This window comes from Chromobacterium sp. IIBBL 290-4 (assembly GCF_024207115.1).
Lineage (GTDB): Bacteria > Pseudomonadota > Gammaproteobacteria > Burkholderiales > Chromobacteriaceae > Chromobacterium.
Map to the genome: position 1 here is coordinate 3,509,622 of NZ_CP100128.1, position 110,772 is coordinate 3,620,393.

108 protein-coding genes, 8 tRNA genes and 1 pseudogene (2 of these 117 running past the window's edge) are annotated in these 110,772 nt (G+C 62.0%); 72 read left to right on the forward strand and 45 right to left on the reverse strand.

Translation table 11 applies throughout. From position 1 onward, the window contains the following. The 7 genes from NKT35_RS16360 to NKT35_RS16390 form a co-directional block, all read left to right on the forward strand. Positions 1-2,570, forward strand: partial view of a TonB-dependent receptor gene (locus NKT35_RS16360; protein WP_254294922.1) — the 3' portion only. 28 nt of this gene lie to the left of the window's left edge; 2,570 of the gene's 2,598 nt are visible here — the last part of the coding sequence; its start codon lies off the left edge, out of view; it ends in the stop codon at positions 2,568-2,570. 187 nt (positions 2,571-2,757) lie between these two features. Continuing rightward, positions 2,758-3,411, forward strand: coding sequence for a hypothetical protein (locus NKT35_RS16365; protein WP_254294924.1), 654 nt, complete (start codon positions 2,758-2,760; stop codon positions 3,409-3,411). A gap of 36 nt (positions 3,412-3,447) precedes the next feature. Next, entirely contained in the window at positions 3,448-4,200 is a 753-nt protein-coding gene (locus NKT35_RS16370; protein WP_254294925.1) for a MotA/TolQ/ExbB proton channel family protein, read from the forward strand. Positions 4,201-4,206: 6 nt separating this feature from the next. Continuing rightward, on the forward strand, positions 4,207-4,641 hold the full coding sequence (locus tag NKT35_RS16375) for an ExbD/TolR family protein (protein ID WP_254294927.1): 435 nt from the start codon (positions 4,207-4,209) through the stop codon (positions 4,639-4,641). Positions 4,642-4,693: 52 nt separating this feature from the next. Continuing rightward, on the forward strand, positions 4,694-5,116 hold the full coding sequence (locus NKT35_RS16380; RefSeq protein ID WP_254294929.1) for an ExbD/TolR family protein: 423 nt from the start codon (positions 4,694-4,696) through the stop codon (positions 5,114-5,116). A 77-nt stretch (positions 5,117-5,193) separates the two neighbouring features. Next, positions 5,194-7,203 (forward strand): M13 family metallopeptidase, encoded by a 2,010-nt coding sequence (locus tag NKT35_RS16385; protein WP_254294931.1) that lies wholly within the window; start codon positions 5,194-5,196, stop codon positions 7,201-7,203. A gap of 180 nt (positions 7,204-7,383) precedes the next feature. Continuing rightward, entirely contained in the window at positions 7,384-8,181 is a 798-nt protein-coding gene (locus tag NKT35_RS16390; protein WP_254294933.1) for an endonuclease, read from the forward strand. Positions 8,182-8,297: 116 nt separating this feature from the next. On the opposite strand, the gene NKT35_RS16395 is transcribed toward NKT35_RS16390, so the two are convergent. Then, a tRNA-Ala gene (locus NKT35_RS16395) sits at positions 8,298-8,373 on the reverse strand. Positions 8,374-8,565: 192 nt separating this feature from the next. Here NKT35_RS16395 and hpnC point away from each other — a divergent pair. The 9 genes from hpnC (at position 8,566) to NKT35_RS16440 (ending at position 16,047) form a co-directional block, all read left to right on the forward strand. Further along, the gene (gene hpnC / locus NKT35_RS16400) at positions 8,566-9,378 is read left to right on the forward strand and encodes a squalene synthase HpnC (protein ID WP_254294935.1); all 813 of its coding nucleotides are present in this window, start codon (positions 8,566-8,568) and stop codon (positions 9,376-9,378) included. Between the two features lie 62 nt (positions 9,379-9,440). Further along, positions 9,441-10,286, forward strand: a complete 846-nt coding sequence (gene hpnD, locus NKT35_RS16405; protein WP_254294936.1) for a presqualene diphosphate synthase HpnD — start codon at positions 9,441-9,443, stop codon at positions 10,284-10,286. Next, positions 10,253-11,557, forward strand: a complete 1,305-nt coding sequence (gene hpnE / locus NKT35_RS16410; protein WP_254294938.1) for a hydroxysqualene dehydroxylase HpnE — start codon at positions 10,253-10,255, stop codon at positions 11,555-11,557. The genes hpnD and hpnE overlap by 34 nt, the downstream gene beginning before the upstream one ends. Continuing rightward, positions 11,554-12,312, forward strand: coding sequence for an SDR family oxidoreductase (locus NKT35_RS16415; protein ID WP_254294940.1), 759 nt, complete (start codon positions 11,554-11,556; stop codon positions 12,310-12,312). Before hpnE ends, NKT35_RS16415 begins: the two co-directional genes overlap by 4 nt. Positions 12,313-12,328: 16 nt before the next feature. Beyond that, positions 12,329-12,892: a hypothetical protein gene (locus tag NKT35_RS16420; protein WP_254294942.1), complete on the forward strand. Its 564-nt coding sequence runs from the start codon at positions 12,329-12,331 to the stop codon at positions 12,890-12,892. 70 nt (positions 12,893-12,962) lie between these two features. After that, a complete protein-coding gene (radA, locus tag NKT35_RS16425; protein ID WP_254294944.1) occupies positions 12,963-14,324 on the forward strand; it encodes a DNA repair protein RadA in 1,362 nt (453 codons plus the stop codon). A 3-nt stretch (positions 14,325-14,327) separates the two neighbouring features. Beyond that, positions 14,328-14,888 carry a sigma-70 family RNA polymerase sigma factor gene (locus NKT35_RS16430; RefSeq protein ID WP_254294946.1) on the forward strand — a complete coding sequence of 187 codons (561 nt, stop codon included), beginning with the start codon at positions 14,328-14,330 and terminating at the stop codon, positions 14,886-14,888. Continuing rightward, positions 14,885-15,067, forward strand: a complete 183-nt coding sequence (locus tag NKT35_RS16435) for a zf-HC2 domain-containing protein (protein ID WP_256493408.1) — start codon at positions 14,885-14,887, stop codon at positions 15,065-15,067. Before NKT35_RS16430 ends, NKT35_RS16435 begins: the two co-directional genes overlap by 4 nt. Positions 15,068-15,153: 86 nt before the next feature. Then, positions 15,154-16,047, forward strand: a complete 894-nt coding sequence (locus NKT35_RS16440) for a hypothetical protein (protein WP_254294948.1) — start codon at positions 15,154-15,156, stop codon at positions 16,045-16,047. Between the two features lie 138 nt (positions 16,048-16,185). Here the strand turns inward: NKT35_RS16440 and NKT35_RS16445 are convergent, their stop codons facing one another. The 5 genes from NKT35_RS16445 to NKT35_RS16465 all read right to left on the reverse strand — a co-directional run bounded on the left by NKT35_RS16445 (position 16,186) and on the right by NKT35_RS16465 (position 21,064). Then, the gene (locus NKT35_RS16445) at positions 16,186-17,115 is read right to left on the reverse strand and encodes a CysB family HTH-type transcriptional regulator (RefSeq protein ID WP_254294950.1); all 930 of its coding nucleotides are present in this window, start codon (positions 17,113-17,115) and stop codon (positions 16,186-16,188) included. Next, positions 17,112-18,185, reverse strand: a complete 1,074-nt coding sequence (locus NKT35_RS16450; RefSeq protein ID WP_254294951.1) for a sulfate/molybdate ABC transporter ATP-binding protein — start codon at positions 18,183-18,185, stop codon at positions 17,112-17,114. Before NKT35_RS16450 ends, NKT35_RS16445 begins: the two co-directional genes overlap by 4 nt. 1 nt (position 18,186) lies before the next feature. Beyond that, positions 18,187-19,065, reverse strand: coding sequence for a sulfate ABC transporter permease subunit CysW (gene cysW, locus NKT35_RS16455; protein ID WP_254294953.1), 879 nt, complete (start codon positions 19,063-19,065; stop codon positions 18,187-18,189). Next, on the reverse strand, positions 19,065-19,922 hold the full coding sequence (cysT, locus tag NKT35_RS16460; RefSeq protein ID WP_254294961.1) for a sulfate ABC transporter permease subunit CysT: 858 nt from the start codon (positions 19,920-19,922) through the stop codon (positions 19,065-19,067). Before cysT ends, cysW begins: the two co-directional genes overlap by 1 nt. Before the next feature lie 149 nt (positions 19,923-20,071). After that, the gene (locus tag NKT35_RS16465; RefSeq protein ID WP_254294963.1) at positions 20,072-21,064 is read right to left on the reverse strand and encodes a sulfate ABC transporter substrate-binding protein; all 993 of its coding nucleotides are present in this window, start codon (positions 21,062-21,064) and stop codon (positions 20,072-20,074) included. 30 nt (positions 21,065-21,094) lie between these two features. Between NKT35_RS16465 and NKT35_RS16470 the strand changes: the two genes are divergently transcribed. Genes NKT35_RS16470 through NKT35_RS16485 form a run of 4 tightly spaced genes read left to right on the forward strand, consistent with a single transcriptional unit; the run spans position 21,095 to position 23,363 of the window. Then, entirely contained in the window at positions 21,095-21,310 is a 216-nt protein-coding gene (locus tag NKT35_RS16470) for a hypothetical protein (RefSeq protein ID WP_254294965.1), read from the forward strand. After that, positions 21,276-22,151: an EAL domain-containing protein gene (locus NKT35_RS16475; protein ID WP_254294966.1), complete on the forward strand. Its 876-nt coding sequence runs from the start codon at positions 21,276-21,278 to the stop codon at positions 22,149-22,151. The genes NKT35_RS16470 and NKT35_RS16475 overlap by 35 nt, the downstream gene beginning before the upstream one ends. Before the next feature lie 39 nt (positions 22,152-22,190). Beyond that, positions 22,191-22,391, forward strand: coding sequence for a hypothetical protein (locus NKT35_RS16480; RefSeq protein ID WP_254294967.1), 201 nt, complete (start codon positions 22,191-22,193; stop codon positions 22,389-22,391). Next, a complete protein-coding gene (locus NKT35_RS16485) occupies positions 22,392-23,363 on the forward strand; it encodes a GNAT family N-acetyltransferase (RefSeq protein ID WP_254294969.1) in 972 nt (323 codons plus the stop codon). A gap of 20 nt (positions 23,364-23,383) precedes the next feature. On the opposite strand, the gene NKT35_RS16490 is transcribed toward NKT35_RS16485, so the two are convergent. Then, positions 23,384-24,991, reverse strand: coding sequence for a GGDEF domain-containing protein (locus tag NKT35_RS16490; RefSeq protein ID WP_254294971.1), 1,608 nt, complete (start codon positions 24,989-24,991; stop codon positions 23,384-23,386). 112 nt (positions 24,992-25,103) lie between these two features. Here NKT35_RS16490 and NKT35_RS16495 point away from each other — a divergent pair, with 112 nt between their 5' ends. After that, the gene (locus NKT35_RS16495) at positions 25,104-26,264 is read left to right on the forward strand and encodes an iron-containing alcohol dehydrogenase (RefSeq protein WP_254294973.1); all 1,161 of its coding nucleotides are present in this window, start codon (positions 25,104-25,106) and stop codon (positions 26,262-26,264) included. 26 nt (positions 26,265-26,290) lie between these two features. Then, positions 26,291-27,262, forward strand: a complete 972-nt coding sequence (locus tag NKT35_RS16500; protein ID WP_254294976.1) for a CE1 family esterase — start codon at positions 26,291-26,293, stop codon at positions 27,260-27,262. Between the two features lie 18 nt (positions 27,263-27,280). Here NKT35_RS16500 and NKT35_RS16505 read toward each other — a convergent pair whose 3' ends face one another. Both NKT35_RS16505 and NKT35_RS16510 read right to left on the reverse strand, forming a co-directional pair. Next, on the reverse strand, positions 27,281-27,799 hold the full coding sequence (locus NKT35_RS16505) for a DUF5610 domain-containing protein (protein ID WP_254294978.1): 519 nt from the start codon (positions 27,797-27,799) through the stop codon (positions 27,281-27,283). Positions 27,800-27,825: 26 nt separating this feature from the next. Beyond that, positions 27,826-28,497, reverse strand: a complete 672-nt coding sequence (locus NKT35_RS16510) for a DUF5610 domain-containing protein (RefSeq protein ID WP_254294979.1) — start codon at positions 28,495-28,497, stop codon at positions 27,826-27,828. 300 nt (positions 28,498-28,797) lie between these two features. On the opposite strand from NKT35_RS16510, the gene NKT35_RS16515 reads away from it, so the two are divergent. Then, entirely contained in the window at positions 28,798-29,763 is a 966-nt protein-coding gene (locus NKT35_RS16515) for an IS1595 family transposase (protein WP_254293992.1), read from the forward strand. A 110-nt stretch (positions 29,764-29,873) separates the two neighbouring features. On the opposite strand, the gene NKT35_RS16520 is transcribed toward NKT35_RS16515, so the two are convergent. Next, positions 29,874-31,658 carry an acyl-CoA dehydrogenase C-terminal domain-containing protein gene (locus tag NKT35_RS16520; RefSeq protein WP_254294982.1) on the reverse strand — a complete coding sequence of 595 codons (1,785 nt, stop codon included), beginning with the start codon at positions 31,656-31,658 and terminating at the stop codon, positions 29,874-29,876. 185 nt (positions 31,659-31,843) lie between these two features. Here NKT35_RS16520 and NKT35_RS16525 point away from each other — a divergent pair, with 185 nt between their 5' ends. The 6 genes from NKT35_RS16525 (at position 31,844) to NKT35_RS16550 (ending at position 38,449) form a co-directional block, all read left to right on the forward strand. After that, on the forward strand, positions 31,844-32,401 hold the full coding sequence (locus NKT35_RS16525) for a DUF2062 domain-containing protein (protein WP_254294983.1): 558 nt from the start codon (positions 31,844-31,846) through the stop codon (positions 32,399-32,401). Then, a complete protein-coding gene (locus tag NKT35_RS16530; protein ID WP_254294985.1) occupies positions 32,388-32,945 on the forward strand; it encodes an NUDIX domain-containing protein in 558 nt (185 codons plus the stop codon). The genes NKT35_RS16525 and NKT35_RS16530 overlap by 14 nt, the downstream gene beginning before the upstream one ends. Next, positions 32,932-33,249, forward strand: coding sequence for a PilZ domain-containing protein (locus NKT35_RS16535; RefSeq protein WP_371926367.1), 318 nt, complete (start codon positions 32,932-32,934; stop codon positions 33,247-33,249). The genes NKT35_RS16530 and NKT35_RS16535 overlap by 14 nt, the downstream gene beginning before the upstream one ends. 297 nt (positions 33,250-33,546) lie before the next feature. Beyond that, entirely contained in the window at positions 33,547-35,475 is a 1,929-nt protein-coding gene (locus tag NKT35_RS16540; RefSeq protein ID WP_254294987.1) for a PrkA family serine protein kinase, read from the forward strand. Positions 35,476-35,630: 155 nt separating this feature from the next. Then, a complete protein-coding gene (locus NKT35_RS16545; protein WP_254294989.1) occupies positions 35,631-36,911 on the forward strand; it encodes a YeaH/YhbH family protein in 1,281 nt (426 codons plus the stop codon). A 23-nt stretch (positions 36,912-36,934) separates the two neighbouring features. Then, on the forward strand, positions 36,935-38,449 hold the full coding sequence (locus tag NKT35_RS16550) for a SpoVR family protein (RefSeq protein WP_254294995.1): 1,515 nt from the start codon (positions 36,935-36,937) through the stop codon (positions 38,447-38,449). A gap of 113 nt (positions 38,450-38,562) precedes the next feature. Here the strand turns inward: NKT35_RS16550 and NKT35_RS16555 are convergent, their stop codons facing one another. From NKT35_RS16555 to NKT35_RS16590, 8 genes are all read right to left on the reverse strand, one after another. Further along, positions 38,563-39,432: a helix-turn-helix domain-containing protein gene (locus NKT35_RS16555; RefSeq protein ID WP_254294997.1), complete on the reverse strand. Its 870-nt coding sequence runs from the start codon at positions 39,430-39,432 to the stop codon at positions 38,563-38,565. Positions 39,433-39,686: 254 nt separating this feature from the next. Next, positions 39,687-41,777: a flagellar biosynthesis protein FlhA gene (locus tag NKT35_RS16560; protein ID WP_254294999.1), complete on the reverse strand. Its 2,091-nt coding sequence runs from the start codon at positions 41,775-41,777 to the stop codon at positions 39,687-39,689. After that, complete coding sequence (gene flhB / locus NKT35_RS16565) at positions 41,774-42,913, reverse strand: flagellar type III secretion system protein FlhB (protein WP_254295001.1); 1,140 nt, start codon at positions 42,911-42,913, stop codon at positions 41,774-41,776. Before flhB ends, NKT35_RS16560 begins: the two co-directional genes overlap by 4 nt. Then, positions 42,906-43,691, reverse strand: a complete 786-nt coding sequence (gene fliR / locus NKT35_RS16570; RefSeq protein WP_254295003.1) for a flagellar biosynthetic protein FliR — start codon at positions 43,689-43,691, stop codon at positions 42,906-42,908. The genes flhB and fliR overlap by 8 nt, the downstream gene beginning before the upstream one ends. Continuing rightward, on the reverse strand, positions 43,688-43,960 hold the full coding sequence (fliQ, locus tag NKT35_RS16575) for a flagellar biosynthesis protein FliQ (protein WP_149296101.1): 273 nt from the start codon (positions 43,958-43,960) through the stop codon (positions 43,688-43,690). Before fliQ ends, fliR begins: the two co-directional genes overlap by 4 nt. 12 nt (positions 43,961-43,972) lie before the next feature. After that, positions 43,973-44,719 carry a flagellar type III secretion system pore protein FliP gene (gene fliP / locus NKT35_RS16580; protein ID WP_254295005.1) on the reverse strand — a complete coding sequence of 249 codons (747 nt, stop codon included), beginning with the start codon at positions 44,717-44,719 and terminating at the stop codon, positions 43,973-43,975. After that, on the reverse strand, positions 44,719-45,063 hold the full coding sequence (gene fliN, locus NKT35_RS16585) for a flagellar motor switch protein FliN (protein ID WP_254295007.1): 345 nt from the start codon (positions 45,061-45,063) through the stop codon (positions 44,719-44,721). The genes fliP and fliN overlap by 1 nt, the downstream gene beginning before the upstream one ends. An 11-nt stretch (positions 45,064-45,074) precedes the next feature. Continuing rightward, positions 45,075-45,920 (reverse strand): FliM/FliN family flagellar motor switch protein, encoded by an 846-nt coding sequence (locus NKT35_RS16590; RefSeq protein WP_254295009.1) that lies wholly within the window; start codon positions 45,918-45,920, stop codon positions 45,075-45,077. Positions 45,921-46,153: 233 nt separating this feature from the next. On the opposite strand from NKT35_RS16590, the gene fliE reads away from it, so the two are divergent. The 18 genes from fliE (at position 46,154) to flgJ (ending at position 60,184) form a co-directional block, all read left to right on the forward strand. Then, complete coding sequence (gene fliE, locus NKT35_RS16595) at positions 46,154-46,495, forward strand: flagellar hook-basal body complex protein FliE (RefSeq protein WP_254295011.1); 342 nt, start codon at positions 46,154-46,156, stop codon at positions 46,493-46,495. 15 nt (positions 46,496-46,510) lie between these two features. Next, entirely contained in the window at positions 46,511-48,184 is a 1,674-nt protein-coding gene (fliF, locus tag NKT35_RS16600) for a flagellar basal-body MS-ring/collar protein FliF (RefSeq protein WP_254295013.1), read from the forward strand. Then, the gene (locus tag NKT35_RS16605) at positions 48,168-49,214 is read left to right on the forward strand and encodes a flagellar motor switch protein FliG (RefSeq protein WP_254295015.1); all 1,047 of its coding nucleotides are present in this window, start codon (positions 48,168-48,170) and stop codon (positions 49,212-49,214) included. Before fliF ends, NKT35_RS16605 begins: the two co-directional genes overlap by 17 nt. Beyond that, complete coding sequence (fliH, locus tag NKT35_RS16610; protein WP_254295017.1) at positions 49,211-49,882, forward strand: flagellar assembly protein FliH; 672 nt, start codon at positions 49,211-49,213, stop codon at positions 49,880-49,882. Before NKT35_RS16605 ends, fliH begins: the two co-directional genes overlap by 4 nt. A 2-nt stretch (positions 49,883-49,884) precedes the next feature. Continuing rightward, complete coding sequence (gene fliI, locus NKT35_RS16615; RefSeq protein ID WP_254295019.1) at positions 49,885-51,198, forward strand: flagellar protein export ATPase FliI; 1,314 nt, start codon at positions 49,885-49,887, stop codon at positions 51,196-51,198. After that, positions 51,195-51,632, forward strand: coding sequence for a flagellar export protein FliJ (gene fliJ, locus NKT35_RS16620; protein WP_254295020.1), 438 nt, complete (start codon positions 51,195-51,197; stop codon positions 51,630-51,632). Before fliI ends, fliJ begins: the two co-directional genes overlap by 4 nt. Before the next feature lie 79 nt (positions 51,633-51,711). Continuing rightward, positions 51,712-53,061, forward strand: coding sequence for a flagellar filament capping protein FliD (fliD, locus tag NKT35_RS16625; RefSeq protein ID WP_254295022.1), 1,350 nt, complete (start codon positions 51,712-51,714; stop codon positions 53,059-53,061). Positions 53,062-53,085: 24 nt separating this feature from the next. After that, positions 53,086-53,472, forward strand: a complete 387-nt coding sequence (gene fliS, locus NKT35_RS16630) for a flagellar export chaperone FliS (RefSeq protein ID WP_254295024.1) — start codon at positions 53,086-53,088, stop codon at positions 53,470-53,472. Further along, positions 53,465-53,752 (forward strand): ABC transporter substrate-binding protein, encoded by a 288-nt coding sequence (locus NKT35_RS16635; protein ID WP_254295026.1) that lies wholly within the window; start codon positions 53,465-53,467, stop codon positions 53,750-53,752. The genes fliS and NKT35_RS16635 overlap by 8 nt, the downstream gene beginning before the upstream one ends. Next, the gene (locus tag NKT35_RS16640; RefSeq protein ID WP_254295028.1) at positions 53,749-54,780 is read left to right on the forward strand and encodes a flagellar hook-length control protein FliK; all 1,032 of its coding nucleotides are present in this window, start codon (positions 53,749-53,751) and stop codon (positions 54,778-54,780) included. The genes NKT35_RS16635 and NKT35_RS16640 overlap by 4 nt, the downstream gene beginning before the upstream one ends. A gap of 24 nt (positions 54,781-54,804) precedes the next feature. After that, complete coding sequence (locus NKT35_RS16645) at positions 54,805-55,239, forward strand: flagellar basal body-associated FliL family protein (protein ID WP_254295030.1); 435 nt, start codon at positions 54,805-54,807, stop codon at positions 55,237-55,239. 6 nt (positions 55,240-55,245) lie between these two features. Then, positions 55,246-55,941, forward strand: a complete 696-nt coding sequence (locus tag NKT35_RS16650) for an RNA polymerase sigma factor FliA (protein WP_254295031.1) — start codon at positions 55,246-55,248, stop codon at positions 55,939-55,941. A 15-nt stretch (positions 55,942-55,956) separates the two neighbouring features. Then, positions 55,957-56,823, forward strand: coding sequence for a flagellar motor stator protein MotA (motA, locus tag NKT35_RS16655; protein WP_254295033.1), 867 nt, complete (start codon positions 55,957-55,959; stop codon positions 56,821-56,823). A 4-nt stretch (positions 56,824-56,827) separates the two neighbouring features. Next, positions 56,828-57,811, forward strand: a complete 984-nt coding sequence (locus NKT35_RS16660; RefSeq protein ID WP_254295035.1) for a flagellar motor protein MotB — start codon at positions 56,828-56,830, stop codon at positions 57,809-57,811. 214 nt (positions 57,812-58,025) lie between these two features. After that, positions 58,026-58,709 (forward strand): Crp/Fnr family transcriptional regulator, encoded by a 684-nt coding sequence (locus tag NKT35_RS16665; protein ID WP_254295036.1) that lies wholly within the window; start codon positions 58,026-58,028, stop codon positions 58,707-58,709. Positions 58,710-58,819: 110 nt separating this feature from the next. Beyond that, entirely contained in the window at positions 58,820-59,074 is a 255-nt protein-coding gene (flgM, locus tag NKT35_RS16670; RefSeq protein ID WP_254295038.1) for a flagellar biosynthesis anti-sigma factor FlgM, read from the forward strand. Then, positions 59,074-59,499 carry a flagellar export chaperone FlgN gene (flgN, locus tag NKT35_RS16675; protein ID WP_254295040.1) on the forward strand — a complete coding sequence of 142 codons (426 nt, stop codon included), beginning with the start codon at positions 59,074-59,076 and terminating at the stop codon, positions 59,497-59,499. Before flgM ends, flgN begins: the two co-directional genes overlap by 1 nt. Continuing rightward, positions 59,480-60,184 (forward strand): flagellar assembly peptidoglycan hydrolase FlgJ, encoded by a 705-nt coding sequence (flgJ, locus tag NKT35_RS16680; RefSeq protein WP_254295042.1) that lies wholly within the window; start codon positions 59,480-59,482, stop codon positions 60,182-60,184. The genes flgN and flgJ overlap by 20 nt, the downstream gene beginning before the upstream one ends. 106 nt (positions 60,185-60,290) lie before the next feature. Here the strand turns inward: flgJ and NKT35_RS16685 are convergent. The 6 genes from NKT35_RS16685 to NKT35_RS16710 form a co-directional block, all read right to left on the reverse strand. Continuing rightward, positions 60,291-60,366, reverse strand: a tRNA-Ala gene (locus tag NKT35_RS16685). Between the two features lie 7 nt (positions 60,367-60,373). Further along, positions 60,374-60,449 (reverse strand) — tRNA-Glu (locus tag NKT35_RS16690). 9 nt (positions 60,450-60,458) lie between these two features. After that, positions 60,459-60,534 (reverse strand) — tRNA-Ala (locus NKT35_RS16695). A gap of 66 nt (positions 60,535-60,600) precedes the next feature. Beyond that, positions 60,601-60,676, reverse strand: a tRNA-Ala gene (locus NKT35_RS16700). A 6-nt stretch (positions 60,677-60,682) separates the two neighbouring features. After that, positions 60,683-60,758 (reverse strand) — tRNA-Glu (locus NKT35_RS16705). Positions 60,759-60,760: 2 nt separating this feature from the next. Further along, positions 60,761-60,836: transfer RNA gene (locus NKT35_RS16710), tRNA-Ala, on the reverse strand. Here NKT35_RS16710 and NKT35_RS16715 point away from each other — a divergent pair. The 5 genes from NKT35_RS16715 to NKT35_RS16735 all read left to right on the forward strand — a co-directional run bounded on the left by NKT35_RS16715 (position 60,804) and on the right by NKT35_RS16735 (position 64,327). Continuing rightward, positions 60,804-61,109 (forward strand): hypothetical protein, encoded by a 306-nt coding sequence (locus NKT35_RS16715; protein ID WP_254295044.1) that lies wholly within the window; start codon positions 60,804-60,806, stop codon positions 61,107-61,109. The two genes, NKT35_RS16710 and NKT35_RS16715, sit on opposite strands and share 33 nt — an antisense overlap. Then, the gene (locus tag NKT35_RS16720; RefSeq protein ID WP_254295046.1) at positions 61,106-61,867 is read left to right on the forward strand and encodes an amino acid ABC transporter substrate-binding protein; all 762 of its coding nucleotides are present in this window, start codon (positions 61,106-61,108) and stop codon (positions 61,865-61,867) included. The genes NKT35_RS16715 and NKT35_RS16720 overlap by 4 nt, the downstream gene beginning before the upstream one ends. A 144-nt stretch (positions 61,868-62,011) precedes the next feature. Next, the gene (locus NKT35_RS16725; protein ID WP_254295048.1) at positions 62,012-62,776 is read left to right on the forward strand and encodes an amino acid ABC transporter substrate-binding protein; all 765 of its coding nucleotides are present in this window, start codon (positions 62,012-62,014) and stop codon (positions 62,774-62,776) included. Positions 62,777-62,882: 106 nt separating this feature from the next. Then, complete coding sequence (locus NKT35_RS16730) at positions 62,883-63,563, forward strand: amino acid ABC transporter permease (RefSeq protein WP_254295050.1); 681 nt, start codon at positions 62,883-62,885, stop codon at positions 63,561-63,563. Next, positions 63,560-64,327, forward strand: coding sequence for an amino acid ABC transporter ATP-binding protein (locus NKT35_RS16735; RefSeq protein WP_254295051.1), 768 nt, complete (start codon positions 63,560-63,562; stop codon positions 64,325-64,327). The genes NKT35_RS16730 and NKT35_RS16735 overlap by 4 nt, the downstream gene beginning before the upstream one ends. Positions 64,328-64,408: 81 nt before the next feature. Here the strand turns inward: NKT35_RS16735 and NKT35_RS16740 are convergent, their stop codons facing one another. From NKT35_RS16740 to NKT35_RS16755, 4 genes are all read right to left on the reverse strand, one after another. Continuing rightward, on the reverse strand, positions 64,409-64,759 hold the full coding sequence (locus NKT35_RS16740) for a DUF2325 domain-containing protein (RefSeq protein ID WP_254295053.1): 351 nt from the start codon (positions 64,757-64,759) through the stop codon (positions 64,409-64,411). A 153-nt stretch (positions 64,760-64,912) separates the two neighbouring features. Next, positions 64,913-65,629 carry an acyltransferase gene (locus tag NKT35_RS16745; RefSeq protein ID WP_254295055.1) on the reverse strand — a complete coding sequence of 239 codons (717 nt, stop codon included), beginning with the start codon at positions 65,627-65,629 and terminating at the stop codon, positions 64,913-64,915. Then, positions 65,626-66,534: a glycosyltransferase gene (locus NKT35_RS16750; protein ID WP_254295057.1), complete on the reverse strand. Its 909-nt coding sequence runs from the start codon at positions 66,532-66,534 to the stop codon at positions 65,626-65,628. The genes NKT35_RS16745 and NKT35_RS16750 overlap by 4 nt, the downstream gene beginning before the upstream one ends. A gap of 259 nt (positions 66,535-66,793) precedes the next feature. Next, on the reverse strand, positions 66,794-67,927 hold the full coding sequence (locus NKT35_RS16755) for a YbdK family carboxylate-amine ligase (protein ID WP_254295059.1): 1,134 nt from the start codon (positions 67,925-67,927) through the stop codon (positions 66,794-66,796). Between the two features lie 455 nt (positions 67,928-68,382). Here NKT35_RS16755 and rsgA point away from each other — a divergent pair, with 455 nt between their 5' ends. From rsgA to NKT35_RS16770, 3 genes are all read left to right on the forward strand, one after another. Beyond that, positions 68,383-69,408 (forward strand): ribosome small subunit-dependent GTPase A, encoded by a 1,026-nt coding sequence (gene rsgA / locus NKT35_RS16760; RefSeq protein ID WP_254295061.1) that lies wholly within the window; start codon positions 68,383-68,385, stop codon positions 69,406-69,408. A 100-nt stretch (positions 69,409-69,508) separates the two neighbouring features. After that, a complete protein-coding gene (locus NKT35_RS16765) occupies positions 69,509-70,375 on the forward strand; it encodes a DUF817 domain-containing protein (RefSeq protein WP_254295063.1) in 867 nt (288 codons plus the stop codon). A gap of 45 nt (positions 70,376-70,420) precedes the next feature. Further along, complete coding sequence (locus tag NKT35_RS16770) at positions 70,421-71,455, forward strand: GNAT family N-acetyltransferase (protein ID WP_254295065.1); 1,035 nt, start codon at positions 70,421-70,423, stop codon at positions 71,453-71,455. Between the two features lie 96 nt (positions 71,456-71,551). Here the strand turns inward: NKT35_RS16770 and NKT35_RS16775 are convergent, their stop codons facing one another. The 8 genes from NKT35_RS16775 to NKT35_RS16810 all read right to left on the reverse strand — a co-directional run bounded on the left by NKT35_RS16775 (position 71,552) and on the right by NKT35_RS16810 (position 81,357). After that, entirely contained in the window at positions 71,552-74,077 is a 2,526-nt protein-coding gene (locus tag NKT35_RS16775; protein WP_254295067.1) for an alpha/beta hydrolase family protein, read from the reverse strand. A 141-nt stretch (positions 74,078-74,218) separates the two neighbouring features. Further along, entirely contained in the window at positions 74,219-75,109 is an 891-nt protein-coding gene (mmsB, locus tag NKT35_RS16780; RefSeq protein WP_254295069.1) for a 3-hydroxyisobutyrate dehydrogenase, read from the reverse strand. 37 nt (positions 75,110-75,146) lie between these two features. After that, positions 75,147-75,677: a hypothetical protein gene (locus tag NKT35_RS16785; RefSeq protein ID WP_254295071.1), complete on the reverse strand. Its 531-nt coding sequence runs from the start codon at positions 75,675-75,677 to the stop codon at positions 75,147-75,149. 21 nt (positions 75,678-75,698) lie between these two features. Further along, positions 75,699-76,817, reverse strand: coding sequence for an enoyl-CoA hydratase/isomerase family protein (locus NKT35_RS16790; RefSeq protein ID WP_254295073.1), 1,119 nt, complete (start codon positions 76,815-76,817; stop codon positions 75,699-75,701). Between the two features lie 30 nt (positions 76,818-76,847). Continuing rightward, the gene (locus NKT35_RS16795; RefSeq protein WP_254295075.1) at positions 76,848-77,630 is read right to left on the reverse strand and encodes an enoyl-CoA hydratase; all 783 of its coding nucleotides are present in this window, start codon (positions 77,628-77,630) and stop codon (positions 76,848-76,850) included. Positions 77,631-77,740: 110 nt separating this feature from the next. Further along, the gene (locus tag NKT35_RS16800; protein ID WP_254295077.1) at positions 77,741-78,901 is read right to left on the reverse strand and encodes an acyl-CoA dehydrogenase family protein; all 1,161 of its coding nucleotides are present in this window, start codon (positions 78,899-78,901) and stop codon (positions 77,741-77,743) included. A gap of 68 nt (positions 78,902-78,969) precedes the next feature. Then, a complete protein-coding gene (locus NKT35_RS16805) occupies positions 78,970-80,472 on the reverse strand; it encodes a CoA-acylating methylmalonate-semialdehyde dehydrogenase (RefSeq protein WP_254295079.1) in 1,503 nt (500 codons plus the stop codon). 36 nt (positions 80,473-80,508) lie between these two features. Then, positions 80,509-81,357: a 3-hydroxybutyryl-CoA dehydrogenase gene (locus NKT35_RS16810; RefSeq protein ID WP_254295080.1), complete on the reverse strand. Its 849-nt coding sequence runs from the start codon at positions 81,355-81,357 to the stop codon at positions 80,509-80,511. A 132-nt stretch (positions 81,358-81,489) separates the two neighbouring features. On the opposite strand from NKT35_RS16810, the gene NKT35_RS16815 reads away from it, so the two are divergent. From NKT35_RS16815 to NKT35_RS16825, 3 genes are all read left to right on the forward strand, one after another. Next, on the forward strand, positions 81,490-81,888 hold the full coding sequence (locus tag NKT35_RS16815; protein WP_254295082.1) for a MerR family transcriptional regulator: 399 nt from the start codon (positions 81,490-81,492) through the stop codon (positions 81,886-81,888). A gap of 9 nt (positions 81,889-81,897) precedes the next feature. Further along, the gene (locus NKT35_RS16820; protein WP_254295084.1) at positions 81,898-83,082 is read left to right on the forward strand and encodes an acetyl-CoA C-acyltransferase; all 1,185 of its coding nucleotides are present in this window, start codon (positions 81,898-81,900) and stop codon (positions 83,080-83,082) included. 175 nt (positions 83,083-83,257) lie between these two features. Further along, entirely contained in the window at positions 83,258-85,225 is a 1,968-nt protein-coding gene (locus tag NKT35_RS16825) for a helicase-related protein (RefSeq protein ID WP_254295085.1), read from the forward strand. A 114-nt stretch (positions 85,226-85,339) separates the two neighbouring features. Here the strand turns inward: NKT35_RS16825 and NKT35_RS16830 are convergent, their stop codons facing one another. Further along, positions 85,340-86,731, reverse strand: a complete 1,392-nt coding sequence (locus NKT35_RS16830; protein ID WP_254295087.1) for a methyl-accepting chemotaxis protein — start codon at positions 86,729-86,731, stop codon at positions 85,340-85,342. Between the two features lie 228 nt (positions 86,732-86,959). Here NKT35_RS16830 and NKT35_RS16835 point away from each other — a divergent pair, with 228 nt between their 5' ends. From NKT35_RS16835 to NKT35_RS16855, 5 genes and pseudogenes are all read left to right on the forward strand, one after another. Then, complete coding sequence (locus NKT35_RS16835; RefSeq protein ID WP_254295089.1) at positions 86,960-88,276, forward strand: protoporphyrinogen/coproporphyrinogen oxidase; 1,317 nt, start codon at positions 86,960-86,962, stop codon at positions 88,274-88,276. Between the two features lie 117 nt (positions 88,277-88,393). Next, entirely contained in the window at positions 88,394-88,759 is a 366-nt protein-coding gene (locus NKT35_RS16840) for a helix-turn-helix transcriptional regulator (protein WP_254295091.1), read from the forward strand. A gap of 21 nt (positions 88,760-88,780) precedes the next feature. After that, positions 88,781-89,050: pseudogene (locus NKT35_RS16845) on the forward strand (S24 family peptidase); the annotation flags it as partial. A 48-nt stretch (positions 89,051-89,098) separates the two neighbouring features. Next, positions 89,099-89,545 carry a surface-adhesin E family protein gene (locus NKT35_RS16850; protein ID WP_254295095.1) on the forward strand — a complete coding sequence of 149 codons (447 nt, stop codon included), beginning with the start codon at positions 89,099-89,101 and terminating at the stop codon, positions 89,543-89,545. A 24-nt stretch (positions 89,546-89,569) separates the two neighbouring features. Continuing rightward, a complete protein-coding gene (locus tag NKT35_RS16855) occupies positions 89,570-89,965 on the forward strand; it encodes a hypothetical protein (protein WP_254295097.1) in 396 nt (131 codons plus the stop codon). Between the two features lie 454 nt (positions 89,966-90,419). Here NKT35_RS16855 and NKT35_RS16860 read toward each other — a convergent pair. After that, a tRNA-Thr gene (locus NKT35_RS16860) sits at positions 90,420-90,495 on the reverse strand. A 355-nt stretch (positions 90,496-90,850) separates the two neighbouring features. On the opposite strand from NKT35_RS16860, the gene NKT35_RS16865 reads away from it, so the two are divergent. Together NKT35_RS16865 and NKT35_RS16870 are read left to right on the forward strand one after the other, a co-directional pair. Next, complete coding sequence (locus tag NKT35_RS16865; protein ID WP_254295099.1) at positions 90,851-91,918, forward strand: extracellular catalytic domain type 2 short-chain-length polyhydroxyalkanoate depolymerase; 1,068 nt, start codon at positions 90,851-90,853, stop codon at positions 91,916-91,918. Positions 91,919-91,934: 16 nt separating this feature from the next. Beyond that, positions 91,935-92,396, forward strand: coding sequence for a hypothetical protein (locus tag NKT35_RS16870; protein WP_254295101.1), 462 nt, complete (start codon positions 91,935-91,937; stop codon positions 92,394-92,396). Positions 92,397-92,496: 100 nt separating this feature from the next. On the opposite strand, the gene NKT35_RS16875 is transcribed toward NKT35_RS16870, so the two are convergent. Further along, positions 92,497-93,837, reverse strand: a complete 1,341-nt coding sequence (locus NKT35_RS16875) for a DEAD/DEAH box helicase (protein ID WP_254295103.1) — start codon at positions 93,835-93,837, stop codon at positions 92,497-92,499. Between the two features lie 462 nt (positions 93,838-94,299). Between NKT35_RS16875 and NKT35_RS16880 the strand changes: the two genes are divergently transcribed. Together NKT35_RS16880 and NKT35_RS16885 are read left to right on the forward strand one after the other, a co-directional pair. After that, complete coding sequence (locus NKT35_RS16880) at positions 94,300-95,859, forward strand: EAL domain-containing protein (protein ID WP_254295105.1); 1,560 nt, start codon at positions 94,300-94,302, stop codon at positions 95,857-95,859. Positions 95,860-95,926: 67 nt separating this feature from the next. Further along, a complete protein-coding gene (locus NKT35_RS16885; RefSeq protein ID WP_254295114.1) occupies positions 95,927-96,754 on the forward strand; it encodes a hypothetical protein in 828 nt (275 codons plus the stop codon). 74 nt (positions 96,755-96,828) lie between these two features. On the opposite strand, the gene NKT35_RS16890 is transcribed toward NKT35_RS16885, so the two are convergent. Then, a complete protein-coding gene (locus tag NKT35_RS16890) occupies positions 96,829-97,269 on the reverse strand; it encodes a cytidine deaminase (protein ID WP_254295116.1) in 441 nt (146 codons plus the stop codon). 110 nt (positions 97,270-97,379) lie between these two features. Next, positions 97,380-98,285, reverse strand: coding sequence for a LysR family transcriptional regulator ArgP (locus NKT35_RS16895; RefSeq protein ID WP_254295118.1), 906 nt, complete (start codon positions 98,283-98,285; stop codon positions 97,380-97,382). A gap of 234 nt (positions 98,286-98,519) precedes the next feature. On the opposite strand from NKT35_RS16895, the gene NKT35_RS16900 reads away from it, so the two are divergent. Continuing rightward, complete coding sequence (locus NKT35_RS16900) at positions 98,520-100,856, forward strand: EAL domain-containing protein (RefSeq protein WP_505190922.1); 2,337 nt, start codon at positions 98,520-98,522, stop codon at positions 100,854-100,856. Between the two features lie 86 nt (positions 100,857-100,942). Then, a complete protein-coding gene (locus NKT35_RS16905; RefSeq protein WP_254295122.1) occupies positions 100,943-101,578 on the forward strand; it encodes a LysE/ArgO family amino acid transporter in 636 nt (211 codons plus the stop codon). Here NKT35_RS16905 and NKT35_RS16910 read toward each other — a convergent pair. Beyond that, positions 101,548-102,399, reverse strand: a complete 852-nt coding sequence (locus NKT35_RS16910; RefSeq protein WP_254295124.1) for a LysR family transcriptional regulator — start codon at positions 102,397-102,399, stop codon at positions 101,548-101,550. The genes NKT35_RS16905 and NKT35_RS16910 overlap by 31 nt on opposite strands. A 112-nt stretch (positions 102,400-102,511) precedes the next feature. Here NKT35_RS16910 and NKT35_RS16915 point away from each other — a divergent pair, with 112 nt between their 5' ends. From NKT35_RS16915 to NKT35_RS16925, 3 genes are all read left to right on the forward strand, one after another. Continuing rightward, positions 102,512-103,234, forward strand: coding sequence for an SDR family oxidoreductase (locus NKT35_RS16915; RefSeq protein WP_254295125.1), 723 nt, complete (start codon positions 102,512-102,514; stop codon positions 103,232-103,234). A gap of 197 nt (positions 103,235-103,431) precedes the next feature. Then, positions 103,432-103,983 (forward strand): neutral zinc metallopeptidase, encoded by a 552-nt coding sequence (locus NKT35_RS16920; RefSeq protein WP_254295128.1) that lies wholly within the window; start codon positions 103,432-103,434, stop codon positions 103,981-103,983. A gap of 2 nt (positions 103,984-103,985) precedes the next feature. Further along, positions 103,986-104,717 (forward strand): hypothetical protein, encoded by a 732-nt coding sequence (locus tag NKT35_RS16925; protein ID WP_254295130.1) that lies wholly within the window; start codon positions 103,986-103,988, stop codon positions 104,715-104,717. Between the two features lie 14 nt (positions 104,718-104,731). Here the strand turns inward: NKT35_RS16925 and pbpC are convergent, their stop codons facing one another. The 3 genes from pbpC to NKT35_RS16940 form a co-directional block, all read right to left on the reverse strand. Beyond that, positions 104,732-106,885 (reverse strand): penicillin-binding protein 1C, encoded by a 2,154-nt coding sequence (pbpC, locus tag NKT35_RS16930; protein WP_254295132.1) that lies wholly within the window; start codon positions 106,883-106,885, stop codon positions 104,732-104,734. 149 nt (positions 106,886-107,034) lie between these two features. Further along, complete coding sequence (locus tag NKT35_RS16935) at positions 107,035-108,714, reverse strand: AIPR family protein (protein ID WP_254295134.1); 1,680 nt, start codon at positions 108,712-108,714, stop codon at positions 107,035-107,037. Positions 108,715-108,881: 167 nt separating this feature from the next. After that, on the reverse strand, positions 108,882-110,772 hold the 3' portion of the coding sequence (locus NKT35_RS16940) for an alpha-2-macroglobulin family protein (RefSeq protein ID WP_254295136.1). It continues 3,788 nt past the right edge of the window; the window shows 1,891 of its 5,679 coding nt (coding positions 3,789-5,679); its start codon lies off the right edge, out of view; it ends in the stop codon at positions 108,882-108,884.

The window sequence follows — 110,772 nt, forward strand, 5'->3', positions numbered from 1 at the left end:
TGGCGCTGATCGGGATCGGTGCGCATGTCCATTTGGCTTATGCGGATAGTCAGGGCGAGTTGGAGCGGGTGGAGGTGACCGGTTCCAACATCAAGCGCAGCATCAAGCAGGAAAAAGCGTTGCCGGTAACGGTCGTGCGGACGGAGGAACTGACCAAGCAGGGCTTCACTACGGTCGAGCAGGTGGTCAATTCTTTGGCCACCAATCAGTCCAATGTGGTTGCCGCGGGTTCGGTTCAGTCGGTGAGCGGCGGAGCGGCATTTGCCGGCCTGAGGGGTTTTAATCCCCAGTACACGCTGGTATTGCTGGATGGCCGCAGAGTGGCGAATCAAGCGATTTCTGGCGTGGCTACCGATTTGAACGCCATTCCTTTGAGCGTGATCGAGCGTATCGATATTCTGCGCGATGGGGCATCGGCTTTGTATGGGAGCGATGCCATTGGCGGGGTGATGAACTTCATCACCAAGAAGAGTTATCAGGGGGTGACGATTTCCGGCGAGTTCTCAGCGCCGCAGCATGCTGGCGGCAAGACGGGCAATGCCAGCCTGCTGGGCGGGGTGGGGGATCTGGCGAAAGACGGCTGGAACCTTTATGGCGTTCTGTCTTATCAGAAGAGCAACCGAATCAAGGTAACCGATCGTGAGTTTGCGACTCAAAACCAAAGCTTGAGCAGCATTCCCTATCCAGCGAACTTCCTCTATCAGTCCAAGGGTAATCCTGGCGATGGCAATGTGTATAACGCGGCCATGCCAAATTGCAAACCTCCTTACTCTGTGCCGCTTGATGCGACCCGCTGCGGTGAAAAAACCTGGCTTTGGATGGATTTGACCCCGGATGTCGAGCAGTTCACCGCCGATGCCAAATTCAGCAAGCAATTCGGAGATCACTCGCTGAATGTGCAGTATTTGGGCGCCAGAAATATCAGCACAACGCATATTGGCCCTACGCCAATGAATGGGGTGGCGACACTTACCGCCGGTGTGAATAAATACTTTCCAACGGTATTGTCGGATGGAACTCCTGTGACGCCAGGCGCTACGGCGCTGATCAATCTACGCAGCGATCCACTGGGGCCGCGCATAACCAAGAGCACTTCTGATACCCAGCGCTTGGCTGTTAACTTGGAAGGACTGGTTGCCGGATGGGATTATCGGACCGGGGCGGCTTATTCTTCGAACAAAACCACCATTAATTACAACGGCGGTTATGTCAACAGCGACCTGATCGAGCAGGCGCTGTTGTCTGACAAGATCAATCCGTTTGGAGACTCGCCGGCAGGGGCTTGGCAAAGCGTTGAGCTGAATGGAGATGGCTGGATATCCAAATATGAAACTGCATTGGCTGACTTCAAAGCCAGCAAAGAACTGTTCGCTTTGCCTGCGGGCAACTTGGCTGCAGCTTTCGGCGGCGAAGTCCGTCATGAGAAGCTGAATAGCCAAATCCAGGATTTGGCGCAGTATGCCATTGGCTCAGGCATCGCTGATTCTAAGTCCACGCAGGGCAGCCGAAACATCTCGGCGGTGTTCGCGGAGATGGAGGTTCCCGTTGTGAAGGGCCTGGATCTTCAGCTGGCTGCTCGTTACGACAAGTACAGTGATTTTGGCCATGCATTCAATCCTAAAGTCGCGTTCAAATTCCAGCCGGTGGATCGCGTGCTTTTCCGTGGCTCGGCAAGCCGTGGTTTTCGCGCCCCTTCTTTGTTCGATATCTTTCAGCCAGCGGCTAAAACCTATACCAACGGCAATGACTTGAACGACCCGGTGCGTTGCCCGAATGGAACGCCGGCTAACGGCGGAAATAAAACGGATTGCGGCACCAGCTTTTTCGCGCAGCAAGGCGGCAACAAGAATCTGAAGCCGGAGCGGGCCAGTTCGTTGACCTTGGGCATGGTGTTCGAACCGGTGAAGGAGATCACGACAAGCGTAGACTTCTGGTGGACAACCATTCACCAGGTGATCGATGTATTGGATAACGATCTGATTTTCCAGGATCCTGTCAAATACGCGGACCGTTATGTCCGGGTGAATCCGAATGATCCGTACTCGAAGCTGGATTACGTTTCTACGCCGACAGAGAATTTGGGCAACCTGAGCGCGGCAGGGGTGGATGCGTCCTTCGCTTGGCGTTTGCCCAAGACGCCTTATGGCAACTTCGGCATCACGCTGGACGGCACCTATACCTCCAAGTTCGTTCAGCAGGTTGAGAAGGACGGCATCTACTATTCACGCCTGAGCCAGTGGAACAATGGCTTGCAACCGATCCTGAGGTGGAAGCATAGCCTTGGTTTGAATTGGTCGTCCGGCAGCTGGAGCGCGCTCTTGGCTCAGAACTACATGTCGGGCTACACCGATTACAAGGCGTCTCATAACGTCAAGCCTTACTCGAACTGGAACCTTTCTTCAACCTATGTCTGGCAGAAGAAGCTTTCGGTCACGGCCGGCGTCAAGAATCTGTTTGATCAAGAGCCTCCGTACAGCAATCAGAACAAGTTCTTCCAGAAGGGGTTTGATCCCATTTTGGCGGATCCGGCTGGTCGCGCCTATTTCATGAAAGCATCTTACAAATTCTAGTTTTGGCTATTGTATTAATCGTGAAGGTATAGCATTCTGTCATGGTTGGCGGGCCGGTGGTCCGCCGGCCAGCGGATGAGTTTTGCTCATCTTCATGATGTAATCCGTCGGCAAGTTCGCGGAGCGTGGACCACAAGAAAGCGTAGCAAGCGGCTTGCCGGTTTTGTCGAAGGAATGGGTAACCCATATGACGAGTATCACAGCTAAGGGAGTTGGTGGCCCGCCGCCCCGGCGAAGATTCGCCGGTCTGGCAGGCGTCATCATATTCCACGCGGTGCTGATCTACGCGCTGGTGTCCGGTCTGGCCCAGGGCGTGGTCAAGGTGATCCAGCAGAAAGTGGAGGTTTCGGTTATTTCCGAACCGCCGCCGCCCCCGCCGCCGCCGCCAAAAATCGAGAAAGTGGTGCAGCAGCCTACCGCGCCCAAGCCGCAGGCCTATGTGCCGCCGGTGGTCAATCCGCCGCCGGTCACGCAGTCGCAAAACGCGATCCAGTCGGTGACCGCCGACCCGACCCCGCAGCCGGCTCCGACGCCTGTCCCCGTTGTCGAAGCGCCTAAAGGTCCGGTTTCGGCCAAGGCCAACTGCAGCCATCTGGAGGCTCCGGAGTATCCCGCCAAGGCTCAGGAAGATGAGGTCCAGGGTGTGGTTTCGGTAGTGTTCAGCGTGGGTGCCAGCGGCAAGTTCGACGGCAGCGCCAGCTTCAACTTCTCGGGCGATATTCCCCCGCGTTATCGCAGCAGCTTCAAATCTGCCATTACTGCCGCATTGCAAGGCTACAGCTGCCAGGCCAATGCCCAGCTGAAGCAGGAATTCGGCTTCAAACTCGACTCTGGCTCCTAAGACCAGGGCATCTCAAGACACAAAGGAGCAAATACCATGAGCAAACTGACCCGCGCATTTCTGGGCAAAATTCTGACTGTGGCGGCTGCGATGACTTCGCTGCCGGCACTGGCCGCCGAAGCGGCCGCTCACGCCACGAGCAACCCGTATGGCATCGACGCCCTGTGGGCGCAAGGCGACTTCGTCGCGCGCGGCACCTTGATCATTCTGCTGATCATGTCCGCTTCTACTTGGTATGTAGGCATCGTCAAGGTGCTGGAACAGCGCCGTCTGATCAAGCAAGGCCAGGAACTGCTGGCGCATCATGGCGTGGACCTGCAAAAGGCCGCCAGCGAACTGGCCGATGAAGGCATGTACAGCGCCGTGGCTCAAGCCGGCATCGATGCCGCTTCCGAGCACAAGGGCGAACTGGCTAACCGCGTCGACCTGAATACCTGGGTGGCGATGGCCATCTCCGATGCGGTCGATTCCGCCAGCCACCACATGCAAAACGGCCTGTCCGTTCTGGCTACCGTCGGCTCCACCGCGCCGTTCGTCGGTCTGTTCGGCACCGTTTGGGGTATTTACCACGCGCTGACCGCCATCGGCATTTCCGGCCAGGCTTCCATCGACAAGGTTGCCGGTCCGGTGGGCGAGGCGCTGATCATGACCGCCATCGGTCTGGCCGTAGCCGTGCCGGCCGTGCTGGGTTACAACTGGATCGTCCGCCGCAACAAGCTGGTGCTGGACAATGTCCGCGTCGTATCCGGCCGTCTGCACGCCAGCCTGCTGAACAACCCGACCCGGTAATCCGCCATGGCCCGCTATCAACGCTTTGGCCACGGCAAGGCGGAAGAGGATCAGGTGCTGTCGGCAATCAACACCACGCCGTTGGTGGATGTGATGCTGGTGTTGCTGATCATCTTCCTGATCACCGTGCCGGTGGTGACGCAAACCGTCAAAATGACGCTGCCGAAGGAACAAAACATTCCGACGCAGACCAAGCCGGAAAACATCGTTCTGGGGGTGGGGCCCGATAGCCGCATCTACTGGAATATGACTCCGGTCAAGGATCAGGCTGAGCTTCTGGCTCGCTTGGTGACAGTGGCGAAGAAGGATCCGCAGCCTGAAGTGCATATCCGCGGCGATGCAAGCGCCCGCTATGCGCCGATTGGCCGCATTGTCCTCGCGGTGCAGCAGGCCGGCATCGTCAAGATCGCCTTCATCACTGAGCCGCCGCCCAATCAGTAAGCAGCATTAGGAGGCGGATTGGCAGCAGTCCGCCGTTCCTGAGGAGAAATATATGGGGATGAATGTCGGGTCTTCGCAAGAAGACGATCTCCTGATGGAGATCAACACCACGCCGTTGATCGACGTGATGCTGGTGTTGCTGATCATGCTGATCATCACGATCCCGATTCAAACGCACGCGGTGAAGCTGGATATGCCGGTGAACACGCCGTCCAAGCAGCAGCAAAAGCCGGTGGTCGTGCAGATCGACATCACGCCGGATAGCGCCGTGTCTTGGAATGGCGAGCGTTTGGCCGGCCGCGAACAGCTGGAGGCCAAGCTGGATGCGGCAAGCAAAATGAGCCCGCAGCCGGAGTTGCATATCAAGCCGAACAAGGACGCGACGTACGCGCCGGTCGCCATGGTGCTGGCGGAGTCGCAGCGCCTGGGCTTGACCAAGCTGGGCATTGTGGGCTCGGAGCAGTTCCTGCAATAAACCGCGTCGTGGGAGTGTGATCAAGGCAGCCTCGTTGAGGGCTGCCTTTTTTATGTGTGGTGGACAAGGAGAAAAGAATGAAATTAAAAGTGTTGGCGGCGGCCCTGATTTTGAGCGGGCAGGTTTGGGCTGCGGGATATGGCGGCGTAGCGGTTCAGAATTTTGATAAGACAGTCAGGGTGCAGGATGACATTTACCGGGCGGTCAATGGCACGTGGCTGGATAGCTATGAAATTCCGGCTGCCGAGTCATGGGCTGGCGCATTCAAGGATTTGCGGGACCTGAGCGAGTCGCGCAGCCGCGAGTTGATCGAGTCCGCCGCGGCTGACAAGCATGCCGCCGGTGATCAAGCCAAGATCGGCGCGCTGTATCGCGGGTTCATGGATGAGGCCGCGATCGAGAAGCAGGGGCTGCTTCCCTTGCGCGACGACATTCGGTCTATCAGCCTGATATCGAATCGTGGCGAATTGTTCGGCCTGGTGGCGAAATGGCAGGACCGGGCTGGGCAGATCCGCTTGCCTTTGGCTTTCAGCGTGAGCGTGGACGCCAAAGACGCGAAGAGCTATTTGGCGGAGCTGGAGCAAAGCGGTTTGGCCATGCCGGACCGAGATTACTATCTGAGCAAAGATCCGCGCTTCGTCAAGGCAAGGGCGGCTTATCAAGCGCACTTGCAGCAGGTCTTCACTTTGGCTGGCTATGCGCAGCCGGCCAAGCGCGCGGCGAAGGTATTGGCGCTGGAGACCAAGATCGCCCAGATTCAACGGGACAAGGTTCAAAATCGCGATCCGCAGAAACGCTACAACAAGATGTCGCCGGCGCAGCTGGCCAAGCTGGCGCCGGGTTTGGACTGGCATGGCTTCTTGGCGGGCGCAGGCGCGAAAGACTTGCCGCAGTTGAACATCGCCCAGCCGGAATACCTTTCCGCATTGGCGGTCTTGTTGAAAAAAGAGCCGCTGATCAATTGGCAGGATTATCTGGTGGCGCACTTGCTGGATGGTTATTCCAATTATCTGAGCAAGGCATGGGTGGATGCCAAGTTCGAGTTCTATGGCAAGGCGCTGACAGGCGCCAAGGAACAGCAGCCTCGTTGGAAGCGCGGCGTCAGATTGGTTGAAGGCTCGCTGGGCGAAGTGGTGGGCAAGGAGTATGTGGCCCGTTATTTCAGCGAGCAGGACAAGGCCAAGGCCCAGGAGCTGGTTTCCAACTTGATGAAGGCTTATAGCCAGAGCATAGACGGCTTGAGCTGGATGGGGCCGGAAACCAAGTTGGCGGCCAGGGACAAGTTGTCCAAGTACTCTCTGAAAATCGGTTATCCCGATCAGTGGCGCGACTATGGCGGCCTGGATATCGCCGAGGATGATCTGCTCGGCAATGTGAAGCGCGCGGTGCGCTTCGAATACGCCCGCGACTTGGCGCGCCTGGGCAAGCCGGTGGACCGCAAGGAATGGTTCATGACGCCGCAGACCGTCAATGCTTATTACAACCCTAACATGAATGAGATCGTGTTCCCGGCGGCCATTCTGCAACCGCCGTTCTTCGATCCCAAGGCCGATGATGCGGTCAATTATGGCGGCATCGGCGCGGTGATCGGGCATGAGATCAGCCATGGTTTTGATGATCAGGGCAGCCAGTTCGACGGCGACGGCAATCTGCGCAACTGGTGGACGGCTGAGGACAGGGCGCGCTTTACCGCGCTGACCAATAAGCTGGTGGCGCAGTTTGACGCTTATGAGCCGCTGCCGGGCAAGCATATCAATGGCAAGCTGACCTTGGGCGAGAACATCGCCGACTTGTCGGGTTTGCAGGTGGCCTATAAGGCTTATCAAGTATCTTTGGGCGGGCAGCCTGCGCCCGTGATCGACGGGATGACGGGCGATCAGCGCTTCTTCTACGGTTTCGCGCAAATCTGGAGAGGCAAGGAGCGGGAGGCGTTCCTGTTGTCTCGTCTGGCCAGCGATCCGCATTCGCCCGACGCTTTCCGCGCCATCGGCGCCTCCATCAATAGCGATGCCTTCCAGAAGGCTTTTGATGTGAAACCGGGCGATAAGATGTACAAGCCGGAGGATCAGCGCATTCGCATCTGGTAAGCCAGCGGGCGGCTGATTGGCCGCCATGGTTTCGCCTGTTCGACAGCCCCTCGTGCGTGAGCATGCGGGGCTGTTTGCTGGCGACGTTCTGTTTTGAAAAGCGGGGTGATTTTGGCAATATAATTGCCGCAAATGGTTCGAGTCATTACACTTCGGGCCATGAATAAAACAATTGCAATAATGATGGGCTTGTTGTTGGCGGGCTGCGATTCCCAGCATGCCGAACAATTGGCTGGTGCCGTCGCCGCGACAAGGCATGCGCTTGGTTCGAGCGCGCAGCCGGCCGAAAATGAAAGCGCGGTGCGGCCGGTGGCGTTGGTCAGCGGCAGCCGCGCTCAGGGTCATAGAGACTTTCCTGCGGCCAAGCGCATTTTGCCCAGGGTTTATGCCGGCATGGAGCAGGATTTCTACTGCGGTTGCGAATACAAAGACAAGGCTGTGGATTGGCAGTCCTGCGGCTATCGGCCGCGCAAGTCGGAAGCCCGCGCCAGCCGTATTGAGTGGGAGCATGTGGTGCCGGCTTGGGCATTGGGCCATCAGCGGCAGTGCTGGCAGAGTGGAGGACGCAAGGAGTGCGCCGCATCGGACGCCTTGTTCCGCATGGCGGAAGGGGATTTGAACAATCTGGTGCCGGCGGTGGGCGAGGTGAATGGCGACAGAGGCAATTTTTCCTACGGCGTGTGGGCGCGCAAGCCGGCGCCGCTGTATGGCCAGTGTCAGTCGGTGGTGGATTTCTCGCTGAAGCGTTTCCAGCCTCGTGAGGAGGTCAGAGGGGCGGCGGCGCGCATTACGCTCTATATGCATCAGCGCTATGGCTTGCGCATGAGTTCGCAAGATCGCCAGTTGATGTGCGGTTGGGCAAGGCAATACCCGGTAAGCGACTGGGAAGTTCAGCGTAACAAACGCATCGTGCAGTGGCAGGGAGAGGGGAATTTTCTGGTCAGCCAGCCGGGCAGTTTGAGCCAGCTGTGCGCTTGATTGGTCGAGGAGGCGGCAGTCTCCTGTCGGCCAGGCATGAAAAAAGCCGGCGGGCTGCCGGCTTTGTTCTTTGCTGAATCGCTATCGATGTCAGGCTTGTCTGTGCTTAGCGGTCTTGGTGGAGGTAAGCGGGATCGAACCGCTGACCTCTTGCATGCCATGCAAGCGCTCTCCCAGCTGAGCTATACCCCCGCGTGACGCTGCTTTCACAGTGGAGCGCAGTATAGGCGAGAGAGTTCCGTTTGTAAATAGCGGATGGATATTTTTTGTATTTTGCCTGCCGCATGTTTCAGCATGGCAGGGCATGGCGCCGTCACGAACCGGCGCTGCTGCGAGGCCGGCGCTCGGTTATAATCATCGGCCGGGATAGTCAGGATGTCGTGAATGTCGGTTGGCCACTATGAAAATTTTCCGGTCGGTTCGCTGGCTTTGCCGCGCAAGATGCGCGCCGCCGTGCATGCGATCTACCGTTTCGCCCGTTATGCCGACGATGTGGCGGATGAGGGCGATGCCCGCGCCGAGGACAGATTGGCGGAGCTGGCGCGGCTAGACGACGATCTGCGCCGCATTGCCGCAGGCGAACGTCCGCAGATCGAGCTGATGGCGCCGTTGGCGGAGGCGATACAAGCACATCGTCTGCCGCTGCAGCCTTTCCATGATCTGCTGTCGGCGTTTGGCCAGGACGTGGAAAAGACCCGTTATCAGAGTTTTGGGGAGTTGGTCGATTATTGCCGGCGCTCGGCTAATCCGGTTGGCCGTCTGATGCTGGCCCTGCATGGCGTGGACGATGCCAGGAGTCTGGCGCAGTCCGATGGAATCTGCACCGCTTTGCAGCTGATCAATTTCTGGCAGGATGTGGCCGTGGATTGGCGCAAGGGGCGGGTTTATCTGCCTCAAGAGGATTTAGCCCGCTTTGGCGTGAGCGAGGGCCAGATAGACGCCGGCCTGGCCGATGCGCGCTGGCGGGCGCTGATGCTGAGCCAGGTGGAGCGGGCCCGCAAGATGCTGCAGGCCGGCGCGCCGCTGGCCAAACAGCTGGGCGGACGGTTCGGCTTTGAGTTGCGGCTGATCATCCTGGGCGGCGATCGCATTCTGAGCAAGCTGCATGCCTCCGGCGGAGACGTGTTCAAACAAAGACCCAAACTTTCGGCTTGGGATTGGATATATATGATAGGGCGGGCATGCCTCGCGCGATGAGCGCGTGCGCCGCATGATGACAGCGCGTCGGCCAAGGGGCCGAGCGTGTGGGGGAGAGGCGCGTGACGCCGGATCAGTATTGCGAAGACAAGGCCGCGGCCAGCGGCTCCAGTTTCTATTACAGCTTCCGTTTTTTGCCGGAGGAAAGGCGCCGCGCGATCACCGCGTTGTATGCGTTTTGCCGCGAGGTCGATGACGCCGTGGACGAGTGCCATGACCTGGGCGTGGCTCAGGCCAAACTGGCCTGGTGGCGTGGCGAGGTGGAGAGGATGTACCGCGCCGAAGCCGATCATCCGGTCATGCGCGCCTTGCAGCCGCACCTGGCGGCTTTCGGCTTGCCGCAGTCGCAGCTGGAGGAAATCATCGATGGCATGGAAATGGATCTGAAAATGGTCCGTTATCAGCGCTTTCAGGATTTGCTGCTGTATTGCCATCGCGTGGCGGGCGTGGTCGGCCAGCTGGCGGCGCGCATTTTCGGCTATAGCGACGAAAAAACGCTGGAATACGCGCACGAGCTGGGCGTGGCGTTTCAACTGACCAATATCATCCGCGATGTGGGCGAGGATGCGCGCCGCGACCGCATTTACCTGCCGATGGAGGAGCTGCAGCGCTTCAACTGCCCGGCGATGGACATTCTGCATTATGAAGAAAGCCCGGCGTTCAAGGCCTTGATGGAGTTCCAGATAGAGCGGGCGGAGGAGCATTACCGCAAAGCCTGGGAGCTGTTGCCGGCGGCGGATCGCAAACCCCAGCGGCCAGGCCTGCTGATGGCGGCGATCTATCGCGCCACTTTGCAGGAGATCCGGCTGGATGGTCCGGCCAAGGTGTTGAACCAGCGGCTGTCGCTGACGCCGCTGCGCAAATTGTGGCTGGCATGGAAAACCTGGACCTTCGGTTATCGCGCCTGAAGCCGCGCGTCGCGGTGATAGGCGCAGGCTGGGCCGGGCTGGCCGCCGCGACGGAGCTGGCCGGCCTGGTCGAGCTGACGGTGATCGAGGCCGGGCGCGAGCCGGGCGGGCGGGCGCGTTGTAGTGGCGCTAAAGATGCCAGGTTTGACAATGGTCAGCACATTTTACTGGGCGCTTATGCAGAATCGCTGCGCCTGATGCGCAAGGTCGGCGCGGATCCCGAACGGCTGTTGCGGCGATTGCCTTTGCAATGGCGGCGGCAGGGCGGCTTGAACATGCGCTGCCCGCGTTTGCCCGCGCCCTTGCATCTGGCTTTAGGCCTGTTTTTTGCAAGAGGCATGGGTTGGCGCGACAAGAGGCTGCTGTTGAAGGCTTTGCGAGCATTGCAGCAGAGCCGCTACCGCTTGCGCCGGGATTGCTCGGTGGCTGCCTGGCTCAAGGCGGAAAGGCAAAGCGAGGCGCTGATCCGCGGGTTCTGGCGGCCGCTGGTGTTGTCGGCCCTGAATACGCCCTTGGAGCAGGCTTCGATGCAGGTTCTGGCCACGACGCTGCGCGATAGTCTGGGCGCGGACCGCGCCGCCAGCGATTTGCTGCTGCCCGCTTGCGATTTGTCGGCCTTGTTCCCCGAGCCGGCTTGGCGATGGCTGGGCGGACAGGGCGCGCGCCTGCACGCCAGCTGCCGAGTGGCGAGCGTGCAGCATCAGCAAGGGCTGCCGTGCGTCGACGGCGTGTCGTATGATGCCGTCGTGTTGGCTGTGGCGCCTTATCATGTCGCATCGCTGCTGGATAATGCCGCTTTGCGCGATATTTTGGCCCATTACAGCTACTGGCCCATCGTCACCGTTTATTTGCAGTTTGCCGACGCGCCGCGTTTTCCCGCCCCGATGATGGGGGTGGAGGGCGGAATGGCGGATTGGCTGTTCGATCGCGAGGCCTTGGCCGGAGAGCGGGGCTGGATCTCCGCGGTCATCAGCGCGCCGGAGGCCCTGCCGTCCCAGGATGGCTTGATGGCGAGGGTGGCGCAGGATGTCAGGAAGATCGCCCCGCATCTGGGCATGCCTTTGCAGGGCAAGGTCATTATTGAAAAACGGGCCACTTTCGCCAGCACGGTTGGTCTGAAAAGGCCGGAGGCGGGCTTGGCTGGACCGAAAATTTATCTGGCGGGTGATTGGGCGCATCCCGATTATCCAGCCACTTTGGAGGGGGCGGCGCGCAGCGGCGTGACCGCGGCGCGCGCCGCATTGCTGGATCTAGGGGTAACAAAACGATGATAAAAACGGAATTCGCGCAGGATGCGCTGGCTGGACGCGTCATCCTGGTCACCGGCGCCACGCAAGGCATAGGCCGCGAGGCCGCGCTGGCCTTCGCGCGTCACGGCGCCTCGGTGGTGCTGCTGGCTAGAAGCGTCAAGGGACTGGAAAAAGTCTACGATGAAATAGTGGCGGCGGGAGGGCCGGAGCCGGCCGCGGTGCCGCTGGATCTGCTCAATGCGGGCGAAAACGAGTTCAATAATCTGGCGCTGACCATCAAGCGCGAATTTGGACGCCTGGACGGCATTCTGCACTGCGCTTCCCACCTGTTCGCTTTGTCGCCGCTGCACAATCAGACGATTGAGGAGTGGATGAACCAGTACCGCATCAACACGGTGGCCCGTTTCGCGCTGACTCGCGCCTGTCTGCCGCTGTTGAAGGACGCTCCCGACGCTTCCGTGCTGCTGGTGGCCGAGCAGCATGGCCTGCATCCGGCGGCCTATTGGGGCGCGTTCGGGGCCTCGAACGCCGGCCAGCAGTACTTGACCGTCGTAGCCGCCAGCGAGTGGGAGATGTTCCCGAATATGCGTGTTAATCTGTTGTCGCCAGGACCGGTGAATTCGCCGCAGCGCAATCGGACGCATCCGGGCGAAGCCAAGACCGAGCGGGGCGATTTGGCGGATTTGACGCCGCATCTCCTGTATTGGCTGGGTCCGGACAGCAAGGGCCGCAGCGGAGAAGTCGTGGAGCTGGATTTGCGCAAGCCGCAAACCTGACAGAAAGCGGGGACGCATGAGAGGAATGCTGTGGCTGGCAGCCTTGCTGGCTTTGGGCGGCTGCAATTATGTAAACAGCGTGACCGGCCTGACCAAGGACGCCGACAAGGCGATAGGCGCGTCGTGCCGTCAGACCGGCCGTTCGCTGGAAGAGTGTTTCCAGCGCAATAGCGACTCCGACAAGGCGGCCATCTATGCCGGTTGGCGCGAAATGAACGAGTACATGGTCAAGAACAAGCTGGATACGATGGCGCCGATTCAGGAGAAGCATCCCGCCAGTTCCGGCATGGCGGATGCGCCGACGGACAAGTCGTCCGAGGCCAAGCCCATGAACGCCAAGTCGGCGATGACGGGGCAGGCGGACGCTTCGCAGCCCAAGCCTCTCAGCAGCGAGGAGGCGGACCGCGAAGCCAAGACCGATCCACAGGTCGAGGCCGTGCTGTCGGCGATGCGCAGCGGCGGCAATGGCAGCGGCAATAGCGGCAAGCCTGCAGCCAGCAAAGGCGAGCCGGACCAGAACCGCCTGCTCAATATCATCAACGATCTCAACAAGAAAAATCCCCCGCAGCCGCCCGGCTGATTCAGGTTTTCCGGGCCGAGGCCGGTCGCAGCTGTTATCCTGTCGGCTTTGATTTTCCTTCCTGATCTCGATGGCCAAGAGCAAAACCGTATTCAGCTGCACCGAGTGCGGCGGACAATCGCCCAAGTGGCAGGGCCAGTGCCCGCATTGCAACGCCTGGAACACGCTGACGGAGGCGGTGGCGACGCCGGCCGCCGCCAGCCCGCGCTTCCAGTCCTGGGCGGCCAACGTCACCAAGGTCCAGAAACTGTCCGAGGTGCAAACCGCGGAAACCCCGCGCGATCCTTCCGGCATTGAAGAACTGGACAGGGTGCTGGGCGGCGGCATCGTCCGCGGCGCCGTGGTGCTCATCGGCGGCGACCCCGGCATCGGCAAATCCACCTTGCTGCTGCAAGCCTTGTCGCAGATCGGCCAGAACCGCAAGGTGCTGTATGTGTCGGGCGAGGAATCGGCGCAGCAAATCGCCTTGCGCGCTTCGCGCCTGGCGCTGGATACCAGCAGCGTCGATCTGCTGGCCGAAATCTGCATCGAAAACATCCTGGCCACGCTAAAGCGCGAACAGCCCGAGGTGGTGGTGATCGACTCCATCCAGACGCTGTACACCGAGCAGGTGACTTCGGCGCCTGGTTCCGTGTCGCAGGTGCGCGAGTGCGCGGCGCAGCTGACGCGTATGGCCAAGCAAAGCGGCATCACTGTGCTGCTGGTCGGCCACGTCACCAAGGAAGGCTCGCTGGCCGGTCCGCGGGTGCTGGAGCATATGGTGGACACGGTGCTGTATTTCGAGGGCGATTCGCACTCCAGCTACCGCATGATACGCGCGATCAAGAACCGCTTCGGCGCGGTCAATGAGCTGGGCGTGTTCGCGATGACCGACCGCGGCCTCAAAGGCGTATCCAATCCTTCCGCCATTTTTCTGTCGTCCTATCGCGACGATGTCGCCGGTTCTTGCGTGCTGGTGACGCAGGAAGGCTCGCGCCCGCTGTTGGTGGAAATCCAGGCCCTGGTGGATGACTGCCATGGCTTCCAGCCCAAGCGGCTGACGGTTGGCCTGGAGCAGAACCGGCTGGCCATGCTGCTGGCGGTGCTGCATCGCCATGGCGGCGTGGCTTGCTTCGATCAGGACGTGTTCCTTAACGCGGTGGGCGGCGTCAAGATCAACGAGCCGGCGGCCGACCTGGCCATCATCCTGGCCATGGTTTCATCGCTGCGCAACAAGGCGCTGCCGGAGAAGCTGGTGGTGTTCGGCGAAGTGGGCCTGGCAGGAGAGGTGCGGCCGGTGACGCGCGGCCAGGAGCGCTTGAAAGAGGCAGCCAAGCTGGGCTTCACCCGGGCCATCGTGCCATCCGCCAACAAGCCGCGCCAAGAGATAGAAGGCCTGAAGGTATTGGCGGTGGACCGTCTGGACCAAGCGGTGGAATTCTGCCGGGAGTAAACCATGATAGACGCGCATTTGATCGAGCAGGAGCGGCCCTACCTGTTGCGCTACGCGCTGGCGCAACTGCGCGAGCGCGACGCGGCGGAAGAGGCGGTGCAGGAAACGCTGCTGGCGGCTTTGGAGTCGCAGGGCAGCTTCTCCGGCAAGTCGACCTTGCGAACCTGGCTCACCTCCATTCTGCGCTTCAAACTGATCGATGCCTTGCGGCGCAAGGGCAAGGAAAAGCTGTTCGAATCCTTGGAGGACGAGGCGGACGATAGCGACTTCGACGGCTTGTTCTCCCAGGACGGCCATTGGCGCGAGCCCATCAAGGCCTGGAGCGGGCCGGAGAGCGAGTTGATGTCGCGCCAGTTCTGGCAGGTGTTCGAAGAGTGCTCCAAGGTGATGCCGCGCCGCACCGCCATGGCGTTTGCGATGCGCGAGGTGATGGGCATGGAAATCGCGGAGATCTGTAACAATCTGGAGATCACCGCGACCAATTGTTCAGTACTGCTGTATCGGGCGCGCATGACGCTGCGCGAATGTTTCTCTACACGCTGGAGCCGGGAGGGCGAGCAATGAGACTGAGTTGCCGAGAAGCCAGCCGGCTGATTTCCGCCGGGATGGATCGGCCATTAAGCGCGGCGGAATTAGTGAAGCTGCGCATGCATCTGCTGTTATGCGGAAACTGCCGGCAATTTTCCAGGCAGATGGGCGAGATGCGCGCAGCGGCCAGGCATGCAGGAGAAGGACGAGATTGAATTGTTCTTATTTAAAATTCTTTGACAAGTTGTCGTGAATGGCATCATCATATGCAGTATTGATAATTCGTTGAGATGCATTAGCGATGACTTCACAGCAACTGCTAGACGCCTTGCTGCGCGACCATGACGATAATCCGGCTGAGGCCGCTTTGCAGCTGCCGGCCTTGGTTTTGGCCGACGACTTGCCACCCGAGGCGCTGCCCAGGCTGGCGTGGCTGATCAATCATCTGGTGGGCGAGTCGCTGGGCGATTGGTCGCAGGCATGGCGTCTGCAGCAGGGTTTGCGCCAGGATGCGCCGCATGCCGCGACTTTGCGGCACGGCATGGTGGCCGCCACGCTGGCGGGCGACAGCATGAGCGCCTGGCAGCTGCGGGAGCAGTGGCTGGCGCAGGGCATCGCCCCGCATGAATTGGATGTGTTGCTGGAACTGAGCATTGTGCTGGCCTTGCATCGCCAGGAGCCGCCGGCCAGGCAGATCCAGGCTTTGGCGCGTTTGCTGCCGGATCTGCAGGCGCTGGAGGCCGGCGGGCAGGACGCGGCGCTGGCTGGCTGTTGCAACAATATCGTTTCCGCTCTGCTGGATAAGCCGGAGCTGGAAATCGGCGATGCTTTCTGCAAGCAGGTGCTGTCTGCCATGGCTCATGCCGCGCGCCAATTGTGGGGCCGCGCCGGCGGCTGGCTGCAACATGAGCGGGCGGAGTATCTGCTGGCTTTGACTGCCAATCGCTTCGAGGATTGGGAGGCGGGCTTGGCCGCGGCGCGGGCGGGGCTGGCCTTGATCGCAGCGAACGGCGAGGAGGATGTCGACCGCGCCTTTCTGCTGGTAGAGGCGGCGCGCGCCTTGCGCGGTCTGGAGCGGGAGGGCGAAGCGGATGAGACTTTGCGGCAGGCCATGGCCTTGGCCGAATCCTTCGATGCCAGCCTGCGCGCCTGGTTTGACGGCTGCGCGCGCCGGGCGGAGCCTGTAGCCGCCTGATTCCCGATACCGCGGAGCATCGCCGCCGCCGCCAATTGAAAACACCGCGAACCTGATGGGGCGCGGTGTTTTTTCATGGGCTCTCGCGAGCAGGCTAGGGATTCTCTGCAGGCAGAGATCCCGATGCTCCGAAGCGGCTCACTCCTGCAATGCCGGGCTCAGCGCCTGGCGCACGCTGGCTTCGTTCAGGGCCGGCGCGCACAGTTCGATGAAGCGGTAGGCGTAGCTGCGCAGATAATGGCCGCGGCGGATGGCGATGCGGCTGGTCTGCTGGCCGAACAGCGGCTCGCCTTCCACCACTTTCACGCCGATGTCGCGCTGCGGGTCCACCGCCATCGAGGCGATGATGCCGACGCCCAGTTCCAGCTCCACGTAGGTCTTGATCACATCCGCGTCCAGCGCCGCCATCACGATGTCCGGCGCCAGGCCGGCCTCGGCGAAGGTGTTGTCTATCTTGGCGCGGCCGGTGAAACCGTGGTGATAGGTGACGATGGGGTACTCCGCCAGCGTTTCCAGCGTCAGCTTTTCGCGGTGCAAGGGATGGCTGGGCGGCGCGATCACGCTGTGGTGCCAGCTGTAATAGGGGAAGGACACCAGTTCCGGCACTTCGGTCACCGCCTCGGTGGCGATGCCGATGTCGGCGTCGCCGGCCAATAGCAGCCGCGCCAGTTCTTCCGGGCTGGCCTGGTGCAGCACCAGATGCACGCGCGGATAGGCGCGCTTGAAGGCGGTGACCACTTGCGGCAGCGCATAGCGGGCCTGGGTGTGGGTGGTGGCGATGGTCAGCTGGCCTTCGTCGCGCTGGCTGAACTGCTCGGCCAGCCGCTTGATGTTGCCGGCGTCCAGCAGCATGCGCTCGACGATGGTCAGAAGCTCCTTGCCCGGTTCGGTCAAGCCGAGGAAACGCTTGCCTTTGCGGACGAACAGCTCGACGCCCAGTTCGTCTTCCAGGTCCTTGATGTGTTTGCTGACGCCGGATTGCGAGGTGTAGAGCGCGTTGGCCACTTCGGTCAGATTGAAGCCCTGGCGGACGGTTTCGCGGATGATGCGCAGTTGTTGGAAATTCATGCCTGGCCTCCGTTGGCGGCGGCGAACACGCGGGCGGCGCGGGCGCGCAGCCTGACCGGCTGGCCATTGGCCAGCGATGGGACCAAGGGATCGTCGGCCGGCAATTCGGCGTCGAAAGTCTGGCCGGCCAATTCATCGCGGCCTTCCAGCTCCACGCGCGACAAGCCGCCCAGCGTCAGCACCCGCTGCACGGTGGCGGGCAGGCCGGCTTCGTGATCGGGCGCGATGGCCAGTTCATGCGGCCGGACAAAGACTTCAACGGCCTGGCCATGCGGTTGTTGGTGCTCGGCTTCCAGCGCCAGGGCGCCGATCTCGACCGCGCCGGGGCGGCTGACGCCGCTGAAGCGGTTGGCGCTGCCGAGGAAGCCATAAACGAAGGCGCTGGCGGGCGAACGGTACACCTCGTCCGGCGCGCCGATCTGCTCCACCTTGCCATGGTTCATCAGCACCACCCGGTCGGCCACTTCCAGCGCTTCTTCCTGATCATGGGTGACGAAGATGGAGGTGATGTGCAGCTCGTCGTGCAGCTTGCGCAGCCAGCGGCGCAGTTCCTTGCGCACCTTGGCGTCCAGCGCGCCGAACGGTTCGTCCAGCAGCAGCACGCGCGGCTCCACCGCCAGGGCGCGGGCCAGGGCGATGCGCTGGCGCTGGCCGCCGGACAATTGGGCCGGGAAGCGGTCGGCCAGCCAGTCCAGCTGCACCAGATCCAGCAGCTCGTGCACTTTGCGGGCGATCTGCTCTTCGCTGGGCCTTTCCTTGCGCGGCTTCATTCGCAGGCCGAAAGCCACGTTGTCGAACACCGTCATGTGGCGGAACAGCGCGTAATGCTGGAACACGAAGCCCACCTGGCGTTCGCGCACATGGGTGGCGGAGGCGTCGCCGCCGTCCAGCAGCACGCGGCCGGCGTCGGCCTGCTCCAGCCCGGCGATGATGCGCAGCAGGGTGGTCTTGCCGCAGCCGGACGGGCCGAGCAGGGCCACCAGCTCGCCGCTGGGGAAATTCAGGCTGACATCGTCCAGCGCGACGAAGTCGCCGAACGCCTTGCGGATATGATCTACTTGTATGCTCATTTCAGTCTTCCTTGACGCCGCGCCGCTCCACCCAGCTCTTCACGGCCAGGGTGATCAGGGCCAGCATCGCCAGCAGGGACGCCACGGCGAAGGCCGCGGCGAAATTGTACTCGTTGTAGAGGATTTCCACGTGCAAAGGCAGCGTATTGGTTTCGCCGCGGATGTGGCCGGACACCACCGACACCGCGCCGAACTCGCCCATCGCCCGCGCGTTGCTGAGAATCACGCCGTACAGCAGCGCCCAGCGCACATTGGGCAGGGTGACGTGCCACAGCACCTGCCAGCCGCGCGCGCCCAGCACCACCGCGGCCTCTTCCTCTTCGCGGCCTTGCGCTTCCAGCAGCGGGATCAGCTCGCGCGCCACGAAGGGCACGGTGACGAACAGCGTGGCCAGCACGATGCCGGGCACCGAGAACACGATCTTGACGCCATGCTCGATCAGCCAGGGGCCAAGCCAGCCATGATTGCCGAACAGCAGCACGAAGATCAGCCCGGCCACCACCGGCGAGACGGAGAAGGGCAGGTCGATCAAGGTGGTCAGCAGCTGTTTGCCGCGGAAGTCGAAGCGGGTGATGGCCCAGGCCGCGGCCACGCCGAACACCAGGTTGAGCGGCACCGACAGGCCGGCAGCCAAGAGCGTCAGCCTCACCGCCGCCAGCGCGTCCGGGTCGGCCAGGGCCGACAAATACGTGCCCCAGCCCTTGGATAGCGCTTCGATGAAGACGACGATCAGCGGCAGCAGCAGGAACACAAAGAAAAAGCCCAGCGACACGGCGAGGATGGCGTATTTGACCGCGGTCGATTCGCGGGTGGCGGCGCGGGCTTCCAGTTGGCCGGCCTTGTCGGCGGCAGCGGCCGGATGGGACAGAATCGCAGCCATCAGCGGCCTCCCGCGCGGCCATGGCGGCGCGCGCTCCAGAATTGCAGGCCGTTGATGGCCAATAGCAGCAGGAAGGACGCGGCCAGCATCACGGTGGCGATGGCGGTGGCGCCGGCGTAATCGAACTGCTCCAGCTTGCTGATGATCATCAGCGGCGTGATTTCCGACACCATGGGCACATTGCCGGCGATGAAGATCACCGAGCCGTACTCGCCCACCGCGCGGGCGAAGGCCAGCGCGAAGCCGGTCAGCAGCGCCGGCTGCAGCGTGGGCAGGATCACATGGCGAAAAGTCTGCCAGCGGCCGGCGCCCAGGCAGGTGGCGGCTTCTTCCAGCTCCGATTCCAGGTCTTCCAGCACCGGTTGCACCGTGCGCACCACGAAGGGCAGGCCGATGAAGACCAGCGCCACCAGCACGCCCAGCGGCTTGAAAGCCACTTTGACGCCTATGGCTTCCAGATATTGGCCCAGCCAGCCATTGCCGGCGTAGAGCGCGGTCAAGGCGATGCCCGCCACGGCGGTGGGCAGGGCGAAGGGCAGGTCCACCAGGGAATCGATCAGCCGCTTGCCGGGGAAGCGGTAGCGCACCAGCGACCAGGCCAGCAGCAGGCCGAACACGCTATTGATCGCCGCCGCCGCCAGGGCCATGCCGAAGCTGAGGCGGTAAGAGGCCAGCACGCGCGGCGATGCCGCCGCTTGCCAGAATTCGGCCCATGGCTGGCTGCCGGCGCGAGCCACCACGACGCAGATCGGAATCAGCACCAGCAGCGACAGATAGCTGAGCGTAAAGCCGAGCGAGAGGCCGAAGCCGGGCAGCACATTGGGCGGTCTGGGCGCGGGAGCGAGTGAATCCGACATGGGACATTCCGTTTCAATATAACTATCGAGACAATATCTGCCGCTTTGTTATTCTGAAAATAAGTATTTCTTCAATGCTTATTCGATATTCAGCAAACCGGCGGCGGGGCGCAAAAAAGCCCGCCTGTGCGGGCGGGCCTGCTTGGCGTTCAGTGGGCGACGATCTGGTCGAACACGCCGCCATCGGCGAAGTGGACTTTCTGAGCCTTCTGCCAGCCGCCGAAGGTCTGGTCGATGGTGAAGAGTTTGACCTTGCTGAATTGGCCGGCGTACTTGGCCGCCACTTGCGGATCGCGCGGACGGTAGTAGTGCTTGGCGGCGATATTCTGGCCTTCCGGGGTGTACAGGTATTGCAGATAGGCCTCGGCCGCTTTGCGGGTGCCATGCTTGTCCGCCACCTTGTCCACCACGCTGACCGGCGGCTCGGCCAGGATGGAAATCGACGGCGTGACGATGTCGAACTTGTCCGGGCCCAGCTCCTTGGTGGCGAGGTAGGCTTCGTTTTCCCACGACAGCAAGACGTCGCCGATGCCGCGCTGGGTGAAGGTGATCAAGGAGCCGCGGGCGCCGGAGTCCAGCACCTTGACGTTGCCGTACAATTTCTTGACGAAGTCCTTGGCCTTGGCGTCGTTGCCGCCGGGTTGCTTCAAGGCATAGCCCCAGGCCGCCAGATAGTTCCAGCGCGCGCCGCCGCCGGTTTTGGGGTTGGGCGTCACGACCTCGACGCCGGTTTTCACCAGGTCGTTCCAGTCCTTGATGTGCTTGGGATTGCCCTTGCGCACCAGGAACACGATGGTGGAGGAGTAGGGCGAGGCATTGTTGGGCAGGCGTTTTTGCCAATTGGGCGCGATATTTTTGGTCTGGCTGCTGATTTCGTCGATATCGTAGGCCAGCGCCAGCGTCACCACATCGGCGTCAAGCCCGTCGATGACCGCGCGCGCCTGCTTGCCGGAGCCGCCGTGCGATTGCTTGACGGTGACGGTTTCGCCGGTTTTGCCTTTCCAGTACTTGGCGAAGGAAGCGTTGAATTCCTGGTACAGCTCGCGGGTCGGATCGTAAGACACATTCAGCAGCGTGACGTCGGCGAAGGCCGAGGCGCTGCCGGCGAACAGCAGGGCGAGAGCGAGGTGGCGCAGCTTCATCGTTGTTTTCTCTTAATCGGCATGGTTGGGATGGAACAGAATCTAGCCCCGGCCCGTTTTGATCTGGAACCAATAAAAACAGCATTGCTAATGCATAAAATTGCAAAAGGCTTCAAAGCAGAATTTCAGCTAGCCATATCTGCAATTCATATATTCCGTCGTCAAGGCAGGGCCTATATTGAGCGCCAATACCACTTTCAGCGTATGGGCCATGAAACGATTCAAACCCGCCAAGCAATTGCCTAATGGTTTTTCCATGCCGCTGCTGGCCGCCTGTCAGCAGTTTCTGCAGCAAGAGGGCGTGCAGGCCAAGCTGCAATGGAACGAGCAGGAGGTGTTCGTCAGCTTCGACGGTTGGTGGCTGACCAGCAGTTTTATCTCCCAGGCGCGCCTGCGCGAGGGGCGCTGTCAATTGGTGCAATACGCGGCGCGATTGCGGATTTTCGGCCAGTTCGGGCAGACGCTGCCGGCTAATTGGCTGTTCGCGATGAACTACGGCGAAACCAAGGCGGTGGCCTTGCTCAAGCTGATCCGCGTCTTGCACCTGATCAATCATCTGGGCCGCAATGGCCGTCACCTGCCGCTGCGCATCGATGTCGATCCGCGCATCTGCCATGCCTATAGCGACCGCATCGTCGATTTCACCGCCCGCTTGCTGGAGACGCTGGAGTTCCCCGCCAGCCAACTGCCATTGCTGCTGTTCCTGGATGACCGGACCAGCGAGTTGGGCCTGTCCTTGCTCAGGCGCTATCGCCAGCTTGGGCACAAATTGGGCTTGGGAGATTTCGGCGAGACCGCGCAGGATTTGCAGCGCTTGTGGCGGCTGGATACCGACGGCGTGGCCCTGGCTCCGCGCTTTACTCGGCGCGCCGTCATGTATCCGCAGGTGCGCGGCCAGTTGCTGGAGCTGATGCCGCAATTGGTGGCGCAAGGCTTCTCTTTGGCTGTGGAGGAGGTGGCTTGCAGCAATACGCTGGAGCTGGCCCAGCACTTGGGGGCGGATTGTTTGTCCGGCCCCTTGTTGTCCGAGCGCTTGAAGCGGCAAAAGGCGGAGCGGGAGCTGGATTTGTCCAGTCTGAGCGGTTAGGATGTTGGCATTGTTCGTGTCGACATTCGGAAAATCAAAATGAAGAAACTGATCTTGGGCGCGCTGTGCGCCATGGGCCTGTCCGCATGCGTGATCGGCAATGGCGACGGCTATCGCGATGCCGCGCAATTGCAGCGCATGACGGAAGAGGCGGTGAAGACCTGCGGCCAGGGCAAGGTAAAATCGGTGAGCTATAGCAGCTTCACCTGCGCGGCTGGCGATGCGCAGGCGGTAAAGTAAATGTCTGAGCCGTATCTGACGGGGGCGCCGGTTTTCCGTCTACTGGACATGGCGGACGCGGCGGCTTATCAGGCTATCCGCATCGCCGCCGCCACGCATGACCCGGTGGCCATCCACGCCAGCGCCGAGGAAATCGCCGCATTGAGCCTGGAGGCCGTTCAGGAACAGATCTTGCCAAGCGATGGTCAGCGGGTATTTGGCGTGTTTGACGATGGCCAACTGGTCGCGGTGGCGGCCTTGCGCCGAAACAGCCTCGCCAAAATCAGCCATCGCGCGACGGTGCAGGGCGTGTTCACTCGGCCGGAGTGCAGGGGCCGCGGCCTGGCGCGCCGCTTATTGCTGGTTTTATTGGAGCAGGCAGCGCAGATGCCGGGCTTGGCATCGTTGGAATTGGCGGTGCATGCCGAAAACGCGCCGGCCAAGGCTTTGTATCAGTCCTTGGGTTTCCGGCGAAGCGGCTTGATACCCTCCGCGGTGTTTCATGATGGCCGTTATCTGGATGAAGAGCTGATGCAACGGCCGGTGGCTGAAGCCAGCCGGGAGGTCGCGCCTGCCGTGCTCTCCAATGAATACGTTTTGCTTGAAGCCGCGCCGGATGTGGAAACCTATCGCCGCCTGCGCGCGGAGGCCGGCCTGTCGCCGAAGAGCTGGCAGGCGGCCGCGCGCGGTTTGGTGGGCACGGTATTCGCCGTACAGATTCTGCATGCCGGTCAAGCGGTCGGCATGGGTCGGCTGATAGGCGATGGCGGCAGTTTCTATCAGGTGGTCGATATCGCCGTGTCGCCCGCGCACCAAGGGCGTGGGCTGGGCAAGCGCGTCATGGCGGCGATCACCGATTACATTCAGCGCGAAGCGCCGCCCAGCGCTTATATCAGCTTGATCGCGGATGGCGACGCGCAGCATTTGTACCGACAGTTCGGCTTTGAGCTCACCGCGCCGCGTTCGGTAGGCATGGCGATGTTCAAGCGTTGAGGCGAGAGGCGGGCCAGGGGTCACAGCAAAATGGTTTCGCTGCCGCTCCGGCCGGTTTTCTTGACGCGATACATCGCTTGATCCGCGGCCTGCAGCAAGTGGTCTGGCGTGCTGCGGCCGCCACCCAGCGCGATGCCGATGGAAATGCCCAGCCGGCAGGGCGTGTTGGCGACGACAAATGGCGTCTCGAATGCTTCAATGCATTTTTCCGCGACGGTGCGGGTGATCTCTTCTGCCGCTTCGTCCAGGTCGCTCAATAACAGCACGAATTCATCGCCGCCTATGCGCGCCAGCGTATCGGTTTGCCGGACAATGGCGGAAAGTCTTTGCCCCACCATCCATAAGGCCTTGTCTCCAGCCTTGTGGCCCAGTTCATCGTTGATCTTCTTGAAACCGTCCAGATCCATGAATAGCAGCGCCACGCGGGTTTGCTTGCGCTGCGCTTGCGCCAGCGCCATCCGCAGCCGGTCGGACAGCAGCAGGCGGTTGGGGAGTCCAGTCAGGGCGTCATGGTGCGCCATCTTCGCCAACTCGGCCTGCTTGTCGTTCAGCTTTCGCAGCAGGCGGTTGAAGGCTTCGATCATGTGGCCGACTTCGTCGAAGCGTCGTATGGGAAGCGGCTCCAGCGGCAGTTCTCCGCGCGTCATTTTTTCGGCATGGTCGGCAGCCCGGAACAAGGGCCGCAGAATCAGATAAAGGCCGCCGCAAGCGATCAGCGAGAACAGAATCAAAGCGAGAATCGTGTTGCGCAAGGTGAATCGGCGGGTTCTTTCCACGGTGGCGAACGCCTCGCGAGTGGGGATGCGGGCCACAACGAACCAGCCGGCGCTGGGAACCGAGGCGATGGCGGATATTTCCTCCACGCCATCCGCATTGACGGTGATGCCGGCGCCGCGGAATCCCGCCATGGCTTTGTCGTGCAGGGCGTTTTGGCCCGGCTCGGGCGTGGGTTGCAATACCTTGTCGGCTTGCGAAGCGGCGACGAACTGCTGATCGCGCGGCGAGATCAGCAGAAAGCTGTCGCGGTGGGCGCCGATATGCGATTGCATCAGCAAGTCCAGAAAGCCGGGCGCCGCCAAGGCAGTGCCGCCGACCAAGACCGCCCGCACCCGTTTTTTTTCATCCAGGATAGGTGCGCTCATCGGCAGGACCGGCGCTTTGACATTGCGGCTCAAAACCGCCTTGCCTACCCAGGGCTGGCCTCGCATGGACATGATGTAAAAGTCGCGGTCGGTATAGCTGAGTTGCCGCCGGCGCGTCATGGGCGGGTAATCGGCAATCGTCTTGCCATTTGTGCCGATGACGAACAGGCCGACGGAAAACATGGACTGGTAGCGAAAATGCTCTTGCAGCCAGAGCTGCAATTGGTCCGGCTTCTCAAGCAATTCGACCGGCAATCTGGCAGCGAGTTGGTTCAGCATGGCCTGACGTTGTATGATTTTGTCATCTATGTCGTGCGCGACATAGTTTGCCAGCGCCAGTTGCTGCTCTTCAAACACCTTGCTCAAGTCCTCGCGCAGGAATTGGCTTAACAAGTAGTAGCGCGTGAAAGAGCCTGTCGCGACGATCAGCGTTGCCAGCAGCAGCAGGCGAACAATGATGCTGTCCAAAAAGCGGCGTGGTTTCATGCGGACTCGGATGGTCTGTTACAAGAGCATTTTAGGAAATTCCATGCGGTTTGTAAGCCAGGCACGGGATAGCGGGGTGCGCCGCTGCATTTTGATCACAAGGATAGAGTGAATGCGAGAGTCGATTTTGGAGTTCGATCATCAATCCCTTACCGCGATACGCTTTGGCGCCGGCAAGCTAGAGCAGCTGGCCAGTTTGCTGCCGCGGGATGCGAAAGTGTTGCTGTTGTATGGCGGCGGTTCGATCAAGCGCAATGGCGTTTACGATCAATTGGCCATGGCGTTGGCCGGATGGGATTGGCTGGAGTTCGGCGGCGTGCCGGCCAATCCGGAGATTGAGGTGCTGGATCAGGCCAAGGCTTTGATCCGCGCGGAAGGCCGGGATTTCATCTTGGCGGTGGGCGGCGGTTCGGTGATCGATGCCGCCAAGTATCTCGCCGCCGCCGCGCCGTATCCGGGCGAAGGCTGGGATCTGGTTTGCGGCAAGGTCCAGGCGCGGCAGGCGCTGGCGATAGGCGCGGTTCTGACCCTGGCGGCCACCGGGTCTGAGGCCAATGGCACGGCGGTGATTTCACGCGCCAGCACCCAGGACAAACTGACCTTCCGCTCGCCCTTGCTGCGGCCTTGCTTCGCCATTCTCGACCCTGAGGTATTGGCTTCTTTGCCGGAGCGGCAGCTGGCCAATGGCGTGGCGGATGCTTTCGTCCATGCCTGCGAGCAATACTTGACCTACCCGGTGGGCGCGCTGGTGCAGGATGGCTGCGCCGAAGGCGTGTTGCGCGCGCTCTATCAGCTGGCTTGCCGTTTTGACGAGAGGGCTTCGCTCTGGTGGCGGCAAAACCTGATGTGGGCGGCCAACCAGGCCTTGTCCGTCACGCTGGGCCTGGGCGTGCCGCACGATTGGGCCACGCATAGAATAGGCCGAACCTTGACGGCCTTGCATGGCATTGACCATGGCCGCACGCTGACCATCGTCCAGCCGTCTTTACTGCGCGAAGCGTTGCGAGAGAAAGGCGACAAGCTGCGGCAGATGGGGCGGCTGGTGTTCGAGGCCCCCGGCATTTCAGCGGAAGGCGTGATAGAAAGGATTGAGGCTATGTATCTGCGGCTGGGCATGCCGCTGCGTTTGCGCGAGGCGGTGCCGGATGCGCCTCAAGATGCCGCCATGTCGGCGCTGGCGCTGCTGCGACGCGACGGCCCCATCCGGTTGGGCGAGGACGGCATTTTCGATGAGGCCAGGGTTGAGCGCATTGTGCGGGCCTGTTGCCGCTGAGGTGGAATGAAACGAGGAAGGGTGCGATGTTGTCCGGCTTGAGGATTTCCCTGTCGCGTTTGGCGCTCGCCGCCGCGCCGATGCTGGCGTCGGGCGCAAGCCTCCTGCCCATGACGATGGACAGGCCTGAGGGCGTCCGCTCGTATGTGCTGGCCATGCCGGAGACCATGCCGGCGGGACTGCGGCCGCTGGTGATTCTGTTGCACGGGCATGGCGGCTCGGCGCGCCAGTTGCTTGGGCAAGGCTTGGGCGCGGCCCCCTTGTCGGCGTGGCTGAAGATAGCCGACCGTGAAGGCTTGCTGCTGATCGCGCCTGATGGGGTCAAGGGCGGAGACGGGCGGCAGGGCTGGCATGATTGCCGAGCGGATGCGGTCACTAATCCGAAAGTGGACGATGTCGCCTTTCTCGATGCTTTGATCGATCAGGCGGTGGCGCAGCGGCGGGCGGATCCGCTGCGGATTTACCTGATGGGCATGTCCAATGGCGGCATGATGACGCTGCGGATGGCGGCGGAGCGCGGCGCGCGTCTGGCGGCCTTCGCCACGGTGGGCGCGTCTATGGCCCGGCGCAGCGAGTGCGCGCCGGCTGCGCATCCGCTGCCTGGGCTGATTGTGGCCGGCACGGCAGACCCGGTGGTGCCCTTTCGCGGCGGAGAAGTCAGCTTGCTTGCCGGCAAGGGCAGGGGCGAGGTGATATCGGTGAATGACACCGTCGCGCGCTGGCGGAAGCTGGATGGCGAGGATGGGCAGGCGGCGGTGACGGAGACGCTGCCGCACCTGCGGCCGGAGGATCCGACTCTGGCGGTGTGGAGCCGATGGGGCGGCAGCCGCGGCTTGCCTTTATGGCAGCTGACCATACAGGGCGGAGGGCATGTCGAGCCCAGCATTCAGCACCGGATAGGCGTTCTGTATGCGCGAGTGGCGGGGCGGCAGAACGGCGATGTCGAGAGCGCGGAACTGGCCTGGAGCTTGTTTCGCGACAGCCGGCGCTTGCCTTGAAAGGCCAGGATAATAGGCTCAGGCTTGCGGCCAGCGCTCGGTCAGCAGGCGGGCGCAGAGCAGGTACAGGCCTTGCAGCTGCGCGGCGCCGGCATCGGACAAGGCATTCAGCTGCTTCAACACTTCGCAGGTTTCCGCGTAGCCTCGCTCCAGGCCGGCGCGGGCCAGTGGCGCGAATGCGCTCAGGGCCGAATCGCGGTCGAGTTCCGGATGGCGATGGCAGTAGCGTTCAGCCAGCGCCTCGACGCCGGTCAGCAAATGCTGGCTATGGCTGAGCCCCGGCATCGAGCTTTCATGCAGAGGCAGGGAGCTGGTTTCCAGTCCGGTCAGCTGGCCGATTTGATCCATCGTCGCGCTGTAAAGCAGTTCGGCCGCTTGCCGGCCATCGCTCAGGCTGATGTCGGCGCTGTCTTCCCAGCTGTGGCGCTGCGGGCTGTGGCCGGTGTAATGGCCTACGCTTTTCACGCCGCGGGGGCCGCCGAGGCGCGGGTGAACCGCGCCTATCGGAAACACCATGATGTCGTCGTCGGCCGCCATGATCGCTGCTCCCTCGTCTCAGCCGCCTAGCTGCCGCTCCCTTGCGTGGAGGTGGTTTGAGTGCTGCTGCTGTCTTGATATTGTTTCAGGAAAGCATCGAAACCTTTTTCTACCAGGTCGTGCGTCTGCTGGATGCCGCTGGCGGTGTCGCCATTGAACACATTGAGGTTTTTCAGCACGCCGGTGGCCTCCTGGTAGCCTTGTTCGAAACCTTGCCGCACCAGGCTGACGAAGTTTTGCGCCTGCTCCGCCGTGCTCATTTCCGGGTGTTGCTGCTGATACAGGCCGAACATGCTCAGCGCGCCGCCCAGAATGCGTTTGGAGGTGGCGTCCGGCGAGGTGTCGTCATCGCTGGCGGAGGCGCTGCTGTCGCTGCCGCTGCCGTTTTGTTGCTGGATGGTGATGCTGAGCTGGGTTTCGCTGAATTGAAGGCTTTCGCTGCCTTGGGCCTGGCCGCCGCTCTGACTGTTGGCGTAGTCGGAACTGAGCACCTGGTTGATATTGATCATCGACGCCTTGAACAGCAGCGTCTGCGATTGCTTGCCGCTGCTGATCGAGACATTCAGCGATTCGACCAGCAATTGATTGAGCTGGTTGCGCGAAGTCTGGGCGCTGTAGCCTGCGTTTTGGCTTTGCGAGGCGGCGCTGGCCTGGCCGGTCTGGCCGGACGTGTTGCTGTTCAGAGATGAGATCGACATCACGGACTCCTGTCGGTGCGTCGTAGGCGCGGGCGCACTGTTCGAGGTTGAGGGAGCTGTTCCTAGTATGACTTTATTTCGGCCGCGCCACGGAAAACTTGTGGGCTGGTTCGATGTGCTAGGTAATTTTGCGATGTAAACGCAACAAGCGGCATGCCGTTTGATGGATGTCCCGTCAGGGAGGGGTATTCGTCGATGCTGTGGCGACAGAATGGGCGTGTTTGCTGCCTTATATAAGGCTATGTCCCAATTCCGTGTTGGGAGCTATGCTGAATACAGTAGCAGACCGGGAGTCGCGCCATGGATGCCCAGAGTTTTCAGCGTTTTCTTGCCCAACTGGATCAGCTCACGCTCAAACAGAGGAGCTTGCTGTCTTCTGCGCTTAAACATCCCACTCACCATGACGCCATTCAGGACGCCTTGCCTGACCTGACGGCTTGCCCACACTGCCAGGCCGAGGCCAACCAGTTGGCGTTATGGGGCTGGAGCCGAGGCCTGCGGCGTTATCGCTGCAAACAGTGCCACCGGACCTGCAATGCCTTGTCGGGCAGTCCATTAGCCAAATTGCGCAAGGCCGATCGCTGGCTGAGCTACGCCCAAGCACTGCAGGATGGCTTGACCGTGCGAGCAGCCGCTCGTGCATGCGGCATCAGCAAGAACACGGCTTTCCTATGGCGGCATCGCTTCTTGCATCGCGCATCAGACCATCTGGCGGCGCAAGCCCGAGGCATCGTCGAAGTAGATGAAACCTTCATTCTGGAATCATTCAAAGGGCAGCGGTGCCTCCCCCGCGCGCCGCGCCAGCGGGGTGGCGTCAGCCAAACACGGGGAACCGGGCCGGATCAGATTCCCATCATGGTGGTGCAGGACCGAGAGGGACATATAGCGGACTTCAAGTTGAAGAAGCTCAATGGCGCTCATGTGGAAGCGGCTTTAGCCCCGTTGGTGGATAGCGACGCCATCCTGTGTTCGGACGGCGCAGCGGTGTACTCGACCTTTGCCAGGCAGCATGGCATTACCCATCGAGTCGTGCATGCCAAGACGGGACAGCGGGTACGCGAGGGGGCGTTCCATATCCAGCATGTGAATGCCTACCATAGCCGCTTGAAGCTTTGGATGGCTCGATTCCACGGGGTTGCCACCAAATACCTTGAAAACTATCTGGGGTGGCGACGGATGCTGGAGCGCTATCAGCAAACCATGCAGCCTTGCCACTGCTTGCAGGAGGCAGTGGGTCGTCCCTTGCAACACATTATTGGGACATAGCCTTATATAATGCGAAGACGGAATCCCGGCATGGCTGGGCGTTCCGTCTTCGGTATGGCAAGCAGCCCGCGGGTGACGCTTGGCGTCATGCCCGCGGTTGCTGAAGGCGCTTAGAAAGCGAAGTGCTCGTCTTCCAGCGTCATCAGCGTCTTGGCGCCGGATTTGATGCTGGCCTTGAGCGATTCCACTTCCGGCAGCAGCTTGGCGTAATAGAAGCGCGCGGTGGCGATCTTGCCGTTGTAGAAGCCATCTTCGCCTTGGCCCAGCTTGGCGTAGGCCACTTCGGCCATCCGCGCCCACAGCCAGGCGTAGGTCAGGTGGCCGATCAGGCGCAGATAGTCGGTGGCGGCCGCGCCGGCCTCATCCTTGTTCTGCATGCTGGCCATGCCCACGCCCATGGTGATCTCGCCGATTTCCTTCATCAGCTTGGACAGCGGATTGACGAACTCGCCCAGTTGCGCGTGGCCTTCGTACTGCTGGCAGAACTTGTGGATCTGCTTGGTGAACTTGCGCAGCTTGCTGCCTTGATCCAGCAACACTTTACGGCCCAGCAGGTCGATGGCCTGGATGCCGTTGGTGCCTTCGTAGATTTGCGAGATGCGGCAATCGCGCACCAGCTGTTCCATGCCCCATTCGCGGATGAAACCGTGTCCGCCGAACACCTGCATGCCCATATTGGCGGCGGTGTAGCCGTTGTCGGTCATGAAGGCCTTGGCGACCGGCGTCAGCAGCGCCACCAGATCGGCGGCGTCTTCGCGGGCCGAGGCGTCCGGATGCTTGTCTTCGATGTCCAGCTGCAGCGCCAGCAGCGCGGCCAGCGCGCGGCCAGCTTCGGTGTAGGCCTTCTGGGTCAGCAGCATGCGGCGCACGTCAGGGTGGACAATGATGGGGTCGGCAGCCTTGTCCGGGCACTTGGGGCCGTTCAGCGCGCGCATCTGCAGACGTTCGCGGGCGTAGGCCAGCGCGCCCTGGAACGAGGCTTCGCCTATGCCCAGGCCCTGCATGCCGCAGCCGAGGCGGGCGGCGTTCATCATGGTGAACATGCAGGCCAGGCCCTTGTTGGCTTCGCCGATCAGCCAGCCCTTGGCGCCATCCAGATTGATCACCGCGGTGGCGTTGGCCTTGATGCCCATCTTGTGTTCCAGGCTGCCGCAGGAGACGGCGTTGCGGCTCTTGTCGTCCAGGAACTTGGGCACGATGAACAGCGAGATGCCCTTCACGTCCTTGGGCGCGTCCGGCAGGCGGGCCAGCACCAGGTGGATGATGTTGTCGGCCATGTCGTGTTCGCCGGCCGAGATGAAGATCTTGGTGCCGGTGATGCGGTAGCTGCCGTCTTCGTTAGGCTCCGCCTTGGTTTTCAGCAGGCCCAGATCGGTGCCGCAGTGCGGTTCGGTCAGACACATGGTGCCGGTCCAGCTGCCGTCTACCAGCTTGGGCAGATATTCCGCTTTTTGCGCTTCTGTGCCGTGCGCATGAATGGCAGAATACGCGCCGTGGGACAGGCCGGGGTACATCGACCAGGCCACGTTGGCCGAGCACTGCATTTCCATGATGGGGAAGGCCATGCTCTTGGGCATGCCTTGTCCGCCATAGGCCGGATCGCAGTCCAGGGCGGGGAAGCCCAGCTCGCAATATTGTTTGTACGCTTCCTTGAAGCCCGCCGGCGTGGTGACCGATTTGGTGGCGCTGTCGAACTGACAGCCTTCCTCGTCGCCCTGGCGGTTCAGCGGCGCCAGTTCCGATTCGCAGAACTGCGCGGCCTGTTCCAGGTAGGCGCTGAAGATGTCTTGGGTGGCTTCTTCATAACCCGGCAACGTGGGAATGATGTCCTGTACCTTGATCAGCTCGTTCAGAACGAAGTTGAAATCGCGCAACGGCGATTTGTATGCAGGCATGTGGCTTCTCCAGTTCGGTTTTTTGCGGCCTGGCGGGTTCCAGGGATGGCTTGTTGTGATGGCCCCGGCATGGGGCGATTTAATTCAAACGCTTGTTTAAATTATTCCGGCGGTTTTGACAACTGTTGGCGTAGGGGAACAGGCTTTAAGTGTGGTGTAACGGCAACGCGGGATATGAATCGGGCATGAGTTGGCTGAAAAGAAAAGTGAGGCGTTTTTCCTCGCAACGCCATCAATGGTTCGCCAGTCCATGGTTGAGCTGGCTGGCGCCATGCCTGGACAAGCCCGAGTATTGGGCTTTCAATCGCCGCAAGGTGGCGATGGGCGTGGCGGTCGGCCTTTACTCCGGCGTGATGCCGGGTTTCACCCAGAAGGCGACGGCTTTGGCGCTGGCCTTGTTGTTGCGGGTCAATCTGCCGACTGCGATGGTGGTGTCCTTGTACAGCAATCCTTTGACGGTGCTGCCGCTGTACTACTTGGCGTATTGCCTGGGCGGGTGGCTGTTGGGGGTGAGTGGCGCGGGCGTGGTGACGGCGCCGCCCAGCCTGTTTTCGCTCGGTTTGAGCGCTTGGCTGCAGGCGACTTTGCAATGGCTGATCCAGCTGGGATGGCCCTTGCTGGTGGGCATGCCGGCGCTGGGGCTGGCGCTGGGCGTCGCCGGCTATGTGTTTACCCGCGTGCTGTGGCGTTGGTCGGTTTTAAGCGCCTGGAACAATCGAAAGGAAAAGTGTGGATCTGTTTGAAAAGCAATTGTCGACCGAGGTGGTGCATCAGGGCGGTTTTCTGAAGGTGCATCGGGATAAAGTGGCCTTGCCGGACGGCAAGGAGGCGGAGAGGGAGTACATCCTCCATCCCGGCGCGGTTGCCGTATTGGCTTTGACTGACGATGAGCAGCTGATTGTGGAGCGCCAGTACCGCTATCCCGCAGGCCGCGAGTTTATCGAGATCCCCGCCGGCAAGATCGATCCCAACGAGCCGCCCGAAAGCACGGCGAAGCGGGAATTGCTGGAGGAAACCGGCTATACCGCTCAAGAATGGCTTCACCTGGGAACGGCCTATCCTTGCATTGGTTATTCCAATGAAAAAATCAGCTACTATTTGGCGCGTCGTCTTACACTTAGCGAAAGACAGCTGGATGACGGCGAGTTTCTCGAAGTGCTGACATTGCCATTGCGCGAGGTGATGGACATGTCGCTGGACGGCCGGATTTGCGACAGCAAGTCGATTGTCGGCCTGCATTGGCTGGCGGCTTACCTGGGCGGGAGGATGAGGGGTGTCCCGATTTGACGCGTATTATGATCGCCGGCGCGGCCGGCGGGTTTCCATGGGCTGCAAGGCCCGCATCAAGTCGCTGCTGACCGGCGAAACCTTTTATGGCGAATGCGTCGACCTGTCTGTTGACGGGATGGCGCTGCGCTCGGCTTTTGTGCCGCAGTTCGGCGAGAAGTTGAATGTCATCGTGCTGGTGCCGTCGGTGGGCGGCGTGGCCGGCAAACCGTTCGAAGCGGAAGTGGAAGTTAGGCGTTGCAATGAGGTGCAGCGTGGTCTTATATATGAAGTCGGCGTGCGCATTTTGCTGCGCAAGAGTTGACAGGTCTCCTCCCAATTCCAGCCTTTTATTCCCGAGTTTGATTGAAATCGGGACGTTAATAAAATTCATCATTTGTTACAAAAAATCCATATCTGGATTTTTTCATCCAATTCAATAGCTTTGCCGCTTTTCATTGGCTTGCCGGCTTAATTTGCCCAATTGCGGAGCAGCGAGCAGGCCATTTATGCTATACCCACAATAAGAACCGGAGACAATGTCAGCACTCTAATTCATAAGGGGAACGGCGCGCGTTCAAAGCCCAGCGCTTGTGCCCCTGCTACCAGCCAGGAGAGAGTCATGCACCCGGATATCTTCAGCCACTACGCAGTGCGCTACGACAAGACCCGCGAGGAAGAGTACACCATCCAGGAATACCTGGAGCTGTGCAAGAAGGACCCGGGCGCCTACGCCACCGCCGCCGAGCGCATGCTGGCGGCGATCGGCGAGCCGGAACTGGTGGATACCCGCCACGATTCGCGTTTGTCGCGCATTTTCTCCAACAAGGTCATCAAGGTCTATCCCGCCTTCCGCGACTTCTACGGCACCGAGGAAGTCATCGAGCAGGTGGTGGCCTATTTCCGCCACGCCGCGCAAGGGCTGGAGGAGAAGAAGCAGATTCTCTACCTGCTGGGGCCGGTGGGCGGCGGCAAGTCGTCCATCGCCGAAAAGCTCAAGGAGCTGATGGAGCTGGTGCCCTTCTATTGCCTGAAGGGCAGCCCGGTCAATGAGTCGCCGCTGTCGCTGTTCAGCTACGACGAGGATGGCCCGATTCTGGAAGAGCAATACAACATTCCGCGCCGCTACCTGAAAGGCATCCCCAGCCCCTGGGCGGTGAAGCGCCTGCACGAATTCAATGGCGACATCGGCCAGTTCCGCGTGGTCAAGCGCTACCCGTCGGTGCTGAAGCAGATCGCAGTGGCCAAGACCGAGCCGGGCGACGAGAATAACCAGGACATCAGCTCGCTGGTGGGCAAGGTCGATATCCGCAAGCTGGAAAAGTACGCCCAGGACGATCCGGACGCTTACAGCTACTCCGGCGGCTTGTGCCTGGCGAACCAGGGTTTGCTGGAATTCGTCGAAATGTTCAAGGCGCCGATCAAGGTGCTGCACCCGCTGCTGACCGCCACCCAGGAAGGCAATTTCAAGGGCACGGAAGGCTTCGGCGCCATCCCCTTCGAAGGCATCATCCTGGCGCACTCGAACGAGAGCGAATGGAAGCAGTTCCGCAACAACAAGAACAACGAGGCCTTCCTCGACCGGATCTACATCGTCAAGGTGCCGTATTGCCTGCGCGTCAACGAGGAAATCAAGATCTACGACAAGTTGATCCGCAACTCCTCCTTGGGCAAGGCGCCTTGCGCCCCCGGCACGCTGAAGATGATGGGCCAGTTCGCGGTGCTGTCGCGGCTGAAAGAGCCGGAAAACTCCAGCTTGTACAGCAAGATGCAGGTGTATGACGGCGAGAACCTGAAGGACACCGATCCCAAGGCCAAGTCGCTGCAGGAATACCGCGACTACGCCGGCGTGGATGAGGGGATGGCGGGTTTGTCCACCCGCTTCGCCTACAAGATCCTGTCCAAGGTATTCAACTTCGACCATAGCGAAGTGGCCGCCAATCCGGTGCATTTGCTGTATGTGATCGAACAGCAGGTCGAGCGTGAACAATTCCCGGCGGAAACGGAACAGAAATACCTGACTTTCCTGAAGGAATATCTGGCGCCGAAATATGTGGAATTCATCGGCAAGGAAATTCAGACCGCTTATCTGGAAAGTTATTCCGAATACGGCCAGAACATATTCGACCGTTATGTCACCTTCGCCGATTACTGGATCCAGGATCAGGAATATCGCGACCAGGATACCGGCGAGATTTTCGACCGCACGTCTTTGAATGCCGAATTGGAGAAAATCGAAAAGCCGGCTGGGATTTCCAATCCCAAGGATTTCCGCAACGAGATCGTCAATTTCGTATTGCGGGCCCGCGCCAACAACGGCGGCAAGAATCCGACTTGGACCAGCTACGAGAAGCTGCGCACGGTGATAGAGAAGAAGATGTTCTCCAACACCGAGGAATTGCTGCCGGTGATCTCGTTCAATGCCAAGGCCAGCGCCGAGGACGCCAAGAAGCACGAGGATTTCGTCAACCGCATGGTGGAAAAGGGCTATACCGCCAAGCAGGTCCGTTTGCTGTGCGAATGGTATCTGCGCGTGCGCAAGTCCTCGTAATCCATCCGCGCCGCTCTGCTTGTCGTTAAGCGGAGCGGCTGGAGGGGCAGGGCCATGCAGGCGCTGCGGCCAGGAGACACAACAGCGCGCAAGCTCGGGCAGCGACGGCGCCATCGCGTCGCGTCTGCCTGCGGCTGTGCGCAAGAGAGGTGGCGATGTCCCATATCATAGACAGACGCCTCAACGGCAAGAACAAGTCGGCGGTCAATCGCGAGCGCTTTCTTCGCCGTTTCAAGGCGCAAATCAAGGAAGCCGTCTCCAAGGCGATCAAGGGGCGGAGCATTACCGATATCGAAAGCGGGGAAAAGGTCTCCATTCCGGTAAAGGACATTTCCGAACCGAATTTCCATCATGGCAAGGGCGGGGTGTGGGAGAACGTGCATCCCGGCAATGAAGAGTTCATCAAAGGCGACCGCATTCCCCGTCCGCAGGGCGGCGCGGGCGGAGGAGGCAGCAAGGCCAGTCAGGACGGCGAGGGCGAAGACGATTTCGTGTTCCAGCTGTCGCGCGAAGAATTCATGAATGTCTTCTTCGATGATTTGGCGCTGCCCAATCTGATCAAAACCCAGTTGATGGGCATTGAAGAGTTGAAAACGGTGCGCGCCGGCTACACCAATGACGGCACGCCGGCCAATATCAACATCGTCCGCTCGCTGCGCGGCGCCTTGGCGCGCCGGGTGGCGATGGCGGCGCCGACCTTGTCCAAGCTGGACGACGCGGAAGAAGAGCTGGATACGCTGATAGAATCCGACGACGACAGCGGGCTGGAGGTCCGCGAAAAGCGCCAGAAAATCCATCAGTTGCGCGAGCGGCTGGCGAATATCCCTTTCATCGACCCATTCGATCTCCGTTATAACAACCGGGTCAAGCAGCCCAAACCGACCAGCCAGGCGGTGATGTTCTGCATCATGGACGTGTCCGGCTCGATGGACGAGCAAAAAAAGGACATGGCCAAGCGCTTCTTCATCCTCTTGTACATGTTCCTGCAGCGCAATTACGAGAAGATCGAAGTGGTGTTCATCCGCCACCATACCAGCGCCATCGAGGTGAACGAGCAGGACTTTTTCCATTCGCGAGAAAGCGGCGGCACCGTGGTGTCGTCGGCGCTTAATCTGATGAGCGACGTCATCCGCAAGCGTTACGCCAGCAGCGAATGGAACATCTATGCCGCGCAGGCCTCGGACGGCGACAACTGGGATAGCGACTCGGCCAATTGCGGCCGCATCCTGGAGGAAAATCTGCTGCCTTACTGCCAGTACTTCGCCTACATCGAAATTACAGAAGGTGAACCGCAGAACCTGTGGTACGAGTACCTGAAAGTCAAGGCGCACAGCCCGCAGTTCGCCATGCAGAAAATACGTTCGGCCTCGGACATCTATCCGGTGTTCCGCGAGCTGTTCAAGCGCCAGCCGGCAGGAAGCAGGGCCGGAGCATGAAGAAAGCGCGAGAAGGGGGACGCATGAAACCGATTTCAACCGGGTCTGAATGGACTTTTGAGCTGGTCGGCGATTATGACCGGGCCATCCGCGAGATCGCGGTCGATGAATTCAAGCTGGATGTCTACCCCAATCAGCTGGAGATCATCACCGCGGAACAGATGATGGATGCCTATGCCTCGGTCGGCATGCCGGTCAATTATCATCACTGGAGTTACGGCAAGCATTTCGTTTCCACCGAGAAAAGCTATAAGCGCGGCCAGATGGGATTGGCCTACGAGATCGTGATCAACTCCAACCCCTGCATCGCCTATCTGATGGAAGAAAACTCCATGATGATGCAGGCCTTGGTGATCGCTCACGCCGCTTATGGGCACAACAGCTTTTTCAAAGGCAATTACCTGTTCCGCTCCTGGACCGACGCTTCGGCCATCATCGACTACCTAGTGTTCGCCAAGAGCTACATCATGAAGTGCGAAGAGCGTTATGGCATAGACGAGGTCGAGGAGCTGCTGGACTCCTGCCACGCGCTGATGAATTACGGGGTGGACCGCTACAAGCGGCCGCAGAAGTTGTCGCTGGCCCAGGAGCAGGCGCGGCAGGAAGAGCGCGAGCAATATCTGCAAATGCAGGTGAATGATCTGTGGCGCACCATTCCTAAGCGAGACAAGGACGATGCCGGCAAGTCGGCGCCGCGCTTTCCCTCCGAGCCTCAGGAGAACCTGCTTTACTTCATCGAGAAATCCGCGCCGCTGCTGGAGCCATGGCAGCGCGAGGTGGTGCGCATCGTGCGCAAAGTGGCGCAGTATTTCTATCCGCAGCGGCAGACTCAGGTGATGAATGAAGGCTGGGCCACGTTCTGGCACTACACCATCATGAATCGCCTGTACGACAAGGGGCTGATCACCGATGGCTATATGCTGGAGTTCCTGCAGAGCCATACCAATGTGGTGAACCAGCCGCCGGTGACCGCGCGCTGGTACAGCGGCATCAATCCTTATGCGCTAGGGTTCTCGATGTATCAGGACATCAAGCGCATCTGCGAAGCGCCCACCGATGAGGACCGCGTCTGGTTCCCCGATCTGGCAGGCACGCCTTGGCGCGAATCACTGGAGTTCGCCATGCGCAACTTCAAGGATGAAAGCTTCATCTCGCAGTACCTGTCGCCCAAGCTGATTCGCGATTTCCGCTTGTTCGCCATCCGGGATGATGACCGGGACGACAAGCTGGAAGTGTCCTGCATCCATGACGAGGACGGCTATCGAGACATCCGCTTCAGGCTGGCCGAGCAATACAATCTGGGTTCGCGCGAGCCCAACATCCAGGTCTGGTCGGTGAATGTGCGCGGCGACCGCAGCCTGACGCTGCGCCACACCATGCATAATCGCCGTCCGCTGGAGGAGCAAAGCGCGCAGGAGGTGCTCAAGCATGTTTGCCGGCTGTGGGGCTTCAATGTCCGCCTGGAGAGCGTCGACGGCAACGGCGATGTGAAGCAGGCTTATGAAGTGCAGGCGGAGCATGATGCGACGATCAGCTGACTCGAAAGGGAAAGCGCAAAAAGCCCGGCGATGCCGGGCTTCTTTATTTCCGCCGCCAAATCTGTCATCCGAATCGGCGGCGAAAAAGACGGCGTGATACGCCCTAAAGCATGTCAGGCCGGCGTTTGCTCTATGGCGTTGGTGACCATGTTCTTGATTTGCAGGGCCAGGATGGAGCCAGGCGTCGGTTTGCCTATGTAATAGACATTGTGCGTTTGCAAGGCTTGCGACAGCTCGGCTTCGTGCTCCAGCGCGTAGCCGGTCAGCACGATGATGGGCACGGTGGGGAACTGGCTGCGGATGATCTGGATGATTTCCATGCAATTGGTATCCGCGCCCAGCACCCAGTCCAGCACGAAAGCGTCGAACTCTTCATGCCGCAGCGCCTGCAACAGCATCTGCGGATGGCTGTAGGGCAGGGCGAACAGGCCTTGTTGCACCAGGATGGCCGACAACAAGTCGGCGTCTTTATCGTCCAGCACTGCCACCAGCAGCCGTTTGGTGTTGGCGCGCTTGGGCGGACGTATGGTCAGGTAGGTGACTTCGTAGCCGTCTTCCCCGCTGAATTGGGTGCCGGGGAAGACGTGCCAACAGTCATGCAGCCGCTTGGCCATCAACAGCGGGGCGCAGGAGTCGTCTTCCAGAGAGTCGCCCAGCTGGACCCAGCAGTGCGCTTCGCCGCTTTGGCTGGTCAAATGCAGAATGGCCGGAATCAGCTCGTTTTCATTCTGCTGAGCATGGGCTTGCTGGCTGTGGTCGACCAACAAGCCGGAAACCGGAGTGTTGAAATACTGCGCCAGGCGTTCCACCTGGCTGATTTGCCACGGGCTGCTGCCGTTCAGCTTGCGGTAGGCTTGCGATGTGCTCAGCCCCAGGATCTGTTCGACCAGGCCGGCCTGCTGGGCCTCGGGCCATTGGAATTGCTCCAGCTGTTGCCGGATATTGTCGCAGATGATTTCGTTGGCGTTTTTAGGCGAAGTCATGGCCGCTCCCGTCACATGAAGTTCATATTCCTCATGTTATCACCCATGCGCACGGCATGCTTGGCCGAAATGTCAGTTTTTGCGAATTTTCTTGTTTTGCGAATCATGCCTTTGCATTTTCACAACATGCAAAAAAATCAAAATGAATATTTTCGGCAAGAATGTCGGGATTGCTATCCATTCAGCGCTTTAGCCGATTCATCGGCTTCAAGCGCCAAGCGCCTCATTCAGTTTTTTGCAAAAAATGCGATCTATCATCCCAATGTGCCGGTCAGGCTGACCTGGCGGTCTTCCGGAATCTCGTTGTAAGACAGCACATGCAGACCCGGCGCGAACAAGCGCCCATAGCGGGCCAAAATGGGGCGGACCTGCGGCATCACCAGCAAGATGGGCGGCTGGCCCAGTTGCTTCATCTGGTCGCGCGCCACCGGCATATTGGCTTGCAGCTGCTGCAGGATGTTGGGGTCGATGGGAAAACTGTCCAATTGCGGCTTGCCGGTTTGCTGCGCCTGGCCCAGCGCCGCCAGCAGCAGGTTTTCCAGATCGGCGGACAGATTGAAGCCCTTCAGCTCGCCGCGCGGCCCGGCTATGGATTGGATGATCTGGCGTTTGATGGCCACCCGCGCCTCCGCCGCCAGCATGATCGGATCCTTGGTGGCGTCGCTGGCCTCCAGGAGGGCGGTCGCGACCGGCACGATATCCTTCAGCGATACGCCGTCCTGCAATAGCTGCCGATAGGTTTTCAGCAATTGCACCGGCGTCAGCGCCTGATTCAGCGCCGCGCCCAGCTTGGGCGCCAAGGAGGAGAGCCGCTCGCCCAGCGACAGCACATCATCGTGGCGGAACAGTTCGGCCAGATGCTCGCGCATCACCTTGTTCAGATGGGTCGCCACCACGCTGGCGCAGTCCACTACCTGATAGCCCAGGCCCAGCGCCTTGCTCTTGTCGTTCAGGTCAATCCAGCTGACCGGCATGCCGAATGCCGGGTCGATGCCGGGAATGCCGTCGATATCGCCGTACACCTCAGGCGAGGGGATGGCCATCAGCCGGTCTGCGTACACCTCGGCCTCGGCCACGGTGTTGCCGGAAATCTGGATCGCGTATTGCGAGGGCTTGAGACGCAGATCGTCGCGCAGGCTCACTGTCGGTAACAGCAGGCCCATCTGCTCGGACAGGCCTTGCCTGACGCCCTTCACCCGTTTGGTCAGCGGCGCGCCCTGGCCGGCGTCCAGCAGCGTCACCAGGCGGTAGCCCAGCATCACGCCCAGCGTGTCGGCGCAGGGCAGGGTGCTCCACTCCAGTTCGACGTCCGCCTCTCCCTGCAGCGCCGCCTTGATCGCGGTCTGATTGAGCGAGCTGGCGGCGACCGGCCGGCGCGCGTGCATGCGCCAGGCCACAAAGCCAAGCAGCGCGGCGAAGCCGAGGAAGGTGGGCCACGGCATGCCGGGGATGATGGCCAGCACCAGCATCATGCCGGCCGCGCTCATCAGCACCACCGGCGAGGCCAGCATCTGGCTGCCCACCTGCTGCTGCATGTCGCCGTCGTCGCTGATGCGGGTGACGATGATGGCGGCGGCGGACGACAGCAGCAGCGCCGGTATCTGCGCCACCAGGCCGTCGCCTATGGTCATCAGCGCGTACTGGCGGAAGGCGTCGCCCATCGTCAGATTGTGCATCAGCGCGCCGATGGCCACGCCGCCGAACAGGTTGATGATCAGGATCAGGATGCCGGCGATGGCGTCGCCGCGGACGAACTTGGACGCGCCGTCCATCGCGCCGTAAAAGTCCGCCTCGGTGGCGATGTCGCGGCGGCGCTGCTGGGCCTGTTCCTGGTTGATCAGGCCGGCGTTCAGGTCGGCGTCGATCGCCATCTGCTTGCCGGGCAGCGCATCCAGCGTGAAGCGCGCCGACACCTCGGAAATCCGTTCCGCGCCCTTGGTCACCACCATGAAGTTGATGATCATCAGGATGACGAACACCACCATGCCGACCACGAAGTTGCCGCCTATCACCACATTGCCGAAGGCTTCGATCACCCGGCCGGCGGCATGCGTCCCTTCATGGCCGTGCAGCAGCACCACGCGGGTGGAGGCCACGTTCAGCGACAAGCGCATCAGCGTGGTGGCCAGGATGATGGTGGGGAATACCGAGAAATCCAGCGGCCGCCGCGCCGACACGCTGACCAGGATCACGATGATGGCCAGCACGATGTTGAAGGTGAACAGCATGTCCAGCGCCAAGGGCGGCAGGGGCAGCATCACCATCGCCAGGATGGCGAGCAGGAACAGCGGGGCGGCGAGCTTGTGGCGGCCGATATCGGCCAGCAGTTTGGTCAGCGAGTTCATGGTGCGGGATCGGGATCGGACAATTCGCGCGGGACCGACAGATCCGGCAGCAAGGGCCGGCTGCGGCGGCTACCCGCCTGAAACGCCTTCAGTTGCAGAACATAGGTCAAAACCTGCGCCACCGCGCGATACAGCGGCGCGGGGATTTGCTGGTTGACCTGGGTGGTGTGGTACACCGCGCGCGCCAAGGGCGGCAGCGGCAATACCGTCAGTTTCAGTTCGTCCGCCAATTGGCGGATGTACAGCGCCATCTCGTCCACGCCCTTGGCGACGATGAAGGGCGCTTCGGCGCGGTCTTCGTCGTACTTCAGCGCCACTGCGTAGTGGCTGGGGTTGACGATGATGACGTCGGCGCCGGGCAGCGCCTTGCGCACGCCGCGCTGCGCCAGTTGGCGCTGCACCTGGCGGATGCGCTGGCGCACTTCGGGCCGGCCTTCGGTGTTCTTGTGCTCTTCCTTGATTTCCTGCTTGCTCATCCGCTGCTGCTTGAGGAACAGAAACCATTGCAGCGGCAGGTCGGCCAGCGCGAACAGCAAAAACACCGCCGCCAGCTGGATCAGCGCGCCCAGCAGCAGGTCGGCCGCGCCGGCCAGGGTGGGCAGCAGCGGCATGCTGTGCAAGGCGAAGAAATCATGCAGCGAGGCGCTGGCGATGCGGTACAGCAGCCAGCCCAGCACCAGCGCCTTGGCGATGGATTTGCCGATCTCGCTGGCGTGCTTGGGCGAGGCCAGCCGGGAGAAGTGCGCCAGCGGGTTCATCCGCTCGAACTTGGGGCTGAGCTGGTTCAGCACAAACACCCAGCCGCCGGGAAACAGGCTGGCGACCAGCATCAGCGCCGGGATGACGGCCAGCGGCGCCAGCATTTTCAAGATCAGCAGCAGCGTGCCGCCAAACAGCTTGGACCAGCTGTTTTCCAGCGCGCCCTGGCCGGACAGCGAGGCGAAGGCGAGGGCGAACAGCTGGCGGAAGTCGTCCAGCCAGCCGGGCGCCAGCCAGAAAACCAGCTTCAGCGCCAGGATCAGGCCCAGCGCGGCGGCCAGGTCCTTGGAGCGCGGCACCTGGCCTTGCTCGCGCGCCTTGCGCAGCCGCTGCGGCGTGGCCTTTTCGGTTTTGTCGCTCTGATGCGCCTCAGCCATGGCCCATCTCCAGCAACTGGTTCAACAGCCGCAGCGTTTGCTCGCTCAGGCTCAGGTATTGCGGCGGCAGCACCTGCATCAGCAAGGTGAGGGTGCCGAGGCCGAATAGCGTCACCACCGGGAAACCCAGCGAAAACAGATTCAGCGCCGGCGCCACTCGGTTGATCATGCCGAAACCGGCTTGCACCACGAAGGTGGCGAACACCACCGGCAGGGCCAGAATCATCGCCGCCGACATCACCCAGCCCACGCTGCCGGCCAGCGCGCCGAGCGAGGCTTGCGGAATGCCGCCGCCCAGCGGCCAGGCGCGGAAGCTGGCGTACACCACTTGCGCCAGCACCAGGTGGCCGTCCATGGCGAAAAACAGCAGCGCGGCGAACAGGTAAAGCAGGCTGGACACCACGTCCGAGCTGTTGCCGTTGCCGGGGTCGTTCATCACCGCCATCGACAGGCCCATCTGCGAGGACAGCAAGAAGCCCAGCAAGGCCAGGATGGACAAGGTCAGTTGAAAGGCCAGGCCGAACAACAGGCCGATGATCACTTGCTCCACGCTGGCGGCGATGCCGTGCAGGGTGAACGGGTCGATGGGCGAATGCGCCGGCATGCCGGGAATGCAGGCGACGGCGAGCGCCAGGGCCAAGCCGATGCGCGCTTGCAGCGGCACGACGGCGTCGCCGATGAAGGGCGCGATGCTGAACGCCGCCAGCAAGCGGCAAAACGGCCACCACACGGCGGGGATCAGGTCCAGCCACTGGGCGTACAGGCCCTGCATGCTCATCCGACCTGGCTGGCGGCGCGCTGGAACATGGCGACGCAGAAGTCCATCAGATAGCCGGTGATCCAGTGCCCGGCCAGCGCGATGGTAAGCAGCACCACCAGCAGGCGGGGCAGGAAGGATAGCGTCTGTTCATTGATCTGGGTGGCGGCCTGGATCAGGCTCACCACCACGCCGACGATCAGGCTGGGCAGCACCAGCAGCACCACCAGCGTCACCACCACGCGCAGGCTGTCGTTGACGATGTCGACGGCGATATCCGGGGTCAGCATGGGGCGGGATCCTCAATAAGCCTGTATCGACGTGACCAGGGTGTTGACGGTCAGCGACCAGCCGTCCACCAGCACGAACAACAGCAATTTCAGTGGCAGCGAAATCACCAGCGGCGACAGCATCATCATGCCCATCGCCATCAGCACGCTGGACACCACCAGGTCTATCACCAAAAAGGGGATGAACAGCATGCAGCCGATCTGGAAAGCCGTTTTCAGCTCGGACAGCACAAAGGCCGCCAGCTTGACGGTGAAGGCGTGGTCTTCCGGCTTGAGCGTGTCGGACTCGCCCGACAGGCGCGCCACCTGACTGAGCGCGGCCTTGCTGGTTTGCGCCAGCATGAAGCGGCTGACCGGCTTGGCGGCGACTTCCAGCGCCTGCTGCATGGTGATCTTGTCCTGATCGAACGGCACCATGGCCTCATTCCACACTTGCAGGCCCACCGGACGCATCACCAAGAGCGTCAGGATCAGCGCCACGCCAGTGATCAGCCGGTTCGGCAGGCCCTGTTGCAGGCCCAGCGCCTGGCGCAGCAAGGACAGCACGATGACGAAGCGGGTGAAGCTGGTCATCATCAGCGCCAGGATGGGCAGCAGGCCCAGCGCCGTCATCAGGATCAGGATCTGGGTCTTGACCGTGAAGTCCACCGCCGCGCCGCCGGCGTTGGCCGTCAGCAGCTTCAAGGGCTCGGCCCAGGCGGGCGCGGCGAGCAGCAGGCCGAATGCGATGGCGGGCAGCCCGGGAAGGACGCGTTTCATCAGGCCAGGCTGTCCAGCTGCAGATCGTTCAATTCCACCACGCGCAAGCCGTAGTTGTCGCCGGACACCACCACCTCGGCGCGGCCTATGGTCGTGCCGTTCACCTTGATGTCCAAGGGCTCGCCGGCCACCTTGTCCAGTTCGATCACCGAACCGGGGCCGATCTGGCACAAGTCGGCCAGCGAGATGTCCGCGCCGCCCACTTCCAGCGTGAGCTTGACCGGAATCTTGCGCAAAAAGGCGCTCATGTCGCGCGGCGCGGCGGCGGCCTGGGCCGGCGCGGCCTCGGGGGCATCCAGTCCATCCAGAATGCCGTCCAGGTCGAAATCTTGGTTCAGATCCATATGCTTTCCTTTCATTCGGCGGCGTGAAAGCCGCTGAGGCAGAGCTTGCCTTGCCGTTCCGCTACCTGGGCGGTGAACAGCGGCTTGCCGCGCACGCTGACGTCGGCGCGCGCTTGCAGGGCGACCGGCAGCACACTGCCGGGCTTGAGATCGAGAATGGCGCCCAAGGGCAGGGTTTGCTCCAGCAGCGCGGCGCTGAGTTTCAGCTTCAGCAGTTCGGCGAAGCTGCCGGCGGCTTGAGGCGCAACGCCGGCGGGGCGTTGGCTGGACAGCCGCGCCAATAGCGCGTCGAGGGCGGCCGCATCCAGCCGCAGCCGCAAGGCGCCGCGCGGCGCGTCGCCGTCGGAGAGTTCGATTTCCAGCTGCCAGGCGGCGACCGGCGCGTAAGGCAGGGTGCGCGGCGTCTGCTCCCCCGGCGCGGTGTGGCCAAGCTTGTGGATGGCGCGGGCCAGCCGCGGCAGCAGCCGCTCGGCCAGATTGCGCCGCAGCCGGCGCTCGGTTTCGGTTTCGGCGGGCAGGGCGGTTTCCGCCTGCTCCGGGGCGGCGGGCGCGCCGAAGCGGTAGTCCAGAATGCCCAACAGCAGGGCGCGGTCGATATGGCTGCCCAGCTGCCATTCGCCCAGTTGATGCCATTGCCAGCGCAACTCGTCCTGGGCCGGCAAATGCTGGCGCAAGGCGGCGATGCGGAAGCCGGCGTGGTAGCGGCGGTTCAGCTCGCGGTCGAAGAAATCCTCCAGCTCCTGGCTGAGCGCGCGGGCGAACAGCGGCAGCAGATGGGTGGGGCGGCCCAGGGTCCGCAGGTCCAAGGCCTGCAGGCTGGCGCCTTCCTCCGGCGCAACGATTTTGGCTTTGGGCATGGCTGTTTTCGTTTTGGCCGGCGCGAGCACGCCCCGGCGATTGCTGGGAGTGTGCATCTTACTGACTGGCGGACAGCGGTAAAGGGGGAAAATTCACGGTTGACATTGTGAAAAATACCAACGGTGTAATAAATCATTGAGTTTAAAATCCGCCAGCCCTCTTGCAAGATCCGCATTGGATTCTCCGCGGGGGCATGAGTCGAGATTTTTCAACCGTGCTTTAAGGAGCCGCGATGTCCGCCAATTTGGCAATGATGATCCACGCCGACCGCAGCCAGTTGCTGGGCGACATGTCCGCCATGGGGAAAGACATCGCCCCTCGCCCCGCCGCGCATGAGCCGGGCGCGAGCCAGAGCCATGGTTTCGGCCAGGCCATGATGGACGCGGTGCGCGACGTGGACGGCCAGAACCGCCTGGCCTCGGAAAAAATGACCGAGGTGGACAGCGGCCAGAGCGACGATCTGGTCGGCGCCATGCTGATGAGCCAGGAGGCCAATCTGTCGTTCTCCATGCTGATGCAGGTGCGGAACAAGGTGGTCGGCGCGGTGGACGAGCTGATCAAGATGCAGCTGTAAGCGGGGAAGCAGACAGTGGTTCAACAATTGCGCAGCGGCCTGGCCGCATTCCAGCAGCGGCTGAATGGCCGCCAACTGATGCCGGCTCAGGCCTGGCGCTATCTTTTGCCCATCGTGCTGTTGGCGGTAGGCTTCAGCGTGGCCTTGACGCTATGGCTGTGGCGCGACGACGCCAGCTACAAGCCGGTGTTCGGAGCGCAGGAAAAAGTCAGCGCCGCCGATATGATGGCGGCGCTGGACGCCGAGAAAATCCCTTACCGGATTCACCCGCAAACCGGCCAGGTGCTGGTGCCGGAAGATCAATTGGGCCGAGTGCGGATGCAACTGGCGGCCAAGGGCGTGGTGGCGCAGCTGCCGGCCGGCCTGGAGCTGTTGGACAAGAACGACCCGCTGGGCGTCAGCCAGTTTGTGCAGGACGTGCGCTTCCGCCGCGGCCTGGAGGGCGAGCTGGCGCAGAGCATCCAGGCGCTGGATCCGGTCAAGAGCGCGCGCGTGCACCTGTCGCTGCCGCGGACGACTTCCTTTGTCACCGCCGGCTCGGAAAAGGGCTCGGCATCCGTCGTCGCCACCCTGAAGCCCGGCCAGCAGCTTAGCAACGAGCAGATCGCCGCCGTGGTCAAGCTGGTGGCCGGCAGCGTTTCCACGCTGGATCCGGCGCAGGTGACGCTGGTCGATCAGGCCGGCAATCTGCTGTCCGCCCATGTCGATCTGTCCGAAGGCGGCATGGTGGGCAACGACAGCGACGCGGCCAAGCGCTTCCGCCAGGAGGCCTTGCAGAATGTGCGCGACCTGTTGGGGCCGACGCTGGGCGCGGACAATTTCAAAGTCAGCGTCACCGCCGAGGTGGACAACGACAAGGTTGAGGAGACGCGCGAGAAATACGGCGAAGCGCCCAAGGTCACCAATGAGGCTTCGCGCGAAGAAACCAGCACCGAGCGCATGGCGCTGGGCGTGCCGGGCTCGCTGAGCAACCGCCCGGTCAATACCGACGCTTCCGGCGGCGCGGGCGAGAAGGCCGGCAACAGCAAGAACGCCGTCACTCGCCAGTATGCTTACGACCGCAATATCACCAATATCAAGCGCGCCCGCGGCACGCTGCGCCGCCTCAGCGTGGCCGTGGTGCTGAATCAGGGCGCCGCGCCGGGCCGCCGCGGCTGGCAGCAGGCCGACCTGGCCAATATCGACAAGTTGCTGCGCAACGGCCTGGGCATCAACGCGGTCCGCGGCGACGTGCTAGCCGTCTCCACTCTCAATTTCGCCGCTGTCTCGCAGGAGCCGCCGCTGTGGGAACAGCCGGAAACCTGGTTCGAGGGCGCGCGCTGGCTGGTTTACGGCCTGGGTTTGCTGCTGGCTTATTTGTTGCTGGCGCGGCCGCTGCTGCGGCTGGCGCAGCGCCTGGCCGAGCGCAAGCTGGCGGACTTCGCCCCTGGCGAGGTGGACGTGACGCCGGAAGACCCGCTGCTGGACAACCGTCCGCTGCGCGAGGCCGCCGCCCAGCGCCAGGCGGCCCTGTCCGCCGCGCCTGGCGACAGCCCGGTGGTGCCCTTGCTGGAAAATTACGATCTGCCGCCGGCCGGCTCGCCGGTCGATGTGATGGTGGATCACCTGAAGGCGTTGGCGGCCAAGGAGCCGGAACGCGTCGCCGAGGTGGTCAAACAATGGGTGCAGAACAATGGACGTAAACAATAATTTCGAACCGGCGGCCGCGCCGCTGCCGGCCAGCGCCAATGGCCAGATGAGCGCCATCGAGCAAGCCGCCGTGCTGATGCTGTGCATGGGCGAGGAGCCTGCCGCGGCGGTGCTGCGCTGCCTGAGCCGCGAAGAGCTGCTGCAGGTGACGCAGGCCATGTCCAGCATGAGCGGCATCAAGGTGGACGCAGTGCGCACCACCATCCAGCGTTTCTTTGACGAATACCGCGAGCAAAGCGGCGTCCACGGCGCCAGCCGCAGCTTCCTCAAGCGCTCGCTGGAGCTGGCACTGGGCGGCGACATCGCCGGCAGCGTGCTCGATACCATTTACGGCGACGCCATCCGCCCCAAGATGGCGCGGCTGCAGTGGGTATCGCCGCAATGGCTGGCCGACCGCATCGCCGCCGAGCATGTGCGGATGCAGGCCGTCTTCCTCGCCTTCTTGCCGCCGGCCCTGGCCGGCCAGGTGGTGGAGGCGCTGCCGGCCGTCAGCCGCGACAGCGTGCTGGCGCACATCGCCCGTTTGAAAGACGTGGACCGCGAGTTGCTGGATGAATTGGACGAACTGGTCAATCGCTGCCTGGAAAGCCTGCACACCCAAAGCACCGTGGTGGAAGGCATGCAGCAGACCGCCGACATTCTCAACCGCCTGCAGGGCGATCGCGGCCAGATGATGGAGCTGCTGCGCGCGCACGACCCGGAAATCGTCGACGAGATCGAAGTGCGCATGTACGACTTCTTCATCCTGTCGCGCCAGACCGAGGAAGTGCTGATGCGCATTTGCGAGGATGTGCCGCTGGAGTTGTGGGCGGTGGCGCTCAAGGGCGCGGAGCCCGCGGTGCGCGAAGCCATCATCCAGACCATGCCGCGCCGCCAGGCGCAAAACTTCGAGGCCACCATGCGCCGCTCCGGCCCGGTGCCGAAGAGCCGGGTGGAGGAAGCCCGCCGCGAAATCATGGCCCAGGTGCGGCAGCTGGCCGACGCCGGCGAGATCGACCTGCAATTATTCCCTGAAGAGGTAGTGGAATGAAGCAGTGGCGCACCTTCCGTTTTCCGCCGCTGATCGAAGGCGCTCCGCTGGAGCCGATGGCGGCCGCCGAGGTGCAGGCTTCCGCCGCCGATGGCTTCCGCCAAGGCATGGATGCCGGTTATCGCGAAGGCTACGACAGCGGCGAGGCGGCTGGCCGCGATGCCGGCTATCAGGCGGGAGTGGCGCTGGGCCGAGCCGAGGGCATGGCCGCCGCGCGCGCCGAAACGCTGGCCGGACTGGAGACGCTGGGCGCGCCGCTGGAGTCGGCCATCGAGCAGTTGCGCCAGCTGTGCCGCGATTACCAGGCCGCCCAGCGCGACGAAGTGGTGGATCTGGTGGCCAAGGTGGCGCGCCAGGTGATCCGCTGCGAGCTGGCGCTGAAACCGGCGCAGATTCTGGACCTGGTGGAGGAAACGCTGGCCGCGCTGCCGCAAGACGCGCACAGCCAGGGCGAAGTGGAAGTGTTGCTCAATCCGGAAGAATGCCAGCGCATCCAGGAGCTGGCGCCTGAGCGCGCCGCCCGCTGGAAGCTGATCGCCGACGACGCGCTGGCGCCGGGCGAATGCCGGGTGCGGGCCGCTTCGTCCGAGGCCGATGCCGGCTGCCAGCAGCGGCTGAAGCACTGCATGGACAGCCTGCGCGAGCAGCTGCAAACGGAGCCTAGCTAAGCATGCTGCGCCAGACCCTCAGCCAGCTCGCCATTCCGGACACCCCGGTCGCCACCATCAGCGGCAAGCTGGTGGGCGTCAGCGGCCTCTTGCTGGAAAGCGTGGGCTGCCCCTTGGAGACTGGCCAGCGCTGTCTGGTGGAAACCGCCGGCGGCGGCTGGCTTCAGGCGCAGGTGGTGGGCTTCAGGCGCGAAGTGTCTTTCTTGATGCCGTTCAAAAAGCCGGTGGGCTTGACTACCGGCGCGCGGGTCGTGCCCGCGCCTGACAACGGCGGCCTGATGATAGGCGACGGCTGGCTGGGCCGCATCGTCAATGGCCTGGGCGAGCCGCTGGACGACAAGGGCCGTCTGGGCGGCGAGTTTCCGCTGGCCGCCCATCCGCCGCAAATCAATCCGCTGAAGAAAAACCCGGTTGCCGCGCCGCTGGATGTCGGCGTGCGCGCCATCAACGGCCTGCTGACGGTAGGTCGCGGCCAGCGTGTCGGCCTGTTCGCCGGTTCCGGCGTCGGCAAGAGCGTGCTCTTGGGCATGATCACCCGGCATACCGAGGCCGATGTGGTGGTGGTGGGGCTGATAGGCGAACGCGGCCGCGAGGTGCGCGAGTTCGTCGAGCATGCCTTGGGGCCGGAAGGGCTGGCCAAGGCGGTGCTGGTGGTGGCGCCGGCCGATGAGTCGCCGCTGATGCGGCTCAAGGCAACTGAGCTGACCCACACCATAGCCGCGCACTTCCGCGATCAGGGCCATAACGTCTTGCTGCTGGTGGATTCGCTGACCCGTTACGCCATGGCGCAACGCGAGGTGGCGCTGGCTCTGGGCGAGCCGCCGGCCACGCGCGGCTATCCGCCCTCGGTGTTCGGCCTGCTGCCCAGCCTGGCCGAGAGCGCCGGCAACGGCGACAGGGGCGAGGGCAGCATGAGCGCCATCTACACCGTGCTGGCCGAAGGCGATGATCAGCAAGACCCGGTAGTGGACACCGCCCGCGCCATTCTGGATGGGCACATCGTGCTCAGCCGCGAGCTGGCCGAGCGCGGCCATTATCCCGCCATCGACATTTCCCGCTCGGTCAGCCGCTGCATGAGCCAGCTGATCACTGCCGAGCATGCCGCCGCCGCGCGCGAACTGCGCGGCGCCTGGAGCCGTTATCAGGAAGTGCGCGGCTTGCTGCCCTTGGGCGCCTATGTGCCGGGCGCGGACGCCGCCACTGACCGCGCGCTGCGTCTGCAGCCGGCCATCGAGGCCTGGCTGCGCCAAGGCGCGGACGAAGGCGCGCCGTTCGAGGATGTCCGGCAGCGGATGCAGGAGCTGGCCCGAGCATGAATCAAGCCATCGATCAACTGAACCTGCTGCTGCAGCTGCGCGAACGCGACGGCGAAAAACTGGAAGCCGAATTGGCGGCCAAACGGCGGCTGCAGGAACGCTATCGCCGCAATATCGAGCGGCTGGACGAGTTGTCGTCCGCCAGCGGCGCCAGCGGCGCGGCCCCGCATCCGGCGCTGGCGCTCAACTGCGCCGATTACAAGCGCCATCTGCAAGGCTTGCGCCAGTCGCAGCAGCAAGACATGCAACTGGCGGCGGCCGATGCCGAAATCAGCCGCCAGCGGCTTCAGACCGCGCGTTGCCGCGAAGAGCAGGCGCGGAGGCTGCGCGACGAAAAGCTCGCGGAGTGGCGCGAAACCGCGGCGCGAGGCGAGCAAAAACGCAGCGACGAAGCCGCCGGGCAGGTTTGGCTGAGAGGGCGCGGCGGATGGTGAAAATTCACGTTGTTTCAGCGCGGCCCGCTTCCGGTCGCCTGTTAACTGCATTACCGGCAGCCGACAAGGAAAGAGCGCAATGGGAATAGATTTCAACGCGATGCCGCCCAGCACCTGGGCGGACAACCTGGCCCGCAACAGCCTGGGCAATCTGCAAAAGCAGCTGGATACCCAGACCAAGGCGGCGAAGGCGCGCGGCGACGCGCTGGGCCAATTGCAGAAGGCGCTGCAGGACTACAAAGGCAGCTTGACCTCCTTGACCGGCAAGAAAAGCCTGTCGGCGATGAGCGCCACCGCCACGCCGGACGGCGCGGCCACGGTAAGCGCCAAGGGCAATGCCCAGGCCGGCAATTACAGCGTCTTCGTCGAGCAGCTGGCCAGCTCGCAGCAATTGCTGATGGGCGAGCTCGCCAGCGCGACGGCCAAGGCCGGCGATAAATTCACCATCAAGCTGGCCGGCGGCGACAGCTTCACTGTGGCGCTGGATGGCGTGGACAAGGACGGCGACGGCAAGCTGACGCCCAGCGAGCTGGCGCTGGCGATCAACCGCGCCGACGGCAACGCCGGCAAGGTCAACGCCATGGTGCTTACCAATAACGGCGTCAGCCAGCTGGTGCTGTCGGCGGGCAAGAGCGGAGAGAAAAACGCGATTTCTCTGGATCTGGGCGGCGTGACTGACGCGGGCTTGAAGGCCGGCCTGTCTGCGCCCAAGGAGCTGAGCAAGGCGCAAGACGCCATCGCCTGGATGGGCGGCAAGGGCGCGGGCGTGCGTCTGCAGCAGGGCTCCAATACCTTCGACAACATCGAGGGCGTCAGCTTCACCGTCAACAAGCTGAGCAAGGACGGCGATCCGCCGCTGCAATTGTCCATCGGCCGCAGCGACAGCGACACCAACGCCAACGTGCAGTCCTTCGTCGACGCCTACAACAAGATTTACAAGGCGATTTCCGATCTGTCGCAGCCGGGCTCCAGCGGCAAGCCCGGCGCGGCCTTCGCCGACGACTCCAGCGTGCGCGCGCTCAAGAGCCAGCTCAACACCATTCTGCGCCAGTCCTACGACGGGATCACCCTTGGCAAATTGGGCATCAGCGCCAGCCGCGACGGCACGCTGACGCTGGACAGCAAGAAATTGGGCGAGACGCTGAAGGCGGCCCCGGACGCCTTGGACCGCTATTTCAACGGCGCGGGCCAGGACGGCGCGCTCAAGCAGAGCAGCGACTATCTCGACAAGTGGCTGAATTACAGCAATGGCCTGCTCAAGCAGCGGCGCGACAGCGGCGATCGCCAGCAAAAAGACCTGGACCGGCGCCAGGACGCTTTGCAGAAACAGTACGAAGCCACTTACCAGCGTTATCTGGCGCAGTTCACCAAGCTGCAAAGCATGCAGGACCAGATGACCCAGACGATGGGCATGTTCAATTTCAACTGATAGCAGACAAGCAGGATCAATACCGTGGATTACGAAGCCTACCGCAGCTACCACGCGGTCAATCTGGAAGCGCAGACCCATTCGGCCAATCAAGTGGAGCTGGTGCTGGTGCTGTTCGACGGCTTGCTGGAGGAAATCGCCCGCGCCCGCGGCCACATCCGCCAGCAGCGCTATGAGCAGAAGGGCGAAAGCATCACCAAGTGCATCAACATCCTCAACGGCTTGTCCAGCGCGCTGGATTTCGAGACCGGCGGCGAGGTGGTGGCCAACCTGGCGCGGCTGTACGACTACTGCGCGCACAAGCTGTACCAGGCCAGCGTGGCTTTGGATGAGGCGGCGCTGGACGAGGCCGAGGCCTTGCTGCTCAAGCTCAAGGGCGGCTGGATGGGCGTGCGGGACCAGCATGCCTAAGCCCGAGGTGGCGCGCTGGTGCCAGGCGGTCGTCGAAGCCGGCCGCGAGCGGGACTGGGAGGCGCTGTCCGCTCTGGATCTGCGTTTGCGCCGGATGCTGTCCGAAAGGCTGGCGGAGCTGGACGCGGCGGACCGCGCCGCCTTGTCCGCAGCTTACCGCCAGGCCATGGCCGCCAGCCAGGCCGAACTGGACGCTTTGCAACACCGGTTGGCCGGCATGGGCGGCCAGCGCGAGGGTCAATTGGCCTACGCGCAATTTTCCGAATGGGAGCAGCAATGACGAGAGTGGCTCCGCCGCAAGTGCCGGCAGCGGCGAACGCGGGCGATGAAGGCGCGGTCGCGGCCGCGCTGGATGATCTTTCCTGGCTGGATGCCGGCGCCGCCGACAATTTCGCCGACGCGCTGCAGAATGCGCAACCCCGACTGGGCGAGGATGAAACGGCGCCCTTGCCGAACGGCGTTCAGGCCGACGCCGGCTTGGCGCCCGCTGCGCCAGAGGGTCAAGCCGCCGTTCCGGCCAAGCCGTCTTCGACGGAAGGCGAGGATGAGGAAAGCAAGCCCGCCAAGCCCGTCGACGCGGCGCTGACGCCGGCCTTGCAGCCCGCGCCGGCTTGGCAACTGCTGCAGGCCATCATGCCGTCTGCGGCGCAGCCTGGCGCGGCGCCCGCCGCCGCGAGCGCAGGCATTGAGGGCCTGTCCGCGCGCGGCGACGCAGAGGTTTCGCGGACAGCGTCCGCTCCCGCCGATTCGGCGCGACAGGCGCTGACGATGAATTTGAGCGAGCAATTGGCCGCGCTGGCGGATAAGGATGCGGCGGCGCCGGCATCGCCCGCTCCGGCCATTCTGCCGGCGGCTTTGCGTCTGCCGGAGAGCGGGCAGAAGGCCGAGCCCTTCGCGCTATCCCTGCCGGCGGCCAAGCCGGAAAGCTGGAGCGGCAAGCTGCAGGCGGCGCTGGGCGAGCGCTTGCAGGTGATGAGCAGCCAGAGCATGGACCGCGCCACCATCCGGCTGGATCCGCCGGCGCTGGGCACGCTGGAGATCGCCATCCGCCATCAGGCGGGCGCGCTGACGGTGGAGTTCACCGCCTCGCACGGCGAGGTGGTTCGCCAGCTGCAAAACATCGGCGATGCCTTGCGGCAAGACTTGAACAGCCGCCAGTACACCCAGGTGGCGGTGGAAGTGCGCGAGGGCGCGCTGCCAGGCCAGGGGCAGGGCGGGCGCCAGGGGCGCGAGCAACAGCAGTCGCAGCCGGGACGCGCCTTGCAATTGGCTGACGAGGCAGAAACCGAATCATTCCGCCTGAGCTAAGCAGGCGGACGAAAGGATGGATGAATGAAGGGCAGGATCCTGATCGTGGCCGCCGTGGTCGCGGTATTGACGGCGCTGGCGGGCGGCGGCTGGTGGTATTACCAAAGCCCGGCGCTGGACGAGCCCATCAAGCCGCAAGCGGTCGATTACCGTTTTGTCAGCCTGGACAAGATCATCGTGATGTTGCGCAGCGAAAGCGGCGGCGATCCCAAGTATATGGCGGTGGACCTGGTGTTCCGCTCGACGCCGGACAATGAAGCCAAGGTCAAGTCGCAGCTGCCGCTGCTCAAGAGCGTGGCGGTGCGGGCCTTGTCGCAACTGAGCCGCGAGCGCGCCAACGCCTTGAACATCGACGATTACCAACGCTTGCTGGACAAGGCTTACCTGGGCATTTACCTGCGCGAGCGCATGGACAGGCCTTTCAGCGAGGTGATGGTCAGCAAGCTGATCATCGAATAAACCGCGATGTACGCCGAAAGCTATTTCCCGGCCGCGCAGGCCATAGACGAAGCCCGCTGGGTGGCGGAGTACGCGCCGCTGGTGAAGCGCGCGGCGCGCCAGCTGTCCAGCCAGGCCGGCGGCGTGTTCGACCGCGAAGACATGGAGCAGATCGGCCTGATGGCCCTGCTGGACTGCCTGCGCCGCTACGGCGGAGAGCCGGACGAACGCTTTGCCGCTTTTGCCGGTTTGCGCATCCGCGGCGCCATTTTGGATGAGCTCAGGCGGCTGGACTGGCGGCCGCGCTCGGTGAGGCAGGAGGCGCATCGCGCGCGCGACGCCTTGCGCGAATTGCGCCGCAAGCTGGGCCGCGAGCCGGCCGAGGCTGAGGTGGCGACGCATCTGGGCCTGGATCCCGACGCGTATCGCGAAGCGCTGCTGGCGGAAAACGCCGAGGAGATGGCCAGTTTCGACGAGATGGTGGCCGCGGGCGTGGAATTGGCCGGGGAGGGCTCGCCGGAGGCCCGCTTGGAGCGCCTCAGCGTGCTGACGCATGCGCTGAGCGCGCTGGACTCGCGGGAGCAGACCGTGATCCAGCTGTATTACGAATATGAACTCAGTCTCAAGGAGATCGCGGCGGTGCTGGAATTGACTGAAGCCCGCATCTGCCAGATCAACAAGAGCGCCCTGAAGAAGATGCAGGCTTGCCTCGCGGCGGCCTGAACGAGGAAATCTCCCATGCAGCAATTGTTTGGCATTCTGATTGTGTTGGTTTGCGTGTTTGGCGGCTTCATGCTGCATGGCGGCGTGTTGTCCATCATCTGGCAGCCCACCGAGTTATTGATCATCTGCGGCGCGGCGCTGGGCGCCATCGTGCTGGGCAATCCGCCGCATGTGCTGAAAGAGATGGGCGGCCAGATCAAGCGCGTGGTGATGCGCAAGAAGGCCGGCGCCGAATTTCAGCGCCAGCAGCTCTTGCTGATGTACGAATTGTTGATCACCGCCAGCCGCGGCCTGAAGGCTTTGGACCAGCATGTGGAGGCGCCGCGCCAGAGCGCCTTGTTCAACCGCTACCCCATGGTGCTGGAGAGTCCCAAGCTGCTGGCTTTCATCGTCGACAACTTCCGCCTGATGGCGATGGGCAAGATTTCCGCGCACGAGCTGGAAGGGGTGCTGGATCAAGAGCTGGACGCCATCCACGAGCAATTGAGCCAGCCGTCCAAATCGCTGCACAAGATCGCCGAGGCCATGCCCGGCTTCGGCATTTTGGCGGCGGTGCTGGGCATCGTGATGGCGATGAACACGGTCAGCCAGGGCGCCAGCGCCGGCGAAATCGCCGAAAGCGTGGCGGCGGCGATGGTGGGCACGTTTATCGGTATTTTCTTTTGCTATGGCGTGTTGGACCCGCTGTCCAATGTGATGCATCTGCAGGTGAAAGAGGAGTTGTCGCACTTCGAATCGGTGAAGGTGGTGTTGACCACCCATGTGTCCGGCAAGCCGCCGCTGCTGGCCATCGACGCCGGCCGCCGCCTGGTGCAGTTGAACACCAAGCCCAGCTTCTCGCAGCTGGAGGCGTGGATCAATACGCTGGAAGGAGCGGTTTGACGCCATGTCGCCATTGAAAAACAAGAACGAGAACGAGGGCGCGGTCATCAAGCGGGTGTCGCGCCGCCAGACGGACGAGGGGCATGGCGGCGCCTGGAAAGTGGCGTTCGCCGATTTCGTGTTGGCGCTGATGTGCCTGTTTCTGGTGCTGTGGGTGCTGGCCGCGCGCGACCAGGAAAATCTGCAGCAGATGTTGAGCACCTCCGGCGGCAATCCTTTGCTGCAGGGCAATGGCAAGCAGATCGACCATCAGGGCAACCCGCCGGGCAGCCTGATTCCCCGCGAGCCTATTCCCGGCTCCACCGGCAGCCAGGCGGCCAGCCGCTCCGTCGTGCGCAACAGCGACAAGCAAGGCGTGGATGCGACGGCCGCCGCGCGCCGCAGTTACGACAGCGAAGAGGATCTGCGCAAGCTGGCGGCCGATCTGGCCAAGATGAGCGAGCAGGCCGGGCTTTCCAGCAATCTGCAGACGGTGATCACGCCCTATGGCTTGCGCATCACCCTGCACGATACCGACCAGCAAGGCATGTTCGAGCGCGGCAGCGCCATCGTGGAGCCGCGTTTCCGCACGCTGCTGCAGCAGATCGGCTCCATGCTGGGCGAGATCGACAACCGTTTGTTGCTGGTGGGGCATACCGATGCCGCGCAATACCACAGCGCCGGTTTCGGCGCCTTGTCCAACTGGTCGCTGTCCAGCAGCCGCGCCATGGCTGCGCGCATGCATATGATGCAAGGCGGCTTGGCAGCCGACTCGGTGCTGCAGGTGGTGGGCATGGCGGAGCGGGCGCCGCTGGATTCGGCCCATCCGCTGGCCGCGGTGAATCGCCGCATCGAACTGTTGGTGCTGACATCCGGACAGGCTCAGGCGGTGGTGGCGATGTTCGGCGAGCCGGCCAGCGGCAGCGCCAAGCTGAAAGGTGTTGCGTCCGCGCTACCAAATGCCAAAGAGCTGGACCTTTTGAGGAAAAATACCATAGGTATTCACTAGGTATTTGTTAATATTTTATGTACTAAAAGAAACTTTGCATTGCAAGGTTTTTTTTTGTGCTTTTTTCACATAAATTTTAACCAAAATATTTACAATTCCTCGGCAGTTGATAACAATACGAGCATATGAGTCAAAACTCATGTCACATACAATAAATAATGACATTGACAAATTTGCCGTTGTTTGTCTGATATGTCGGGGACGTATTACCACGATGAATCAAGAACAAGTTACTCAGTTGTTGAGGCAGACGCCGTTGTTTGGGCATCTGGAAGACGAAGTATTGGCGCAAGTGTTGGAGCAGTGTGAAACCGTCAGGCTGGGCAGAGGTGACCAGCTTTATGCGGAAGGTTCGGCTGCGGAATCAGTGTATTTGCTGGTGGCGGGCTGCGTGCAATCGCAAGTGGCCGAGTCCGGCAAGAAGTATATTTTGCAGATGGTCATGCCTGGCCAGTTATTGGGGCTGGATGCCTATGTCGACGGCGGCGCGAACAGCAGCGCCGCGGTGGCGGACGACGATAGCGCTTTGTTGCGCTTCAGCCGGGAGATGCTGAGTCATTTGTTTGACAGCGAGGATGGTTTGCCGGGGTGCCTTGCCGCGCGCAAGCGCTTGATGAGCCATCTGGTAGGCTTGGTGCGCCATGTGACGACGCTGGCGCGTAATCTCGCGTTGCTGGATGTGTATGGCCGGGTGCGTATCTTGATCAATCAGATGTTGATCGAGCAGGATGGCGTGTTGATCCTGCGGAAGCAGCTGACGCAGCAAGAGATCGCCGATCAGATCGGCTCCTCTCGCGAAATGGTGGCGCGGATACTGAAGGAGCTGGTCTACGGCCACTATATCCGGATGGAAAACCGGCGCATCATCGTGCTGAAAATGCTGCCGGAAAATTTCTGACCGCGTTTTCTGGCGGCCCAGCCCTCATGGCTGGGCCGTTTGCATTTAAGTTTGGCGGCGCGGCGTCGCCTTGTTAAGGCATCAGGCCAATACTTTCTAAGAGCGGATAGATGCAAGTCACTCAAATTTCTTCCTGGCGGACGGATCAGGCTGCGGCAGCCAAGCTGGAGCGCGGCGCGGGCAAAGCGCCGGCAACGGTCCGCGAGGCGGCCGCGGCGGCATCGTTGGCTGCGCCGATTCAAAGCCTGCCGGAAATCGATCTGGACAAGGTGGAGTCTGTGCGCGCCGCGCTGGCGCGGGGCGAAGTGCGTTTCGACGCCGAGCGCCTGGCCGGCCTGATCGAGCAATATCACGGCGGACGCTGATGGAGCGCAAGGCGTGGCTGCAGAGCTTGTTCGTCACGGTGGGCGACGATTTGGCCGACTATCCCAAGTTGGCGTCTTTGCTGGAGCGGCAATTCCAGGCCGCGCTGGCGCATGACGCGGCCGCGCTTTCCGCTTGCGCGGCGGAAATAAGCGAGCTGTGCGACGCGTTGGAAGATCGCCGGCGCGAGCGCTTGCGGGTGGTGGAGCGTTTGTGCCCGCCTGGCGCGCCGCTGGCGGTGGAGGCTGCGTTGGCGGGTTTGCCTGAGGCGTTGCGCGAGAGGGGGTTGACGCATTGGTCGCGTTTGCGCCAATGGATTGCCGATTGCCGCGATTTGAACCTGCGCAACGGCGAGTTGCTGCAGCGCCGGCGCGAGGCCTTGAGCAGGGTGTTGGAGGGGGAGCGCGATGTTTACGTCCCGCAATGAGTTCGCCGCCGCCGGGGCGGGGAGGGAGTGGTCTGGCGGAGATATCGCCTTGCCGCTGTCCATGCCGGAGTCTGGCGGGAGTTTCGCCGAGCAATATGCGGGCGTAAAGGCCGAGGTGGCGCGTTTCATTTCCGAGGGCGGGGCGGATGGAGCCGCCCAAATCAGTCCGGAAGGGTGGCGCGCGCGGCAAAAGATTGAGGCGGCTGGCGGCGGGGAGGTTTTGCCTGCGGACCGCCAGGCGTTTGTCGATGAGATGATGCCGTTCGCGGCCTCGGCAGCGGCCAAGTTGGGCGTGGCGCCGTCGGTGGTGCTGGCGCATGCGGCGCTGGAGTCGGGCTGGGGGCGCAAGCCTGTTTTGCGGGCAGATGGCGGCAGCAGCCATAATTTGTTCGGCATCAAGGCTGGCGCCGGCTGGCATGGCGGCTCTGCGGCGTCGTTGACGACGGAGTTCATCGATGGCAAGCAGCAGGCCAGGGTGGAGTCGTTTCGCTCGTATCCCGATTATCACGCGGCCTTCGATGATTACGCCGAATTGTTGCGATCGAATCCGCGCTACCGCGGCGCCCTGGGGCGGGGCGGCGATGTCCGGGCGTTCGCCCAGGCTTTGCAGCGAGGCGGCTATGCCACGGATCCTGCCTATGCCGGCAAGCTGGCCGGCGTGGCCGAGAGCTTGTTACGGCGTTGAGCGGGAGGTCTTGCGGAGGGCGGCGCGTGGCGCCGTTTTTTATTTTTGATATTTTTAGATAAATAAAAAAGAAAAAGCCGGAATCATAAGATTCCGGCTTTTGGACTGGTGGAGGTAAGCGGGATCGAACCGCTGACCTCTTGCATGCCATGCAAGCGCTCTCCCAGCTGAGCTATACCCCCAGTTGTATGGCGTCCCCACGGGGAGTCGAACCCCGGTCGTCGCCGTGAAAGGGCGGTGTCCTAGGCCTCTAGACGATGGGGACAGGTTGTTGTGGTGGAGGTAAGCGGGATCGAACCGCTGACCTCTTGCATGCCATGCAAGCGCTCTCCCAGCTGAGCTATACCCCCACGGTAACCTGTTGCGCAATCGGGCTGTGTGGCTTATTCCGACTGCGACTTGTGCAAATTGTATTCTGGTGGAGGTAAGCGGGATCGAACCGCTGACCTCTTGCATGCCATGCAAGCGCTCTCCCAGCTGAGCTATACCCCCAGATTTTGGCGTCCCCACGGGGAGTCGAACCCCGGTCGTCGCCGTGAAAGGGCGGTGTCCTAGGCCTCTAGACGATGGGGACTTTGGTGGAGGTAAGCGGGATCGAACCGCTGACCTCTTGCATGCCATGCAAGCGCTCTCCCAGCTGAGCTATACCCCCACAAGTCCGTCGATTCCGCTTTCGCGCCGTCGACAGGAGGCGAACTATACCGGCGGCCGTTTTTTCGCGCAAGCATTTTTTGAATTATTTTTGAAATATTCGCCATTTTATACTTTTGTCATTATTTTTCTTGCGATGCATGCGGCAAGCCATGCGCGATCTGAATCATATATGTTTATCCAAACAACATGGTTTGGCATCCGGGTGGGCCCTGTTATGGTTTTCTTCAAGCTGTGGAACAGACCTTTTAACCTGGCAGGGAGAGGATCATGAATATCGGCAAGGGCATGGCAGTGCTGGTTTTGGCTTCGCTGGCGATGCTGGCGAAGGCGGGGGATCTGGCGGATGTCCGCAAGTCCGGCGAATTGCGCATCGGCACCGAGGGGACCTATCCCCCGTTTTCCTATCATGACGCGAGCGGGGCGTTGACAGGGTTTGATGTCGACATCGCCCGCGCCATCGCCGCGCGGCTGGGCTTGCGCGCGCAATTTGTCGAAGGGCGCTGGGATGGCTTGCTCGCCGGCATCGACGTCAAGCGTTACGACGTGGTCAGCACGGTGGTGGTGACGGAGGCGCGCAAGCTCAAGTACGCGTTCAGCGAACCTTATTATGCGACGCGGGCGGTGTTGATCGTGCGGGAGGATAACCGCGATATCAAACGCTTTGAGGATTTGAAGAGCCGCAAATCCGCCAATACGCTGACCAGCAATTACGGCAAGCTGGCATTGCGTTACGGCGCGGAGGTGGTGCCGACCCAGGGTTTCAACGAGTCTTTGTCATTGCTGGAGTCGGGGCGGGTCGATGCGACGATAAACGATAGCCTGGCTTTTTTGGACTACAAGAAAAAGCAGCCCGGCAGCAAGTTGAGGGTGGCGGCCGCAGAAGCGGAGGGGCAGCCGTGCGCGATCATCTTGCGCAAGGATAGTCCGGAGTTGAAGGCGGCGATAGACAAGGCCACGATCGCGCTGAAGACGGATGGCACCTTGAAGCGGCTCTCGCAGAAGTACTTCGGCGCCGATATTACCCAGTGAATCAGCGTTCAGGGGGTGGATGCGGATAAATGGAATAAGCAAGTAAGTTAATATTACTTAAAGCTATAACATGTCGATGGTAAGGTGCTTGCATGCCTGCTGGCCATGGCAGGCTGATACCAAAACACGATGGAGAATGATTCGATGCAAGCCTGGAAATCGACCGCCGCTCTGGCCCTGACCGTATTCGCCGCTTTCGCCCACGCCGACGACCTGGCCGACATCCGCAAAGCCGGCGTGCTGAAAATCGGCACCGAAGGCACGTATGCGCCGTTCACCTACCACAATCCCGCCGGCGACCTGACCGGCTTCGACATTGAAATCGGCCAGGCCATCGCCAAGCGCCTGGGCGTGAAGGCGCAGTTCGTCGAAGGCAAGTGGGATGGCCTGATCGCCGGCCTGGATGTGAAGCGCTACGACGTGGTGATCAATGAAGTGGCGGTCACTGACGCGCGCAAGGCCAAGTATGACTTCTCCGAACCTTATATCGTGTCCAAGGCAGTGCTGATCGTCCGCAACGACAATCGCGACATCAAGCGCTTTGAAGACCTGAAAGGCCGCAAGTCGGCCAATACCTTGACCAGCAACTTCGGCAAGCTGGCGCAGCGTTATGGCGCCGAAGTGGTGGCGACCCAGGGCTTCAATGAGTCGGTGGCCTTGCTGGAATCCGGCCGCGTGGAAACCACCATCAATGACAGCCTGTCTTTCCTCGACTACAAGAAAAAGCAGCCTGGCTCCAAGCTGAAGATCGCCGCCACCGAATCGTCCGGCGAGCCGTCAGCGGTATTGTTGCGCAAGGGCAATCCGGAATTGAAGGCCGCCATCGACAAGGCTTTGGCGGCGCTGAAGGCAGACGGCAGCTATCAAAAGATCTCGCATAAATATTTCGGCGCCGATGTGTCGCGCTGAGCTTGAGCCGCCGTTGAGTTGATGTAGTCGCGCCACCCGGGCCGGAGATGCAGGCCGGCGGGGCGGCGCGATGCGGTTTTCGGGCCGCGATGAGGAAGGAGGGGCCATGCCTCAGTGGTTGCAATTGATGGCGGATTCGCTGCCGTCGCTTCTTTACGCCGGCGCGATGTTCACCGTGCCGCTGACATTATTGTCTTTCGCCGGCGGTCTGGCGCTGGGATTGATCGTAGCCTTGATCCGCCTGTTCGGTCCGCGGCCGCTGGTGCTGCTGGTGAAGGGCTATTCCTGGCTGGTGCGCGGCACGCCGCTGCTGGTGCAGTTGTTTGTGATCTTTTACGGCCTGCCGCGGGTGGGCATCGTGTTCGATCCTTTCCCGGCTGCTTTGCTGGGCTTCATTCTCAGCGTTGGCGCCTATACCTCGGAGGTGATACGCGCCGCCATCGCCTCGGTGCCAAAGGCGCAATGGGAAGCGGCATATTCGCTGGGGATGAGCTGGCCGCAGGCGATGGTGCGCACCATTCTGCCGCAGGCGGGCAGGGTGGCGGTGCCGCCGCTGGCCAATTCCTTCATCTCCTTGGTCAAGGATACTTCGCTGGCCGCGGTGCTGACGGTGCCGGAAATGTTCCAGGCAGCGCAGCGCATCGCCGCCACTACCTATGAGCCGTTGCTGCTGTACCTGGAAACCGCCTTCATTTATCTGCTGCTCAGCACGGTGCTGACCTGGTTGCAGGAAAAATTGGAAAAACGTTTTGACCGGCATGTGTCGCCGGTGGGAGCCGCCGCATGATCAAGTTGAGCCATATCGTCAAATCCTTCGGCGGCCAGACCGTGCTGGACAAGGTCAGCCTGGAGCTGGCCGAGGGCGGCGTGACCGCCTTGATCGGCCCGTCGGGCAGCGGCAAGAGCACGCTGCTGCGTTGCGCCAACTTGCTGGAGACGCCGGATGGCGGCGAACTGCGATTGGGCGAGGAAGCGCTGCGCTTCATTCCCGGCAAAAAACTGCCGCGCGAGGCGGTGTTGAACGTCCGCCGTCAAACCGGCATGGTGTTTCAGAGCTTCCAGCTGTTTCCGCATCAAACGGTGTTGCAGAACGTGATGGAGGGGCTGGTGACGGTGCAGCGCTGGTCCAAGGACAGAGCCGAGCGCCGAGCGCTGGAGCTATTGGAAAAAGTCGGGATGTCGCACAAGGTGCAAGCCTGGCCGTCCACGCTGTCCGGCGGCCAACAACAGCGCGTGGCCATCGCCCGCGCGCTGGCGCCGTCGCCGCAATTGCTGCTGTGCGACGAGCCTACCTCGGCGCTCGATCCGGAACTGGCTGCGGAAGTGGTGTCGGTGTTGCGGCAGTTGGCGAGCGAGGGCGTTACCATGCTGATGGCGACGCACGACCTGCGCCTGGCGGCGAGCGTGGCGCGCGACGTGGTGTTTCTGGAGCATGGCCGGGTGGTGGAGGCGGGCGCGGCGGCGCAAATCTTCAACCAGCCGCGCGAGGCGCGCACGGCGGAATATGTCGCTACTTTGACAGCGGGCGCGCGCGAGGCGATGGCGGCCTAAGGTTTCCCAAAAAAATGAGCCGGCTGGGCCGGCTCGCAATCTACAAGGGCAAATCTAGAGAAAAGCAGTGCCAGGGGCCGGTCAGCGTTTGCGCTTGCCGGCCTTTTCGCCTGCGCCGCGCGGGCAGCCGGCGCAGGCGTTTTCGCACATGCCGGCGCCGGTCAGCGATTGCTTGAGCGCGCATACCGAACGCCGACAGGCGATGAAGCGGATTTGCTGCTCGGCCGCCAGTTCGCGGAAATGGCGCATCACATTGTGGCCGAGAAAATCGGTAAACAGGATCAACAGATCGGTGCCGGCGGGCAGCCGGTCCACCTTGCGCTGGTGCGAGCTGTTGCGTCCGCTCAGGTGGCGGTTGATGGTGATGCCGTAGTTCTGCAGCACGTCGGGAATGTTGCCGAGCGTATCCGCTCCGACCAGCATGGCGTTCATGAGGCAGCTCCTGTGTGAATTTAAGAAAATGATAATCGTTATCATTTAATAGGTCAATGAGAATTTATCTCATTTAGCTGTCTGAATGGCCAGATGGTTCCTGCTCGCATGCAACCGCCGCCGGTTTGGCGGCGGTTTGACGCGCAATGGGCGTTAAACGACCACGGAAACGTCCTGCGTTTGCCTGCGGGCTTGCTCCGGCGAGAGCCGTTTGACGATGCGCGCCGGATTGCCGACCGCCACGCAATAGTCAGGCACATCAATGCTGACTACCGCTTGCGCGCCGACGATGGCGCCTTCGCCAATGCAGACGCCTTTCAGAATCGTGGCGCCGGCGCCGATCCAGGCATGATTGCCGATGCGGACTTCCGCCGACTGGATGCGGCGAGCTTCGCCAGGCTGGCCGCGGCCGGTCAACGGATGGCCGCTGCTGTCCATAATGGTGGCCAGCGGACCGAATTGGACATCGTCGCCGATGCGCACCGATTGGTAGGCCACGATGGCGACGCCCTGCAGCGCCACCCGATCGCCGATATGGATCTTGCCTGCCAGTCCATCGTTGATCTGCACGCAAGTCAGCTTGACTGGCTGGCTGTGAAAAGCCGGCAACTGGCCGGATTCCAGATAGCTGGCGCCGATGCGGATGCAGCCTGAGAAGGATTCGGCGTCAATGTGTTCCGCAATCAAGCCTCTATCGATCAGGCCTTGCTCGGCCACGCGGGTAAAGGCGATGCGCGGCGAGCCGGAGATGCAGACGCCTTCATCCAGAATCAGGCCGGCTTGGCGGAGTTTCTGCACGGCGTCGGGAGGCGTTTCGCCGCCGGCGGCTTGGGGAGGCAGGGGGTAGAGGTTTTGATAGACCGAGCTCATGCGGTTTCGCCTTGCCGGTTTGCCGTTTGGCCACGCTCGCGGAAAATCTTGATCACTTTGTTGAGCGAGTACTTTTCGTCATTCAGGTCCATGCCATAGAAGCTGGTGAGCCACAGATTGTATTTGCGGTGGATGCGCAAGGCCGCGCGTTCCGAAGAGGCGCGCTGGTTGTCCACTTCTTTGGGATGCGGCCAGTGGAAGGAGCAAGCGGCCTTGTCCAGCATGAACAGGTTGTTGTTCTGGAACAGCCGTACGCCCAGGTCGACGTCTTCTCCGCCCCAGGTATTGAATGTTTCGTCGAAAAGACCGGCCTTGAGCAACTCGTTGCGCTCTGCGGAAACGTGGCAGGTCCAGAAGATATCGAAGGGCGCGGGCCAGTGGGTGATGTTCTCGCCCAGTTCATCGTATTGGCTTTGACGCACATCGCGCGCGCCCAGCGTTTCCAGCTTGGCGATGGTGGCGTCGGCGTCGTCGGGATCGAGCCATTGGCTCATTTGGCTGTCCAGCGCGGGGTCAACCTCGAAACCGTAAACGTAGCCGACCATCACGGTCGGATATTCCGCCTCCTGATGGCGGGTCAGATGGGTTTCCAGCGCGCGGCGCGCCAGCAGAACGCCGGTATCGATATAGACGATGTATGGCGCTTCGGCGATGGCGGTGCCGATATTGCGGGCCTTGCCGGCGCGAAAGCCTTTGTCTTCTTGCCAGAAGTATTTGATGTCGAGCTGTTCGCGAAAGCTCTCGACCACGGCCTGGCTATCGTCGGAGCCGCCGTCGTCCACGACCACCACTTCAAACGCTTCTTTCGGCAGGGTTTGACGGCTTAAGGCGGAAAGCGTGTGTCGCAGCAGATCGGAACGATTGTAAGTGGGGATGACGACGCTGATTAGGGGGGGGGCGCTCATGGGGTTTCTCCGCGCAATGGGAGGCATTGCGGATACATTCAATTTGAATTGATATTGGTTGAATAAGACATTTCACATGATAATGTAATTGCATATTGCATACAATGATGATGCGGCGCACCAAAGTGCTTTCATGCCATTCCATGCCGGAAAAAGAGTGGAATGCGCCGCTAGCTGGCGGATGGAGGGAGGTAAAAGCGAGCTTTGCGCGAATATGGACGCGGCGCCGGTTTGAAGGCGGCGCCGTCAGCAGGGGAGTTCAGCAGGGACGCGAGCCCGGCTCCGCGTACATCCAGTGCTCGCTTTGCCGGCGGACCACCTCGCTCAACGACCCGCTTTGCTCATGGACCTGGCGCAGCCAGCGGCTGTCGCTGTGGCATTTGAGCGCATGCTGGCGCAGCGCCGCCCACTGCGCCTGGCTGTTCAGCGCGGCGGCATGCGGCTCCAGCTCGCGCAGCGTCTCCAGCAAGTCTTCCTGCAGTCCTTGCTGCTTGCCGGCGCGCGGATCGACCAGCGAGCCGTCGAAGCCGAAGCGGCAAGCCTGGAAGCGGTTGTAGCTATAGGTGAGATAGCCTTCGCCGGAAATATCGTTCCATTCTTCTTCAAAACAGCGCCGCGCCAGCATTTGGGCGTAGGCCGCCAGCAATACCGGCGTGTCGATGGACAGCGGGGTGTCGCAGATGCGGATTTCCACCGTGCCGTATTCCGGCTTGGGACGGATGTCCCAGTAAAAATCCTTCATGCTGGCGACGATGCGCAGCGCCTCCATTTTTTCAAAGTAGGCGTTGAAAGCTTGCCAGCTGTCCACCACCGGCATGCAGCCGGAGAGCGGGAAGGCGTTGACGCTGGTGAGCCGCGAGGTCTGGAAGACCGTGTCCACGCCTTGATAAAACGGCGAAGAGGCGGATAGGGCGATGAAGTGCGGAATATAGCGCGACAGATAATGGGTCAGCCGCACCGCCGCATCGCCGTCCGGGCAGCCGATGTGAATGTGCTGGCCGTACACGGTGAACTGCTTGGCCAAATAGCCATACAGCTCGGAAACCAGCTGGTAGCGTTCCTTGGGATAGATGCGCTGATCGTCCCAATGCTGAAAGGGATGGGCGCCGCCGCCGGCCAGGCCCAGATTGAGCTTGTGCGCGCCGGCCACCAGCAGCCGGCGGATGGCCAGCAATTCCTGCTGCATCTCGTTGACGTCATGATGGATGGCGGTGCCTATCTCTATCATGCCCTGGGTGATCTCCGGCTTGATGTCGTAGCCGTGCGGCTGGCGGTTGATCTGCAGCAGCAAATCGTCTGAACCGCGGGTGAGGTTGTAGTCGCGGCGGTTCAGGATCATCAGCTCCAGTTCCACGCCCAGGGTCAAGGGCCGGCTCTGGTTGAATTCAAGCATGGTTTTCTCCTTGGAGGCGCAAGCCGTGGGCCTGTGCGGTGAAAGGGGTTTTGATGGGACCCTGTCGAGTCGGGGAAGTTGCTCGCGTCGGAGACGGGATGGCGGATCGATAAGCTTTCAGGGCTTATTTGATCGCCGCGAGATGCAATTGGCATTGATTGTCGGCCGCCGGCATGGCATGATGAGCGTCCATTTAAACCGGCATAAGGAGAGCGCAAGATGCAGATCGATATCCAGACCCCAGGGCATGCCGGCTGAAGCGTTCTCGATCGTCCCGCTTTAACCGTTAAGCAGTTCCGCGGCGCCGCTCGGCGACCGTTCCCCGGCATTTCCCTTTAGCCGCATTGCGCGGCCATCCGGCCTATTCCACGGGCCCGTTTCCTGTTTCTATTGTTACGCCCGCTCAAGCCCGGCCTTGCCTGGCGACGCCCGCTTGCGCGCGCGACGGAGTTTTCATGCTCGAATTCGATTTCACGCGTCTGGCCGCCATCGGCCTGACGCCGCTATTGCTGCAACAAGCGCTGGCGCTGGCCGGCGACGATGATTTGCGTTTAGCCCGCGTCTGCTGCGTGCATCGCGGCCAAGTCGGCTTGCACGATGGCGAGGGGGAGCGCGCGGGGCGCGTAGCGCCATCCTGGCAAGGCGAGCTGGCGGTGGGGGATTGGGTCTTGTGCCGGCCCGACGCCTCTGAGGTTTGGATGGCGCGGGAGCGGCTGGAGCCCTTCAATCAGCTGGCCCGCGTCAATGATCAGGGCGCGCCGCAGGTGTATGCCAGCAATGTCGACACCGCGCTGTTGGTGATGGGCCTGGATGGCGACTATAACCCGCGCCGGCTGGAGCGCTATCTGGGATTGGCCGCGGCATCGGGCGTGGCGCCGGTGGTGGTGCTCAGCAAGGCCGACTTGTGCGCGGAGGCCGAGGCGCGCATCGCCGAGCTGCAGGCGCGCCTGCGCCCCTTGCCGCCGATTCTGGCGCTCAATGCCACCGACTCATCCTGCCGCGAGGCTTTGCTGCCCTGGCTGGGGGCGGGGCAGACGCTGGTGTTGCTGGGCTCCTCCGGCGTCGGCAAATCCAGCTTGAGCAATGTCTTGCTCGGCGCGGCCGAGCAAGAAGTGGGCGCGGCGCGCGAGTCTGACAGCCGCGGCCGCCATACCACCACCAGCCGCAGCCTGCTGCTCTGCCCGGACGGTGCTTGCATTATCGACACGCCGGGCGTGCGCGGCTTGCAGGCGCCGATGGACGAGGCGGCGCTGGCCGGCAGTTTCGGCGACATCGCCGAGCTGGCGCGGCATTGCCAATTCCGCGATTGCGGCCATGACGGCGAGCCCGGCTGCGCGGTGGCGGCGGGAGTGGATGCAGACCGGCTGCGCAACTACCACAAGCTGGCGCGGGAGAGCCAAAGTCTGGAGCAGACGCCCTTGCAGCGGCAGCAACAGCGCCGCGAATGGAAAATCCGCAACAAGGCGGCGCGGCAGCGCTGAGGCGGATATTGCCAAGGCGGGTGGGAGTCTTGAGAATGGCCGTTCCTATTCAATATGGATGGCCGTTTGGCAGCCCGGCCTGGCATGAAAGGTGGTTGGAATGATGCTTGAAGAGGCGGGCCGCCGTCATTTGCGGGATCTGGACGCGTATTTGATGTCGCGGCGCGGCGGCGATCGGCGCGGTTGGCGGCTATTCATCCGCGAGTTCTGGTTTTTCGGCTTGAAGGAAATGCGCGCCTGCCTGTTCGCCGGCCTGTTTTTCGCCGCGATGTTCCTGACGCCGCGCGGCGGCTTGCTCGGGGTGCCGCGCTATGACCTGCTGCTGCTGATCGCGCTGGCGGTTCAGGGCTGGATGCGGTGGACAGGCTTGGAGAGCCTGGACGAGTTGAAGGCGATCAGCTTGTTCCATGTGCTGGGATTCGCGCTGGAGGCTTTCAAGACCTCCAGCGGCATCCAGTCTTGGGCCTATCCGGATTTCGCCTACAGCAAGCTGTTCGGCGTGCCGCTGTTTTCCGGCTTCATGTACGCGGCGGTCGGCAGCTACATCATCCAGGCCTGGCGGCTCTTGAAACTGCGGGTGGAGCATCACCCGCCTTACTGGATGGCGGCGGCGGTGGCGACGCTGATCTACGCCAATTTCTTTACCCACCACTATATCGGCGATTATCGCTGGTACATCGCCGCCTGCGCCTTGGGCTTGTACGCGCGCGCCACGGTGATTTTCCAGCCGCTGGATCGGGAGCGCCGCATGCCGCTGCTGCTGGCTTTCGTGCTGATAGGTTTTTTCATCTGGCTGGCGGAAAACATCGGCACCTTCTATGGCGTGTGCCGCTATCCGAATCAGCTTGGCGCCTGGTCGGCCGTTCATGTCGGCAAGTGGAGTTCCTGGTCGCTGCTGGTGGTCATGAGTTTCACCATCGTCGCCCATCTGCAGCATGTCCGCCGCCGCATCAGCGTGCCGGCGTGAGCGGGAGTCGACACTGAGGCCCATTTCGCAAAACAAAGGGATGCAATGTCTGTATGGAAGCGAGAGGGCGTGGCCGCGCCCATCGCCACGCCGCGCTTGCGCTTATGGCCGCTGGGGCCGGAGCATGCCGAAGCGCTATTCCCCTTGCTGCGGCAGCCGCGGGTTTACGACTGGATTTCGATGCGCCAGCCGGCGTCTGTCTCGGCGCTGGCGCGCCGTTGGGGCGAGTTGCGGCGGGAAGGCGCAGGCGAGCGCGAAGAGTATTTTCTCGGCTGGGCCGCGCAAAGAAGATCGGATGGCGCTTGGCTGGGCGCGCTGGATGCGGATGTCCGCGCCGATGGCGTCGCCAGCAATGTGGGGTATTGGTTTGGCCCCGATTTCTGGGGGCAAGGCTGTGCCAGCGAGGCGCTGGCCGCGCTGGCGCATCATCTCGACGCCCATGGCGCGCATGAGCAGCGCGCGGCGGTGACGCGGGGCAATGACGCTTCGATGCGGGTGCTGGAGCGGGCCGGCTTTGTCCGCGGCCGGGTGCTGCCGGATAACGATACCGTGGGCGGCCGCTTGGTCGATGATGTCGAGTTTGTCCGCTACCGAGCGGCAAGCGGCGGCCTGTGTCTGTTGCGGGCCCGGCCGGATGAGGCGCGATGCGTCGCCGATATTCTTTCCGAAGCCGCGGCGTGGCTGCGCGCGGGCGGACGCGAAATGTGGCTGCCGGAGGAGGTGGCTGTAGAGCGGGTGGCGGCGGACGTGGCGGCAGGCTGGTTTCATTTTATCGAGAGGGCCGGCGAGAAGCTGGGCGTGGTCAAAATTCAATACGACGATCCCTTGTTCTGGCCGGATGCGGCGGCGGGGGAGTCGGTGTTTCTGCACCGCATCGCTGTGCGCCGCAAGTTCGCCGGGCGGGGTGTGGTGGCGGCCATGGTTCGCCATGCGCTTGATATGGCTGCGGCGCAGGGTTTGCGCTATGTGCGGCTGGATTGCGACGCCGACAGGCCGGCTTTGCGCGCGCATTATCTGCGCCATGGCTTTGTCCATCGCGATGATGCGCAGGCCGGCCCCTGGAAAGTATCGAGGCTGTAAATGGAAACGGGCCGCGCCCATCGTCAGATGGACTCGGCCCGGATAGGCGCGGCATGTGATTGAAAAACGCGCCCGAAGCAGGGGCGCGTCTCTCGTTTACTGCTGTTGCGCGGCGCCCTGGACGGCTTGCGCGGTCTTCTGTGCGCGCGGCGGGGCGTTTTTCACGTACTTGTCGAACCAGTTCAGCATTTCATACACCAGCTGCTCGTTTGATTCGCGCGCGGCGTACCAGTGCGGCTCGTGCGGCAGCATCACCAGGCGAGTGGTGCCGCCATTGCCGCGGATGGCCTCATAGAACTTGGAGGCTTGCAGCGGCGTGGTGCCGGGGTTGGCGTCGTCGGTGCCGTGCACGATCAGGATGGGGTTCTTCAGCTTGTCGGCGTAGAAGAAGGTGGACACCTTGCGGTACACGTCCGGAGCCTCCCATACCGAGCGGCGCTCGCTCTGGAAGCCGAATGGCGTCAGCGTCTTGTTGTACGAGCCGCTGGTGGCTGCGCCGGCGCGGAACAGATCGGTGTGCGCCAGCAGGTTGGCTGTCATCAGCGCGCCGTGGCTATGGCCGGTGACGGCCACGCGGTCAGGGTCCACCACGCCCAGTTTCACCGCTTCGCCCACCGCCGCTTCGGCATCCATCTTCAGCTGGTCCAGATAGCTGTCGTAGGCGGCCTTGGGGTCGCCCACCACCGGGAACGATGCCTGGTCGATGATGGCGTAGCCGGCCAGCAGCAGATACTTGTACTGATACAGGCGGGTGAAGGTTTGTTGCGAACCGCTGATCTGGCCGGCGCTGGAGGCGTCGGCGTAATCCAGCGGATAGGCGTTGAGGATGGCGGGAATGCGGGTGCCTTCCTTATAGCCCGGCGGCGTGTACAGCGTGAACGACAGGTCCAGGCCATCGGCGCGCTTGTACTTCACCAGCTGCTTCTTGATCTGGCGCAGCTCCGGCGTCGGATCGACGATATGGGTGACCGCGGTCTGGCTGGTCTCGAACGCGGCCTCGCCTGGCTCGGCGCTGACCGGCGCGCCCAGTTTGCGCAGGAAGGCGTTCGGCGCTTCGGTCGGCGTCTGGCGCCAGGTGAGGAAGCTGCCGGCATCCTTGCCGGACAAGGCGATGAAGCGCTCGTAGGCGGACTTGTCGCTGCGGAACAGGCGCTGGCTGGCGCCGGTTTTCAGATTCAGCTTGTCCAGGAAGGGACGGTTGCCTAGCTTGGACGCGCCGGCGCCGGACAGATAAATGGAATCGCCATCCAGTTGGATCACGCGTTCGCCATTGGCCAGGGTGCGGTGCACCGGGCTGCCCGGATCCGCGTAGCGGTTGTCGTAGGCCATGTCCCACAACAGCTTGGCCGGCTGTTTGGCGTCGTCCAGATTGACGACGCGGGTCTGGCGCCAGTGCTTGTTGAGATCGACTTCGCTCAGCAGGGCGGTGTCGGCGCGTTCGGTCCAGTCTATGCCGGCGAAGCGTTGCGCGGTGCGCAGCACTTCCACCGGCTTGCCGGTGAACGGCGCTTTCAGTAGCATGACTTTGTCGCGCGCGGGCGCGGTGTTTTGCCAATCGCCGCCATCCAGCGCCTCCGCCCACAGCAGCGTGGCCGGATCAGTGGAGCGCCAGAAGAAGTCGCGCGGGCCCAGCGGCTCGCCATGCACCGGCACGCGGTCGGCCAGCGGCAGCGAGGCGATCGGGCGAACCACGATATTGGCCGGCTTGGAAATGTCCCAAACCTGCACCTGGTGCGGGAAGCGCTCGTAAGTGGTGACGTAGGAATAGGGCTTGGCCACCGCGCTGATCAGCAGGTGCTTGCCATCCGGCGCGGGGCCGACGGCGTCGTAGATGGCCGGCTTGCCCAGCGGCGTGGACTTGCCGCTGGCGACGTCCACCAGCGTCAGCTGCGAGGCGCCGTAGTAGTCGAACAGCGCTTCGTCGTGCGGGCTGGACAGGGTGTCGCGGGTTTCATAGGTGCTGCTCTGGCCTTTTTCGCCATCGGCCTCCTGCACGTTCGGGCCTTCAGGCGCGGACTGCTTGGCCGGCACGGGGCCCAGCTTGGCCGGCACGGCCTTGACCAGCAGGGTTTTCTGATCCGGCATCCATTGCAGTTCGTCATTCAGCATAGGGTTGAGGCGAATGCCGGGGATCTTGCTGATTTTGCCGCTGGCCGCGTCGCCCACCCATACTTCCACCGCATCCTTGGTGGTGTTGGCGAAGGCGAAGCGCTTGCCGTCGGCCGACCAGATCGGCGCGTCCGGGCAAGCGCCGGCGGGCAGGGCGATGGATGTTTCCTTGCCGCCGGGAACGGTCACCAGCTTGAGGCTTTCGGCGCAGGGCGCGATGCCGTAGCCGCCCGGCGTGTCGTGCTTGCTGCGATTGGCTGTTTCCACGCGGGTGCCGGCCAGCTTCAGGTAGGGCGCAGCCACGCGTTCGATGGACGGGTATTCCTGCCAGGCCACCAGCAGCATCTTGTCCTTGGCCGGGCTCAGGCTGGGGCCGGGCAAGGAAGGCGCGCGCATCACCTTGAGGATGTTGGCCGGCGGTTGCTGATAGCCGGCTGCGGAAACGGTGGCGGGCAGGGCGCAAGCCAGCAGCGTGGCGGCGGCGATGCCTTTCAGGGCGTAGGAATGAGGCATATTCATCCTTGGTAGACTTTGTTCTTATCGGGTTTAGGGCTGTCAAAACAAGAAAAGAGGACGCCTGGGCGCCCTCTTTGTCGCAGACATGTCATGAATTTATCACATGTCATATTGCTGTGGCAGCTTTCTGGACCTGTCTCAATTCAGCGCGTGGAAATGTTTGACGATGCTGGAGAAGTCCAGCTTGCCATGGCCTTGCTGAACATGCTCTTCATACAGATTGCGCGCCAGCGCGCCCAGCGGGTTGTTGGCGTGGCTTTGCAACGCGGTCTCCTCGGCCAGGCCCAGGTCTTTCAGCATCAGCTCGGACATGAAGCCGCCGGCGTAGTTGCGGCTGGCCGGCGCGTTTTCCATCACGCCGGGCCAGGGGTTGTAGAGCTCGGTCGCCCAGTTGCGGCCCGAGCTTTTGCTGATGATTTCGGACAGCACTTTCGGGTCCAGGCCGTTCTTCACGCCCAGCGCCAGCGCCTCGGCTGTGCCGGCCATCAGAATGCCCAGCAGCATATTGTTGCAGATCTTGGCGGTCTGGCCCGCGCCCGCGCCGCCGGCGTGGAAGATGTTCTTGCCCATGGCTTCCAGCATCGGCCGCGCGCGGGCCAGATCTTCCGCCGCGCCGCCGACGATGAAGGTGAGGGTGCCGGCCGCCGCGCCCGCGGTGCCGCCGGACACCGGCGCGTCCAGCATGGCCAAGCCTTTTTCCTGCGCGCCCTCTGCGACTTTTCGAGCCGTGCCGGCGTCTATGGTGCTGCAGTCGATGACCAGCGCGCCCTTGGGCAGTTTGGCGAACAGGCCTTCGTCGCCCAGATACAAGCCGGCCACATGCTTGCCGGCCGGCAGCATGGAAATCACCACGCCGGCGCCTTCCGCCGCATCGGCGGCGCTGCTCGCTGCGCGGCCGCCGGCTGCGGCGACTTTAGCCAGGGCTTCGGCGGACAGATCGAAAGCGCTGATCTTGAACCCCTTGTTCAACAGATTGACAGCCATCGGGCCGCCCATATTGCCCAGGCCGATGAAGGCGATGTTTTCCATGCTGTTCTCCTCTCCGCATTAAGTATTTTGTTTAGGTTTAATCTGATGATTTATGTTTTTTTGCTTTGAGATGATCTTTTAGCATTTCATCCCTTAGTTTTTTTTGGATTTCTTCAGTGAGTCCATAATGATGAGCTAGGGGCTCAGATGTAGAGTCAATTATTTTCATGGTGGCACGGAATTGATTCTGAATGGACTCTAGTTCCGATATCATCTCGTCTCTACCGTCTTTGCTCATAAAATTAAATGACTGCTCTGAGAAGTAGGTGTGGGCGAGCCGGTTTCTTTGTAAAAGTGCTGTTGATAGCATGGCCTTTATTTCGTCGGTGGGTTGGCCGGCATCTTTCATTTTTTGAATCAGCCTTCCCATCGGCTTCCCTAGTTCTTGTGATTCGTATTTGTTAAATTCTTGTTCCCAGTGGGTTGGATCTTTAAAGGTGTTGATATTTTTTGGGAAGAAGTCAAAGAACATTAAATGGATAAAAATGGACTGCTCAAGGCATTGAGCCAAGTACATCGCCAATCCAAAGTGTGCATATACATCTCTTATATGATCACTCTTGTCCATTTGATATTCTTTGCTTGATGTTTATTTTAACCCTGCCAATGGGTGGTCCGCTTCGCGCCACGGCGAATCGAAGTGGCCGTCCACCCAGGCTTGGTCGATGTCGGGCAATTGCCGGCTCCAATGCGGCTTGCGGTCCTTGTCCACCAGCAGCGCGCGCACGCCTTCCGGGAAATCGGAGCGGGCGCAGAAATTCACCGACAGCACCAGCTCCATTCTTAGCGCCTCGGCCAGCGACATATGCTTGGAGCGGTTCAGAATCTCCCAGCTGACGGCGGCGGAGGTGGGGCAGCCGTGGCGGAAGTTCTTGGCCGCGTCGGCAAGCCACGGGTCTTCGAAAGCGGTTTCGCTCAGCGCGGCGCTGACAGCGGCCAGGTCGCCCTTATTCATCAAGCGGTGCACCGCCAGCAGGTTGCGCTCGACATTGGACTCGGGCAGCGCGTCGCCCAACTGGCCTTCCAGCTGGTTGAGCAGGGCGCTGACCAGAGCCGGGCGCGCGTGGGCGTCGCCGCTCCAGTCCGCCGCCTGCAAGGCTTCCAGCAGCGCGGGGTAGGCGTCCGCCGCCAACACGTGGTCGGCCAGGTTGGCGATCAGCGCGTCGTGGGCGTTCAGCGGCGCGCCGGTCAGCGCCAGGAACAGGCCCAGATGGGCCGGCATCCTTTGCAGGAACCAGCTGCCGCCCACGTCCGGGTACAAGCCTATGGTGATTTCCGGCATGGCGATGCGGGTGGCCGGGGTGACCACGCGGTGGCCGGCGCCGGCCATCAGGCCCAGGCCGCCGCCCATGACGATGCCACCGCCCCATACAATCAAGGGTTTCCTATAGCGGTGGATGCGGTAGTCGAGCGTGTATTCCTCGGTGAAGAAAGCCACCGCGTGCGGGTGCGGGTAATGCGGCTCGCTCACCAGCTTGTCGCGCAGGCTGCGCACATCGCCGCCGGCGCAGAAGGCGCGCTCGCCTGCGCCGCGCAGCACCACGGCGACGATGCCGGCATCGCGCTCCCAGATGGTGAGGCGGGCATCCAGCAGCCTTATCATGTCCAGCGTCAGCGCGTTCAGCGATTTTTCGGCGTTGAGGGTGGCGATGGCGATGCGATGGCCGTCGCCGGTAGTCAGTTCGTCAAACAGCACCACGTCATCCATGGCGGGTCCTCGTTCGGGAGAGGTTGAGGGTCAGGCGTTTTTCCAGTTCGGCGCGCGTTTTTCCAGGAAGGCTTGGGTGCCTTCGGCCTGGTCGTGGGTGTCGAACAGCTTGATGAAGGCTTCGCGCTCCTTGATCAAATTCCAGGACGGCGGCTGCAGGCGGGCAGCTTGCACCAGCTGTTTGCACACGCCCACCGAGGACGGCGACTGCTTGGCCACGCCCTCGGCCAGCTTGAGCGCGGTTTCCAGCGCCTGTCCCTTGGCCACCACTTGCTCCACCAGGCCGATGCGCTCGGCGGTGGCGGCGTTGACGCGCTCGCCGCATAGAATCATCCGCTTGGCCCAGCCTTCGCCGACCAGCCACGGCAGGTTCTGGGTGCCGCCGGCGCAGGGCAAGAGGCCGACGCCGGCTTCCGGCAGCGCCATCTGGCTTTGCTCTTCGGCAATGCGGATGTCGCAGGCCAGCGCGCACTCCAGGCCGCCGCCCATCGCGTAGCCGTTGACGGCGGCGATGCTGACGCCGCGAAAACCCGACAACGCCTCGAAAGCCTCGCCGAACAGCATGGTCATCTCGGTGGCGACTTTCTTGTCTCCGTCGGCGAACAGGTTCAGGTCGGCGCCGGCGGAGAAGAATTTCTCGCCCTGGCCGGCGATCACCAGCGCGTAGATGTCGCGGTCGGCGTTGAGGTCGGCCACCAGTTGCTTCAGCGCGGACAGGCTGGCGCGGTTCCAGGTGTTGGCCGGCGGGTTGTCTATCGTCACCACGGCGGTGTGGCCGCGTTTTTCCACGTTCAGGTGGGCGTAGCTGTTCATATTTATGCCTTTATGAATTCTGTTTTGAAGCTTCAAGGCTGAGGCAAGACGCGCCGGCTTCGGCGCATGGGCCGGCCGGCGCGATGTAGCGCCAGTGGCGCCGGCCTTGCCTAGCGCAGCGTTTCCAGCGCGCCGTCCTGCAGCAGCTTGCGGCCGACTATCATGCGCATCACTTCATTGGTGCCTTCCAGGATCTGGTGCACGCGCAGGTCGCGCACGTGGCGTTCCAGCGGGAAGTCCTGCAGATAGCCGTAGCCGCCGAACAGCTGCAGCGCGTTGTTGGCGATATTGAAGCTCAGATCGGTGGCCAGGCGCTTTGCCATCGCGCAATAAGCGGTGGCGTCGGGGCTGGCGTTGTCCAGCTTCCAGGCCGCCAGGCGCACCATCTGGCGCGCAGCCACCAGTTCAGTCAGCATGTCTGCCAGGCGGAACTGCACGGTTTGCAGTTCGGCCAGCGGCTGGCCGAACTGCTGGCGTTCCTGCACGTAGCGCTGCGCGGCGTTCAGCGCGGCCTGGGCGGTGCCGACGGCGCAGGTGGCGATATTGATGCGGCCGCCGTCCAGGCCCTTCATGGCGAAGGCGAAGCCCTGGCCTTCCTCGCCCAGGCGGTTCTCCACCGGGATTTCGACGTTGTCGAAGGTGATGGCGCGGGTGGGCTGGCTGTTCCAGCCCATCTTCTTTTCCTTCTTGCCGTAGCTCACGCCCGGCGCGTCGGCCGGCACCACGAAGGCGGAAATGCCCTTGGGGCCGGGGCCGCCGGTGCGGGCCATCACCACCAGCACCTGGGTGCTGCCGGCGCCGGAGATGAACATCTTGCCGCCGTTGAGCACATAGACTTCGCCCTTTTTCTCGGCGCGGGTTTTCAGCGAGGCGGCGTCGGAGCCGGCGCCCGGCTCGGTCAGACAGTAGCTGCCCAACACCTCGCCGCTGACCATTTTCGGCACCCACTGCTCGGCCAGCTGCTTGCTGCCGAAGCTGGCGATCATCCAGCTGACCATATTGTGTATGGTCAGATAGGCGGCGGTGGAGGTGCAGCCGGCGGCCAGTTCCTCGAACACGATGGCGGAATCCAGCCGCGACAGGCCCAGGCCGCCGTAAGCCTCCGGCGTGTACAGGCCCAGAAAGCCCATGTCGCCGCTCTGACGGATCACGTCCAGCGGGAAGATGGATTCGGCGTCCCATTCGGCCGCATGCGGCGCCAGCTCGCTGGCGGCGAAGTCGCGGGCGCTTTGCTGGAAGGCGATCTGGTCTTCGGTCAGGTCGAAATTCATTGCAGTATTCCTATGCGGATGGGGCTGGCGGATCGCCCCGCTGCCGGGGCATCCGCCCTACGCGATAATCAGCGCAGCGAGATGGTGGTGTGGACCTTGCCTATGCTGGCCTCGTCATCGAACCAGCGGCTGGTGACGGTCTTGGTCTGGGTGTAGAAGGCCACCACCTGCTTGCCGTAAGGGCCGAGATCGCCCAGCTTGGATGCGCGGCTGCCGGTGAAGCTGAACAGCGGCACCGGCACCGGAATCGGCACGTTGATGCCCACCTGGCCGACATCGATGTCTTCCTGGAACTTGCGCGCCGCGGCGCCGCTCTGGGTGAAGATGGCGGTGCCGTTGCCGTTGGGGTTGGCATTGATGATGGCGATGGCTTCGTCCAGCGTATCGGCGGCCACCAGGCTCAGCACCGGGCCGAACACTTCCTGGTCGTAGATGGCCATGCCCGGCTTCACGCCGGAGAAAATGGTCGGGCCGACGAAGTTGCCGTGCTCGAAACCGGCGACGGTCACGCCGCGTCCGTCCAGCTCCAGCTTGGCGCCTTGCTCCACGCCCTTGGCGATCAGGCCTTCCACCCGGTCGCGCGCGGCGGAGGAGATCAGCGGGCCCAGGTCCAGATTATCCTTGCCGGGGCCCACCTTCAGGCCGCGGGCCTTGGCCACCAGATCCGGAATCCACTGCTGGGCCTCGCCCACCAGCACCGCCACGGTCAGCGCCATGCAGCGCTGGCCGGCCGCGCCGAAAGCCGCGCCGGTCAACTGGTTCAACGCCTGTTCCTTATTGGCGTCCGGCAGCACGATGGCGTGGTTCTTGGCGCCCATCATGCACTGGGCGCGCTTGCCGCTGAGGGTGGCGCGCTGATAAACGTGGGTGCCCACCTTGGTGGAGCCGACGAAGGACACCGCCTTGATGTCTGCATGGTCGCAGATGGCGTTGACCACATCGGCCGCGCCGTGCACCACGTTGAGCACGCCTTTGGGAATGCCGGCCTGCACGGCCAGCTCCACCAGCCGCATCGTCACCATCGGGTCTTGTTCGGACGGCTTGAGCACAAAGGTGTTCCCGGTGGCTATGGCCATCGGGAACATCCACAGCGGAATCATCGCCGGGAAGTTGAAAGGGGTGATGCCGGCGCAGACGCCCAGCGGCTGCTGCACGGTGTAGGTATCGACGCCGCCAGCCACGTTTTCGGCGTATTCGCCCATTTGCAGCGTGCCGATATTGGCGGCGTGCTCCACCACTTCCAGGCCGCGGAAAATGTCGCCCTCGGCGTCGGCCAGGGTCTTGCCCTGTTCGGCGGTGAGGATGGCGGCCAATTCCTTCATGTTTTCGCGGATCAGCTGCTGGTATTTCAAGAAGATGCGGGCGCGGGCTCCGATAGGTGTTTTCTTCCAGGTCTTGAACGCTTCCTTGGCGGCGGCGACGGCGGCGTTGACTTCGTCCGCGGTGGCCAGCGGCACGCGCGCCAGCACTTCCTGGGTGGCCGGATTGACGATGTCGCGCCATTCCGTGGTGCGGGATTCGACGAACTCGCCGCCTATCAACAGTTTGACGCTGGGTACTGACTGGCTCATGGCACTGCCTCCTCTATTTTTGGCTGATGGCGCTGCTCAGTTGTAGCTGTAGAAACCCTTGCCGCTCTTGCGGCCCAGGTGGCCGGCCTGCACCAACTGGACCAGCAGCGGGCAAGCGCGGTATTTGCTGTCGCGGAACTCGCGGTGCAGGATGTCCATGATGGACAGGCAGGTGTCCAGGCCGATCAGGTCGGCCAGCGCCAGCGGCCCGATCGGGTGGTTCATGCCCAGCTTCATCACGGTGTCGATGTCTTCGGCGGTGGCCAGGTTCTCGTACAGCGTGAAGGCGGCTTCGTTGATCATCGGCATCAGCACGCGGTTGGAGACGAAGCCGGCGGCGTCCTTCACCGTCACCGGCGTCTTGCCCAGGGCCTGGGTCAGATGGAATACGGTCTGGTAGGCCTCGTCGTCGGTTTGCAGCGCGCGGATGATCTCCACCAGCTGCATCAGCGGCACCGGGTTCATGAAGTGCATGCCCACCACGCGCTCGGGGTGGCTGACCCAGCTGGCGATGCGGGTGAGGGAGATGGACGAAGTATTGGAGGCCAGCACGCATTTTTCGCCGACGGCGGCGTCCAGCGCGCGGAAGATTTGTTCCTTGATGTCGGCGTTTTCGGTGGCGGCTTCCACCACCACGTCACAGTCGGCCAGATCGGTGATCTTGGTGGTAGCGCGGATATGGGAAACGATGCCTTCGATATTGGCCTCGGCGATCAAGTCCTTCTTGGCCATCCGTTGCAGGCTGGTGTTGATATTGGTCATGCCCTTGATCAGGGCCGCGTCGCTGACATCGTTCAGCACCACGTCGAAGCCGTTCATCGCAAACACCTGGGCGATGCCGTTGCCCATGGTTCCCGCGCCCACCACACCGATTTTCTGACTCATCTGGCTCTCCTGGATTATTTGCTCTATTGTTGTCACGATAACTTGACGTTTACGTCAACGTCAACAGACAATGCATGGGACAAGCCGGACTGTGGCGCGTTTGGCCCGCGCCGGCGAAGGAGGCAGAAGGGCATGGCGGAGCAGGCATACAGCATTACCGAACTCTCGCAGGAGTTCGACATCACCACGCGGGCGATCCGCTTCTATGAAGACCAGGGTTTGCTGGAGCCGGCCAGGCAGGGGCAGCGCCGCATCTACAGCCGGCGCGACCGCGTGCGGCTGATGCTGATCCTGCGCGGCAAACGCATAGGCTTGTCCTTGCAAGAGATCCGCGAGCTGTTCGCGCTGTACGACGCGGACCATGACGACGCCCAGCAATTGCAGGAATTCATCCGCATCCTGGCGCGCAAGGAGCAGCAACTGCTGGAGCAGATGGAAGACATCAAGGTGGTGCTGACCGAAATCGGCCAGTTGCGCGGCCAATGCGAAAAATCGCTGGGCAAACGCGCCAACGGCCACAACCAAGCATAAGGAGCTGTGATGCAACAACAGGAAATCGTGATTGTCGGCATGGCGCGCACGCCCATGGGCGGCTTCCAGGGCGATCTTGCCGGCTTGACCGCCAGCCAGCTGGGCGCTGCGGCCATCCGCGCCGCGGTAGAGCGCGCCGGCGTCGCCGCCGGAGACGTGGACGAAGTGATCATGGGCTGCGTGCTGCCGGCCGGCCAGGGCCAGGCGCCGGCGCGCCAGGCGGCGCTGGGCGGCGGCCTGCCGCAAGCCACGCCATGTACCACCATCAACAAGATGTGCGGCTCGGGCATGAAGGCCATCATGCTGGCGCATGACCAGTTGCTGGCCGGCAACGGCGAAGTGGTGGTGGCCGGCGGCATGGAAAGCATGAGCAACGCGCCCTATCTGATGCCCAAGGCGCGCGGCGGCTTGCGGCTGGGACATGGCGAAATCAAGGACCATATGTTCCTGGACGGCCTGGAAGACGCTTACCAGAAAGGCACGCTGATGGGCGTGTTCGCCGAGCAGTGCGCCGAGAAATACGGCTTCAGCCGCCAGGATCAGGACGAATTCGCCATCGCCTCGCTGACCCGCGCGCAAAAAGCCATCACCGCAGGCCGCTTCAAGGACGAGATCGCTGCGGTGGCGGTGCCCGGCCGCGGCGGCGAAACGGTGGTGGACACCGACGAGCAGCCGCTGAAGGCCAAGCTGGACAAGATCCCCACGCTGAAGCCGGCGTTCAAGAAAGACGGCACCGTCACCCCGGCCAATTCCAGCTCCATTTCCGATGGCGGCGCGGCGCTGGTGTTGATGACGGCGGCCGAGGCGGCCAAGCGCGGCCTCAAGCCCATCGCCCGCGTGGTCGGCCACAGCAGTTTCGCGCACGAGCCGGGCTGGTTCACCACCGCGCCGGTGCATGCCATCGAAAAGCTGTTGGCCAAGACCGGCTGGAAGGCTGGCGAGGTGGACCTGTACGAGATCAACGAAGCCTTCGCCGTGGTGACGATGGCGGCGATGCACGACCTGAAGCTGCCGCATGACAAGGTGAATGTGCACGGCGGCGCCTGCGCGCTGGGCCATCCGATAGGCGCATCCGGCGCCCGCATCGTGATTTCGCTGCTGTCCGCGCTGCGCCAATACGGCGGCAAGCGCGGCGTGGCCAGCCTGTGCATAGGCGGCGGCGAGGCCACCGCGCTGGCGGTGGAGCTGATCTGAGCCGCTTGACAGGCTGATCGGCGGGCCGTCGGCGCGATCCGGCGGCCTGTTTGCTTTTTACGCCTTGCTTTGCCGCGCCGCATGGCGGATTTTGATAAGGGCGCGCGATGCTGGCGCGCGGCCGCCCGCTGCTTTATCATCGCCCGCCTTTAGCACAAGAAATACGATAGACGCCATGACCGAATCCACCGACGCCCTGCCGGCTGAAATCCAGCTGGACGATTACCTGGCCGAGCACCAGGCCACCATCGTCACCACCGAGGGCAGCCACGCGGTGTCGGTGCATGGCGAGCTGGAACTGGAGGGCCACCGCGTCCCTTACCACCTGGTGCCGGACGAGGGTTTCCTGGGCAAGAGCGGCAAATGGCGCAAGCTGTCGCCGGAAGACCGGCTGGCCTTGGTCAAGGAGCGCTGGAACGAGGCAGCGCGGCTGAAAATGGAGGCGCAGCTGATCGCCTGCGCGCGCGAGGTGTTTGCGGTGGATGGCATCGAGCCGCTGCGTGCGCTCAGCGCCTTCATGGCCAAGTACGAGCGCGCCAAGGTGCGCTGCACCATCGCCTTGGACCGGGTAGCCGCCGCGCGCAGCCGCCAGAGCGCCGACAAGGCCGCCGCCAAGACCCGCGACGCGGTCAATCTGTCGCGCTATCCGGAATCCTTCGCCACCGCTTATGCGATGCAGCGCCACTTCATCGCGGTACTGGGGCCGACCAATTCCGGCAAGACCCACGCGGCGATGGAGCATCTGCAAAAAGCCAAGAGCGGCGTCTACCTGGCGCCGCTGCGGCTGCTGGCATTGGAAAACTACACCCGGCTGCAAGAGGCCGGCGTGGCGGTGAGCCTGATCACCGGCGAGCAGCGCAAGCTGCACCCGGAGGCCACCCACGTGGCCAGCACCGTGGAAATGCTGAATCCTGAGCGGCAGGTGGAAGTGGCGGTCATCGACGAAATCCAGCTCTTGGACGATCCGGACCGCGGCGCGGCCTGGACCGCCGCTGTCTGCGGCGTGCCGGCGCAAACCATTTATCTGGTCGGCGCGCCGGAATCGCGCGAGGCGATCGAATCGCTGGTGGCGCGCGTCGGCGGCACGCTGGAAGTGCGCACGCTGGAGCGCAAGACCGCGCTACAGATGGACAAGGCGCCGCTGCTGTCGCTGAAGAATTTGAAGCCCGGCGACGTGCTGATCGCTTTCTCGCGCCGCGAAGTGCTGAACTGGCGCGACAAGGTGATTGAGCAGGGGCTGAGCGTGTCGGCCATTTATGGCAATCTGTCGCCGGAAGTGCGCCAGGCGCAGGCCGAACGCTTCGTCGCCGGCGAAACCCAGGTGGTGGTGGCCACCGACGCCATCGGCATGGGCTTGAACACGCCGGCGCGGCGCATCATCTTCACCACCGCCAGCAAGTGGGACGGCTACGCCGAGGGCATCATCTCCGCTCCGCTGGCCAAGCAGATCGCCGGCCGGGCAGGGCGCTTCGGCAAGCATGAAACCGGCTATGTGGCCGGTTTCGACGGTCTGACCCACAAAACCATAGGCGCGCTGCTGCGGCAAAAGGCCGAGCCGCTGCCGAACAACGGCTTCTTCGTCGCGCCCAGCCTGAAGTATCTGGAGGCCATCTCGCAAGCGACGGGCGAGGCCAAGCTCAAGGCCTTGCTGGGGCTGTTCGCCAAGCACATCAATGTGCACGATGAATTCTTCCTGCCGGCCAACCTGTCCGATCAAATGGAGAAGGCGGAATGGCTGGATGCCTTGCCGCTGACCCTGGCCGACCGTTTCACTTTCAGCCTGTGCCCGATTTCGACCAAGATTCCGATGCTGGAAAACGCCCTGCACGACTGGGCGGAACAGCACGCGCGCCGCAAGGCCGCGCCGCTGCTGCGCATGATGGGCACCGGCGGCCGCAACGAGCTGCAATATCTGGAAGACAGCTGCAAGCTCTACGCCGCCTACGCCTGGCTGGGCTACCGCCTGCCCGACACCTTCCCGGACGGCGAAATGGCGCAGTTGCTGATGCAAAGCACCTCGGAACGCATCGACGCCTTGCTGCAAGTGCAGAACGCGCAGAAGCGCAAGAGCCGCCGCGGCGACGCGCCGCCGCGCCGCAAGCCCGGCTTCGGCAAGGGCGGCTACAAGGGCGGCAAGGCTTGACGTAGGGCGGATGCCCCGGAGGGACGATCCGCCGTCATCGCAGATACGCCATTCGCCAGCCATCGGCCAGGCACGCCACCCATCGGCCAGACACGCCAGCTTTGGGCCGCCGCCTCAGCTCTCTACGATGTGATTGAAGCGCACATCCGCGCTCATCACCCCCAGCAATTGGCCGCGGGTGTCGAATAGCGGCGTGCCTATGGTGAAGCAATACTGGTTGGTGTCCACCGAGCGGTACAGGTCGGAGACATAGAGCCGCAGCTTGCGCGCCGGCTCCTGGAACCAGCGGCGGTCGCCCCAATTGTTCTTGCGCCCGCCGGAGTGGACCTGGCCGGACTCCACATCGGAGCTGATCTGCCGGCCGCGGCTGTCGGTGATGCACAGCATCTCGAACGAGGATTCGCTGCGGTAGAGCTCCACCAGCTTGCGGTCCAGATCGTCCGGGTCCAGCCGGTCCAGCTTCCATTGGCTGATGGCGTCCTGCACCCGCTCGCGCATGCGGCGGTGGCCTTCGAAACGGAACTCTCCGACTTCAGTCAGCAGCTCGTCGCATTTTTCGCTGACCTGTCCGGCGCGCTCGGCCAACTCGCGGGCGTCCGCCAATTGCTGCTGGGAATTCTCCACCACATTGCCGATCTGGTTGGCGATGGCCAAGACCTTGTCGTTTTGCTCGTTGCTGGCTTCGGCGATGGCGTGGACATGCTCGATCAGCGTGCCGATATCGCGCGAGGCGGTTTCTATCGATTCGCCGGCCGCTTGCGAGACGGCGATGCCGGCGCTGACTTGTTCGGACATGTCGGCCATGGTTTGGCTGGAGGAGGCCACCTGCTGTTGGATGGCGGCCAGCAGCGTTTCCACGTTCTGGGTGGCGTCCATGGTCTGGTCCGCCAACTTACGGACCTCGTCGGCCACCACGCCGAAGCCGCGGCCTTGTTCGCCGGCGCGGGCCGCCTCGATGGCGGCGTTCAGCGACAGCAGGCGGGTGCGGTCGGCGATATTCTTGATCAACTCCACCACTTCGCTGATCGAGGCCGAGCTGTCTTTCAGCAAGTTCATTTGCTGCTCCAGCGCGCGGGTGCTGTCGCCTATGGCCTGGATCTGCTGCCGGCTTTGCTGGTCGTTGTCGTTGGCGCTGCGGGTGGCGTCGGCCACCTGGCGCGAAAACGCCGCCGCTTCGCCGGCGCTTTGGGTAATGGAACTGACCGTGTCTGCCAGGGTGCGGCTGGCTTCCGCTATGCCTTCGGCGCTGCGCTGCTGCCCCTGGGAGCGCTCTTCCATCAGCCGGGACAGCCGCGCCAGCTCCGGAGCCTGCTGCGACAGCAAGATGGCGGTGCCGGCGATCTTGATCAAGGCGGCGTGAAAGCTCTGCAGCAAGCCTTTGATGCGCTGCGCCGCCCAGGACAGATTGCCGCGCTCGTCCAGCGTGACGGTCAGGTCCACGCCATCGCGGGTGGCTTCCGCCAGCGGTTTCAAGAACTTGGTCAATTTGCGAGCGGTGACGAACATATCATTTCTCCTGCCAACCGTTCTTCGACGGCCTGGGGTAATCGGTTTAGAATAGCGATTATGCCATTATCGTAGTTGCGGGCGCCATTGTTCTTGAATCGGCATGATTAGCGCTCATCAGCGTCTTCTGATTTTCCTATGCTACGCCGCTGATAAATGGCAGTGGAAAGGGAGTAGGCCTTGTTTGGTTTGCGTCAAAGCGTGAATGCGTCATGCGGAAGAGGGAATATGGAAACGCCAAAGCACATCATTGTCGTCGGCGCGGGCATCGCCGGTTTGACCGCGGCCTGGAAACTGCGGCAGCGCGGTTTCGCCGTGACGGTTCTGGAAGCGGGGGATCGTCCCGGGGGGCGCATCAAAAGCATGGAATTCCACGGCCATTCAATAGAGCTGGGGGCGCAATTCCCATCATCGGCTTATCGCTATCTGCCATTGTTGTTTCAAGAGGCGGACATGGCGGCGCACGTTCGGCCTTTGTCCGCCTACGCGGCGATGCAAAGAGGAAAGCGTTTGTACCGCGTCCACGCGCGCCGGCCGTGGACGCCGCTGAGCAGCGGCATGCTGACATGGGGCGAATTCCTGCGGCTGGGCAGCGGCGCTGCCGCGCTGGCGTGGCGCTCGCGGGGAAGAAATCCGAGTCGCCTGGCCGATTTCAGCGACATGGACGATATCGAGGCGGACGCATGGTGCCGCGACAAGCTGGGCCATGCCGCCGCGGCCCATTTCATCGAGCCCATGGTGCATGGCTTGTACTTTCACCGGCTGGGTGGCGCGTCCTTGGCCCTGGTGGCGGCGATGATGGCGTTCGGCGGCAGCGATAATCTGGCGGTTGCCGGCGGCTGGCAGTCATTGCCTGAGGCCTTGGCGGCGCGGCTGGATGTGCGCTACGGCATGCCGGTGGATAGCTTGTCGCTGGCGGAGGAGGGCGTGAGCGCGCGCGCGGGCGGCAAGGAATGGAAGGCAGACGCGGCGGTGCTTGCCGTGCCGGCGCATATCGCCAAGGGCATATTGGCTGCGCCCAGCAAGGCGGAGGAGCGGCTGCTCGCCACCGAATACGCCCCGACCCTGCACATCGCCCTGGGCATGGAGCCGGCCTGGCAGCCGCCGGAAGCGTTAAGGGAGGTCTATGGCTGCCTGTTGGCCCCATCCGAAGGCGGGCGCATCGCGTCGTTGACGTTTGAAAGCGGGCGCGGCCTGGGCAAGGGGAACGGCGAGGTGGTTTCCATCATGCTGGGAAGCGAAGCGGTTTCGAGCCTGATGGGGCTGGACGATGAGGCAGTCGTCGCGGACATCCTGGCGGAATTGGAAAGCTGGCTTCCAGGCGTCGGCAGCGCGGTGGTCCGCACCCATGTCCAGCGCTGGGCCGCGGCCGAGCCGCTGTCGAAAGTGGGGCGGGCGGCGGCTATCGCGGAATACCGCTCAACGCTCCCCGCCGAGCGAAGAGTGGTGCTGGCCGGCGACTACCTGAGCTCGCCCTGGACCGATGGGGCGGCGGAGACTGGGGTGTGGGCGGCGGGGCATTTGGAGAAAATAGCTGAGGATTGATTGTTTACTTCAAGTTAATTTTGACGCGCGTTTTGAGTAAATCTGGTCTTGGTTTCCGCCGGCTCGCCATGGTTTGTATCGGCGTTTGATGTTGCAAGGCTAGCTGGGGCAGTGCAAATGTCGGCGGGTTTGCGTAAAGCCAGGGCCAGTAGGGGTTTGACTGGGCTTGAGGTTGCAAAGCTTGCCGGCGTGATCGCACAGGCATATCTGCAATGGGAGGCCGGCAAGACCATGCCAAGAGGGGCCGAGAGTCAGTGCATAGTTGCTGATGCTCTTGGTGTGACTATCAACGCACAATTTTTTGATCAATCTGAGCAGCCGGCACTGTTGCGTTCTATCGCGGTCTGGAGCAATAAAGAAGAGCTCGACGAGGAAAGATATGTCTTTCTGCCTGCGCCCGAAGTGAAGCTGTCAGCCGGTGACGGCTCGGTGGTTTGGCATGTTGGTGAGAACGGACTGCGCCAGGCGTTTACGCAGAAGTAGGCGGCTCATCATGATTGTGCGGCTACCATGGTAGTGCGGGGCCGTAGCATGGAGCCTCGCCTGCAGGATGATGACAACATTGCGGTGGACTACTTCCAAAACACGAACATCATTGACGGTAAGGTTTACGCCATCGCTCTGGATAATGAGGTTTTTGTCAAACGGCTGTTCAAGGAAGTTGGTAGTGTGCGTATCGTTATCGATAATCCGGATAAGGCCCGCTATCCAGATTGCACGGTGCCAGTGGGAAATGGAGTAGTGGAAAATTATTGGGTAAGTGGTTGCTGCTAGCGGTGGTGTTTATTTCCTACGATTTTGTACTTATTCGATAGGGTATATATGAAAAATATTATTGGTGCGTTATTTGTAATTGCATCTTTTAATGCTATTGCATCGGACTGGGATCTGGTCACAACCTCTGCGGATAATGGGCAGATATATTTAGATAATTCAAGTATTCGATATTATAAAGGAGGGGTGAAGGCATGGGTGAAAACAGTATATCAAGATGATAAGCCTAGCGAGCTGTGCTATAACAAGATTTATTCTGAAGAGAAAATTATATGGTATATAGATTGCATAAACAATACAATTGCATCAAGTGATTTAATACAGTTGACTCACTTGGGAGAGGTGTCTTGTAGTTTCTCGATGAAAACTAATTATACCGCCATTTCTCCTGATTCTATTGCGGAAGCAGTCCGCGACAGGCTGTGTAAGGCCACAGGTAAAAGGAAGCAGCTCAGCAATCAAGCTGATACTCCACACAAGAGTACAGATCTGTGAGTTTATATTCACGTTGAATTCTGGATGAAATCTGCAGGAATATTTCCAGAAAACCACCAGCCAATGGGCTGGGCGCAGTTGATCATCGCAGGAGACTCCAAAATGCGCCTAGCAATTCCTGCTGCACTCTGCGTTGTCATGATGACCGGATGTGCAACCGTACATGAGACCTATGCCGCAGACGGCAGAAAGGCTTATAGCCTGAACTGCAGCGGAGCCGCAAGAGGGTGGGATAAATGCTATGCCGCTGCGGGCGAAATGTGCAAAGAGGCCGGATATGACATTCTGGACAGAACTGGAGAGGATAGCTCCAGCACTGTTGTCGTCGGGTCAGCAAATTCAAACTCAGCCAGCATCGGCGGCGGATCTTTCCACACCCAAGAGAGGTCGATGGTTATCGCGTGCAAGAAAGTACCTTGACCCCGCCAGCCTCTTTCAGATTATAGGATGTCTGCTATGCCTGAACCAGCGCCCCACAAATAGACCCGCCTCAGCGGGTTCTTCTTCGTTTTGCCCGCGCAGGCAATCTGCTGGCCCAGTGATACGTTCACACTCAATGTCCGCTCTCATCTAAGGAGCACAGGTCACTCGGCCTTATTGGATATTTTTGACCCATTGGGAAATATCCACAACCGCCCCCTCTGCTGTCCGCCTTTTTGGCGAGCTTGCTGGAGGGCTTGAAGTTCTTCACTTCTTGCGCGGATAGAGACATGGGGTATCTCCAATATAGAACTGGCGATATACCCCAAAATATACCCCTGTTTTCTTTTGGAAGCTACCGGAATCGTTAGGTAGGCTTTGGAAGCAAAAAGCCCGCAGCACTTAGTGCTTACGGGCTTTTTGGGTATCCCTAGGCTTGCCTAGGAATGGGTGTTGGTGCCGGCGGCAGGAATCGAACTCGCGACCCCCTGATTACAAGTCAGGTGCTCTACCAACTGAGCTACACCGGCGAAGAGGTGTGCATTATGCTTTGGATTTTTGATTTTCGCAATAGTTGATTTTGATTTTTTTTGCGCCAATGGCATTGCATCGGCCATTAACTGATTCGTCAGAAAATTATTGCAATTAAATCATTGGCTTGCTGTGATGCTTTGCTGTCGATAGGCCGTAGCTTGGTTGCGTCTTGGCTCTGGGTGCAAACCCGGCAGGCATCGGTTCTGCTGTGGGCTGGGGCGGCTTCAATTTGCTTGAGCCCGGTATGAGGCTCGCCCGTCCTTTCTGCCAGTCTTCATCCTTTCGTCAATAAAATCGCTGGCAATGTGCCCGCTGTTCGCTTCAATCCATTGACTAAAAAGGAGTATCGCCATGCCGACCTTTTCGTCGGAGATTGTTCAGCTGGGGCAGTACAAGGTGGCGAAAGGCCATAGTTCGGTTTCCGGCTTGTCGTCCGGAGCATTCATGACGGTGCAGTTGCATCTCGCGCATTCGGCCAGCTTCATTGGCGCGGGGGTGGTGGCGGGCGGACCGTATCGCGGCGTCGAAACCTTCCGCGGCTCGGCGGCGCTGGCTGAGGATGCCTTCGAGCTTAATGCCTTGCAGCTGTGCATGGCGCCGCTGACGCCGGATCTGGCGCCGGATGCGCGGCGTTCGGTGATGTTGGCGCGCGAGGCCGAGCGGGATCGCTTGATCGATCCGTTGAGCCATGTCGCCAGGCAGCGCGTCTATATATTTACCGGCAGCCGGGATAATGTGGTGCAGTCGTCGGTGGTGGCGCAGGCGCGCGAGATGTACCGTTTGCTGGGCGTGGCGGATGAGCGGATTGCCTATCATGACCAGCTGCCGGCCGGCCATTCGCTGATCACCGACAATCCGGAGGATTCGCCGCTGGATACCAATATGCCGCCTTATCTGAACAATGGCGGCTTCATGCAGTCGCATCGCATTCTCAAGCACATCTATCCGGATCTGAATCCGCCGGCGGAGCGTTTGAGCGGCCAGATACTGCGCTTCGATCAGACCGAATTCTTTGGCGGCAATCCGCGCACCAGCATGAGCCGTTTTGGTTACGCCTATGTGCCGCAGGCGGTGGCGGACGGGCAGGCCGAGGCCAGGGTGCATATCGCGTTGCATGGCTGCAAGCAAGGTTACAACTACGTGGATTATTCTTTCGGCCACGCCGAAACCAGCGGCCAGCCGCCGTACGGCAATCGTTATCTGACCACGACCGGTTACAACAACATCGCCGACAGCAACAATATCATCGTGCTGTATCCGCAAGCCCAGGGCACGGACGACAGCACGGCGCAGAATCCGGATGGTTGCTGGGATTGGTGGGGTTATACCAGCGAGACGCCGGAGCATCCGGATTATTTCTCGCAAAACGCGCTGCAGATCCAGGCCGTGCACGCCATGTTGCGTCGCCTGGGCGGCTAAATTCGAGGGAGCAAACATGTCTAATACCGATGATTCCGTTCGCAGCCTTTCCGCGGCGCTGGAGGCTCGCTACCTGCCGTTTCTGTCCGGCGGCAAGGCGGGCAACGCGCTGAGCAACCAGGCTGTCCGCGCTTTGCAAAATTGGCAGGCCACGCTTGGCCTGTTGCCGGTGGCGCACGAGGCGGAAACCTGGCAAAGCCTGGTGCAGCTGCAGTTCTCCGCCCACCAGAAGCTGGTGGAGGAGTATGGCAATCTATTGAACAGCTGGGCGGTCTGGCTGCAACGCTTTCCGCAGTTGCAGCAGGCGAACACGCTTTCCAAGCTGGCGGAGCAGGAGGTGGATCTGGTGATGCGCGCGATCCAGCTGCAAGGCAATCACTGGATCAATCTGTCCGATCTGCTGGAAAACTTTCAGGTCAATTACGCTTATTGGGCGCATTTGCAATTGCAGCCTGAGGGCGCGGCGCCGGCTGTCTGAGCGGCTTGGCGGGAGTCGGCTGGTTTTGAGCCGGAGGCTATGAAAAAAGCCGCGAGCATGCTCGCGGCTTTTTGGCGCTTATCCTTGCGGATGGCGGGGATTACTCGGCCCTGGCGCGCGGGCCGCGGCTGTCCTGGCCGGGACCGCGCTTGCCTTGGTAACCGCCTTCGCGGCGCTGGCCTTGATAGCCGCCTTCGCGACGGTTGTTGCCGTAGCCGCCGCGGCTGTTGCCGTTGCCACCGGCATTGCGGCGATCACCGTAGCCACCCGGCTTGCCGTTGCGGCGCGGGCCTTTCGGCGGGCGACGGGTCGGCTCCATGCCTTCGATCACGCCTTCGGTGATCTGGCGCTTCAGGTATTGCTCGATGCGGCGCACCTTGTGGAATTCCTTGGCTTCGGCCAGGGTGATGGCGGTGCCGTCGCGGCCGGCGCGGCCGGTACGGCCGATGCGGTGCACGTAGTCTTCGGCTTGCTTCGGCAGGTCGAAGTTCACCACGTGGGTGATGGTCGGCACGTCGATGCCGCGGGCGGCCACGTCGGTGGCTACCAGCACCTTGATACGGCCGCGGCGCAGGTCGTTCAGGGTGCGGTTACGCCAGCTTTGCGGCATGTCGCCGTGCAGGCAGGCGGCGGAGTAGCCCTGGTCGGACAGCTTGTCGGCCAGCTCTTCGGTGTAAGCCTTGGTGGCGGAGAAGATCACGCACTGGTCGAAACCGGATTCCTTCAGGATGTGATCCAGCAGGCGGTGCTTGTGATTCAGGTCGTCCGCGTACAGCAGGTGCTCTTCGATGCTGCCGGTGGTTTCGGTGCGGGCGATTTCGATGCGCTGCGGATCGCGAGTCATCTGCTCAGCCAGGCGGCCCACGATGCCGTCCAGGGTGGCGGAGAACAGCACGGTCTGGCGCGATTCCGGGGTGGCCTTGACGATGGCTTCGATATCGTCGATGAAGCCCATGTCCAGCATGCGGTCGGCTTCGTCCAGCACCAGCATTTCCAGGCGCGAGAAGTCGATGCGGCCGGAGCGCATGTGGTCCATCAGGCGGCCCGGGGTGGCCACGATCAGGTCGATCGGGCGCGACAGGGCGCGGATCTGGTAACCGAAGGAGGAGCCGCCCACCAGGCAGGCAGTCTTCATCCAGCGCAGGTCCTTGGCGTATTCCAGGGCATTCTTCTCAACCTGTTGCGCCAGTTCGCGGGTCGGGCACAGCACCAGCACTCGGGGGCCGATGCCCTTCATGGTGGAGCGTTCCGACAGCTTGGTCAGCGCCGGCAGCAGGAAGGCGGCGGTTTTGCCGCTACCGGTTTGAGCGGAAACCAGCAGGTCGCGGCCAGCGATGGCGGCGGGCACGGCTTCGGCTTGAACCGGGGTGGGGTTCTGATAGCCGGCGGCTTCCAGCGCGCGCAGGATGGTCGGGGCGATGCCCAGGTCGGAGAACGTCATGATGTCCTTTCAGGCCGGCTGTGGCCGGCAATGCTTAAGCCAGGTACGTGGCGGTTATGCGGCGCCTTCTAGGCCGCAAATCATCGGCACTAACCTGGCAAGCGGCGAACAGCGGTCCAGTCGGATCTATACGACGACATTGCATGGACGAAGCCTGAAAATGGTCAGGGACGATGAAGAACACACTCGGGCAAGAGGCGTGGTGTGGGTTTGCCCGGTGAAAATACAAGAGGCCGGACTATACGTTAAATAAACAGCAGTGGCAACTGTTTTTGTAAAATAGGGCGGGTAAGTGTTTGATTGTTGGCGGCTTGATCTTTGCTGTCTTGAAAATACCGGTTTGGAGCGCCCTGGAAAAGACGTTGAATGGGTCGGAATGGGCGGCTTTGCGACGGCTGGCGATCCAGGCTGTGAACGCTACACTGGACTATAGCGCAAGCTTTGAGTGGCAGGGCGTAAACGATGATCAGAATGCTGGGGCAATGGCTGTCGCGGCGGGCATTGCAGATGCCGCCAGGCCTGGTGTACGGGCTGGCGATGTCGGCGTGCCTGGCGATGGCCGCCTTGGCTTTGTGCCTGCAGATCTGGCTGAGCGAAAGCGGCAAGCGCGAAGCGGAGGCGGAGTGGCTGTCTGCGCTGTTTGTCGAGCAATTGTCCCCGGCGTCCGCCGCCTTGAATAGAATCTCCGCGGTCTCGATGGATGCTCCGATGTGCGAGCGGGCAGGGGAGGAATTGGCGGCCATCGTGCGGGAGACTCCGCATGTCCGATATGCAGCAAGGCGCGATGGCGGCATGGCCGGCTGCGCGTCGGATCCCGCCGCTCCCATGGGCATGAGCTTGCAGGCGCATGGCGCGGGCTCGCCTGTTTTGACGCTGCGGCGAGGTGGAGCGGAGCTGGGCGTGGAGACGGATTGGGCCTTGGCCTTGCTGCGCCAATCGCGTCAGTTTGGCGCGAGCCTGAGCCTGCGGCTGAATGGGCAGGCGCTGAGCGCGGATGGCTTGCTTGCGGCGAGCGATGAGCAGCTTTTGGCGCGCTCGCCGTCGTCGCTTGGCGAGGTGGCCGTGTGGGGGCGCTCCGTCTCCATCGGCATCTTGCTGACGGGCTTGGCCGCGCGCTGGGATGTCTTGCTGCTGGCCTTGCTGATCGGCGCGCAGGCGGCTTCCTGGCTGTTGCGCAGCGCCGGGGTGCGCAATGCCAGCGACTGGGAGATTCTGGAAGGCATACGGCACCAGGAGTTCTTCGCCCATTATCAGCCCATCGTCACCGCCGCCAGCGGGGAGTGCGTGGGCGTGGAGGTGCTGGCGCGCTGGAAGCATCCGGTGCAAGGCAACGTCCGCTCCGACTTGTTCATCCAAACCGCCATCGACGCCGGGCTGATCGTGCCCTTGACCCGCTATCTATTAGGCCGGGTGGTGGGCGAACTGAAACAGGTGGTGATGCCGCCCGGCTTCATGGTGTGCGTCAATATCGCCAGCGAGCATCTGGCCATGCCGGAGCTGGAGGCGGATTGCCGGGACATGCTGGCCATGTTGCGGGAGAAACAGGCCTTGCTGGTGCTGGAGGTGTCGGAGCGCGCGCCCTTGCGGGAAGACTCCGGCGCGCAAGAAGTGATACGGCGTCTGCGCAAGAAGGGCGTGCGGCTGGCCTTGGATGATTTCGGCGCCGGTTATGCCGACAAGGCCTATTTGCAGCGCTGGGGCTTCGACTATTTAAAGGTGGAGAAGGGCTATGTGTCGGCGCTGGGCCATGACTGCCTGCGCGGCAATGTGCTGGATGGCCTGTTGTTGTCGTCCAGCGAGCTGGGCGCGAAAGTGATCGTCAAGGGCGTGGAAACGCAGGGGCAGCAGAATTACCTCAATGTCCGCGGCTTTGAATATCTGCAGGGTTTTTATTTCGGCAAGCCGATGGCGCTGAACCATTTTCGGCAGTGGCTCTACTCCGGCATCATCGAGGACCGGCGCTCGTCCAAACGCAGGAGAAATGAGCCGGGCGACGCGAGCAATGGCCGCGCCGCCGGCTAGCCGGCTTGGGCGGGGCCGCCGCTTTTGCTACAATGCCGCCTTTTTTCGCGTTAAAGGAAAGAGTGGAATGGAGTATGCCGTTCAGCGCTATGCCGCCACCCGGCCTTGGGCCAAGCGTGTGGGGCAGCTTTATGGCCAGGCGGCGCAAGCCGCCGAGGCGAGGGCGCAGATGAAGGACGTGATCAAGCGCGAGCTTGAGCGCGCCGCGCAAGTATTCCAGATTCCTCAGTCCACCATTGTGTGCGAACTGGCCCTGGCCGAGGCCTGGGGGCATTTCGTCCGCCACGGCCGGGTGATTTCGCATCTGGACAATGGCTTGGCCCGCGCTTTGTCGCATACCCGCCAGCCGGGCAATCTGCCGGACACCTTGAATCTGCCCGCCGACGCCTTCTTCCTGCATGTGCCGGGCGAGGGCGGCGCCTTCCTGGTGCATCAGCCTGAGCGCAAGGCGTTGCTGATCACCATGGTGCGCATGGGCTTCGCGCCGGACGGCGTGAACTGGCTGCAGGCTGCCGATCAGGTGGAGGTGGCTCGGGTGGAGTATCCGGGCGAACTGGCCGCGCAGCTGGAGGCGGTGTCCCAGGAGTGGAGCGCGCTGCTGTCGGCGGTGCTCAATGGCCTGGCGATGATGACCCAGCCCAAGCTGGAGCTGGAGCGCCGTTGGGAAGCCGCCGCGCCGGCGGTCTGGACTGAGGCCGCCATGCACCCGACTTGCGTCAAGACCCGCCAGAAAGGCCGCAGCCAGTTGCTGAAGGCCGGCTTTGGCGAGGTGACCTTCGCCAAGGTGGCCGATCTGGCCGCTGACGCTGACTACGGCAGCCAGGGTTATTGGCGTCGCCAGTCTTTCGGCGAAGACAAGGCGCATTCGCGCCTGGTATGGGTGGCGCCGCGCTGACGCCGGTTTGGCTTCGCCAATAAGAAACGCCCCGCGGCATTGCCGGCGGGGCGTTTTTCATGGCGGGGAGCGGTTTAGCTCTTGGCCGCTTCCTGCAGGTTCTTGGGGCCGAAAGCGCCGGGCAGCAGCACGTCCAGCGTGGTGTCTATCATTTCATCGCCGTCGCAGATGGCGCGCACGCGCATGCCGGGCCCGAATTCGTTCAGCACCTGGCGGCAGGCGCCGCAGGGCGGCGTGGGCTTGGCGGTGGGCGTGTAGATGCAGACGGCGGTCGCTTCCTGCAGGCCGTGATTGGCGCGCGCGGCGAAAATCGCGGTGCGCTCGGCGCAGTTGCTCAGGCCGTAGGACGCGTTTTCGATATTGCAGCCGATGTGGATTTTGCCGTTGCCATCGAGGATGGCGGCGCCGACGGTGAACTTGCTATAGGGCGCGTAAGCCTGTTTGGCGGCCAATCGCGCGGCCATTTCCAGTTCGGCCCATTGCTCGTTGCTGGGGATATTGTGATTGCTGGTCATGCTGCCTCCATAAAACCAGGTCGGCGACGGATGATGCGCCAGGCTTAGAGCCTTGTCAATGCTTGCTCCTGGGGCCGTTGCCGTTCTGGTGGGGATTGTCAGGCCAAGCCTCAGGGCGCCGCTTTGTCCTGGCGCAACTGTTGCGCGCTATACTCCAGCATGGCCTCGGTCAGCGCTTGCGACAAGGCCGATTCCACTCGCCAGTGGTGCCAGTACAGCGGAATGTCGATGAATTGGCCGGGAAACAGATCCAGCAGGGCGCCTCGTTCCAGGTCATCGTCCAGCATCAGTTCCGGCAACAGGCTATAGGCCAGTCCCTGGCGGGTCAGCTCGACGAAGCCCTGCGCCGACGGCACGGTGAAATAGGGGAAGTGCCCATCGTAGCCGGCGGCCTGGCGCAGGAACTGGCCTTGCACCGCGTCTTTGCGGCTGAAGATGATGCTGGGCGCGCGGGCCAGGGCGTCGTGATCCACGCCATTGGGAAAATAGCGGGCGGCGAAGGCCGGCGTCGCCAGGCACAAATACCGCATGGCGCCCAGGTAATGCTGGATGCCGCCTTGAATCGGCACCGGGCGGGTGCCGACGCAGCCGATGACGTGGCCGGTGCGCATCAATTCATGGGTGTGGTCCTGATCGTCCACGGTGATGTCCAGCAGGATGTCTTGCGCCTCCAGCGCCGGACCTATCGAACGCATGAACCAGGTGGCCAGGCTGTCGGCGTTGACGCCCACCGCCAGCGTGGTGAATTCGCGCTGGCGTTTCGCGGGCGTCAGCGTTTGCAGCAGCTGGTTCTCCATCAGCGTCAATTGTTGATGGTGCCTGAGCAGCTGGCGTCCGGCCTCGGTCGGCTCGGCCGGGATGGTACGGGTGAGCACCGGCAGGCCTAGCTGTTCTTCCAGTTGGCGGATGCGCTGGGAAACCGCGGACTGCGTCAGAAACAGCTTCTTCGCGGCTTTGTCGAAGCCGCCGGTTTCGGCGACGGCGGCCAGGGTTTGCAATTGTCTGGGATCAAGCATTCGGCATTTTTCAAACGTTTGATGAGTAATAGTTCAATTTATAATGATGCTAGGCTTGCTTAAAAGCCAGCGCCATGGCATGTTGCTCGCCATGGCTCCGATGCGCTATGCCGTCGGATTGCTAATGAGAATAAGACCTGCTCCTGGGCAGGGGGCGAGTTTTTGGGCGCGCGCCGATCATCGGGCGGCGCGCAGGCCGCAACAGACGCAGATAATAAGATGCACACGGATGGTATGGCACTTCTAGCTGGCATGTGCCGCTTTGTCGGTATCCGGAATGAACACTTGGCTCAGTTGTCGAATTACGCCGCGCCGTTGCAGGCGCGGTTTGCCCTGCTGGCCAAGGAATTATACTGGCAGTTGCTGAAAAGCCCGGCGGAAGCCGAGCGCTTTCAGTTGGCCGCGCCTGGGCAGGGCGGGGCGGCGGAGCAATTGCTGCTGCAATGGCGGGAGCTGATCGAGCGCCCGCTGGATGAAAGCGGGGCGAGCAAGCTGGCCGCCCGCGGCGAGTCTCTGGCCAGGCATGGCGTGGACATAGGCTGGCTCCTGAGCTTGTATGAGCGGGCCGAAGCGAGCCTGCAGTCCGCGTTGTCGGCTTCCGTGCTGCCGGACGAGGCCGCGCGCGAGGCATCCCGCCTGCTGCGCAAGCGCGTCCAGCTCGATCAAATGCTCACCTTCCACGGTTATCAGCGCTTTCTGCGCGGCGAGGCCGACAACCGGCACGCGCATTTCCAATCGATGTCCAGCCTGTACGCCACCCTGAGCGGTGTGGGAATGGCCTTGGCCGACGGCCACGATATCCGCGCCATGCTGCAGTCGGTGTGCGAGGTTTGCGTGCGCGAAGCGGGCCTGGGCTTGGCCTGGGTGGGGCGCCTGCAGAACGATGGCCAGGTTTCGCTGGAAGCGGCGGCGGCGGGGGATATGGTTCCGCTGCGCGCGCCGCTGCAGATCAGCGTGCGCGCCGACGAGGCGTATGGCGGCGGTTTGAGCGGCCGGGCGGTGCGCAGCAAGGCGCTGCAAGTGGCCAATGATGTCTACGCCGATCCGGCCCTGGAGCCCTGGCGCGAATTATTCGCGCTTCATGGCGTGCGCAGCGCGCTGGTGGCGCCTTTGCAAGTGCGCCAGCAGGTTGTCGGAACCTTGTCGCTGTATTCCGCGGAGCCTAGCTTCTTCAATCAATCGCGCCTGGCCTTGCTGGATGTGATGGCGCGCGAGGTGGGACGCGCGCTGGAGCGGCACGACGCGCTGGAGCGCAGCCATCGAGCCGAAAACGAGCTGGCCTTCCTGGCCCGCCATGACGCCTTGACCGGCCTGCCTAACCGCGATCAGATGCAGGAGCTGATAGACCGCTTGCTGCAGACCCGGCATGACGGCAGCCAGGTGGCGGTGCTGTCGGTGGCGGTGGAGGGCTTTCACGAAATCAATGCCCGATTGGGTTTCGAAGGCGGCGACATGGTGCTGTGCGAGGTGTCGCGCCGCCTGCGCCAAGCCATCTATCCCTTCGGCCATGTGGGCAGGGTGAGCGCTTCGCGCTTCACTGTCTGCACCGACCGCATAGACCAACTGCCGGCCTTGGTGTCGGCGCTGAAGCAGCGGCTGCCGATGCCGGTGGAGGTGATGGGCGCGATTGTGGAATTGCGTTGCAGCATAGGCGTGGTGATGAGCACCGAAGGCTGGTGCGACGCGGCTTCGCTGCTCCGGCGCGCGGGCCTGGCGTTGAACCGCGCGCGCGAGCACGGCGGCGGCCATTGCTGCCATTACGACGCGGCGATGGACGAGGCTTTGCAAAAGCTGCATGCGCTGCGCAGCGCGTTTTCGCTGGCGATTCCGCGCGGAGAGCTGGCCCTGCATTACCAGCCCAAGATCAATCTGCTGAACAACCGGATCGAGGGCGCGGAGGCGCTGGTGCGCTGGGTGCGCGACGGCCGGCCGGCCGCGCCGGGCGATTTCCTGCCGGCCATAGAAAATACCGAACTGATGCGCGACCTGGACTGGTGGGTGATGCGCGAGGCGGTCCGCCAGGTGAAGGAGTGGCGCGAGCAGGGCTTGTCGGTGCCGGTCAGCGTCAATCTGTCCTCCGGCACGCTCAAGCACGATGATTTCCTGCCCACGCTGGAGGCCTTGCTGGACGCCAATCCGCTGCCGACCGGCTTTCTGGAGCTAGAGGTGTTGGAGAGCGTCACGCAACAGGAGGCGGAGCAGATCACGACCAAGCTGGAGCGCTGCCGCGACCTGGGGCTGTCCATCGCGCTGGACGACTTCGGCACCGGCGCTTCTTCGCTGGTGCATTTGCAGCAGCTGCCTTTCGACACCATCAAGATCGATCAGCGCTTTGTCCGATTGTTGCTGGACATGCCGGGCAACGAAGCCATCATCCGCAGCATGGTGTCCTTTGCCCACTACACCGGCCGCAAGCTGGTGGTGGAGGGGGTGGAGAGCCAGGCGATCTGGAACCGCTTGCTGGAAATCGGCTGCCACGACGGCCAGGGCTACGGCATTTCGCCGCCGCTGGCGGCTTCGGCTTTCCGCCAGTGGGTGCAGGACTGGCATGGCGAGAGTCTTAACGTATAAGAATTGCTAATAGGACATTATTTTTATTAGTTTTACTTAATACTGTACCAAGGCTAAGCTGCCTGCAAATGTTTCAGGAGCAGGCAGTGTTCAATTTCAGTGTGTTTCTCTCGGCGCTGGGCATTTCGTTCAGCCAGATCGTCGGCATCGGTCCGCAAAACGCTTACGTGTTGCGCCAAGGCATAGGCCGCAGCCACGTGTTGCCCATCATCGCCATCTGCATCGTTGCGGATATTCTGCTGATCGCCAGCGGCGTGCTGGGCATGGGCAAGGTAGTGGCCGGCATCCCGGGCTTTCTCGGCGTGGTCACCTGGGGTGGCGCGGCCTTCATCTTGTGGCTGGGGTTCAAGTCTTTCCGCGCCGCCTGGGGCGCTGGCGGAATGTCGCTGGCCGGCAGCGTGGAACGCGACCGCAAGCGCGCCATCCGCACCATCCTGGTGGTGACGCTGCTGAATCCCTATGTCTGGCTGGATACCGTGGTGCTGATCGGCGGCGTGTCCACCGTTTACGGCGAAGAGGCTAATCTGTCCTTCTTGCTGGGCAGCTTGTGCGCCTCGGTGCTGTGGTTCTGCGCCATCGGGCTGTTTGCCGGCAAGCTGGCGCCGCTGTTCGAAAAGCCGGTCAGCTGGCGCGTGCTGGATGGCTTGATCGGCCTGGTGATGCTGTTCACCGCCTCCATGCTGATTTACAACTACGGCTTGTCGGCGCCTTTGCCGCTGTAAGCGTCCAGCCTTTCCATCAGCGCCTGCAAGCCAGGCAATTCCAAGGATTGCGCCGGGTAGCACAAGCCGACCCGGCGCGTCAGCGTGCCGCCTTTCAAACTGATCGCCCGCAAGGCCGGGTTCTCCATCGCCAGCGATGCCGGCAGCAGCGCCACGCCCATGCCGGCGGCGGCCATATGCGAGGCCAGTCTCAGATTGCCGGCTTGCGCCGCCACCGCCAGCGCGGGAGACGCGCCGCCGTGCAGGTCCAGCAGCCGTTGATGGCTGCTGTGGGCGGGGCAGGTGATCCAGTTCGGCTCATCCAGCAGAGCCAGATCCACTTCGCGGGCCGACTCTAGCGCGTGTCCGGCGGGAACCGCCAGCGCGAAGTCCTCTTCCCATAGCGGGCGGAACAGCTCGTCCTCGCAGCGTTCGTCTTCGGCCGCCAATCTGACATCGCCTACGCAACCCGCCCTCACTTCCAGCAGAATGCCCGGCTCGGCGCTTGCCGCCTGAGCCAGCAACGCTTCCAGCTGGCTGCGGCCGACATCCGCGTCTACCCCTAAGCTCAGCGGCAGGCGGCTTAGTTTTTGTCGAAACATGCCGGCCAGCGATTCCGCCTGCGCCAGCAAGCGCCGCGCCTGGGGGTAAAGCAGGCGGGCCTCGTCGCTGACGTCCACCCCGCGCGGCAGGCGCTGGAACAAGGCGACGCCCAGCGATTCTTCCAACTGGCGGATGGTGACGGACAGCGTGGGCTGGGTGACGAAGAGCCGCTGCGCCGCCACGGTGATGCTGCGCTCCTCGAATACGGCGACGAAGGCTTTGAGTTGGCGGATATCCATAGAAATTATCGATGGCAGTTAGAGAATTTAATCATTTTTCAGGCGGTTTCAGCGCCAATATACTGCGTGGCATCCGTTTTGTATCGATATTTTTTATGGAAGGAGAACATCCATGACTCAGCCTCTCATCGTCATCACCGGCGCCAGCTCCGGCATCGGCGCCGCCGCCGCCAAACTGTTTTCGCAGGCAGGCCATCCGCTGTTGCTGCTGGCGCGCCGCGTAGACCGCCTGGAGGCGCTGGAACTGCCCAATGCCTTGTGCCGCCAAGTGGACATCACCGATCGCGACGCCGTGCTGAGCGCGCTGGCCGAGGCCGAGGCCCAATTTGGTCCGGCCGACGCCATCATCAATAACGCCGGCGTGATGTTGCTGGGCGAAATGGCCGCCCAGGATCCGGATGAATGGCAGCGCATGCTGGACGTGAACGTGAAGGGCCTGCTCAACGGCATTCACGCCGTGCTGGCCGGCATGGTGGCGCGGGGCCGCGGCACCATCGTCAATATCAGCTCCATCGCCGGGCGCAAGACTTTCCCCAATCACGTGGCCTATTGCGGCACCAAGTTCGCGGTGCATGCCATTTCGGAAAACCTGCGCGAGGAAGTGTCGGCCAAGGGCGTGCGCGTGATCACCATCGCGCCGGGCGCGGTGGAGACCGAGCTGCTGGGCCACACCACCAGCGAGGCGATCAAGGCCGGCTATCAGGAGTGGAAGCAGCAGATGGGCGGCGTGCTGGCAGCGGATGATGTGGCGCATGCCATCGCCTATGCCTACCAGCAGCCGCAGCGGGTCTGCATCCGCGAGATCGTCTTGGCGGCGACGGGACAGGCGGCCTGATGATAAGAAAAGATGCCGGCCTTGGCCGGCATTTGGCATTTGAATTTCACGATATTTTGTTTGCAAAGCTACAAAATGTCATATGCATAATATATGCATAAAGATTAGCTCTTTTAGAAAAAAGCGTTCTTTCCGTTTCTGCTATCCATGCATCATAAAAAAAGCTCCGTATGCAACACAAATAAGGAGAAGAGATCATGAAGGGAAATGTCATTAAGATGTTCGCGCTGTGCGCCGCCTTGGTTGGTCAAGCGCCGTTCGCTTTGGCCATGCCGGTGACCAATAGCTATATCCAGTCCAGCGCCAAGGAGATTCGCGGCCTGCTGGGCGGGTATTCGCAGCCTACGGTTTACGTCAACCAGAACGCTTGCGGCGAGCCTCAATCCAGCGCCATGGCGTGCGGGCCGCGAACCATCAGCGTGGGCACCGGCTTCCTGCAGCAACAGGAGAGCAGCTATGGCAACTATGTGGCCAAGTTCATCCTGGCGCATGAATGGGGCCACACCGTGCAGTTCACCTACAACATCAACCTGCAACCCCCGATGCAGGAATTGCAGGCGGACTGCGTGGGCGGCACCTTCGCCAAGTACGCCGAGACCAATCTGCGCTATCCCAGCTTCATCGAGAACGCAGTCGCCTCGGCGCGGGACGCGGCGGACTATCAAGAGCACGGCACGCCGTCGCAGCGCGACTACTATTCGCGCTATGGCTACGCCAATGGCTTCGATAACTGCATGAACAGCATCTGACGATGAACAGGGCAACCTTGCTATTGCTTGCGGCCGCCGGGACAGCGGGCGCGACGGCATGGTTCTGGTTGCCCGTTCGTTCCGACGGAGCCGGCGCGCCGATAGGGACAGAGGCGCGTTCCGGCTCCGAGCGGAGCGGAGGGGCGGGAGGAACGATGGGCAAGGGCGGCACGCCGGCGGGCGAGAGAGGCTTCAGCTTCGCCGTCGGCGGCGATCCGTCCTCGTTGCCGCAGGGCCAGAATCCGGCCGCGCCGCAAGAAACGGCGGCGGAAAAGGCGCGCAAGTTGCAATTGCGCAAACTGGGCTACCAGATCGATGCCCGTTATTACCGGATGCGGCTGTCAGACTTGCGGGAACAAGCCAGCCGCGGCGATCCGCAGGCGCTGACGCATCTGGCGGAACGCTATCTGTTCCAACTGGACGGCCACCCGCGCGAGCCGGATTACGAGCCGGGCTTCCGTTACCGCGAGGAGGCGAGAGAGGCGCTGCAGCAAGCCTATGCGCAAGGCAACGCGCATGCGGCGGCGATGATCTCGGAAAGCTATCTGCTGGAAAAGAAGCCGGAAGACGCGGCGGCGTGGAATTTGGTGGCGCGCCGTTCCGGCGACGACTTGAGCGCCGACTGGTTCCTCAAAACCAAGGACTATCAAGCGTTGACGGATCAGCAGAAAACAGCGGCGGCGGAGCGCGCCGACCAGCTGATGCAATCTCTACAACAGCGCAAAGCCAAGTAGCCATCCGCGGCGCCTTAGCGCGGCTTGGTCCGCAAAGAGGCGCCGCGTACTTCGAATTTCACGCTGTCCACGGTTTTGCCATCCTTGCCTTTCAACTCCAGCTTATGCCGGCCCGGCCAGGGGAACCAGGCGAGCTCCGCCCCCGCGCCCAGCCTTTTGCCATCCAGCCACCATTGCGCGGAGGCGATGCCGCGCGCGCGCAGCACCAGCCGCTGATTCGCTGGCGGGACATCGGGATCGAGCGCGAAGACGCTGCCGTCTACCGGGGCGGCAATGCCGGGCGGCAGATCGGCGGCGGACTTCTGCGCCACAATCAGCGCCCGCTGCGTGCCGGGCAGAAACCACTCCATCCGGCTGGCCGCCACCTCGCCTTGATAGCGCACTCGCTGGCGGACCAGGCCGGCAGGCGGCAAGGGAGGCGGAAGCGGCGGCGCGGCCGACTGGGCGCGGTCCAGCACCGTCTGCCAGACCGGCGCCGCGCCATGCATGCCGGAGACGTCCCACATCGGCTCGCCGGCGGCATTGCCCACCCAGACGGCCACGGTGAAGCGGCGGGAGAAGCCCACCGCCCAGTTGTCGCGCATGTCCTTGCTGGTGCCGGTTTTCACCGCGCTCCAATAGCGGGTGGACAGCGCGCTTTCCAGGCCGAAGGTGAGGGCGCGGGCGGCGCGGTCGGACAGGATGTCGGCGATGATGAAGCTGCTGGCAGCGTCCAGCTGTCGTACCGGCTTGGGCTTGGCGTCGGCTTGCGTCCAGCGCGGCGGGCTGGCCAGGCCTTGGTTGGCCAGGGTGCGATAGGCATTGGCCAGATCGAGCAGGCGGATGTCGGCCGCGCCCAGCGCCAGGCTGTAGCCGTAGTAGTCGCCGTCCTCGGTCAGGCTGTTGAAGCCCAGCTTGAGCAGCCGGTCGCGCAGGGCGTTGGGGGTGACCATTTCTATGGTCCGCACCGCCGGGATATTGAGCGAAGAGGCCAGCGCGGTGCGCACGGGAACCAGGCCTTTGAAGTCTTTGGAGTAGTTTTGCGGCGCGTACAGGCCGGCGCCGGTTTGCAAATCCAGGGGGCCGTCGTCCAGCAGCGAGGCGGCGGTCAGATAATGCTTTTCCAGCGCCATCTGATAGAGGAAGGGCTTGAGGGTGGAGCCAGCCTGGCGCAAGGCGGTGACGCCATCCACCTGGGCGGCGTTGGACAGGCCCTGGCCGCTGGAGCCCACCCAGGCGAGGATGTCGCCGCTGGGGTTGTCCAGCACCACCAGCGCGCCGTCCTGCACATTGCGCTGCGCCAGCGCGGCCAGGTGGCGGCGCAAGGCCGCGGCGGCGAAGCGTTGTAGCGGCAAGTCCAGCGTGGTCTGTATTCTGTCGCCGGCCTTCAGCTTGCCCGCCTGCATCAATTTTTGCGCGAAGTGCGGCGCATCTTGCTCCGCCAGCGGATTGGCGGCGCGGCTGCGAGCCAGCGCCTGCAGCGCATGCATGGCCACCACCTTGCAATCGGCCTGGCGGCCCATGTCGCGCAGGATGCGGCAGGCGCGTTCGCCCACTTTTTCCGGCGCGGCCGACGGCGCGCGGATCAGCGCCACCGCGATGGCGGATTCTTCCAGATTCATGCCTGAGGGCAGCTTGCCGAACAAGGTGGACGACAGCGCGGACAGCCCGACCAATTCGCCGCGGAAGCCCACCAGATTGAGGTAGGCCTCCAGAATCTGCGCCTTGCTCCAGTGCTGCTCCAGCCAGGCGGCGGACCAGCTCTGCCCCATTTTCTGCCACAGGCTGCGGCCGCCTTTCGCCGCTTTCAGGTCATTGTCCAGCAGGCCGGCCAATTGCATGGTCAGCGTGGACGCGCCGCGGGTGCGGGTGTTCCACAAATTGCCCCAGGCCGCTGCCGCCACGCCGGACCAGTCCACGCCGCTGTGCTGATAAAAGCGTTTGTCCTCGGACAGCACCAGCGCGTGGCGGAAGGCCGGGGAGGTATCGGCCAGGCTGACCCAATCTTGCCGACGCGCCTGTTTGTCCACGCGGATGCGCTGCAGCGTCGCGCCATGGCGGTCCAGCAGCACCGCGTCTGATGGTTTCCACGCCGCTTTCACTTCCGAGAAGGATGGCTGTGCGCAGGCGGGTATGACGAAGAGAGTGAAGAGGGCGAAGATGATGCAGAGGGTATTAAGGCGAATCACTTGGGCGCTTCTCTAGTTGCGGATAGAAGTATTGTAAGGTCTTATAGGCGTAGAGGGTGGGACTGTATGGCAAGTCCATTTGTAATCTTACTGTTGATGCGCACTAGATGCTTTGCCCGGCAATAAATGCTGGGCAAGGCATTTAGTAGTTATTGGTTGATTGGGGGCCAAGACTTTGCTAGGTTTTGAATGTGCGATGCAATCTTTGTTTTTGTTCGGGCATCTTTAAAATATCTATTGAATGAAAATCCTGCATCTTTCTGCTGGGCTTCGTTAACCAGAGTTGCAATGCTTTCTATTGCGGCAGGCATGATTTTTATAGCTTCTGTGTAATTTAGCCTGTTTATATTTTTTACATCGCAAATTTGACCGATGGCAAATAATACATGATAGGCCCCATCAATTAGGAACATTTCATTTTTATTAAATTCATCTTGTCTTCGGATGGCTGCTTGTAAGAGCTTTTTCTTAGACTCTATGACTTCAAGAACTTTTACTGCGGCAAGTAGTTCATCTGCAACTAGCTCTTCGGTGAATACTTGGTCGTATAGATCCGAGAAAATTCGGCCACGATCTTTTTTTGCAACTTCAGGTAGATCTATGCCATAGGCAAGGTGTGCTTGTCCTGCGCTTAATGCATCTATGCGTAGATTTTTTGGCTGTCCTGAAAATTGACTATTTTTTCTTTCGTAATAAAGCCCCATGCTTTCAAAAGCTTCTTCTAATTTCTTTTGTATCGTATCATTTGAGCGAAGGTCTCTGCTTTTTATCGGGGTTTGGCTGTTTGTCGATTCGGCAATCGCAAGGCTGACCGGTTGTGATTTGGTTTCAATTATTCTGACAAGGATTAGTACGTCTTCGAGTTTTTCTGGTGATGTTTGGCTTGCTTCAAATAGAGCATTGGATGTTTGTCCGCCATTTACGATTTGTATGTTTTTTAATTCAACTGTTGGGGCTCTTTTCCCTTTGGTGTAAGAGAATGAGTCGCATGTTATAGTTATTCCGTTGTTCAAATACCAAAACAATGGGCTGTCATCAGATAGAGCTGTTTCAATAATGCTTCTGTTTATTTTGTTTGTTCTGCTCAGGTATACTCGTACGTTGTCGTTAAATATCTCTTTTCGAACTTGGTTGGGGTCGGCTGGATTTTTTATTAGGCGAACTATTTCGCTTGCTTCAACAGTACAGATTAGCCCTCTAATGCTTCCGTCTGTCCGGTCAAAATAGTCTTTGTCTACGATCTGTATTTGATCACTTATTAGTGCGGCTTTTTTGTCTACAAATAATTCAACTATCGAGTCAAGGCTATGGTGGTGTACGTTGAAATATTTGAATTTCCCTAGAGAGTTGTTTGCGCGCTCTCTTTCATTTTCCTGCATGGGAAGGGTGTTGCCGCAAAAATGAACCTCAATCGATGGTGATGGTTTGTTGAGTGCAACCCACATTTCTTTTACTTTGTTCCATAGTATTGGGTTGCATGTTGTTTCTAGAGATTTGTTTAAATCTAAAAGATCGTCAAAGAATGAGACGAGTTTATCTATTTCCCCGCTTGGGAAATTCTTCTTTGTGTTTTCAAAATTTTCAACATACTTGAATTGAAATATGTGAATTGAATTTCTTCCATCGCGATCATCTACGAATACAGCATCAACACCTCGATCCATTGACCCGTCAGTTATAGAGTCTTCAGCCTCTTCGTCAGAAATGCTAAGGATGCTTGCGATCATTAGTATTGGGAATGCTTTTTGTGGGATATCTATGCCATTTTCAGGGTCTAGGTAGGCTTTAACTTTGTGGTCTAGTGTATTCCAGTCTAGTAAGTTTGCCATTTTTTCTCCTTGTTTTTGTGTCTGAATGAGTTATGCAGAGGTTTTGATTTAATAATATTAAATTATGGTGGTTGATATGAATGCATTGGTTTTTTTGATGCCATGCTAAACGAATTGGTGGCTAGGTGGGACAGGCCCCTCTTCATCGCGAAGAGGGGCGGTTCGCCTCACTTCCCGTCTGTCACTTTGAACACCCCGTTCGGCGCCATCCCGAACACCTCCGGCGCGTACATCGCCTCGACGCGGGTCGGCGGCAGCTTGAAGGCGCCGACATTGTTCAAGCGCATCGTGTATTCCACCTTCAGCTCGCCGCGCGGCACGTAGCTGTAGTAGGCGCGGTAGCCGGCGAAGCGGCGTTCGATGTAGTCGGCGTAGTCGCCGCCATTGCCGTCCTTGGTGTCGATGGCCGAGTCGCGGCCCAGGCCGCTGCCCTGGATGCTCGCGCCGGCCGGCACTGGATCATCCACCACCACCCAGCTCATATCGCTTTGGGCGCGGATGTCCAGCGTCACTTTCACCACGTCGCCTGGCTGGTATTGGCCCGGCGTCTTCTGGCTGACTGGCGTTAGCGTTTTCTTGACGCTGTAGCCGGCGTAGCGCGAGGTCTTCAGCGGGATGGCGGCTTCGGCCTGGATGGTGGCCCAGGGCGCTCCGGCACCGGCATGCTTGAGCTGCAGGCTGCCAGGCGCGGCCGGCCAGGGCAGCAGGCCCAATTGCTTGATGCCTTCTTGCGGCCAGGTCAGGCTCAGATTGTTCGCGCCAAGCTGGGCGCGAGTCTGGCCGCCGACCGGCGTGGTTTCGAACTGGCGCGAGAACTGCGCCACGGCCAGCGAGCCCCACAGATTGGCCGTGGTGGTGCCCCAATGGCCTTTCTGTTGCCGCGCCAACAAGCCGGTCAGCAGGCGCGGCATGTCGGCTTGCCAATCCGGCAGCTTGCGGGCTGTCAGCAGCAGCTTGGCGGCATTGACGTCGCCGCTGCCCATCAGCCACCAGGCGTAATCTTCAGCTTCGGTGCTGAAGTTCATTTTGGTGCCTTGATAGGTGAGGCGGGCGCGCAGCAGGTTGGATGCTTCTGTGATGCGGCTGGCGCGCTGCGGAATGTCCGCGGCGCGGTTCAGCAGCGACAGCCAATCCACCAGCATGGCGGTGCTCATCTTCTGCGGGTTCGGGTCCAGCGCGTCCAGCATGGCCGGGCGGAAGCGGCCGTAGCGCGACAGGGCGTCCAGGGCGGCCAGCCTGCGGGCATCGGCGTCTTGGCGGCCAATGGGCAGTTCGCGCTTGAGCTTGCCTTCGACAAAGGCGGACAGGCCATCCAGCATCTTGCCGCGAGGGCTGTCCGGGATGTCTATGCCGGCTTCATTGGCGACGGATAGCAAATAGCTGGTCAGCACATCGCTGCCGCGGTCTGCCGCGCCTTCCGGCAGCGGGAAGTAGGCCGCCAGACCGTTGCCGTCGATGTAGAGCGGCAACTCGCTCATTAACTGGCTCCAGCGTTTGGCGTCGGCCAGGCCCAGCGAGACGGAAGTGCGCTGCTCCAGGCAGGCATAAGGGTAGTCTTCAAACCAGCGGCGCACGGCGGGCAGGCTATTGCCCAGCTTGGCCTGCAGGCTGACGCGGATGCCGCCGCGGCCCGGCAGCGCGCCCGGCGGCGGCGCGACCGGGATGGCCAGATCGGGCGATACGCGCTGCAGGGTGGCTTGCTCCACCGTCACCGGCACGGCAGGATCGATTGGCTGGCTGATCGCCAGCTTGTCGGCGGCCTTGCCGTCCACTTGCTGGGCGGAGAAGGTCCACTTCAGCTCCTTGACGCCTTCCGGCACGGTGACGGGCCAGTTGACGGGGCGGGCTTCGCCGACCGGAAGCGTCAGCTCGCGGGCGGGCAACGCCGGCAGACCGGGCGCGCTGGCGGACACCTTGATCTTCAGCGCCTTGTCGCCGCCGTTGCGGACGGTGACGCTGGCCTGGAACTGGTCGCCTTCGCGCGCCAGCGGCGGCAGCCCGGAGCTCAGCTGCAAGTCCTGGGTGACATTGAAGCCGGCCTCGCCGGTGCCGAACAAT

What these genes read in the sequence shown, in the direction of transcription:
- NKT35_RS16815 (WP_254295082.1), top strand. Translation starts at nt 81,490, where the DNA reads ATGGCGGAGCAGGCATACAGCATTACCGAACTCTCGCAGGAGTTCGAC.
- NKT35_RS16515 (WP_254293992.1), top strand. Translation starts at nt 28,798, where the DNA reads ATGGATGCCCAGAGTTTTCAGCGTTTTCTTGCCCAACTGGATCAGCTC.
- NKT35_RS16735 (WP_254295051.1), top strand. Translation starts at nt 63,560, where the DNA reads ATGATCAAGTTGAGCCATATCGTCAAATCCTTCGGCGGCCAGACCGTG.
- fliH (WP_254295017.1), top strand. Translation starts at nt 49,211, where the DNA reads ATGAAGCAGTGGCGCACCTTCCGTTTTCCGCCGCTGATCGAAGGCGCT.
- NKT35_RS16765 (WP_254295063.1), top strand. Translation starts at nt 69,509, where the DNA reads ATGATGCTTGAAGAGGCGGGCCGCCGTCATTTGCGGGATCTGGACGCG.
- NKT35_RS16805 (WP_254295079.1), bottom strand. Translation starts at nt 80,472, where the DNA reads ATGAGCCAGTCAGTACCCAGCGTCAAACTGTTGATAGGCGGCGAGTTC.
- NKT35_RS16800 (WP_254295077.1), bottom strand. Translation starts at nt 78,901, where the DNA reads ATGAATTTCGACCTGACCGAAGACCAGATCGCCTTCCAGCAAAGCGCC.
- NKT35_RS16890 (WP_254295116.1), bottom strand. Translation starts at nt 97,269, where the DNA reads ATGACCAGCAATCACAATATCCCCAGCAACGAGCAATGGGCCGAACTG.
- NKT35_RS16850 (WP_254295095.1), top strand. Translation starts at nt 89,099, where the DNA reads ATGAAAAATATTATTGGTGCGTTATTTGTAATTGCATCTTTTAATGCT.
- NKT35_RS16900 (WP_505190922.1), top strand. Translation starts at nt 98,520, where the DNA reads ATGGCACTTCTAGCTGGCATGTGCCGCTTTGTCGGTATCCGGAATGAA.
- NKT35_RS16725 (WP_254295048.1), top strand. Translation starts at nt 62,012, where the DNA reads ATGCAAGCCTGGAAATCGACCGCCGCTCTGGCCCTGACCGTATTCGCC.
- fliI (WP_254295019.1), top strand. Translation starts at nt 49,885, where the DNA reads ATGCTGCGCCAGACCCTCAGCCAGCTCGCCATTCCGGACACCCCGGTC.
- NKT35_RS16875 (WP_254295103.1), bottom strand. Translation starts at nt 93,837, where the DNA reads ATGACGTTCTCCGACCTGGGCATCGCCCCGACCATCCTGCGCGCGCTG.
- NKT35_RS16790 (WP_254295073.1), bottom strand. Translation starts at nt 76,817, where the DNA reads ATGGATGACGTGGTGCTGTTTGACGAACTGACTACCGGCGACGGCCAT.
- NKT35_RS16490 (WP_254294971.1), bottom strand. Translation starts at nt 24,991, where the DNA reads ATGAAACCACGCCGCTTTTTGGACAGCATCATTGTTCGCCTGCTGCTG.
- NKT35_RS16885 (WP_254295114.1), top strand. Translation starts at nt 95,927, where the DNA reads ATGGAGTATGCCGTTCAGCGCTATGCCGCCACCCGGCCTTGGGCCAAG.
- fliD (WP_254295022.1), top strand. Translation starts at nt 51,712, where the DNA reads ATGGGAATAGATTTCAACGCGATGCCGCCCAGCACCTGGGCGGACAAC.
- NKT35_RS16485 (WP_254294969.1), top strand. Translation starts at nt 22,392, where the DNA reads ATGTCTGAGCCGTATCTGACGGGGGCGCCGGTTTTCCGTCTACTGGAC.
- NKT35_RS16855 (WP_254295097.1), top strand. Translation starts at nt 89,570, where the DNA reads ATGAAATCTGCAGGAATATTTCCAGAAAACCACCAGCCAATGGGCTGG.
- NKT35_RS16650 (WP_254295031.1), top strand. Translation starts at nt 55,246, where the DNA reads ATGTACGCCGAAAGCTATTTCCCGGCCGCGCAGGCCATAGACGAAGCC.
- NKT35_RS16525 (WP_254294983.1), top strand. Translation starts at nt 31,844, where the DNA reads ATGAGTTGGCTGAAAAGAAAAGTGAGGCGTTTTTCCTCGCAACGCCAT.
- NKT35_RS16470 (WP_254294965.1), top strand. Translation starts at nt 21,095, where the DNA reads ATGGAACAGAATCTAGCCCCGGCCCGTTTTGATCTGGAACCAATAAAA.
- NKT35_RS16390 (WP_254294933.1), top strand. Translation starts at nt 7,384, where the DNA reads ATGATGGGCTTGTTGTTGGCGGGCTGCGATTCCCAGCATGCCGAACAA.
- NKT35_RS16495 (WP_254294973.1), top strand. Translation starts at nt 25,104, where the DNA reads ATGCGAGAGTCGATTTTGGAGTTCGATCATCAATCCCTTACCGCGATA.
- NKT35_RS16840 (WP_254295091.1), top strand. Translation starts at nt 88,394, where the DNA reads ATGTCGGCGGGTTTGCGTAAAGCCAGGGCCAGTAGGGGTTTGACTGGG.
- NKT35_RS16770 (WP_254295065.1), top strand. Translation starts at nt 70,421, where the DNA reads ATGTCTGTATGGAAGCGAGAGGGCGTGGCCGCGCCCATCGCCACGCCG.
- NKT35_RS16440 (WP_254294948.1), top strand. Translation starts at nt 15,154, where the DNA reads ATGACTTCACAGCAACTGCTAGACGCCTTGCTGCGCGACCATGACGAT.
- NKT35_RS16605 (WP_254295015.1), top strand. Translation starts at nt 48,168, where the DNA reads ATGGACGTAAACAATAATTTCGAACCGGCGGCCGCGCCGCTGCCGGCC.
- NKT35_RS16480 (WP_254294967.1), top strand. Translation starts at nt 22,191, where the DNA reads ATGAAGAAACTGATCTTGGGCGCGCTGTGCGCCATGGGCCTGTCCGCA.
- NKT35_RS16415 (WP_254294940.1), top strand. Translation starts at nt 11,554, where the DNA reads ATGATAAAAACGGAATTCGCGCAGGATGCGCTGGCTGGACGCGTCATC.
- NKT35_RS16730 (WP_254295050.1), top strand. Translation starts at nt 62,883, where the DNA reads ATGCCTCAGTGGTTGCAATTGATGGCGGATTCGCTGCCGTCGCTTCTT.
- NKT35_RS16540 (WP_254294987.1), top strand. Translation starts at nt 33,547, where the DNA reads ATGCACCCGGATATCTTCAGCCACTACGCAGTGCGCTACGACAAGACC.
- hpnE (WP_254294938.1), top strand. Translation starts at nt 10,253, where the DNA reads ATGGAAAACCTGGACCTTCGGTTATCGCGCCTGAAGCCGCGCGTCGCG.
- NKT35_RS16380 (WP_254294929.1), top strand. Translation starts at nt 4,694, where the DNA reads ATGGGGATGAATGTCGGGTCTTCGCAAGAAGACGATCTCCTGATGGAG.
- NKT35_RS16500 (WP_254294976.1), top strand. Translation starts at nt 26,291, where the DNA reads ATGTTGTCCGGCTTGAGGATTTCCCTGTCGCGTTTGGCGCTCGCCGCC.
- NKT35_RS16560 (WP_254294999.1), bottom strand. Translation starts at nt 41,777, where the DNA reads ATGAACTCGCTGACCAAACTGCTGGCCGATATCGGCCGCCACAAGCTC.
- flhB (WP_254295001.1), bottom strand. Translation starts at nt 42,913, where the DNA reads ATGGCTGAGGCGCATCAGAGCGACAAAACCGAAAAGGCCACGCCGCAG.
- NKT35_RS16810 (WP_254295080.1), bottom strand. Translation starts at nt 81,357, where the DNA reads ATGAGTCAGAAAATCGGTGTGGTGGGCGCGGGAACCATGGGCAACGGC.
- fliP (WP_254295005.1), bottom strand. Translation starts at nt 44,719, where the DNA reads ATGAAACGCGTCCTTCCCGGGCTGCCCGCCATCGCATTCGGCCTGCTG.
- NKT35_RS16435 (WP_256493408.1), top strand. Translation starts at nt 14,885, where the DNA reads ATGAGACTGAGTTGCCGAGAAGCCAGCCGGCTGATTTCCGCCGGGATG.
- NKT35_RS16830 (WP_254295087.1), bottom strand. Translation starts at nt 86,731, where the DNA reads ATGTTCGTCACCGCTCGCAAATTGACCAAGTTCTTGAAACCGCTGGCG.
- NKT35_RS16720 (WP_254295046.1), top strand. Translation starts at nt 61,106, where the DNA reads ATGAATATCGGCAAGGGCATGGCAGTGCTGGTTTTGGCTTCGCTGGCG.
- NKT35_RS16750 (WP_254295057.1), bottom strand. Translation starts at nt 66,534, where the DNA reads ATGAGCGCCCCCCCCCTAATCAGCGTCGTCATCCCCACTTACAATCGT.
- cysT (WP_254294961.1), bottom strand. Translation starts at nt 19,922, where the DNA reads ATGTCGGATTCACTCGCTCCCGCGCCCAGACCGCCCAATGTGCTGCCC.
- NKT35_RS16375 (WP_254294927.1), top strand. Translation starts at nt 4,207, where the DNA reads ATGGCCCGCTATCAACGCTTTGGCCACGGCAAGGCGGAAGAGGATCAG.
- NKT35_RS16895 (WP_254295118.1), bottom strand. Translation starts at nt 98,285, where the DNA reads ATGCTTGATCCCAGACAATTGCAAACCCTGGCCGCCGTCGCCGAAACC.
- NKT35_RS16775 (WP_254295067.1), bottom strand. Translation starts at nt 74,077, where the DNA reads ATGCCTCATTCCTACGCCCTGAAAGGCATCGCCGCCGCCACGCTGCTG.
- NKT35_RS16475 (WP_254294966.1), top strand. Translation starts at nt 21,276, where the DNA reads ATGAAACGATTCAAACCCGCCAAGCAATTGCCTAATGGTTTTTCCATG.
- NKT35_RS16745 (WP_254295055.1), bottom strand. Translation starts at nt 65,629, where the DNA reads ATGAGCTCGGTCTATCAAAACCTCTACCCCCTGCCTCCCCAAGCCGCC.
- NKT35_RS16925 (WP_254295130.1), top strand. Translation starts at nt 103,986, where the DNA reads ATGAACAGGGCAACCTTGCTATTGCTTGCGGCCGCCGGGACAGCGGGC.
- NKT35_RS16825 (WP_254295085.1), top strand. Translation starts at nt 83,258, where the DNA reads ATGACCGAATCCACCGACGCCCTGCCGGCTGAAATCCAGCTGGACGAT.
- fliQ (WP_149296101.1), bottom strand. Translation starts at nt 43,960, where the DNA reads ATGCTGACCCCGGATATCGCCGTCGACATCGTCAACGACAGCCTGCGC.
- fliE (WP_254295011.1), top strand. Translation starts at nt 46,154, where the DNA reads ATGTCCGCCAATTTGGCAATGATGATCCACGCCGACCGCAGCCAGTTG.
- NKT35_RS16660 (WP_254295035.1), top strand. Translation starts at nt 56,828, where the DNA reads ATGTCGCCATTGAAAAACAAGAACGAGAACGAGGGCGCGGTCATCAAG.
- fliR (WP_254295003.1), bottom strand. Translation starts at nt 43,691, where the DNA reads ATGAGCATGCAGGGCCTGTACGCCCAGTGGCTGGACCTGATCCCCGCC.
- NKT35_RS16420 (WP_254294942.1), top strand. Translation starts at nt 12,329, where the DNA reads ATGAGAGGAATGCTGTGGCTGGCAGCCTTGCTGGCTTTGGGCGGCTGC.
- NKT35_RS16640 (WP_254295028.1), top strand. Translation starts at nt 53,749, where the DNA reads ATGACGAGAGTGGCTCCGCCGCAAGTGCCGGCAGCGGCGAACGCGGGC.
- NKT35_RS16430 (WP_254294946.1), top strand. Translation starts at nt 14,328, where the DNA reads ATGATAGACGCGCATTTGATCGAGCAGGAGCGGCCCTACCTGTTGCGC.
- fliJ (WP_254295020.1), top strand. Translation starts at nt 51,195, where the DNA reads ATGAATCAAGCCATCGATCAACTGAACCTGCTGCTGCAGCTGCGCGAA.
- NKT35_RS16465 (WP_254294963.1), bottom strand. Translation starts at nt 21,064, where the DNA reads ATGAAGCTGCGCCACCTCGCTCTCGCCCTGCTGTTCGCCGGCAGCGCC.
- NKT35_RS16545 (WP_254294989.1), top strand. Translation starts at nt 35,631, where the DNA reads ATGTCCCATATCATAGACAGACGCCTCAACGGCAAGAACAAGTCGGCG.
- NKT35_RS16870 (WP_254295101.1), top strand. Translation starts at nt 91,935, where the DNA reads ATGTCTAATACCGATGATTCCGTTCGCAGCCTTTCCGCGGCGCTGGAG.
- NKT35_RS16505 (WP_254294978.1), bottom strand. Translation starts at nt 27,799, where the DNA reads ATGGCGGCCGACGACGACATCATGGTGTTTCCGATAGGCGCGGTTCAC.
- NKT35_RS16510 (WP_254294979.1), bottom strand. Translation starts at nt 28,497, where the DNA reads ATGTCGATCTCATCTCTGAACAGCAACACGTCCGGCCAGACCGGCCAG.
- NKT35_RS16715 (WP_254295044.1), top strand. Translation starts at nt 60,804, where the DNA reads ATGCAAGCGCTCTCCCAGCTGAGCTATACCCCCACAAGTCCGTCGATT.
- NKT35_RS16935 (WP_254295134.1), bottom strand. Translation starts at nt 108,714, where the DNA reads ATGGCAAACTTACTAGACTGGAATACACTAGACCACAAAGTTAAAGCC.
- radA (WP_254294944.1), top strand. Translation starts at nt 12,963, where the DNA reads ATGGCCAAGAGCAAAACCGTATTCAGCTGCACCGAGTGCGGCGGACAA.
- NKT35_RS16520 (WP_254294982.1), bottom strand. Translation starts at nt 31,658, where the DNA reads ATGCCTGCATACAAATCGCCGTTGCGCGATTTCAACTTCGTTCTGAAC.
- NKT35_RS16880 (WP_254295105.1), top strand. Translation starts at nt 94,300, where the DNA reads ATGATCAGAATGCTGGGGCAATGGCTGTCGCGGCGGGCATTGCAGATG.
- NKT35_RS16635 (WP_254295026.1), top strand. Translation starts at nt 53,465, where the DNA reads ATGCCTAAGCCCGAGGTGGCGCGCTGGTGCCAGGCGGTCGTCGAAGCC.
- hpnC (WP_254294935.1), top strand. Translation starts at nt 8,566, where the DNA reads ATGTCGGTTGGCCACTATGAAAATTTTCCGGTCGGTTCGCTGGCTTTG.
- NKT35_RS16665 (WP_254295036.1), top strand. Translation starts at nt 58,026, where the DNA reads ATGAATCAAGAACAAGTTACTCAGTTGTTGAGGCAGACGCCGTTGTTT.
- NKT35_RS16755 (WP_254295059.1), bottom strand. Translation starts at nt 67,927, where the DNA reads ATGCTTGAATTCAACCAGAGCCGGCCCTTGACCCTGGGCGTGGAACTG.
- NKT35_RS16910 (WP_254295124.1), bottom strand. Translation starts at nt 102,399, where the DNA reads ATGGATATCCGCCAACTCAAAGCCTTCGTCGCCGTATTCGAGGAGCGC.
- flgJ (WP_254295042.1), top strand. Translation starts at nt 59,480, where the DNA reads ATGTTTACGTCCCGCAATGAGTTCGCCGCCGCCGGGGCGGGGAGGGAG.
- NKT35_RS16785 (WP_254295071.1), bottom strand. Translation starts at nt 75,677, where the DNA reads ATGGACAAGAGTGATCATATAAGAGATGTATATGCACACTTTGGATTG.
- NKT35_RS16645 (WP_254295030.1), top strand. Translation starts at nt 54,805, where the DNA reads ATGAAGGGCAGGATCCTGATCGTGGCCGCCGTGGTCGCGGTATTGACG.
- NKT35_RS16740 (WP_254295053.1), bottom strand. Translation starts at nt 64,759, where the DNA reads ATGAACGCCATGCTGGTCGGAGCGGATACGCTCGGCAACATTCCCGAC.
- NKT35_RS16555 (WP_254294997.1), bottom strand. Translation starts at nt 39,432, where the DNA reads ATGACTTCGCCTAAAAACGCCAACGAAATCATCTGCGACAATATCCGG.
- NKT35_RS16385 (WP_254294931.1), top strand. Translation starts at nt 5,194, where the DNA reads ATGAAATTAAAAGTGTTGGCGGCGGCCCTGATTTTGAGCGGGCAGGTT.
- NKT35_RS16920 (WP_254295128.1), top strand. Translation starts at nt 103,432, where the DNA reads ATGAAGGGAAATGTCATTAAGATGTTCGCGCTGTGCGCCGCCTTGGTT.
- NKT35_RS16445 (WP_254294950.1), bottom strand. Translation starts at nt 17,115, where the DNA reads ATGAATTTCCAACAACTGCGCATCATCCGCGAAACCGTCCGCCAGGGC.
- NKT35_RS16820 (WP_254295084.1), top strand. Translation starts at nt 81,898, where the DNA reads ATGCAACAACAGGAAATCGTGATTGTCGGCATGGCGCGCACGCCCATG.
- fliN (WP_254295007.1), bottom strand. Translation starts at nt 45,063, where the DNA reads ATGGATCTGAACCAAGATTTCGACCTGGACGGCATTCTGGATGGACTG.
- NKT35_RS16835 (WP_254295089.1), top strand. Translation starts at nt 86,960, where the DNA reads ATGGAAACGCCAAAGCACATCATTGTCGTCGGCGCGGGCATCGCCGGT.
- NKT35_RS16915 (WP_254295125.1), top strand. Translation starts at nt 102,512, where the DNA reads ATGACTCAGCCTCTCATCGTCATCACCGGCGCCAGCTCCGGCATCGGC.
- NKT35_RS16550 (WP_254294995.1), top strand. Translation starts at nt 36,935, where the DNA reads ATGAAACCGATTTCAACCGGGTCTGAATGGACTTTTGAGCTGGTCGGC.
- rsgA (WP_254295061.1), top strand. Translation starts at nt 68,383, where the DNA reads ATGCTCGAATTCGATTTCACGCGTCTGGCCGCCATCGGCCTGACGCCG.
- NKT35_RS16370 (WP_254294925.1), top strand. Translation starts at nt 3,448, where the DNA reads ATGAGCAAACTGACCCGCGCATTTCTGGGCAAAATTCTGACTGTGGCG.
- cysW (WP_254294953.1), bottom strand. Translation starts at nt 19,065, where the DNA reads ATGGCTGCGATTCTGTCCCATCCGGCCGCTGCCGCCGACAAGGCCGGC.
- NKT35_RS16795 (WP_254295075.1), bottom strand. Translation starts at nt 77,630, where the DNA reads ATGAACAGCTACGCCCACCTGAACGTGGAAAAACGCGGCCACACCGCC.
- NKT35_RS16590 (WP_254295009.1), bottom strand. Translation starts at nt 45,920, where the DNA reads ATGCCCAAAGCCAAAATCGTTGCGCCGGAGGAAGGCGCCAGCCTGCAG.
- NKT35_RS16450 (WP_254294951.1), bottom strand. Translation starts at nt 18,185, where the DNA reads ATGAGCATACAAGTAGATCATATCCGCAAGGCGTTCGGCGACTTCGTC.
- flgM (WP_254295038.1), top strand. Translation starts at nt 58,820, where the DNA reads ATGCAAGTCACTCAAATTTCTTCCTGGCGGACGGATCAGGCTGCGGCA.
- NKT35_RS16865 (WP_254295099.1), top strand. Translation starts at nt 90,851, where the DNA reads ATGCCGACCTTTTCGTCGGAGATTGTTCAGCTGGGGCAGTACAAGGTG.
- NKT35_RS16365 (WP_254294924.1), top strand. Translation starts at nt 2,758, where the DNA reads ATGACGAGTATCACAGCTAAGGGAGTTGGTGGCCCGCCGCCCCGGCGA.
- flgN (WP_254295040.1), top strand. Translation starts at nt 59,074, where the DNA reads ATGGAGCGCAAGGCGTGGCTGCAGAGCTTGTTCGTCACGGTGGGCGAC.
- mmsB (WP_254295069.1), bottom strand. Translation starts at nt 75,109, where the DNA reads ATGGAAAACATCGCCTTCATCGGCCTGGGCAATATGGGCGGCCCGATG.
- motA (WP_254295033.1), top strand. Translation starts at nt 55,957, where the DNA reads ATGCAGCAATTGTTTGGCATTCTGATTGTGTTGGTTTGCGTGTTTGGC.